Consider the following 112,441-nt stretch of genomic DNA (forward strand, 5'->3'; position numbering starts at 1 on the left):
CACCGCGGGCGCAGGTGCTGATCACGGTCCCGGTCATGGCGCTGCTCGGCCTCACCGATGAATCGGCCATGCTCGACGGATACGGGCCGATCCCGCCATCCATTGCCCGCCACCTGATCGCCGACGGTGCCGAATCCTTCCACCGCGTCCTGATCGATCCCCGCGACGGAGCACCGCTCGAGATCGGCCGGACCAGCTACCGGCTCACCAAAGCCCAACGCCAATGGCTACGACTACGCGACGGAAAATGCCCCTTCCCTGGCTGCAGCAACCACTCCCTCGACACCGAAGCGGACCACCTCCTCGCCTGGGCCCACGGCGGCACCACCGGCATCCCAAATCTCGGCCAACCCTGCCACAACACCACAGACTCAGACACACCACAGCCTGGAAACCCACCGCCGCCACAAAGAACGAACCACCCGGCTGGACATCACCCACCGGACGCCACTACCAAAGCGAACACCCCGACTGGGAACCACCGACCTGGCCACCTGAGATCCTTGAAGTGCTGGGCCACCAAGAACCTGACTCTCCACTATCTGACGACACCCCGCCCGAAGGTCTGCTCCCTGCAGATCGCTCGCCTGCGTGGGCCCAGCTGGGGTCAGCCCTCCAGGAACCGGAACCCTCTCCGGTATGGAGCCGGCCACGGCCCTGGCGGTAATCTTTGACCGGTGTCCGCAAACCCCCTCCGGCATGCCATGGCCCGCGTGGGCGGCCGGGATCCGCATGAGAAGCACCGGGCCGCCACCCCGCTGGAACTCTTTTTCGACCTGACCTTTGTCATCGCCTTCGGGGTGGCCGGCAGCCGGTTCGCCACCAGATTGCGGAGGCCCACTTCGGCGCCGGGCTGCTCGGATTCTCCTTCGCGATGTTCGCCGTGATCTGGGCATGGATCAATTTCACGTGGTTCGCCAGCGCCTACGACACCGACGACTGGGTATTCCGGCTGGTCACCATGGTCCAGCTTCTCGGGGTGCTGATCCTGGCCATGGGCATTGAGACGATGTTCCACTCGCTCGTGGAGGGCGATCATGTGGACAACGCCGTGATGGTGGGCGGCTACGTGATCATGCGCCTGGCCTTGGTCTTCCAGTGGCTGCGCGCGGCACGGCAAGATCCGGCACGCCGGCGGACCTGCCAGCGGTACGCCACGTATCTTGGCGTGGTGCAGCTCGGCTGGATCGCGGTGCTCATCATTGAGGCGGACATCCTGACCACGTTCCTCGTGGCTGCGCCCCTGTTCATCCTGGAAATGGCCACACCCTACGCCGCGGAGCGCAGCATGCGGACCCCGTGGCACGCGCACCACATAGCCGAGCGCTACGGGCTACTCGCCATCATCGCCCTTGGCGAATGACTGATCGGGGCGATCGAAACCCTACGCGCCATTGTGGCCCACCATGGCTGGAGCGTCGACCCGGCGATGGTGGGATTCGGCGGAACGGCCCTCGCGTTCAGCATGTGGTGGATCTACTTCATCCTGCCCGCCGGCCCGGCCCTACATCTCCAGCGCCACCGGTCATTCTTCTTCGGCTACGCGCACATGCCCATCTTCGCTGCCATCGCCGCAACTGGCGCCGGGTTGCACGTGGCGGCCTACTATGTCGACCATGAGGCCCACATCAGCGCCGCCGTGGCCGTGGCCAGCATCGCGGTCCCCGTGGCTCTGTTCAAAGTCTCCCTGACCTGGCTCTTCAGCGTCATGATCTGCGTGGACCGGACCGTCATTGCCGTGGCGGCCGGCGTCGTGGCCGCGCTGGCGGGCAGCGTGGGACTTGCCACCGCCGGGGTTTCGGTGCCGATCTGCCTGCTGGTGGTTGTGCTGGCGCTGGGCGTGTCGATTGTCATTGATGAGAAGCGTGGAACCGAACGAATGAACGCCGCCCTGGAGCAGATGAAAGCAGGAGCCTAAGAGGCTCCGTCCGGCCGGCTGTCCGCCGCTTCCGGGGCCTGGACAGGCTCAGCGACGGGAGCGTCTTCGTAGGAGAGGTTCTCGTAGTCCGTGTCGTCTTCGTCGTCGAGCCTGTCGTCCAACTCCTTCAGCAGCCAGGGATTACCCCGTGCAAGGATCTTGCGGACTTCCTCGACGTCGACGGCGGCATACAGCACCGGACGGGCATCCCGGTACTTGGTGACCGGCGCTTTCTCCGGCCACTTCGCGGCCAGAGCCCTGACGCGTTCGGGCAGGGAATTGTGGGCATTGTCCGCGATCTTTACGAGGGCCGCGTCGTGGTCCTCGGCAATGAAATGCATCCCGGCCTGATAGTCATCGGGATTGTCGTGCAGCCTGTTGGTGACGCGTTCAATGATGTCCGCTGCCCGCTCGGAAACGCCCATATCCAGCAGTGCCTGCCGCGTGATGGGAGTGTCCTCGGCAATGTCATGAAGGTAACCGGCAATCCGGATATCGTCGTCGAAATCTGCCAGGGCATCACCTACCGCAATCACATGGTCACGGTAGGGCCGCTTGAGCTTGTCCTTCTGCCGATTGTGGGCCACCTCGGCCAGGACCTTCGCGGTCTCGACAGTGAATCGCGGTTGAGGGATTTGTGCTTCAGTGAATTCGGGTGCCGACATAGCTCCAGCCTACGCGTAGGGCAGCAAGTGGCCTCACGTCGGCGGGGCCGCAAGCCTCCGTTCGCGCGCTGCCTAGGGGCCGGTCCAGACCCACGGTTCCCGCGGGAGGTCCGCCGGGCGGAACTCCGCGAGTGCGTTTTCCAGCGTCCCGGCCGGCAGCCCCAGGGACTGCAGGATGAGGTTCCGCACGTCAGCGGCGGAACCGCCGGTACGGGCGAGATCGGCCAGCGTCACGGCGCCGTCGCGCTTGGCCAGCCGGGCGCCGTCGGAATTCACCGCCAGCGGCACATGCGCATATTCCGGGACAGGAATATCCAGCAGTGACGCAAGATATGCCTGCCTCGGCGTGGACGGCAGCAGGTCATCGCCCCGCACAACCTGGTCGATGCCCTGCGCGGCGTCGTCCACCACGACGGCCAGGTTGTAGGCGGTCACGCCGTCGTTGCGGCGGAGGACAAAATCGTCCACCACGCCGATGAAATCACCGTGCAGCACATCCCGCACTGTGTACTCCGCTACCTCGGCGCGGAGCCGAATGGCAGCTGGCCGGGTGGAGCGTTTGAACTCCAGCTCGGCAGGATCGAGGTCCCGGCACGTGCCCGGATAGGCGCCCTGCGGCGCGTGCGGCGCGGACGGCGCCTCCTGGATTTCGCGGCGCGTGCAGAAGCATTCGTAGGTAAGGCCTGCGGCAGCCAGCCGCCCGATAGCTTCGGCGTAGACGGCGCCGCGGTCCGTCTGGCGCACGACGGCGCCGTCCCACGTCAGGCCCACGGCCTCCAGATCGCGGAGCTGCTCCGCCTCCGCGCCGGCCCGCGCCCGGTCAAGGTCCTCGACGCGCAGCAGGAAGTCGCGGCCGGAGGACCGGGCGAACAGCCAGGCAAGCATCGCGGTGCGGAGGTTTCCTACATGCAGTTCACCGGAAGGGCTGGGGGCAAAGCGGCCGGCAGGGGTCATGGACCAACCCTAGTCCGGGGCAGCACAAGAGCCCCTCAGCTACCGATGACTTCGGGGATCCGACGTCGGTGGCTCAGGGGCTCTTGCCGTGTGTGCAGAATGACCGTGGTGTGAACAAGTGTCAATCAGCGGCGTCCTCCTTGCGGGAGGCGGTGTCCAGTTGCCGGGTGGTGTGCCGGGTTCCTGTAGCCTGCGGGATTCGGCGGTAGCCTCAGCCCTTGTTGCCACAATTTGAGCAGACGCCATACAGTTGGCACAACTAGCAAGCATTTCGTTGGTCAGTCTGACCAATAGGGACCACAAGCTCCGACAGGAACTGATCAGATTGCAGCAATTGGACGCCACGGACAAGCGCATCATCAATGCCCTGGACGAGGACCCGCGCGCCCCCATCATGGTGCTGGCCCAGCGGCTGGGCCTGGCGCGCGGGACCGTCCAGTCGCGCCTGGAGCGGATGACGGCGTCGGGCGCTCTCCGTCCCAACAGCAGCCGGGTGCTCCCCTCCGCCCTGGGCAGGGGTGTGGCCGCGGCCGTCAGCGCCGAACTGGACCAGAGCCACCTCAACGAAGCCATCGCGGCCCTGCGAGAAATCCCCGAGGTCCTCGAATGCCATGCCCCTGCCGGCGACACCGACCTGCTGATCCGCGTGGTGGCCACCAGCCCGGACGACCTCTACCGCGTGTCCGAGGAGATCCGGCTCTGCCCCGGCATTGTCCGGACGTCCACCAGCATGTTCCTGCGGGAAGTCATCCCGTACCGGACCACCGGACTGTTGCAGGACTGAGCTCCGTCTCTCCGGGCCCGCACTCGACCCCGCACGGGGAGCTCTCCCCATCGCACTCGAAGCTGCTGAAGTCCGCAACGGCCGGGCTGGAGTCGGCCTCCAAGTCGGTGCTCGCCAACGCCGACGAGCAGGAGAAGGCCAGCAACGGGGCCGGCTCAGGCGGTGGCTCCGGGAGTGGTGGCAGCGGTTCCGGGAACGGCGTTGCACAGGACCTGACGGACCGGCCGAACGGCATGACCCCCGAAGAACGCCAGGAGTACCTCGGCAGCGAGGAATTCAGGCACTGGGCGCTTGAAAATTCCGAGGCTGCAAAGGCCGCCATGGATGCTGCCGCCGATCTGGGCTGATCGACAAAAGCTCCGAGGAAGACGCGGATTTCCTCAGCGACTACTGGAACAACCAGGCAATGCTGGACATAGGCATCGACCCCGCCAGCTGGGACACCTCCAAAGGCACCGAACACAACTGGGAGACCATCAAGAAGGTCTACGACTTCTACGGCCAGGCGTACCTCTCCAACCCGGACCTGCAGTGGGCCGGCACGGCCAACATCAACACCAGGGACTCGGGAAAGATCAAGCTCACCATCGTTGCTCCGAGCGGCGAGATCAGTGGGGAAACGGACCGCATCCGATTGAACACCACGAACAAGCGGCCGGACTTCAGCGAGGTCACCTACTTCCTCACCGCTGGCTCTCCTGACGAGTATTTTGAGCTCATCCGGGACGGTGTGGCGCGGTACGGGATCGACGCCGACTCCGCCGAACGCTGGATCGCCGGTGCCCAGCGGGACCCGGAACGAAAGACCGATTTCTCCATCACCTCCGGCACCTCCACAGGCCTGGACGTGAACTACGACCTCCGGTACGACGGCGGCAAGGACACCCAGGTGATCATCGTCCACGTCCGCCCCACGGACTGAGGCAACGCAGGACGGACGCATCTCAAGGGCGCAAGCGCTACAGCGGCGGGCCCGCATTGGACTTGATGTTCTTCATCACCAGCGTGGACGTCAGCCGCTCAACCCCGGGCAGTGACGTGAGTTCGGCGTCGTAGAAGCGCTGGTAGCCGGGCAGGTCCTCGGCGATGACCTTCAACAGGTAGTCCGGGGAGCCGAACAGCCGCTGTGCCTCCACGATGTTGGGATTGTCCGCCACCCGGTTCTCGAAGATCTCCATGGTGGAGCGGTCCACCTGGCGCAAAGTCACAAAGACAATGGCCTCGAAACCCAGCCCGACGGCGGCCGGATCGATGTCCGCCTTGTAGCCGCGGATCACGCCCGATGCCTCCAGATCCCGGAGCCTCCGGTGGCATGGCGCCACCGTGAGCCCGACCTTCGCGGCCAGCGCCGTGGCGGTCATCCGGCCATCTTCTTTGAGGTGGCGCAAAATGTTTCTGTCAATGTGGTCAATCACGCAAATATCTTACCAATTCGGACTCAACCTGGGCGAAAAGGGTAAGCACTTATGGCCCGAAACTTCATAAGGTTTGTCCTATACCCATCGGACAGGAGCCCGCCATGAATCCCCAGTTGTTTTTCGCCTTTGTGCTGGTGGCTGTCGCCCTCGCCTGCACCCCCGGCGTGGACTGGGCGTACTCCATCACGGCCGGTCTGCGGCAGCGCAGCTTCGTCCCGGCCGTGGCCGGACTCTGCGGCGGCTACCTGCTGCACACACTGCTGATGGTGGCAGGCCTCGCGGCCCTGCTGTCCGGCCTGCCCGGCGTCCTGGGCTGGCTGACCGTGGCCGGCGCGGGCTACCTGCTGTGGCTGGGCATCAGCACCCTCCGCTCCTGGCGCGGGGCCTCCTTCAGTGCGGCAGACGCCGTCGGGAAGCCCGCCAACCAGCTCCGCACATTCCTTCAGGGCATGGGAACCAGCGGCATCAACCCCAAGGGGCTGCTGTTCTATGTGGCGCTGGTGCCGCAGTTCGTCAGCCCGGAGGCGTCCCTCCCGGTCCCCGTCCAGTCCGGCCTGCTGGGCCTGACGTTTGTCCTGCTGGCCGGGGCCGTCTACACCTGCGTGGCGCTGCTGGCCCGCAAACTCCTGCAGTCACGGCCCGGCGCCGCACGGACAGTCACCCTGGCCAGCGGCATCATCATGGTTGCCCTCGGCGTGGCGCTCCTCTCCGAGCAGCTGGTTCCGCTGGTTGCAAGGCTCACGCAGCAAGCCTAGGCTTTGCGCTCCATAAACCATTCCGTGAACTCCGACGCCCGACCGTCCGGTTCGAGGCGGATGACCCACAGGTTGTCGTAGCTGGGATTATCGCCGAGGTAGTCCGTGAAACCCTGCACAAAGGCCAGCCCGCCGTCGGTCCCCAGCCCGCTGTCCGCCCCCAACAGCGTCCACTCAAAGGTCCAGTTCCCGGGGCCGTCCGCCGCCTCCAGCCAGCGGTCCACGATCTGCTCGCGGCCCCGCCAGGCGTCGGCATCATGCGGCCGGGTGGCGTAGACGGCTTCCTCGGTGAACAGCGCCCTGATGTCCTCCGGGTCGTTGGAGGTCCACGCCGCGATGTACTTTTCCATCCAGGACCGCACTGCGTCGCTCATTCCTCCGTTGTACTCCGGGACGGACTGGTCCACAAGGCAAGTCCACAAGGCAACGCCACCAGGCAAGTCCCTAAGGCCGCCATCACCCGGAGCCTATTTCCCGTCCAGGTTTTCCCACTCCTGCTCCCACAGCCGGCGCTCGTCGATGTCCTTGCGGATGACTTCGAACGTTTCCAGCTCCGCCGGCCGGCCGCGGAGCCAGTCCCGCGGGTTGAGGGATTTGCGGCCGTTGTCGAGCACCAGCAGGGCACGGTCGGTGAGGGCGTCGTTGCGGAGCACCACGTCCGTTTTCCGACGGCGGAGCACCTCCTTCAGGGCCTCGTGCGCCTTTGCGTGGGCGCCGAGCCGCCGGAGCGCGCGCCCGCGGAGCAGCAGCAGGGCCGCCGAGAGGTCGTCGGAGTTCAGCAGCCCCTCGGTCCAGATCACCACTTCCTTGTCGCGTCCCAGCGCGAACGCCAGTGCGCAGCGGGCCAAGGCTGAAGGCAACGACGGCGGCAGCCCGGCCACCGTCTGCAGCGCGGCTTCCAGCTGGCCCGTCTCCCGCAGGGAGTGCGACAGGGCCAGGAAGACCGATTCCTGGCTGAACAGCACGGGGACTTCGATGCGCTCGGCAACCTCCACCCGGGTGACCACGCGCGTGAGATAGGTGGCCGCATACTGGTTGGCGTCGTCGTCGTTCCTGATGGACAGGCCGCGCTGGAGGAGTTCGGACGCGCGCAGGTAGCCGCCGTGCTGGTAGGCCAGGAGCCCGGCCATGACGGAGCAGAGCCCCGCCCAGCCCGGATATGCGCGCCCCACGGCGATGAGCCGCTCCGGTTCCCTGCTGGTGAAGATGGCATCGTGGACTGCTTTGGGCGCCTTGCCCGGCATCCGCTTGAGCCTGGGGATCTCGCCGTCCACGGCAATCAGCGCGGCATCCCGGCCACCCAGCACACCATGGATCAGCCCGCCCACACTGCCGGCTAGTTCCCGGACGGGGGTCTGCAGGCGGGCGTTCCCGAACGGCGTCAGGTCACGGGTGTCCCGGTAGATCGGTCCTCTGGTATCCCCCGCGGTCATCTCTCCATGCTACGTGGCGGACCTGCTTGCACGCCCTACGTGGCCGCCGCGACCCAGAGCCCGATCACCCAGGTGCTGGCCGCCAGGCACGCGAGCCCGAACTCGGCCAGCATGCCCAGCCCGGTGGCCTTCAGGGCGGCCCAGCTGGTGGTGGTTGCGGTGCCGAAGTTCCGGGTGCGGAGGAACTCGCTGAGCAGCAGTCCCACGGCGAAACCCACAAAAAGCCCTACCACCGGGATGACGAACATGCCGGCCACACCCGCTGCCAGGCCGATCACCACACTGCGGTTGGGAATGCTGTGCTCCCTGAGCTTCCGTCCGGTCAGCACGGCGCTGGCAGCCATACCGGCCAGCACAAACACCATTCCCACCGCGAAGACCACCCAGCCCGTGGCCCCGGCACCGCCCCAGATGGCCCACGCCAGCAGGCTGAGCCCGATCAGGAAGCTGCCGGGCAGGATGGGGATGATGGTGCCCGCCACCCTCACCAGGATCGCCAGGCCGCACAGGATGCTCACCACGGTTTCGGAGTTCATGAGCCCCAGTTTAGGGCGGCGCAGCGGTGAGCCCGGCAGCTTAACGCCCGACGGCGGCGCGTCCCCTGCGCGGGGAGGCACCGCCGTCGGGCGTTGTGTCAGCGTGTGGCTGCGGAGGTTTACTCGGCTTCCACGGCGGCGGCGACTGCAGCCGTCACTGCCGGGGCAACGCGCGGGTCCAGCGGGCTGGGCACGATGTAGTCCACCGAAAGGTCAGCTTCCGCGAGTTCGGCAATGGCGCGGGCCGCGGCGAGTTTCATGGCGGGCGTGATCCGGCGGGCGCCGGCGTCCAGCGCGCCGCGGAAGATTCCGGGGAAGGCCAGGACGTTGTTGATCTGGTTGGGGAAGTCGCTGCGGCCGGTGGCCACCACGGCGGCGTACTTGGCGGCCACCTCGGGCAGGACTTCGGGGTCCGGGTTGGAAAGGGCAAACACGATGGAGTCGGCGTTCATCAGCTTCAGGTGTGCCTCGTCCAGCTTCGAGGAGGAAACCCCGATGAACACGTCAGCACCAAGCAGCGCTTCGCCTGGGCCGCCCGTGACGCTGCGGGGGTTGCTGTGCTGCGCCATCTGGGACTTTTTGCTCTGCGGGTCGGCGGCAATGTCGGCCCGCTCGCGGTTGATGACACCCTTGGAGTCGAGCAGGACAACATCCGTGATGCCGGCGGCGAGCAGGATTTCGGCGACGGCGATGCCTGCAGCTCCGGCGCCGGAAACCACCACGCGGAGTTCTGCGAGTTCGCGGCCGGTGACCTTGGCGGCGTTCGTCAGGGCGGCGAGGGCCACCACGGCGGTGCCGTGCTGGTCATCATGCATGACCGGGCAGTCCAGCGCCTCGATCAGCTTCTCTTCCAGCTCGAAGCAACGGGGGGCCGAGATGTCCTCAAGGTTGACGGCGCCGAAGCTGGGGCGGAGGCGGACCAGGGTTTCCACGATCTCGTCAACGTCCGTGGTGTTCAGGACCAGGGGAATGGAATCCAGCTCGCCGAAGGTCTTGAACAGGGCGGACTTGCCCTCCATCACGGGCAGTGAGGCGGCGGCGCCGATGTTGCCCAGACCCAGCACTGCGGTACCGTCGCTGACCACAACCACCAGGCGCTGCGCCCAGGTGAGGGTCTTGGCGAGTTCCGGGTTGTTGTGGATGGCGCGGCTGACCTCGGCCACACCGGGGGTGTAGGCGATGGACAGGTCGCGCTTGTTGGACAGCGGGACCGTGCTTGTCACCGAGAGCTTCCCGCCCTGGTGGGCGTCGAAGATCTCGGCTTCGGTCAGGGCAGTGGCTGCTGAATTGTCGGTCGGTGCGATTACGTCAATGGACACGTCGTTGTCTCCTGGGGCTAGCCGTGGGCGCACGGCGCAGAAAGGCTCAAGCACAGGGAGGCTCAAGGTGGAATTCGTTGCTTCTTGGGCCCAGAGGTGGCGGGCCCGGGGTGAAGCCCTTGCAGATGCGGGTTGCCAGCCACTCCGGTCCTGCCATAATAAACAGCGCCCACGCGCCAGAAAGTGCATTCGACGCTCCGAGACCGTGCCAAATCGTTTAATCAGGCCGATTTGTGAGCCACATCACGGCATAAAGACGTATTTATTGGCTTACTGGTCTAGACCAGTTACGCCGATCGGTGGGCCTCACGAGCCCCGGCAGCCACCGGAGCAAGCAAGGTGCAGGCCTTTTTGAGGTCCTCTTCGGCCTCAAAGAGCGAAAGCCGGCGGTTGCGGACGGACTGGACCAGACCAGTGACGGTCAGCAGGAGCACCCGGGCCGCTACGGCGTCGTCGGAGGCGGTGGCTACAGCCGATTCGCTCAGGGCATCGATTTCATGCAGGAGTGCCGTGGTGTCCATGCCCTTGAGGTACACGCAGCGGCTCAGGCACTGTTCGACTGCCGGCTGCATCACCCGCATGTGGAAGATCTCCATCACCACGCCGGTGAGGGCGCGGCCACCGAAGCTGGCCGCCGACGTGCGGGCCCTGCCCTGAAGCTCGTCCAGCTGCTGGCGGTAGAGGGACAGCATCAGGTGGTTGGCCGTGGGGAAATAGCGGTAGACGGTGCCCAACGGCACGCCGGACTTTTCCGAAATTTCCGCGAGGTCCACGGACTCCAGCCCTTTGCGGGCAAACCCTGCGGCAGACTCAAGGACGCGCGTGTAGCGGAGCCGCTGACGCGGCGTGGAGGGCCGGGCGGCCATGGACGGATGGGCTGAAAGGGTCTCGGGCATCAGGATTCCGGGGTTGTGTTCTTATGGTGCAGCGGCAGGGAGAGTCCCCATCCCGTGTGCCTGCAGTCCGCCTCAACTATACGCGGCACAGGCAAAAGCCGGAATCAGTCCACGCCCTTGATCTTGACCACGAACACAGCGCCCAGCAGGCCGATGACGGCGGCCGTGGTGAACAACGTGACGTACCCTCCCAGGAACTGCAGGGATAGGAAGGCGATCAGCGGGGCGAACACCTGCGGCAGCGAGTTGGCCACGTTGATGACCCCCATGTCCTTGCCCCGGTCGGCAGCCTTCGGGAGCACTTGCGTGAGCAGCGCGAAGTCCACCGCCAGGTAGGCGCCGAATCCGATGCCGAGCACCGCCGCCCCCGCCAAGGCCCCCGGCCACACCGGGAAGAACGCCATGATCAGTCCGGCGATGGCGATCGTGGCGGACGAGCCGATCACAAACGGCTTGCGTTTGCCCACCCGGTCACTCCACGGTCCGGCGAGCACCGCGGTGATCATGACCATCACCGCATAAATTCCCGTGAGGATCAGGACGCCCAGCGCCGGGTCCTCATGCTTGATGACGTCCCGCAGGAAAAAGAGCAGGTAAACGATGGTGAGCTGGTTGCCCACGTTGACCAGGAAGCGGGTGAGCCAGGCCCAGCCAAAGTCAGGGTGGCGGGCCGGGCTGATCCAGAAACCGCGCAGGAATCCGGTCCAGGTGAACGGCGGCCGGGCCTCCCGCGGGAGCGGGGGATCATTCCGGTGGAAGAGATACGGCAGCACGGAGAACAGCAGGGCGGCCGCACACATCGTGTACCCCACCATGAAGTTTCCCGAGACCACCGCGCCGAAAACTGCGCCGAGCAGGATTCCCAGGGTCTGGCCCATGGCTGCCAGCCCGCCTACTCCGCCGCGCTGCAGGACCGGCACGCGGTCCGGGACGGCCGCGGTGATGGCCGCGTAGGCAGCGTTGGCACCGAGCTGGACCAGGCACCAGAAGAGGACCATCAGGGCCACCGCCGTGGCTCCGGACATCGCCAGCAACGCAGCCGTAGCCAGGACGGCGCCGGCCAGGACCCACGGGGCACGCCGGCCGAAGCCTGAGACGGTCCGGTCGGACAGGGCCCCAAACAGCGGGTTGGCCACCAGCGAGACGGCGGCGCCACAGCCCGTCACCAGGGACAGGATGGCTTCCTTGTTGAGGGCGTCAATGCTGATGGCCTGCTGGCCGATGAACACATTGATGGGGCCGAAGAAGGCGGCGTTGATGCCGACGTTGACCAGCACCAGCCCGGTCACCCAGCGCGCGGTGACCTTCTGCGTCGGCTCGGCGAGCGCCGCCGTCGGGCTTTCCGATCCCGCCCCGGGAACCGACGCTGCGCTGGGATCCGGTGCTGCGGGTGTGTTGGACAGGCTCATGCTGCTTCCCCCTGGAACGGTTGGTGATTCTGAAAATCAGACTATCGTGGGCTGCATCGCCCCGCTTGCCTTACGGCGCTTGCCTGGTGTGGCGATGGACAGCGCGCAGCCCCCACGACACTGAACACCTGGAGATCCAATGACCGCATCTGCTGGCAACACCAACAGCCCCGTCAACACCGCCGATCTGTACGATGAGCGCGGCGAGGACCTGGCGTCCGTTTCACTCCAGTTCCAGTCCCTCGGCGGCCGTTCACACTTCAGCGGCCCGGTGCGGACCATCCGCTGCTTCCAGGACAACGCCCTGGTCAAGTCCACCCTGGCCACCCCCGGCAATGGCGCCGTGCTGGTGGTGGACGGCGGCGGTTCGCTGGGCACGGCCCTGATGGGGGACATGATCGCCGAGAGCGCCGTGGCGAACGGCTGGGCCGGCGTCGTAATTAACGGCGCCATCCGCGACCGCGAGGCGATCGCCCAACTGGATCTGGGCGTCAAGGCGCTGGGCAGCAACCCGCGCAAGAGCGCCAAGGCCGGCGCCGGTGAGGTTGACGTGGATGTAGTGCTCGACGGCGTGACCTTCCGTCCCGGCGTCACCGTCTGGTGCGATCCGGACGGCATCCTCGTGGAGCGCTGATTTGGGTCCTCCAGTTCGGGCGGGGGCCCGGGCGGGAGCGGCGGTTCCGGAAGAAATCTCCGGCAGCGGGAATGAAACGCGAACTAACATAGTTACTGAAAGCAACTATCGAGCGTCATCCCTTTTTCTTTCCTGGAGAAGCCATGTCCAAAACAACCGCTGTGCGTGCCGCCGGCGAAACCCTGACACAGCGTCAGATCGTCACCGTGATGGTGGGGCTCATGCTGGGGATGTTCCTGGCATCCCTGGACCAGACCATCGTGTCCACCTCCATCTACACCATCGCCAACGACCTGGACGGGCTGTCCCTCCAGGCGTGGGCCACCACCGCCTACCTCATCACGTCCACGGTCAGCACGCCGCTGTACGGCAAGCTGAGCGATATTTTCGGCCGCCGTCCGCTGTACCTGATAGCCATCGTCATCTTCCTGGTCGGCTCGCTCTACGCCGGCTCAGTGCACTCCATGACCGAGCTGGCCATCGCCCGCGGCGTCCAGGGCCTGGGCGCCGGCGGCCTGCTGGCCCTCGCGCTGACCATCATCGGTGACATCGTGTCCCTCAAGGACCGGGCCAAGTACCAGGGCTACTTTATGTCGGTGTTCGGCATCTCCTCCGTGCTCGGCCCCGTGGTGGGCGGCGCGTTCGCAGGGTCGGCCAACATCCTGGGCTTTGACGGCTGGCGCTGGGTGTTCTTCATCAACCTGCCCATCGGTCTGGCGGCCCTGGCCGTGGTGTTTATGTTCCTGCACCTGCCGGCCAAGCACGTGAAGCAGAAGATCGACTACTTCGGCGCAGCCGCCATCACTCTCGCCATCGTCCCGCTGCTCCTGGTGGCGGAACAGGGCCGCAGCTGGGGCTTTGCGTCGCTGAACTCCTTCCTTTGCTACGGCCTGGGCGCGGTTGGCATCCTCTGGTTCCTGCTGGCCGAAAAACGCGCCGGGGACTACGCCCTGATCCCGCTTCGGCTCTTCCGGAACGCCACTTTTGGCCTGTCCTCGCTGCTGAACTTCATCATCGGCATCGGCATGTTCGGCGCCATCGCCATGCTGCCCATGTACCTGCAGCTGGTCAAGGGGCTCACGCCCACCGAAGCCGGCCTGATGATGATCACCTTCACCCTCGGCATCCTGACCGGTTCCATCACCGCGGGCCGCACCATTTCGGCGTCGGGCACGTACCGGATCTTCCCCATTGTGGGTACTGGCATTCTCACCGTCGCCGCGCTGGTTATGGGACTGTCCCTGGGCGTGGAAACGGGCCTCTGGGTTCCCGGCGTGATCGCCGTGTTCTTCGGCATGGGCCTCGGTTTCTGCATGCAGCCGCTTACGCTGGCCATGCAGGTCTCCGTGCCCCCGAAGGACATGGGTGTAGGCACCTCCTCCGCGGCGTTCTTCCGGTCCATGGGCGGCGCGGTGGGCACGGCCGTGTTCATCTCCATGCTGTTCAGCCTGGCCGCGAGCCGGATCGCCGACACGATGAAGTCAGCCATGTCCAGTGCCGACTACCAGGCCGTGCTGCGCGACCCGGCCGTGGCCGCGGACCCCGCCAACGCCAAGCTGTACGAGTTCTTCCAGAACGGGGCATCGAACGAATCGCTCAATGACACCAGCTGGCTCCATACGGCCAACAGCGTGCTGACCCGCCCCATCACGGAGGGCTTCGCCTACGCGATCGACACCGTGATGCTCACCGCCGCCGTGCTCACCGGGATCGCGTTCCTGATCAGCTTCGCCCTGCCGAACAAGAAGCTGACGGATCCGAAGGTCGCCCCGCGGGGAGACACAGCTGCGGTGGCGGCCCACTAGCTCCCCCGGGTTCCGCGCGGTGAGCGGAGTCCTGTCACGGCAGGCAGTCTTTTGGGCTGCTGCCGATGTCGTTCCGCGGAATCCCGGGCTTTTCCGTGCCGACCGGCCCAAAAGCGTGCCCTGCGTGACGCGCGGGCGCACCGGACCCCTTACGGAGGTGGAAGACGACGACGGCGGCACACCCCGCCGTCGTCGGCTTTCTGTTTCGGAGGGTACAAGTCGCAAGTGGAACGGCGGGCGGTGACGTGCCACACTGTTTAGCGCGTGTGCGCCGGCCATAAGCCGGTCCCGCAGCCGACGACGTCCGCACCGCGTCCACCCCACCCCCAAATCTCAGGGAGCAGCATGCCCACCGCCAAGGAGCAGACCACCGCCAAGATCCCGCAGCGGGTGATCTGGCTGGCACTCGCAGGCGCGGTGGGTGGATTCCTGTTCGGCTTCGACTCCTCCGTGGTGAACGGTGCAGTGGACGCCATCAAGGACGAGTTCGCGCTCTCCGAGGCCGTCACCGGCTTTGCCGTGGCCATCGCCCTGCTGGGCTGCGCGGCAGGCGCCTTCCTCGCCGGCAAAGTCGCCGACCGGTACGGCCGCATCCCCGCTATGAAGCTCGGCGCGCTGCTGTTCCTGGTCAGCGCCATCGGAACCGGCTTCGCGTTCGGCGTCTGGGACCTGATCTTCTGGCGCCTGGTGGGCGGCCTGGGCATCGGCCTGGCCTCGGTGATCGCACCCGCGTATATTTCCGAGATTTCCCCGCGGCAGGTCCGTGGCCGGCTGGCGTCGCTGCAGCAGCTGGCCATCACCACCGGTATCTTCGCCGCACTCCTGTCCGACGCGCTCTTCGCCACCACCGCCGGCGGCGCGGACCAGGCCTTCTGGCTGGGCCTGGAAGCCTGGCGCTGGATGTTCCTCGCCGCGGCGGTTCCTGCCGTGGTCTACGGCTGGATCGCCTACACCCTCCCGGAATCCCCGCGGTTCCTGGTGTTCCAGGGCAAAGAAGACGAAGCCCGCAAGGTGTTCGACTCCATCGCCCCGTCCGAGGACACGGACCGGCACATCCGCGAGATCCAGGACGCCATCGAAGAGGACAAGCTGTCCGGCCAGAAAGGCTCGCTCCGCGGCAAGACCTTCGGCCTGCAGGCAGTGGTCTGGGTGGGCATCGTCCTTTCCGTCCTGCAGCAGTTCGTTGGCATCAACGTGATCTTCTACTACTCCACCACGCTGTGGAAGGCCGTCGGTTTCCAGGAGAAGGACTCGCTCACCATCTCGGTGGCAACCTCCATCACCAACATCCTGGTGACACTCGTGGCCATCGCCCTGGTGGACCGGATCGGCCGCCGCCCCATTCTCCTGGCCGGGTCCATCGGCATGGCGGTCTCACTGGGCACCATGGCCTTGGCGTTCTCGGCCGCGGTCGGTTCAGGCTCCGAGATCTCCCTGCCGGGTGCCTGGGGTCCGGTGGCCCTCATGGCAGCCAACATCTTTGTGGTCAGCTTCGGCGCCTCCTGGGGCCCGCTGGTCTGGGTCCTCCTTGGTGAGATCTTCCCGTCCCGGATCCGTGCCCGCGCCCTGGGCCTGGCCGCCGCCGCGCAATGGGTGGCCAACTTTGCCATCACGCTCAGCTTCCCGGTGATGGCCGCCGCTTCCCTGCCGCTGACCTACGCCATGTACGCGCTGTTCGCGGCGGCGTCGTTCTTCTTTGTGATGTTCAAGGTGCCGGAAACCAACGGCATGTCCCTGGAGCAGGCCGAAACGCTGTTTGTGCCCAAGGGTTCCAAGAAGGCCTAACGCCGGGTCAGAGAGTAAGCTTCATGCCCTCATGGCTGGCGTCAAAGCCGAGCCGCTGGTAGAACCGGTGGGCGGCCGTCCGCGACTTGTGCGTGGTCAGCTGCAGCAGCGTGCAGCCGCGGCGCCTGGATTCCTCGATCGCCCACCCCACCATCAGGTTTCCCAGGCCCTGGCCCCGAAGGCTGCCCGCCACGCGGACCGCCTCAAGCTGCGAGCGCCACGAGCCCTGCCGCGAGATGCCGGGCAGGAAGCTCAACTGGAAGGTGGCCACGACGCGGCCGTCAGCTGCCCCAGCCGGCACGTGCTCGCCCACCACCAGCAAATGGCACGCGTCGGCGTCGATCGCTTCGAAGGCCCGCTCGTAAGGCGCCATGTCGTGGCCCAGTTCTCGGCTGGCGCCGAGGGAATCGTCGGCCAGCAGTGCCACGATGGCGGGCAGGTCCGCGGACACGGCGTGCCGGAGGCGGAAGGTCCCGCCGTCGACGTCGGCGGTCAGCAAGGCGGTCAGGGCGCCGGGGTTCGTGGTCATCTCCCCAGCATTCCACAAGGCTTGCGAACCTCTCCCCCCGAGACCCTCTCTCACTTTCGGTGCCTTAAACGCCAACGCTCTCTCATCCAGGTGAGAGAGCGTTGGCCAAAAACCCGCAGGATCTGCGAGAGGGTTCCGGAAAAACCCGCAGGAAGTGAGAGAGGGTCAGGCCGGGGCCTTCACCCCTTCCGCCTGGCGTTCCTCCACGAGCGTGGACACCGCCGCGAACAGGGGGTGCTCCGGTGCCAGCCCCGTGATCCTGGCTGTGGCGTCGGCAGGCGATGAGGAAGCCAGGATTTGCGCGAGTTCGGTGGCCTCGGCGTCGGCGGGGTCGGTGAATCGCAGGGCCGCGGCGATGGCACCCAGAAGCGCCTCGGGCACGATCCCGCGTTCTGCGAGTTCAGCCGCGGGGCCGATGAACCGTTCGTGCCGGCTGAGCTTGCGCATGGGGGCACGCCCCACCCGGTTCACGGTGTCCGGCAGGTGCGGGTTGGAGAAACGGACCAGGATCTTCTGGACGTAGGCTTCCTGCTCGTCGTTGTTGAAGCCGTGCTTGGCCACAAGGAGTTGCTTGGTTTCCTCCAGGACGGCCCGCACATCTTCCGCAACGTCCTGGTCGGCCATGGCCTCGGAGATCTTTTCCAGCCCGGCCTCAAAGCCGAAGTACGCAGCGGAGGCGTGCCCCGTATTCACGGTGAAGAGCTTCCGCTCGATGTAGGGCGAGAGCTCGTCCACAAACGTTGCGCCCGGGATGACAGGCGCAGCATCGCCAAACGCTGTCCGGTCGATGACCCATTCGTAGAACGTCTCAACGGTCACGTCCAGGCCCTGCCCCGGCGCCTGGTTGGGCACGATCCGGTCCACCGCGGTGTTCGCGAATACCGCCGCGTCGTCCAGGGAGCCGGCGGCGTCGTCCCAGAGGGCGGCGACTTCGGCCCGCAGGATGTCCGTGGCGTTGATGGCGTTCTCACAGGCCATGACCTGCAGCGGCGCCAGCCCGGCAGCCCGCGCCGCGATGCCCTTCGTGATGGCGGGCGCCACAAACTTCAGGATGTGCGGCCCCACGGCGGTGGTGACAATGTCCGCCGTCGCGATTTCCCGCACCAGCGCCGCTTCCTGCGTGCCGGAGTTCAGCGCGCGGAAGTTGTCCACCGTCCGGACGGTGGGGTTCTCCCCCACCTCGTGGACGTTGTAGCTGACTGCTGCCGCGAGCTGGTCGATGAGTGCGTCCGCGACATCCGCGAACACCACCTCATAACCGGCCTGGTGCAGCAGCAGCCCCACAAAGCCGCGGCCGATATTCCCGGCTCCGAAATGTACGGCCTTCACTATGCGTTCACCTTTCCGAACAGCTCCAGGACTTCCTCAACGGACGTGGCCGCTTCCAGCTGGGCCACCTGGGCCTTGTTGGTGAAGACCTTCGCGATGGAGGACAGGATGTGGAGGTGTTCGTTGTTGATGCCGGCCACGCCCACCACGAACTTGACCTGCTTGCCGTTCCAGTCGATGCCGTCCGGGTAGCGGATCACGGACACCGCGGACTTCAGGATGTGGTCCTTGGCGGCGTTGGTGCCGTGCGGGATGGCCAGGAAGCTGCCCATGTAGGTGGACACGGATTCCTCGCGCTCGTGCATGGCCGCAAGGTAGCCCTCGTCCACGGCGCCCCGGGCCAGGAGCAGCTGGCCTGCTTCGTCGATGGCCGCGTCACGGGTGGTGGCTGTGCCGTTAAGGATGACGCTGTCGGCCACGAGGATGTCGGAAGGCACGACGGCGGCCGGTGCTGCACCGCTGTCGGGTGCCGCGTCCACCGGGGCACCGGCGACGTGGGCGCCGTGGCCGGCGGCAGCACCGGCGTCGGGCGTTGCGCCTTCGGTGTTGTGCTCCTTGACCAGCTCCACAATCTCGTCGTACCGCGGGCTGTTCATGAAGTTATCCACCGAGAAGTGCGCGGCGCTGGACGTGACGGGCTTGGCGCGTTCGGTCAGGTCCTGGTGCGTGATCACCACGTCGTAGGTGTCACTGAGGTTGGCGATCGCCGCATTGGTGACCTTGACGTCCGGGAACCCGGCAGCCTTGATCTTGTTCCGCAGCACCGAGGCGCCCATGGCACTGGAGCCCATACCGGCGTCGCACGCGAACACGATGTTCTTGATGGGGCCGGCCAGGACAGCCGTGCCCACCCCAGCACCGGCGCCGGTCAGCACCGAGGAGACGGAGCTCTTTTTGCCCTTCATCGCTTCCATCCTGGACGTGGCGTCGCTGAGGACCACCTCGTCGCTGTGCTTGGTGGTCTTCAGGATCACCGAGGCCACCAGGAAGGAGACCGTCATGGCGAGCACCACCGCGAGGATCACCCCGACGTAGCTGTCACGGGAGGTCTGGGCGAGCACGGCGATGATCGAACCAGGCGCCGCCGGCGCAACGAGGCCGGAGCCGGTGATGGCCAGGGTGGCGATACCGGTCATGCCGCCGGCGATCGCGGCCAGGATCAGCAGCGGGCGCATCAGGACGTACGGGAAGTAGATTTCGTGGATGCCGCCGAAGAAGTGGATGATCGCTGCGCCGGAGGCCGAACCCTTGGCCAAGCCCTTCCCGAAGAACATGTACGCCAGCAGGATGCCCATGCCGGGGCCGGGGTTGGCCTCGAGCAGGAACAGGATGGACTTGCCCTGCTCCAGCGACTGCTGGATGCCCAGCGGGGTCAGCACGCCATGGTTGATGGCGTTGTTCAGGAACAGCACCTTGGCGGGCTCGATGAAAATGCTGGTGAGCGGCAGCAGGCCGTTGTTGACCAGGAACTGCACGACGTTGCCGGCGGCCGTGCTGAAGGCCTGGACCAGCGGCGAGATGCCGTAGAAGCCCAGCATCGCCAGCAGCGCGCCCCAGATACCGGCAGAGAAGTTGTTGACCAGCATCTCGAAGCCGGGGCGGATCTTGCCCTCCCACAGGAGGTCGATCTTCTTCATGGTCCAGCCGCCGAGCGGGCCCATGATCATGGCGCCGATGAACATCGGGATGCCGGCGCCAACAATGACGCCCATGGTGCCGATGGCTCCCACCACGCCGCCTCGGACGTCGTAGACCATCCGGCCGCCGGTGTAGGCGATCAGCAGCGGCAGCAGGTAGGTGATCATGGGGCCAACGAGGCCCACATTGGGCACTCCCTCGGCGCTGGTGCCGAAGCCGCCGAGGGCAGGGACCGGGATCCAGCCCTTCTCAATGAAGAGGGCCGTGATGAGGCCCCACGCAATGAACGCGCCGATGTTGGGCATGATCATGCCGGACAGGAACGTCCCGAACTTCTGGACGTGAACCCGCAGGCTGGTGCGGGGTTTCGCAACTGTCTCTGTTGCCATGTGCTTTCCTAACCGTCATTCCTGCTGCAGCGCAGGATGGGTCCGATACTTACGACGACGTGCTGGTGGAGATTCGGTGAAGCCATTCGAGGAACAGTTTGAGTTCCGAGCTTGAAAGCTGGTCTGAGTGCGAAGCCTGAAGTGCGGCATTCAGGGCAATCGCTGCCACCACTACCGAGGACTTGCCGGAGTCTTCCGGCGCGGCCCCTTCGGCCTGTGCCGCAGACACCGCAAAAATCATGGCGTCCCGGGTCATGGTGGACAGTTCAAGGTTCCGTTCGGCGGCGGGTTCCGCAATCAGCATCAGGGTCACACCCACGTTGGCTGCCAGGATGGACCTGGCTGCTTCGCGCGGCTGGACGTTCAGCTGGCCCGCCGCCGCTGCCTTGTTCAGCATCTCCTCCATGAGCGCCTCGGCATCGGCAACGATGGCGGGGCGGCTTTCCGGGCGGATATTGCCGAACATCACCAGGTACAGTTCCGGCTGCTTGAGCCCGAACTGGACGTGGTTATCCCACATCCGCCGGATGTCTTCCAGCGGATTTCCGGACGGGGCGAAGTCCCTCTCGCCCGCAACATACTCTTCAAAACCTGCGGCGACGACGGCGTCGAAGAGACCTTCCTTGTCACCGAAGTGGTGGTACAGCGTGGGCGCCGTGACCCCTGCCAGCTGCGTGATCTGACGGGTGGAGACGGATGCTCCAGCGGACTTTGCCAGCAATTCGGCCGCTGCACGCAACAGACGCATTTTGGGGGGAAGCTGGCCATCCAAACTCATAGCCGCTACCCTATCACCTATAGCATTGCTATATGAACTGAATCACATACAATTTTTTCAGGCACGTTTCCGCCCTCGCACATAGTGGTCGCGGCGGCCCCGGCATGGCGCCGGGATAAACCTAGGCGGGCCTGGCTACCGGCAGAGAATGAGGACCTTCAGTGCAGACCTTCCCAGGAGTTGGCGTCAGCCCCGGCCGCATCATCGGAACCGTCCGGCAGATGCCCAAACCGATCAGCGAACCCCCTGCAGGCGAGCAGCTGGCCGGCGGTACGTCCGCCGAAGAAGCCACGGCGGGGCTCAAGGCAGCAGCGACCGCCGTCCATGACGAGCTGAAAGCCCGCGCGGAAACGGCCAGCGGCGACGGCAAGGCGGTGCTGGAGGCCACGGCGCTGATGGCCAAGGACACCATGCTCCTGAAGAACGCCGCCAAGCTGATCGCCCGCGGCACCTCGGCGCAGCGAGCCATCTGGGAAGCCGGCGCCTCGGTCTCCGAAATGCTGCACAACCTGGGCGGCTACATGGCCGAACGCGCCACTGACGTCCTTGACGTCCGCGCCCGGATCGTGGCCGAACTCCGGGGCGTACCCGCCCCGGGCATCCCCTCCGCCAGCACGCCGTTCATCCTCGTGGCAGAGGACCTGGCACCGGCCGACACGGCCACGCTGGACCCTGAAAAGGTGCTGGCCCTGGTCACAGCTGGCGGCGGACCGCAGTCCCACACCGCTATCATTGCCCGCTCCCTTGGCCTCCCCGCCGTCGTCGCGGCCGCAGGCGTGGACGAACTGGCCGACGGCACCGAAGTGTTCGTCGACGGCGCCGCAGGCTCCATCACCGTGGACCCGGATGACGCCCAGCGCGCCGCCGCCGAGGCCTGGGCAACCAACGCATCCCTCCTGGCCGTGTTTGAAGGGAACGGCGCGACGGCGGATGGCCACCTGGTGCCGCTCCTCGCCAACGTGGGCGGCGGCAAGGATGCCGTGGCCGCCGCCGGCCTCAACGCGCAGGGCGTCGGGCTGTTCCGCACGGAATTCTGCTTCCTGGAGCGCGACACCGAACCCTCCGTGGAAGAGCAGGCAGCCGCGTACAAGAGCGTGTTTGACGCCTTTCCGGGCAAAAAAGTGGTCCTGCGCACGCTCGATGCCGGTGCCGACAAGCCGCTGCCGTTCCTCACCGACGCCACCGAGCCCAACCCGGCCCTCGGCGTCCGCGGCTACCGTACCGACTTCACCACACCGGGCGTGCTGGAGCGCCAGCTGCAGGCGATCGCCCTCGCGGAGAAGGACTCGGAGGCTGACGTCTGGGTCATGGCCCCGATGATTTCCACCGCGGAGGAAGCCGCCCATTTTGCCTCGATGTGCACCGCCGCCGGGATCACCAACCCGGGCGTCATGGTGGAGGTGCCGTCCGCAGCACTGACCGCCGAATCCATCCTGCGCGAGGTGGGTTTCGCGAGCCTGGGCACCAACGACCTCACGCAGTACGCCATGGCGGCCGACCGCCAGCTGGGCCCGCTGGCCAACCTCAACACCCCGTGGCAGCCTGCCGTGCTGCGCCTCGTGGGATTGACCGTGGAAGGCTCCCGCGCGGAAGGCCACAACAAGCCCGTGGGCGTCTGCGGTGAGGCGGCCGCTGACCCGGCCCTCGCCGTCGTACTTACTGGGCTGGGCGTCACCACGCTGTCCATGACCGCGCGGTCCTTGGCCGCCGTGGCCGCGGTGCTGAAGACCGTTACGCTGGCCGAGGCGCAGCAGCTGGCCAAGCTGGCGCTGTCCGCGCCCAGCGCCACCGAAGCCAAGGCCTGGGTACGGGAAAAACTGCCAGTCCTCGAAGAACTCGGCCTCTGACCGGCCGGTTCGTACCAACCGCCCGCCGCTAGCTACAAAGAAGCACCCACCAGGAGGAACAATGCCCGAACGCATCGCCACCATCGCCAGCCGCTCCGGCCTGCACGCGCGCCCCGCCGCGCTGTTTGCGGAAGCCGCCGGAGACGTGGGAGTTGAGGTCACCATTGCCATGCAGGGCGACCCGGAGGACGACGCGCTGGACGCTTCGAGCATCCTGTCGCTGATGACCCTGGGCGCCGCCAAAGGCGATGTTGTGGTGCTCCGGGCTGAAGGTGACGGCGCCGACGCGGCACTGGATTCGCTGGTCAAGCTCCTGGAAACGGACCTCGACGCCGAATAGGGGCCCAGCTGGTGATCGCGGCGGCCGCTGGTCCCGGGGCGGTGTGCTGGAAAACGTGGCCATGGCCGGAGATTTCCGTCATGCTGCCCTGGGGGGCCTGGGAAGCCAGCCGACGGCACCAGTCGGGCCCGGCCACCGGGTCCCTGCTGCCCCGCAACACCAGCAGCGGCTGGCTGATTCCGCGGATCCTGGCCTCAAGGGGATACTGCATCATCACCGGCAGCTCGGTGAGGTACCAGCGTGGGCCGGCCCGGAAATAGTCCGCGAAGACGATGGCATTCGCCGACGGGCTCTCGCTGAACATGGCGTCGCGGGTCAACGCCAGCGCCTGCCGCGCAACCGACCTGCGGCGGGGGTCCACCACGGGACCCATCAGCACCACGGCGTCCACGAGCTCCGGCTCCTGCAGGGCGAGTTCAACGGCATGCTGGGTTCCCATGGAATGCCCGATCACCACGCAGGACGTCACGCCGGCGGCGGCAAGCGCTGCCCGCACGAAAGCCACATACTCACCCACCGGCACCTGGCGCCGGGGCTTGGGCGCGTCGCCAAACCCTGGGAGGTCAAAGGAGTAGACGTCGGCTGCGAGGGCCAGCTCCCGGTGCAGCCGAGCGAAGTAGCGGTGGGAAACGCCGATGCCGTGGAGCAGGACATACGTCGGTCGCTGCACATCGCCTGCTGGCGCCACGGAGCGGTACAGCCTGCCCGCTAGCCCGCCGGATTCAATGTCCTCGCCATCACTGAGCTTCATCCCGCGAGCTTACCGCCGCCGCCCGGAGGTACAGGGTTAGGCTTCTGGCATGGCACTGATAGCTCCACGCGTCACGGCTGGCCTGCCCGCCGACGACGCCCTGAACCTCGCACGTTCTCTCCGGGACAGCAACGACATCACGGTGTTCGTGGACGGCACGGTCCACCGGCTGACGCCCCAGGCGAGGGACGCCGTCGTGGACCTGCTCGCTCGGCTGGGCCGCGGCGAAGCGGTGACCGTCAGCAGCGTGGAGGAAGTGCTCACCACCTCCCAGGCGGCCGAACTCGCCGGGATTTCCCACACGTACCTGCGCAACATGACCGATCGCGGCGAGATCCCCGTGGAATACCGCGGCACGCACCGCCGGATCAGGCTGGCCGCCATCATGGTCTGGCTGGACCGGCAGAAGAAGCTTGACGGGCCAGAGCAGGCAGAGCAGCCAGAGCAGGCCTAGCCCCGTCGTAAGCTGGCGCAGGGTGGGCGGGTCCCGGGTGTTGAGTCCCGGGTGTTGGATCCCGGCACGCGAGCTAGATCCGCGGGCGGGCCGCCCAGCGCCGCATTTTCAGTGCCGCATGAAGTTCGAGCCGGGGCATCCCCTTCAGCGGGTCCACGCCCAGGAGCTGCCGGATGCGGCCCAGCCGGTTGTAGATGCTGCTGCGGTGCAGGTGGAGTTTGGTGGCCACGTCCTGGACCGATCCGTCGTTATCGTAGATGAGCTCCAGTACGGGGAGCAGCTCATCGTTGCGGTCGTGGTCCTCCAGCATCCGCACATATACGGACCCGGAGTCAGCCCAGGCGCCGGCTCCCCCGCCCGCCGACGCCAGCAGCTGGTAAACACCGGTGGCGCGGCAGTCCACCAGTTCGCCCAGCTGGGGGTCCACAGCCGCCGCCTGAGCCGCCTGCTTGGACTGCCGGTATGCCTCGGCAAGCTCGCGCGGCTTGGCAAAACCCTCACTGATGCCCAGGATGATGCGGTGCACGGGCCGGCCCGAACGTTTGGCCAGCTCCAGCTGGTAGTGGACCAGCACCTGGGCATGGTTTGCCCGGCCCACCGACTCACGGAACAGCACCACCGAATGGGTTTCCGTGCCGGCGCTGAACAGCGCCACGTCCACCCCCACCGTGGCCTGCAGGGCGGCTGAGCGGTGGATCAGCGTGGAAGCAATGGGATCCGGGCCGCCGGCCCAGCCATCGGCGTCGAGCACGGTGACCATCTGCCACGGCCCCTTGCCCTGGATTTCCTTCCGGCCCGCCACGGCGGCCACCGCGTTGGCCTCGCCGGAACAGGCGGCCAGGAACTCGCGTTCGCGGCCCCGCCGGAATTCGGACTCGGCGGTGTTGGAGTCCAGCAGCAGGCCGGAAAGCAGCTCGATCTCCGGGGTCACGTCCGGCAACTGGGAGAGGATCGCCGTCGGACTTTCCTCTGCCGAGTCCTGCTGCACCCAGAGGTAGCCGACGCGGAAACCGCGCACCATCAACGGAACACACACCCGGCCCAGCATCCCCAGGTCCTGGTTGGCGGGAATCGCTACCGGGCGGACCGCCGTGGCGATGCCATGGGAAAGCTGCCAGGCGCTGACATCGGCCGGGACCCGCTTGCTCAACAAAAAGTTCACCCGGACCCGGTCCGCGTGGGACTGGTTGGAGCTGTAAGCCAGCAGCAGGCCGTCCAGGTCCTCCAGCGACAGTCCCCGGCCAAGCTTCTGCGCCACCTGCTCCACGAGTTGTTCCACGTCCTGCTGCATGGGGTAACCCTACTGCTCCGGCGGGCATCCGGGCGAACGAACAGCAGGCGACACCTGACGCCCTCACGCTGAACATTTGTCGACCCACGAGAGCAAAAATTCCCGGAATGACGCTGAGTATGCGTGCCCCGGACCCCGCTTTCCTGTCAGCTGGGTCACAGCCGGATTTATTCTGGAATCACAACCTTCCCCGCAATTTCGGGCCTACGCGGCCTGAGAGTATGGAGCCACAAATGATCATCGGTGTCCCCAAAGAGATCAAGAACAACGAATTCCGCGTCGCCATCACCGCTGCTGGCGTTCACGAGTTCCGCACCCACGGCCACACGGTCCTGGTGGAACGCGGCGCAGGCTTGGGTTCAGGGATCACGGACGAGGAATACGCGATCGCCGGCGCCGAAATCGTTGCCGAGGCCGATGACGTCTGGGCCCGCGCCGACATGGTCATGAAGGTCAAGGAACCCATCAAGGCCGAGTACCACCGCTTCCGCAAGGGCCTGATCCTCTTCACCTACCTCCACCTCGCCGCCGAACCGGAACTCACGCAGGAACTCATCAACTCCGGCGTGACCGCCATCGCCTACGAGACCGTGCAGGAAGGCCGCACGCTGCCGCTGCTGGCCCCCATGTCCGAGGTTGCCGGCCGCCTGTCCGTGCAGGTCGGCGCCACCTCCCTGATGGCACCCGCCGGCGGCAAAGGCGTCCTCCTGGGCGGCGTACCGGGTGTCCGCCCGGCGAAGGTGGTTGTCCTGGGCGCCGGCGTCGCCGGCACCAACGCCGCTGCCATGGCCCTGGGCCTGGGCGCCGACGTCACCATCCTGGACATCAACATCAACCGCCTCCGCGAGCTCGACGCCCAGTACCAGGGCCGACTCAAGACAGTTGCCTCCAACTCCTACGAGATCGAGAAGTCCGTCGTCGACGCCGACCTCGTCATCGGCTCCGTCCTGATCCCCGGCGCCAAGGCCCCCAAGCTGGTCAGCAACGAACTCGTGTCCCGCATGAAGCCCGGCTCCGTGCTCGTGGACATCGCGGTGGACCAGGGTGGCTGCTTCGAGGACACGCACCCCACCACACACCAGGAACCGACGTACAAGGTCCACAACACGATCTTCTACTGCGTTGCCAACATGCCGGGCGCCGTCCCGAACACCTCCACCTACGCGCTGACCAACGTCACCCTGCGCTACGCCGTGGCCCTGGCCAACCTGGGCGTCAAGGCCGCCTTCGACCGCGACCCGGCCCTCGCCGCCGGCCTCAACATCGCCGCCGGCCACGTGGCACACCACTCCGTCTCCGAGGCGCACAACCTGCCCCTCGTGGCGGACTGGCACGAGCTGGTTTCCGCGTAACTCTCCCCATGGTGCGAGAACGACCGCGGGAATCGCTGCGCACTTATCGTCGGAATGGCAGCCATCCAGTAAGCGTGCGTCAAAGCGACGAAGGAGCAGCACGCGTTGGATGACTGCCATTCCGGCGGACTTCGACAGGGTCAGCCGCCGACCGCGCGGAGAGCGTTCACCTGGCCGTGGCCGTTGAAGCCGTTGTAGCCGGCACCCCCCTGGCACACCTGGGGTGCGCCGTTGTCCGTTGCAGGGAACGGGGCGTACACACTCATGTCAGCGGGGCAGTCCATCTTGTCGGCGGTGGTGTTGATCCGCGATGCCACGGTGCCCGGTTTGCTGACTCCGGTGCTGACCACCAGCGCCGCGACACCGGCAACGTGAGGTCCGGCCATCGATGTGCCTTGCAGGTAGCAGTAGCGGGCGGCTCCGTCCGTCACAGTCAACACTTTGGGGCAGGATGCGGCGGCAGCGGACGGCCACGCGGACAGCACGCGGCCGTTAGTGGCGGCCGCCGTCTGCTGCAGGATCGAGTCTCCACCAGGCGCGATCACGCTGACGGCGCCCACACCGTAGCTGGAGTAGAACGACTTGATCAGCTTGTTGCCGTTGGCGCTCACGCCGATCACGCCCGGAACTTCCACCGGAACCACGGCGCAGGCGTTGGTGATGTCGCGCGTGACCGCGGTGGTGTTATCCGGGCTGGTGACATCCTGGGTGGGATGAGCCAGGTCGTCTGACTGATTGCCTGCCGAGGCCACAACTGTGGTGCCGTTTTGCTGGGCAAACTTGATGGCCCGGCGCTCAGCTTCCCAGATGGCCCGCTGGGTGGGGTCATTCTTGCAGTTGAAGAGCCAGGGATCGGCAAAGTAGCTGTTGTTGGTGACCTGGATACCGTTCGATCCTGCCCACATGAAGGCGCAGACCACGGCTTCAGGGTAGAAGAATCCGTCGTCGTCGCCGGCCTTGATCCCGGCAATCTTCACGTTCGGCGCAACGCCCACCATGCCGATGCCGTTGTTCGCGACTGCGATGGTTCCCGCCGTGTGGGTGCCGTGGCCGTTGTTGTCCATCCACGCCGCCGGGTCCGTGTTGGGGACGCCGCCAACGCAGGAAACGCTCCTGGAGAAATCAACGTTCGGGGCAAGGTCGGGGTGCGTGTGGTCCAGTCCGGTGTCGATGTCGCCCACCACCACCGAGGCGCTGCCGCCATTGATCGCCCGGGCGGCCGGGGCCTGGATCTGGTCCATATCCCACTGGAGTGCGGCCAGGTTGTCATCGCCGGGTGCCGGGGCGCCGGGTGCTATGGCCGCCACAGCCGCACCGGAGTTGTCGTCTTCGACAGCCACGGCGAAGCCTGCTGTGGAAGCGGCCCCCTGAATGGAAGAATCTGCTGCGCGCAGGGCCGCATCAAAGCCGCCGCGGTCCGACTTTACAATGGCCACACCGATCTGCGGATAAGCCTGCACCACCGTGCCGCCGGCGCCCTGCACTGCCGCAAGCGAAGCGCGGGAAACGCCGTTGGCTTTGTACAGGACGATGTAGGTTTGGCTTCCGGCTTGGGCATTTGCCTGCATTACGGTTTGGACAGACTGCCCATTGGCCGACAACGCCGCAGGAGCCGCGGCGGTCGAAAGGCCAATGGCGAGGGCTAGTGCCCCGATTGGCGCCACAAGCTTGGTGAACCTTTGCATGGTGTTGCTCCAATTCTGCCGGCGGGCACCACACGATCGCAGGTGCCGCTGGCAAGAGTCAATCGATCACGACCCTGACGGCTGTTTGCCTCGGATCCTTCCGGGCTACACCTGCCCAACAATTCGGTATCACCCGCAACAGAGACCTTAGTGACTCACCTCACGCAATTTCAACAGCCGGCGGTTCCGTAAGCCCGGGCTGATTCGATAATCTTCAGCACCTCGACGGCGTCTGCCGGGTCTACCGGGAGGGGCAGGTTGGAGGAGGTGCCGCCGTCGTCGATCTTGGCTGCCAGGAGCCGGTAGAACTCGGGGTAGGCACCTCGTTCCGTGGGCAGCGGATCGAGGTGGCCGTCGCGGCCCAGGGCTCCTGCCCATTCCGGTGCCTCAACGCCGTATTCAGTGTCCAGCGGGCTGCCGCCGGCAACGATGTACGGTTCCTGCGGGTCGATCCCGTGCTTGGTGAACGCGCCAGTGGATCCGAGAATGCGGAAGCGCGGGCCCTGCTGGGCGCAAAGCATGTTCATGCTCAGGTGGCTGGTCACCCCCGACTCGTGGTTGAGCACCAGGAAAACGTCATCGTCCACCTTCTCGTGCGGACGCCGCGCCTGCAGTTCCGCGTGGGCCACGGCGGCTGGACCGAACAGCAAAAGCGCCTGGTCGATAAGGTGGGCGCCCAGGTCGAACAGCACGCCGCCGCCGTCCGCCGCCGTGGCGCTGGCTTTCCACGCCTTGGAGATGTCCGGGGACCAGCGCTCGAAGCTGGACTCAAAGCGGGTCACGGCACCCAAGGCTTCGCCGGCCAGCAATTTCCGGACCGTGAGGAAATCGCCGTCCCAGCGCCGGTTCTGGAAGACCGTGAGCACCCGGCCCAGCCGCTGCGCGAGGGCGATCAGCTCCTGCCCCTCGGCACTGCTGACGGCGAACGGCTTGTCGACGACGACGTCGAGCCCGGCCTCCAGGGCGGCCTTCGCCAGCGGGAAGTGAGTGGCCGGCGGGGTCCCCAGCACCACAAGGTCAAGGTCACCGGCGAGCGCAAGGACCGCATCGCCGTCGGGCACTGTTTTGGCGCCGGGACACCGCTGCGTCGCGGCAGCCTGCCGGCCGGCGTCGGACGTGGCGACGACGTCCAGCGAGTAGCGGGGATCCGCCGCGATGAGCGGCGCGTGGAAAACGCTCCCTGAGAGTCCATAGCCGACGACGGCGGTGCGGATAGTGCGTTCAGCTTCAGTCCCGGTCATAAGGGCTAGGCTACCCCGCCAGCACTTGTGAGAGAGCGATCCGGAAAAACCTGCGAAAGGTGAGAGAGCGTCCGGGGGGCGGGAACGACGAAGGCCGGCACTTCCCGGTTCGCGGGCTGTGCCGGCCTTCGCCGTATAGCGCTGATTCAGTCAGAAAATGTTACTTCTTGATCCAGCCCAGGGTGGACCAGTCCGGAACCTGGGAGAGGCTCTGGAACAGGGACGGGCCGTAGTTGGCCAGGCCGGTGCGGACGAAGGAGATCTGCGGGCCGTTCATCACAACACCCATGGAGAAGTACTTGGCCATGTGCTCCTTTTCAACTTCCATGGCTGCCTTGTTGCGCTCGGCGTTGTCCTCGATGGACGCGAGATCGGCGATCTTCTTGTCCAGCTCGGCGTCGCCCAGGCCGTTTTCGTTGACCTTGGAGTCGTAGTACTGCTTGACGGCGTCGGTGGCATCCGGGCCAACGGTGTAGCCGGAGACGCTCATGTCGAAGTCGCGGCCGCCGATGACCTTGCCGAAGTCGGCGGAGGCACGCTGGTCAATACCAACATCCATGCCGCCGGCCTGGAGCTGCTTCTGCAGGGTCTGGGTGAAGGCGAGGGTGGTGGGGTCGTCACCGAAGTTGCTGATCTTGAAGGCGGCGGGCTTGCCGTCCTTCTCCATGATTCCGGCGGCGTTGGGCGCGTAGCCGGCGTCGGTCAGGACCTTCTTGGCAACGTCCGCGCCGGTTTCCTTCACAGGGTAGTTGTCCTGGTAGTAGTCCGAGAACGGCAGAACCATCATGGAACCGGAGCTGGGCTCTTCCCAGTTCAGGCCATTGAAGCGGACCTTGCGGAGGGCTTCGCGGTCAACAGCGGCGAAGATGGCCTCGCGGACGGCGACGTCGGTGATCTTCTGGGCGTTGATGTTCATGCCACCGGCGAAGAGGCGCTGGCCACGGCGGACCTCGGAGTCCTTGGTGCCCTCAAGCTGCTTGTACAGGGCGATGGTGTTGGCGGACATGGCATCGATCTCGCCATTCTTGAAAGCCGCGATCTGTGCGCTGGTTTCCAGCTGGCGGAAGACCACGCTTTCCAGAACCGGCTTAGTGCCCCACCACTTGTCGTTGGGAACCATGGTGACGGTCTTGGCTGCGGCGTCGTACTGGTCCACCTTGAAGGGGCCAGCCATCCATTCCGGATGCATTTCGCCCACGAAGCCTTCGTTGAAGATCGCAGGCGTGTTCACGGCCGGGTGGATCAGGCCGAAGAAGAGCGAATCTACGGGGTAAACCGGCTGGGTGGTCTTGACGATGATTTCTTTGTCGCTGCTGCCAGCCTCGACGGACTCAACGAATTCATAGGCCCCCGAGCTCACAATGTCGTAGCCGGCATCTGGGCTCTTCAGGATGTTCCAGGTGTTCTGGAAGGCCTTGATGTCGATCGGCGTGCCGTCGTTGTACGTGGCCTTGTCGTTGACCTTGATGGTGACGGTCTGCTTGCCGTCCACAACCTTGCTCTCCACCGACTCGCAGAAGTCCTTGTTCGGCGTTGCCTTGCCGACGAAGTCGACCTTCCAGCAACCGCCGATGCCGCCACTGTTCACGGCCACCGGGTTGATCGGGGCCATCATCGCGGAGTTGTCGGAGCTGTTGCCGTTGTTGGAGAACCCGTTGAAATCCGGCCCGATGCTGCCCAGCGGCAGGGTGACCTTGCCGCCGGGCTCAAGATCAGCGGCCGGCTTCTCGTTGATGCTGATGAGCTTGGCCAGGTCACTGCCCGTTCCCTGCCCCTTGGCGGTTTCCGGTCCGGTGGGTGTTCCGCCACCGCCGCAGGCCGTCAGCGTCAGGGCTGCGGCAATGGCCGCTGCGCCGCCGATCTTGGTCAGATTCCTCATGGTTTTCCCTTCATAGGTGCGGGTGGTGCTTGTGATGGGTCGAAAAAATCAGGGTGCATGGGGTTCCGCCGTTTCGTGGACCACCAGCATGTGCTCGTCCAGTTCACCATCCGGGAAGAAGCAGGCGAACTGCTGATCCGGTGTGGGCACCGGGCCGGCCTCCAGAATCTCCACGGCAGCGGAAGGCTGCACGGCCTCGAGCGGGGGCTCCAGGGTCAGGCAATGCTCCTGTTTCGCAGCGGGAAGCGCCGCGAAGACGGGGCAGCGGGTGGCGAAGTTGCAGCCTTTCGGGGCGTCCAACGGAGACGGCAGGTCCCCTTGTAGGATGATCCGCTCCCGAGTGCGTTCGAACTGCGGGTCCGGGACAGGGATCGCGGACAGCAGGGCGCGCGTGTACGGGTGGCGGGGGTTGTCGAAAACCCGGTCCACCTCCCCGATCTCCACGATCTTCCCCAGGTACATCACGGCCACCCGGTTGGAGATGTGGCGGACCACGGACAGATCGTGGGCCACCATGAGGTAGCTGAGCCCCAGCTCCGCGCGGAGCTTGTCCAGGAGGTTGATGACGCCGGCCTGGACCGAGACATCCAGCGCGGACACGGGCTCGTCCAGGACCACCAGCTTGGGATTCACGGCCAGTGCCCGGGCGATGCCCACGCGCTGCCGCTGGCCGCCGGAGAACTGGTTGGGGAACCGGTTGACGTGGTCCGGCTGCAGGCCCACCAGATTCATCAGTTCCATGATGCGTTTCTTGATGGCCCGCTTATCCATGCCGGCGTTCTGGAGCGGCTCGGCCAGGACCTCGTAGACGGTGAAGCGGGGGTCCAGGGCGCCGGTGGGATCCTGGAAAACCATCTGCATTTCCCGGCGCATGGCGCTTTTGGTCTTGGCGTCGGCGGCCTGCTTGTTGCTGATGCCGCCGATGATCACCTCGCCGTCCTGGTCCTTGTGGAACTCCATGATTTCCAGCAGGGTGGTGGTTTTGCCCGAACCGGACTCGCCCACGATGGAGAAGCACTCGCCTTCGCGGATGTCGAAGCTCAGGCCGTCCACGGCCTTCACGGTGCCGATGCGCCGCTTGAGCAGAGCACCCTTGGTCAGCGGAAAGTGTTTGCGGACATCCTTGAGTTCCAGCACGGTTGAGCGGTCCCCGCGGGGGATGAGGTCAAAGCGCGAGACCGGGACCGGCGGGGCGGAAAAGATCTCGTGGACATCCACGTCCCCGCCGAGGGAAGCGGATTTGATGCAGGCCGCCTGGTGGTAACCAGTTCCCGGAACCGGGCTCAAAGCGGGCTCGCCGTCCAGGCAGGCGTCGGTCACCAGCGGGCACCGCGGTGCGAAGGAGCAGCCGGTGGGGGTGTGCAGGAGGTTCGGCGGGATGCCGTCGATGGGGACCAGCGAGGATTTCTCCGCGACGTCCACGCGTGGCACCGCCCCGAGCAGGCCCATCGTGTAGGGCATCCGGGGATCGTAGTAGATGTCATCCACGCTGCCGGTTTCCACCGGCTTACCGGCGTACATCACCATGATGTCGTCGGCGATGCCCGCCACCACGCCCAGATCGTGCGTGATCATCACGACGGCGGCGCCCGTTTCCTCCTGCGCCGTATGCAGCACCTCAAGCACCTGGGCCTGGATGGTGACGTCCAGGGCCGTCGTCGGCTCATCCGCGATCAGCACGCGCGGGTTGTTGGCGATGGCGATGGCGATCATCACGCGCTGGCGCATGCCGCCGGAGAACTCGTGCGGAAAAGCCCTGAGCCTGTTCCTGGGGCTGGGAATGCCCACCATTGCCAGGAGTTCGACGGCGCGGGTTTCCTTCGCCGCCTTGCTCATGCCGGGGTTGTGGATGGTGAGGGCCTCGGTGATCTGGGTCCCCACGGTGTACACCGGCGTGAGGGAGGACAGCGGGTCCTGGAACACCATGGCTATGTCGTTGCCGCGGTACGCGCACATGGCCTTGTCGCTGAGGCCCAGCAGTTCCCTGCCCTTGAGCCTGACCGAGCCGGAGATCTCGGCCGTGGCGGGCAGCAGGCCCATGATGGCCAGCGATGTTACCGATTTGCCGGACCCGGACTCCCCCACGATTCCCAGCGTTTTGCCGGGCATGAGGTCGAAGTTGACGCCCCGGACGGCATGCACAGCCCCGTTTTCGGAGTTGAAGCTGACGTTCAGGTCCCGGACGGACAGGACAGCGTCCGACGGCGAGTGGAGACCGGCGATGTGGAGCCGCTCGGCCGCTGTGGGGGCCGGGTCCGCCGGCTCAAGGAAGGTGCTCATTTGCTCATCTTCTCTGTGCTGTTCTTTTTGGCCCGGCCAACCGAACTGGAGCTCGGGTCGAAGGCGTCACGCAGGCCATCGTTCATCATGGCCAGGGATCCCGTGAGCAGGAACATCACGGTGAGCGGGACCCAGAACATCCACGGGAAGGTCTGGACCTGGGACGTGGCGCCGCCAATCAGCACGCCGAGGCTCACATCCGGCACCTTGATGCCGATGCCGATGAAGGAGAACGCCACTTCGGCGAGAATGGCCCCGGTGACGCCGCGGGTGATGTCCAGGACCAGCAGCGACCCGATGTTGGGGACCAGGTGCCGCCACACGATGCGCCGGGGCGGCACGCCCATGTACTGGGCCGCCTTGACGAAGTCCCGCTGCATCAGCGACATGGACATCGAGCGGATAAGCCGCGCGGTCCCCATCCAGCTGAATACCAGGAGCACGATGATCAGCAGGAGCCAGCTGGGGAGGTTCTTCTTCAGGCCGTCCCCTCCGCCGCTGGTGGCCACTGCCACCACCAGCAGGGCGGGCATCATGATGAGGGCCTCCAGAACGAAGAGCATCACCTTGTCCACTTTGCCGCCGAAATAGGCCATGGTGCAGCCATAGACCGCGGCAACCAGGACGGATACGAGGCCCACAATCAGGCCGATCATGATGGAGATCCTGGTGCCTTCGACAGTCATGGCGTAGAGGTCGATGCCGGCCTGCGACGTGCCCAGGAAGTGGTCGCCGGAAGGCGGCATGCCGATATTGAAGGGGTCGATGGTCTCCTTGTCCCAAGGACTGAAGAACCCGCCGAGAAAGGAGAAGATGGTCAGGCCCAGGAAAACCGCCAGCCCGGCGACGGCAGTTTTGTTCCGCATAAAGCGGCGGAAAATGATGGTGGATTTGGCGATCACCACATCGGCATTTTCGAGATGCGCATCCTGCGCCACTGCTGCCGGATCAACGGCATTGAGGTTGGTCATGGCTACTGCACCCTCACTCTCGGGTCAACAAGCGTGGTGGCGAAGTCGGCGAGGATGGCGCCCAGGGCGAAGATGACCGAGCCGTAGGCGAGGGTGGCCGTGGCCGCATTCACATCCTGCAGCGAGATGGCGTCAATGCTCCAGGACCCCACTCCTGGCCAGGCGAAGATCTTCTCGGCGAAGAAGCCACCGGCGAAGATGGCCGGGATAGTGAAGGCGATGCTTTGGGCCACCGGGATGAAGGAAACCCGGAGGGCGTGCCGGGTGATGGCCTGGTTCCGCGTCAGCCCCTTGGCGCGTGCCGTCCGGACGAAGTCCGCATTGACGTTGTCCAGCAGGTACTGGCGCTGCGCGATCTGGTACGAACCCCAGCCGACCAGCGTGATGGCGATCGTCGGAACCGCATAGTGGGCCACCATGTCCACAAACTGCGCCCACCCAGGCTGCATGCCCGGCGTGGAGATGCCCGTCACGAAGAAGATGCGCTCCCCGACGGTTTCGTTGATGTTGATGGCACCGAGCTGCACCAGGAAGTAGGCAATGGGCGCAGGCACGATGTACGCGAGGTAGCTGTAGGAGGTGATCACCCGGTCCTGGAACTTGTACTGCCGGGCCGCCGAGTAGACCCCGAGGGCGACGCCGATGACCAGCGTCAGGACGATGGATGCGAGGAAGAGCCGGGTGGAGATCCAGACGCGGTCCCCGAATTCAGCGTTGATAAAGGCGCCGTTGGGGCTGCGGCCCCAGTCCCAGCGGGTCATGATCCCGGTGAGCCACTCAACGTAGCGCTCCCACGGGCTGAGGTCCGGGTCCAGGCCTTTCAGGCGCATGGAGTTGGCGACCTGCTCGGGTGTGGGCCGGGGAATCCGCTCCTGCTCGAGGAGGGCTGGCTTGAGGGAGCTGACCGCCAGGAAATAGCCGGCTGACGTGGTCAGGAAAATCATAAAGACGTAGGTGATGCCGCGCTTGGCGAGGTACCTGATCATGTGGCAGCTACTTCAGGATCTTTGCCACCAGGACCGCGGACGAACACTCCAAGGGATGCCCCTGGGCCGGCAACGGAGTTCCTGCCTTCACTACATCCACGTTCCAGATCCTTCCGATTTCCCGGCCAGCAACGGGTCTCGCCGCCACCGGGTCCCCACCAGCGTGTGGCCGGCCTCCCGCGACCAGCGCAGAGCAAGTCCGGGTGGACTATGTTGCGGGTCACATTCCAGAGGAAACTACCACAGAGTAGCGTCCGAAATGCGGGCACCTGAGCGGAATCCGCGCGCTCCGTATCAGATTGTTATGAATAATTCAGTGGAATTGATGTGACTGGACGAGCCACTGGATTCAGGCGTACTCTACCGCCCGCGGACCACCCGCGTAACAAGTTCCCGCCAGGAGTCCGTCAGCCGCTCGGGCGCCAGGCCGTGGACGCGGACGGCGTGCAGGAGCCGGTCCGGATCCAGTGTTGCGGCCAGGGACATGGCCATCAGCAGCGGATCCGCATCCATGCCAGCCTCCCGGAGGAGGAGCTCGATGTGGCGCTGCCACAGCTTAACTGCCGGGACCTCGTACCGGCTGCGGGCCGAAGCCTCGGCCGCCCTCGCCAGGTCCCCATGCTCCATCACATACGCGATCCGCTCAGCACCGAAGGCGATCAGCCGCTCCAGGCCCGGCGCGCCCGGCCCCAAGGGCGGCGGGCCGAACATAAAGCGGGCCTGGAAGGCGGCCTCGGAATCGCTCAGCAGCGTCATCATCAGCCCGGCGCGGCTGCCGAATCGGCGGAAGACGGTGCCCTTGCCCACGCCGGCCCGCTCGGCCAGCCTGTCCATGGTCAGGGCGTCCGGGCCACATTCGGCAATCAGCTCCCGCGCCGCGCCCAACAGCCGCTCACGGTTCCGGGCAGCATCACTGCGCTCAGCGGGCGGGCCGGAGAGCGAACCGGGCAGCAGCGGGATAAAGCTCACAGTCCATATCCTAGACCCGGGAATAATAATCGGACTACGGTCCGTTTAGACCATGAAGGCACCAAGCCTCCACCTTCCACCGGCCAGCGGCCCAGCCGCGGCCCCACTACAGGAGTCCGTATGTCGAAGAGCACCGTCCTCACCCTTGTTGGCAGCCTCCGCGCCGAATCCACCAACCAGAAGCTCGCCGAAGCCATCCAGCTGAACGCCCCCGACCAGGTTGACGTGGTCATCCACGAAAGCCTGGGCAACATCCCGTTCTACAACGAGGACATCGACGTCGAGGGCCAGGTTCCCGCTGCTGCCGCCGCCCTCCGCGCAGCAGCCAACGACGCCGACACTATTCTCCTGGTGACCCCGGAGCACAACGGCACCGTGCCAGCATCGCTGAAGAACGCCATCGACTGGCTGTCCCGCCCCTTCGGTGCCGGCGCCCTCTCCGGCAAGCCCACCGCCGTCGTCGGTACCGCATTTGGCCAGTTCGGTGGCGTGTGGGCACAGGACGAAGCCCGCAAGGCGGTGGGCATTGCCGGCGCCCAGGTGCTCGAGGACGTCAAGCTCGCCGTCCCGGGCTCCATGGTCCGCTTTGCCGAGCTGCACCCGAAGGACGATGCCGAGGTAGTGGAGCAGATCAAGGGCGTCTTCGACGCACTCGCCGCCGCCCAGCCGGCAGCGTAAGGCAGCCGCACGCAGCAGCGCCAAGCACCCAAATGCCCCGGGCACCGCAAGGTGGCCGGGGCATTTGTTATCGCACCGTGAGCGGAGTGGCGCTCACGCCCGAACGTGTGACCAAGTCTTGTTCCAACCGGTACCTCGCGGGCATTTTCAGGGCTGAGGGACCGCCGTAACGTTTAATGCACGGAATGCATTCGGGGATGGAACGCGGTGCGGACATGGCAGGCAGGCGGAGCGCCGGAAAGCTGATGGCGACGGCGGCAGCACTTACGCTTCCGCTGTGGCTGGGATGCTGCGCCCCCACCTCCAACCCGTCTGCCGGGAGCACCGTCGCGCCCGGCGCAACCACCATTGAACACTCGGACCGCGTCCAGCCGCCCTTGGTTCCGATTCCCCAGCCGCAGGCACCCCCGCCGGTCACCGCCGTACCCGCCGAAACCACCGGCTCGTCCGCCGCTTCGCCCTCCGAGCCCTCGGGCCACGCGTCCGGCGGGGCGCCCCGCACACTGGAACAGGGCCCGGGCAGCGCTCCGGCGTCCGGAACTACTTCACCCGGAACTGCCGCGCCCGGAGCCGCCGCGGCACCCGGTACATCTACTGCCTTGGGAGCAAGCCCCTCGCCGGCCCCCGAGTCCTCGGCCCCGCCCCCGGCCCAGCCGGCCCCTGGCCAGTCCGGCGGATCCCAGACGGTGACCGCCTACTACGTGCTGCTCGACGACGGCGGGGCGGGAGGTGTGCGCTTTGGCTGCAACGACAGCCTGGCCGGCGTCCGCCGCACCGTGGCTGGCTCCACGGAACCGTTGGCCAATGCCATGCGCGCCCTGCTGGACAACACCGCAGAACCCGCCCCCGGCCTGTACAACTCCCTGTCCGGCTCAACCCTCACGTTCCTGTCCGGCACCTTCGACGGCACGGCCGTAACGGTCTACCTGTCCGGCTCGATCCGTCCGGCGGGGGTGTGCGACATCCCGCGCATCGAGGCCCAACTCACGCAGACCGCCGTCGCCTCGGTGGGCGCCATCCGCGCCGAGGTCTACGTCAACGGCGTGAGGCTCGCCGAGGCACTACGCCTCCAGTAGCGCAGCTGATCAACAGATGTTGCCTTATCGGCAACTGCCGGCTGTATCCTGAAGATGTGAGCCACGAAACACTTGATGCCGGCGCAGTGCAGTTACCGGCCGAAGCCATTGATGCCATCGAGCGCGCGGCCACGTCCGCCCACCGCACCACCCATCCCCATGAGGCGCTGTTTTCGGAGCGCGCAGCCAACATTAAGCAGTCAGCAGTGCGGGACGTTTTCGACATTTCGATGCGCCCCGGACTGGTGTCCCTTGCCGGGGGCAGTCCGTACCTGCAATCCCTTCCGCTTGAGCGGCTGGCCGCCACGGCGGCAAGCATCATCGCCAACGAAGGGCTCACGGCCCTGCAGTACGGCGGCGGGCAGGGCACGGAAGAACTGCGCACCCAGATCTGCGAGGTGATGGCGGCAGAAGGAATCCTGGACGCGGTCCCGGAGAATGTGGTGATCACCGCAGGCTCCCAGTCGGCCCAGGATGTGGCCACCAAGGTCTTCTGCAACCCGGGCGACGTGGTGCTGGTCGAGAACCCCACCTACGTGGGTGCCCTCAATACGTTTGAGGCGTACCAGGTGGAGGTGGCCACCGTGGAAATGGACGACGACGGCCTGGTGCCTGAGCTGTTGGAGGCCCGGATCGCCGCCCTCCAGACAGCCGGAAAGAACATTAAGTTCCTCTACACCATCCCCAACTTCAACAACCCCTCAGGAATCACCCTGGCCGGGGAACGCCGCCAGCGGGTTGTTGATATATGCCGGAACGCGAATATTCTCGTGCTGGAAGACAACCCGTATGGGCTCCTCCGGTACAACGGGACACATCTGGCACCGCTCCGCGCGGCCAACCCCGCCGATGTCATCTACATGGGATCGTTCTCCAAGATCTTCGCCCCTGGTCTCCGCATCGGCTGGGCATTGGTCCCGGAGCACCTCCAGCGGCGCTACTACCTGGCATCCGAATCTGTCACGCTGTGCCCTCCGACGCTGAACCAGATGCTGGTGTCCGCCTACCTCAGCGACTATGACTGGAAGGGCCAGATCGAGACCTACCGCGGACTCTACGCCGAACGATGCACGGCGATGCTGGCCGCCCTGGACGAACACATGCCAGCCGGCACCAGCTGGACCAGCCCGGAAGGCGGCTTCTTCGTCTGGGTCACGCTGCCGGCAGGCGTGGATACCTATCCCCTGCTGCAGAAGGCGATCGACGCCGGCGTGGTCTTTATCCCCGGGGCTGCCTTCACACCGTCCGATTCGCCGTCCAATAAGCTGCGGCTGGCGTTCAGCGCGGTGCCGCCCGACGCCATCAAGGAAGGTGTCCGCCGCTTGGCCCCGGTACTGCGCGAAGCCCTGGGAGCGCTGTAACGTTGGCCGGACTGAGTGTGGCCAAGAGTGAAACTGAAAGAGGAGTCCAAAGCATGAGCGGAATTATTGTTGTTGGCGTTGACGGCAGCGGCACCGCCAAGAAGGCCGCCGAATCGGCCCGGGATCTCGCCGCCGCCGTGGGCGCCTCGCTGCACGTCGTCTCAGCCTTCGACAGCGACCGCACTGAGGTCTTCGGCTCTGGCAGCGACCAGTGGATCGTTTCCGACGCCGACGGTGCCGAGCATGTTGCCAAGACAGTGGCCGAGGCCCTGGCCGGTTCCATCAAGGTGACCTACTCGGCAGCCCGCGGCAAGCCTGCCGAAGCGCTCATCAAGGAAGCCGAGCGCCTGGGCGCCAAGATGATCGTGGTGGGCAACCGGCGGATGCGCGGCATTGGCCGGGTCCTGGGAAGCGTGGCCAACAGCGTGGCTCACAACGCCACCTGCGACGTCTATATCGCCAACACCTACGACGCCGACTAACTGCCAACGGGGCCCTTGCTTACTCATCAGCGCCGCCAACTTGTAGGCCACGACATTCTCCTGGGCCGCCACGGCAACCACATCTGCTCCATGCGGGTGGACCGCGGCAACGGCCGCGTCATTGCGCTGCTGGATGACGGCTCCGTGGACAGCGCCCCCAACCTCATCGCGCCGGGGCTGCTCCTGCCGGAGACCCTGGAGAGCGTGCTGCGCGGCGACTGGAAATTCTTCGCTGCCCTCTCAGGCATTGCCCTGGTTCTGGGCGGCCTGATGTTCGCCACATTGCCTGCCTTGGCTGACGCCATGGCGGGTAATCTCGAGATGGTCGAGATGATGACGGCCTACTCCGCCTACGGCTACTGACGCCAGGCTTCCGCTAGAGGAGCCACCCGCGCAAAAGCCACCACAGGCCGGCCATCACCAGACCGCCGAACAGCGACCCGGCCACCACCTGTGCCAGGGTGTGCGCGCGGAGCACCACCCGGGACCAGCCGACGGCGGGAACAAGCAGGAGTAACGGCAGCCAGGCCGGACCAAGCATCAGAACGGAAATAACTGCCGCCGACGACACCGCCGCCGCGTGGCCGCTGATCTTCCAGAAGGGGCTCACGGCGGCCAGCACAACGATGCCGCCGACGATGGCCACCACCATGACCATCACGCTTCGCGGCGCACCGGCGGCCTGCAGCACCACCAGGCCGGCGGCCACGGACGCCAGTGCCATGAGCAGTACGGGTGCCCGCTGTTTACGGTTGCTGACGTGGTGGTCCGTGACCTTGCCCAGCCTTACGAGCCCCAGGAGCACAACGAGCGGCAGTGCGCACACAAACAGCGCGGCCAAGGCTCCATAGCCGATGGTGCCTGGGAATCCGGCCTCGACTACAGGGCTGACCAGCAGCTGAAGCGTCACTACCACCGGTGGTTGGAATACCTCTGTCAGCCATCTGGCGGCCCGGTTCCTGGACTGAATGGCGGTTTGGTTCACGGTGTTGATGTTCTTAGTCCCGGCGACCTAGTCCAGCAGGAGCGCTGGCTCCTCAAGGATCGCGGCGACGTCGGCCATAAAGCGGGCGGACAGGTCCCCGTCCACCACCCGGTGGTCAAAGGAGCCGCCGAGGGTGGTGATCCAGCGCGGGATGACCTCTCCGTCCAGGACCCAGGGCTTCTGCTTGATGGTTCCGAAGGCAACAATGGCCACTTCACCCGGGTTGATGATCGGCGTTCCGGTATCAATGCCAAGCGCACCGATGTTGGTGATGGTGAGCGTTCCGCCCTGCATTTCGGCTGGCTGTGTCTTGCCCGCCCGGGCCGTGGTGGCCAAGTTGTTCAGCGCCAGCGCCAGCTCCTTGAGCGACAGGTCCTGCGCATCCTTGATGTTCGGCACCATCAGCCCGCGCGGGGTGGCTGCAGCGATGCCGAGGTTCATGTAGTGCTTGACCTGGATCTCGGCGGCGTCGGTCCCGTCCACGTTGTCCACCCAGGTGGCGTTGACGCTGGGGTTCCGGGCGGCGGCCCAAATGACGGCCTTGGCCAGGATCAGCAGCGGGGAGACCTTGATTCCCTCAAAGTCGCGTGAAGCCTTCAGCCGCTTGACGAATTCCATGGTGCGGCTGGCATCAACATCAACAAAGATGCTCACGTGCGGCGCGGAGAAAGCCGACTCCACCATCGCCTTGGCCGTCGCCTTGCGGACGCCCTTGACCGGAATCCGTTCAATCCGCTGGTCCTGGGGCTTGCCTGCCTTGCCCCAGAAGCCCTCGGCCTGGTCCAGCTCTGCATCGCGCTGGGACTGGTAGCTGACCAGGTCCTCGCGCGTGACTTCGCCGCGGGAGCCGGTGGCCACCACATCGGCGAGATCGATCCCCAGATCCCGGGCGATCTTGCGGACGGGCGGCTTGGCCAGGACGCGGTTCACGAGCCCTGTGATCGTTCCGCCGAGAGTGGGCCGGTTATCGACGGCTTCGGTGATTGCCTGGGTCTCGACAGGTCTGACCGCCGGGTTTTCGGTGACTGAGCTTGTCGAAATCGCCGGGACCGGGGCTGACCCGGCCGGGGCGGCGGGTGCCGCCTTCCGGGGACGGCGCTTGACGGCGTCGGCCTTGGGGCCCGATCCCACCAGCGGACCGCCGGCCAGGGCACTGCCTGAAGTGCCGCCGTCGTCCGCGGGAAGCTTGCCATAGAGGGGCTGGACGGGAGTTTCAGGGGCCGGGACATCGGCCGGCGTCGGGTCACCGGAGACGGCGTCAGAGACGCTGATGATGGCGGTTCCGACGTCGATGGTCACGCCCTCGGGGACCAGCAGTTCGGTGACGGTGCCGGCGAAAGGGGACGGCAGCTCAACGAGCGACTTGGCGGTCTCGATCTCGCAAAGGACGTCGTTGATGGCAACTGTGTCCCCTGGCTTGACCTTCCAGGCGACGATTTCCGCCTCGGTAAGGCCTTCGCCAACGTCGGGCAGGTTGAACTTGTTCAGAGTCATGATGTCCTCTTTCGCGGCAAGCGTGAGCGGGAAGCGTGAGCGGGAAAGGTGCCTGCGCCTAGTAGGCCAGGGCGCGGTCCAGCGCCTCGAGGATCCGGTCGATGTCGGGGAGGTAGTCTTCCTCGACCTTGGCCACCGGGTACGGCATGTGGAAGCCGCCCACACGGATCACGGGAGCCTCCAGTGAGAGGAATGCACGTTCGCTGATCCGGGCAGCAATCTCGCCGCCGATGCCGCCGAAGGTCGGTGCCTCATGCGCCACCACGAGCCGGCCTGTCTTCTTGGCGGACGCCGTGACGGTGTCGAAGTCGATCGGCGAAATGGAGCGCAGGTCGATGACCTCGATGCTGTGGCCATCCTCGGCAGCGGCGTCGGCAGCGGCGAGGGCGACCGGCACGAGCGGTCCGTAGGCCACCACGGTGGCGTCCGTGCCCTCGCGGAGCACGTGTGCCTTGAAGGGGTCGGCCGACGCGCCGGGGTTCTGGGTGTCGACCTCGCCCTTGAGCCAGTAGCGACGCTTCGGTTCGAAGACGATCACGGGGTCCTGGCACTCCACGGCCTGCCGGGTCATCCAGTACGCGTCGTGGGCGTTGGACGGTGTGATGATGCGCAGGCCTGCGGTGTGGGCGAACAGCGCCTCCGGTGATTCCGAATGGTGCTCAATGGAGCCGATACCGCCGCCGTAAGGGATCCGCACAACGACGGGAACGGTGAGGTTGCCGTTGCTGCGGGCGTGCATCTTGGCCAGCTGGGTGGTGATCTGGTTGAAACCGGGGAACACAAACCCGTCGAACTGGATCTCGCAGACGGGCAGGTAGCCGCGCAGGGCCAGGCCGATGGCCGTGCCGATGATGCCGGACTCCGCGAGTGGCGTGTCCACCACGCGGTCCGCGCCGAACTCCGCGAGGAGGCCGTCAGTGACGCGGTAGACGCCGCCCAGGGCCCCGATGTCCTCGCCCATAAGCAGGGTCCGCGGGTTGTTGTCCAGAGTTGCGCGCAGGCCCTCGTTAATGGCCTTGGCTATGGTCATGGTGGTCATCAGCGGGCCACTCCTGTCGCTGCATCATCCGGGTCCGGGCTGCCAGGTTCAGCGCTGTTGTGCTCCGGCGTTTCGGCGAAACCTGCACTGTATTCCTCAAACCAGGCCAATTCCTCGGCCACCAGGGGGTGGGCCTCGACATAGGTGTTGGCGAAGGCGGTCCGGATGTCCGGGGTCTCGAGGTCGTAGGTGGTCTTGCGGACGTAGGCGGCGAGTTCGTCGCCGTCAGCCTTGACGTGGTCAAAGAACGCGTCATCGGCCAGCCCCTGGGCACGGAGGTACTTTTCCAGACGGTCAAGCGGATCCTTGGCCCGCCACAGGGCTTCCTCGGCGGATTCCCGGTACTTCGTGGGGTCATCAGCCGTGGTGTGCGCACCGACGCGGTAAGTGAACGCCTCGATCAGCACCGGCCCCTTGCCCTCGCGGGCATGTTCGAGCGCCCACTCGGTCACGGCGTGGACGGCGATCGCATCGTTGCCGTCCACCCGGATTCCCGGGAAACCGTAACCCTTGGCACGGTTGGACAGCGGAATGCGGGTCTGCACCGAGCTGGGAACGGAGATGGCCCAGTGGTTGTTCTGGCAGAAGAACACCACCGGCGCGTTGTAGGAGGCGGCGAAAACCATGGATTCGTGAACATCGCCCTCGGAACTGGCCCCGTCACCGAAGTAGACCATCACCGCGGCCTTGGGCTCGGCCGGCCGGTCCTGCGCCCCATCCGCGGCGACTGCGGCGGCCGCCTTCTGGTCCCGCTGGATCCCCATTGCGTAGCCGACGGCATGCGGCGTCTGCGCGGCGAGGACCAGGGTGTAAAGATGGAAGTTGGTGTCCTTCGGGTTCCAGCCGCCGTTCGAAACCCCGCGGAACTGGCGCAGAAGCTCCGCGAGGTCGACATTGCGTGTCAGCGCCACGCCATGCTCGCGGTAGGTGGGGAAGATGTAGTCCTGCGGCTGGCTGGCCCGCCCGGAGCCGATCTGCGCGGCCTCCTGGCCGGTCAGCGGGACCCACAGCGCCAGCTGGCCCTGGCGCTGGAGTGCGGTTGCCTCCACATCGAAGCGGCGGATCTTGGCCATGTCAGCGTAGAAGCCACGCAGCTTTTCACCGTCCAGCCGATCCGCATACGCGGAGAAGACCGGATCCGTCCCCAAGGTCCCGTCAGGCGCCAGCAGCTGCACCATAGGCTCGGCCGGACTGCCCAGTTGGGCCTCGGCCTCAGCCTCGAGTTGGTCGTCTGCCGCTGTCTCATCGAACTCGGTGGAGGGCAGATGTGTGGCGCCCATACCGTCTCCTTGCTTGCCGCATGCGGATGCATTGCAATGTCGCTGGGATATATGCCGCTAGAGGAATGCATTCCCGTGTTGGCATATATATTGGCTTACTGGTCCTTACTTTATCTTCAGTAGGTGCCGCTCCTGATGCATGTTAAGCGCTAGGAACGTCGTGGCGCCTTTGTATAGTTTGCACAGAGATCGAGGAACCGGCTGTTGGCCTCTGCCTCCCCGATGCTGACCCGCACGCCTTCGCCGCCGAAGGCTCGCACCGAAAGCGCCTGGGTGCCCGCCAGTTCGGCAAATTCCGAGCTGTTTTCGCCCAGGTTCAACCAGACGAAGTTGCCCTCCGCCTCGGGTACGAACCAGCCGAGTTCACGCAGTCCGGAGGCTACGCGGGCTCGTTCGTCCACGATGCTTTGTACCCTTTCTACAACCAGGGGGTAGTTCTGCAGCGACACAATGGCTGCATTTTCAGCGATCTGTGACACGGCGAAGGGCGTGGCCGCCACGCGCAAGTACTGGGTCAGCGCGGGGTTCGAGACGCTGTAGCCCACGCGCAGGCCCGCCAGTCCGTGTGCCTTGGAGAACGTCCGGAGCACCACAACGTTCGGGTATTTGCGGTACATCGCGATGCCGTCCACGGCATCGCTGGCGCGGACGAACTCCTGGTACGCCTCATCAATCACCACCACGACGTCGGACGGGACCGCCTGGATGAACCGCTCCGTTTCGGCAGTGGTCAGGATGGGGCCGGTGGGGTTGTTCGGGGTGCAGAGCAGGATGACTTTGGTGCGGACCGTTACGGCTGCAGCCATGACATCCAGGTCGTGGCGTCCCTCGGCCGTCAGCGGAATGCGGACGCTCTCCGCACCCACAAGGCCCACGCTGATGGGATACGACTCGAAGGACCGCCACGCATAGATCACCTCGTCCGCTTTGCCGTCGTCGTTCTGGCCGGCGAACGTGGACAGCAGCTGGTTGAGGGCGCCGAGGCTTCCGGCGCCGGTGACCACGTCCTCGGCCGGCACTGCCAGGAATTCGGCGAGCGCCGCACGAAGCTTGCTGCTGAGGGGATCGGGGTAGCGGTTGAAGTCCGTCTGGTTGGAAATTGCCTCCAGCACTGCCGGAAGAGGGGGCAGGGGGTTCTCGTTCGAGGATAGCTTGTAGCTGGCCAGCCCATCCACGGCGACGGGAGGCTTTCCTGCAGCGTACCGGGGTAGCCGGCTAACCACGGGGCGCGGCCGGATTTCGCCAGGCAGGATCTCTGATGAAGTCATGCAAACTAGCCTACTTCGCCTGACCGGCACGGGCCGGGTGGGCGCCCAGTCGGGGCTCAGGGCAGTGTGACAGCATGGGCCTATGCGCTCTTTTATTGTTCGAGTCCTTATCAACGGGCTGGCCCTCTGGATTGCCAGCTGGATACTGCCGGGCCTGGATATCTCAACTTCCGCCGCTACCGAGGCGGTGGCCACCACGGGCGTCACACAGGGCACGGAGACCATCGGCGTCGTTCTCGCGTACCTGTTTATCGGGCTGATCTTCGGCGTGGTGAACGCGTTTGTCCGCCCCCTGGTCAGCTTCCTGTCCTTGCCCATCACCATCCTCACGCTTGGACTGTTCACTATCGTCATCAACGCCGCCATGCTGTACCTGACGTCCTGGCTCAGCAGTTACACGCCGGTGAACTTCACCATCGATTCGTTCTTCTGGACGGCCGTCCTCGCGGCCATCATCATCACCCTCATTTCGCTGGTTGCCGGGCGGCTGACAGGCGCCGGTAGGCGCTGACCGGCGAGCCTGATCTGCTCGGCCGGATTGCCTGGCAGCATCATTTAGCGCTGTGTCGGCTGCGGCGCCGGCACCGGACTATCACGTCGCACCGGCTGGGGTGAAGACGGTTGCGCTGAGGGTTGCGGCGGCTGAGGTGGCGCCTGCGCCATGGGCGTTGGCACCGCCCCAGGGGCCAGCGCGGTCTCGGGAGGCTTCGAACGGGACAGCGCGAAGCGGGTGGCCGTTGCCGTGCCGCCTGCCCCCAGGACGCCGCCAAGAACCGCGGTTGACGCCATCAGAGAGGGATCGTCGCTTGCTGCGACGAGCCGCGCGGCTCCCTGGTAGTTGTTGAGATTGTGGCCCGGCCCGATACCGAATTCGCCGCCTTCGGGCGTGGTTACTGGGCTGTTGAGGGTCACCGTAACCCGGTTTCGGGCGTCCGGGTTCGGTGTGCCGTCACTGCCGGGCACCCAATCCTGCCGGTGCTCCAGGTGAAGGGCAGTGACGTCGGCGTCCGGAACAATGCCACCCACGGGAGACCCTGCGGTGAGGACAAATTTCATGTCGTACTCGTTAAGGAATAGATCGTTGGCCGCCAGGTTCATTGCATGGATTCCACCTTGGCTGTAACCCACGGCCACTACGGGTGCCCCCTTTTCCGCGCCGGCTGCCTGCAGGGCCCGTAGCACCGCCGCGTTGATTTCTGCGGAGTTGTGGCCCAGCCCTTCAACGATGCCGGCTTCGTCGAAGGGATTAACGCCGCCCATTTCACCTCCGGCCTGCGTTCCGGGAATGACCACCACGTAGGCCTTCTGTTCCCCGTTATCCACTTCGACGACTTCGATGTAGCCTTCACCGCGTTCATCGATGATCCGTGCCCGTTCCAACAACGCAGCCGGAGAACCGTCGAATTCAATGGGCAGCGTCTCCTTCTTTTCCAACGTGACCGAACGCGGCTGAAGGATTCGGTTTGAACGCCCGGACACACCGGCGAGCAAAGGTACCGCCGCCGCAATATGCCTGCCCGCCGCCATGTCTGCCGCAAGCGCTACCCAAAAGCGCTCCGGGGAGACTGCCAGCAAGGCAGCAATCGCAAGAGGTCCCACGGCGAGTTCCGTGACTTCCCTGTTGGGAACCGGACCCATGCCGAGGTCTACCGCCTGCCGGCCAAGGGTTTCGGAGCTCGTCAGGCCGCCCCCAATTCCGCGCGAGAATCCCGCCCACGCTTCCGCCGTTTCGTAGTCTCTTTTGCAGTCCCGCACCTGGCTGCTGATTCCCTGCAGCTCCGTCCGAACCGCCTGGACGCTCCATTGGGCCTCCCCGACGTCCATCAGGGCCGCCGTTCCGGTGGGACGCGCTTCATCCTGGTACGGGCACAGGTCTTCCCAGATGCGGCGAACCTCCACTTCCACGGCAGCCAGCTCCCCCGCAGCAGCCTCGAGCTTGTCCGCGCCGCCTACGAGCTCCTCCAACTGAAAACTGATGCCACTAACGCCGCCCCTGATTTCCATGCCTCCGTCCACGGCAGGCCCTGTCAGCTGGATAGGACCGCCGCTGCCGGATGGCGTCACCTCGGCCATCAGTACCGCCCCGCCGGGTTGCCGGCGGACATTCCCACCGCCTGCGCATGGCGTCTCACCGAAGCCAACGCGTCCTCAAGCCGTACCCTGGCCGTTCCAAGAGCCACCTCCTGCAACGCCACCGAGTTCCTGTACGCCCTCCCGGCAGGTGACTGCCAGTCCAAAAGCTGGATCTCGCGAAAGCCGCCGAGGACCTTTTCCACCCTCCCCAAGCAAAGGTCAACCCGGGCCGCCAACTGCTGAACCTCATAACCTCGGGACATGCATGCCGCCATGTCGGCTGCCGTCGCGTCACTGCCCATGCCCGTTCCCCCTCCCGGATACCCGCCCGAACTTCTCGTCAGTCAAGGCCAACTCCTGAACCCCGACGCTACGGAACGCCGCCCCCACGACGGAAGCACCGCCGTCGGCTATGTGGACAAGTCACGCCGCTGTTCACATGCGACGGACCGCTTAAGCGGCAGTGAGGAGTTCATGAAAGAATCAGCACATGCCTGAAACTGCCGCCACAGCTGATACCCGCACGCCCTCCGGACGCCTGGCCCTCGCCGCGTCACCGGACCAGATCGCCCTGGGTCCGCTGGACGGCCGTTACCAGTCCGCCGTTGCGCCCCTCGTTGACTACCTGTCCGAGGCAGCCCTGAACCGTGACCGCGTGGCCGTGGAAGTCGAGTGGCTCATCCACCTGACCAGCAACAATGTCCTTCCCGGCGCAGGCCGGCTCACCGCGGAACAGCAGGAAAAGCTCCGCGCGATCGTCACCGAATTCAACTCCGCCTCGGTGTCCGAGCTCGCCGAAATCGAAGCCGTTACCGTCCATGACGTGAAGGCTGTGGAGTACTACATCGGCCGCCGGCTGCCCGCCATCGGCATCGAGAACCTGACCGCCATGGTCCACTTCGGCTGCACGTCCGAGGACATCAACAACCTCTCCTACGCCCTGGGCGTCAAGGGTGCTGTGGAGGACGTGTGGCTGCCCGCCGCACGCGCCCTCGTTGCCCAGATCAGCAAGATGGCCGAGGACAACCGCGCAGTCCCCATGCTGTCCCGCACGCACGGCCAGCCGGCCACGCCCACCACCCTGGGCAAGGAACTGGCCGTCATCGCGCACCGCCTGACCCGCCAGCTGGACCGGATCGCGGGGACCGAATACCTGGGCAAAATCAACGGCGCCACCGGCACCTATGCAGCCCACGTGGCCTCTGTCCCCGGCGCTGACTGGCAGCAGGTGGCCAAGTCCTTCGTCGAGGGCCTGGGCCTGACCTGGAACCCGCTGACCACCCAGATCGAAAGCCACGACTGGCAGGCCGAGCTCTACGCCGACGTCGCGCGGTTCAACCGGATCCTGCACAACGTCTGCACGGACATGTGGAGCTACATCTCCATCGGCTACTTCGCCCAGGTCCCCGTGGCCGGCGCCACCGGATCCTCCACCATGCCGCACAAGGTCAACCCCATCCGGTTCGAGAACGCCGAAGCGAACCTGGAAATTTCCTCCGGCCTCCTGGACGTGCTGGGCTCCACGCTGGTGACCTCCCGCTGGCAGCGCGACCTCACCGACTCCTCCAGCCAGCGCAACATCGGTGTGGCGTTCGGCCACTCCCTCCTGGCGATCTCCAACGTGGCCAAGGGCCTTGACCGCCTCGATGTTGCCGAAGACGTGCTCGCCGGGGACCTGGACACCAACTGGGAAGTTCTGGGCGAGGCCATCCAGATGGTCATGCGTGCCGAAGCGATCGCCGGCGTCGAAGGCATGGAAAACCCGTACGAGCGCCTCAAGGATCTCACCCGCGGACAGCGTGTGGACGCCGCCCGGATGCAGGAATTTGTCCAGAGCCTGGGCCTCTCCCCCGACGCCGAGTCCCGGCTGCTCGCCCTCACGCCCGGCAAGTACACGGGCATCGCTGACCAGCTGGTGGACCACCTCAAGTAAGCACGCCCGCGGGCACAAGAAGTACGACGGCGGCGCCGGGTCCTTGGAGGGCCCGGCGCCTTTCGGTGGTTGAGCTTGCCGAAACCGGTTGCGGTGGGCGCGCCCGACGTCGGCCCGGCAGGCAGACGCCGGATCTCGCCGCCGGATGCGAAACTGGAGTCATGAAGCTGCTCCTCATCCGCCACGGACAGACCCCCGGCAACGTACTCGGCCAGCTGGACACCGCCCACCCGGGGCCGGGGCTGACCGAGCTGGGAGAACGCCAGGCCGAGGCCATGGCACGGTCCCTGGCCAACGAGCAGATAGGCGCAGTGTACGCATCAACACTTCTGCGGACCCAGATCACGGCCGCCCCGCTGTCCCGGCTCCACGGGCTTGAGCTTGAAGTCCTGGATGGGCTGCACGAGATCGAAGCCGGGGCGCTGGAGAAACTGACCGATCACGAGTCGCACATGCGCTACATGGGGACCGTGTTCGCATGGGCAGCCGGTGACCTGGAGCGCCGGATGCCGGCGGGCCCGGACGGCCACGAATTCTTTGAGCGGTTCGATACCGCGATCAACCGGATTGCCGAGCGCGCGGCCAGCAATGGTGGCTCCGCCGTCGCGGCCGTGGTGAGTCACGGCGCGGCCATCCGCACCTGGACCGGGCTCCGCGCCGCCGGCGCCGACCATGAGTTCGCGGCCCGCCACGTCCTGTCCAACACGGGCATCGTGGCCCTGGAAGGGGACCCCGGCGCCGGTTGGAAGCTGATCCACTGGGACGGGAGCCCGGTGGGCGGCCTCGCTCTCGCGGATCCGACCGCCGAGGACCCTACGGGCGGCGCCGCGTAGCCGCTGGGAAACACTGGACGCCATGTGGCGGGGCGTCCATGATGAAGTCAGGCATGAGGCTTCCCCAGGGGACCACGGCCAGTGGTGCCAGCCCTTGCCGTGGAGGCGCAGTGGAATGTCACGCGAAACCGCACCGGCTGCCCAGGGAGGGGCTGCCGGTCCGTTCGAGGCCAACGATTCCTTCTTCGCGGACTACTACGAGCACGTCGCGGCGGAGGACCTCCTGGACTACAGTCCGGAGACCCTGGGCCGGCGGGCTCGGTACCACGCGGAATTAGCGGGCATCCGCGCTCCCGGACAGTCCGTCGTCGGGGTCCTGAATGAAACCGATGCGAGCATCAAGATGGTGGTCGCCAATGACATGCCCCATCTGGTTCACTCGGTGACAGCCGAGCTGACCAGGGAGAGTCCGTCGATCCGGCTGCTGGTGCATCCCACGTTCCGGGTGTGGCGGGACCCTGAAACGCATGCGTTGCTGGACGTCGCGCCTGGGCCATCGCGGGCCGGACTGACAGCGGCGAACGCCGGCCACGCGGAAATCCCGGACGTCCGCCCGGACGAGTTGGACGGCATCCAGGACGGGACCACAGAGACTTGGGTGGCCGTGGAAATCGGCAGGCTGCCTGGGGACTCGGGCGCCGAGGAAGTCATCGCGAACCTCCACGGGGTGCTGGCCGATGTTCAGGCAGTCGCCGAAGACCTCCCAACCATCCATGCCCAGGTGACAGCCGCCGTCGGCTCCGTTGACGGATTCCCCAGCGCCACGGTCCCGGCCCCGGATCAGCTCCGGGAACTGCTGCTCTGGCTGGACAACGGCAACTTCGTGTTCCTCGGGTACAGCGAATATGAGCGCACGACGGCGGGCGGCCGGGATGCCCTGCGCGTGCGGGCGGGCGCGGGGCTGGGGCTGCTCCGGGAGGACCGTCCGGAAGGCGGGACTGGTCCCGCCTCCGGCGCACCTCACACAGAGGAGTCCGGGGAGGCAAGCCCCCACAGCCCGCGGGCACTCACGCTCGCCACCTCGGATCTGCGTTCCTCGGTCCCCCGGCCCGCCTACCTGGACGAGATCCGTCTTCGGATCTTCGACGATGGCGGAGCCGCGGCCGGAGAGCGGCGCTTTGTGGGCCTGCTCGCCCCGGGCGCCACAGGCCAGTCCGTACGCCGCATTCCGGTGGTCCGGGACAAGGTCCTGGCCGTGCAGGAACACCTTGGTTTCAAGACTGCCTCGCACCAGGGCAAGGAACTGCTGGCGGTGCTGGAGTCGTTTCCACTCGACGAGCTGTTCCATATGGAACAGCACGATCTGGCCCAGCTGGCCACGGAGATCCTGCGCCTGCAGCAGCGCCGCCAAACGCGGCTTTTCCTGCGGCCGGACAGCATCGGCCGCTTCATGTCCGCCCTGGTTTTCCTTCCCCGGCGCCGCTACAACACGGCGGTCCGGCTCAGGATCGAGCAGGAACTCAGGCACGCCTTCAAATCCCCGTCCATCGAGTTCGAGGTCCGGCTGGGCGACTCCCCCATGGCCCGGGTGTTCTTCCGGATCCTGCTGGGCCCCGGGACGCCAGCGCCCGACGTCGACCCCCTGGAGCTGGAGCGGCGTGTAGTGGCGGCAAGCCGCTCGTGGACGGAGGGCCTGGACGAGTCCCTCCGTGACCAATTCACCGCAGAGGAGGCGGCGCGGCTCTCGACACTGTGGCAAGGCTCGTTTCCGCCCGGCTACCGTGCGGACCACGACGCCGAGGACGCGGTCCGCGACATCGCCGCCTTCGAGGAATTCGACCTTGACGGGACGGGCGGGCGCTGGACGACCCTCTGTTGGCTGTCTATGTCCGGCCGGAAGCCACGCGGCCGCCGGCAGAGGACGCGCGGATGCGCCTCTACCTCAGCGCCCAGGACCTCTTCCTCTACGACCTCGGGCTGAAGTACCCGCCCGGCATCGATCCCCTGGAAACCAGCATGCTGCTGGCGGATTCGTTCTGCGCGGCCATGCGAGGAGACATCGAGTCGGACGGCTTCGACGCCCTGGTGATCAGGGAGGGGGTCAGCTGGCGCCAGGCCGTGGTCCTCCGCAGCTACGCCAAATACCTGCAGCAGCTGGGCACCCTGAATTCCTATGGCTTCATGGCGGACACCCTGCTGTCCAACACCCGGGCCACGCACGCACTGCTCGCGCTGTTCCACGCCAAATTCGTTCCCGGCATTGACTGGACCCGGCGCCTCCGCGAAACGGCCGCCGCCAGGAAGGAACTGATGGCCGCGATCGAGGAAATCCCCAGCCTCGACGCCGACCGGCTGCTCCGCACGTTCATGAACCTGATCGAGGCCACACTCAGAACCAACTACTTCCTGGACCGGCCCCATGTGAGCTTCAAGCTCAGCCCGGGCGCCATCCCCAACGCACCGTTTCCGAGGCCCAAGTTCGAGATCTGGGTGTACTCGCCGCGCGTGGAAGGGGTTCACCTGCGGTTCGGCATGCTGGCCCGCGGGGGCCTGCGCTGGTCGAACCGCAGCGAAGTCCTGGGGCTGGTCAAGGCCCAGAACGTCAAGAACTCGGTCATTGTGCCCACCGGGGCCAAGGGCGGCTTCTACGCCAAACGGCTTCCGGATCCTGCGATGGACCGGGCCGCATGGATGGCCGAGGGGCAGGAGAGCTACCGGATCTTCATCAGGGGAATGCTCGATCTCACGGACAACCTGCTTGGTTCCGGAAACGGCGGCTCGGTGGTAGCCCCCAAGAATGTGGTCCGGCACGACGGCGACGATTACTACCTGGTGGTGGCCGCAGACAAGGGGACGGCTGCTTTTTCGGACACCGCCAACGAGGTGGCCCACGCGTACGGCTTCTGGCTCGACGACGTCTTCGCCTCCGGCGGGTCCGTAGGCTACGACCACAAGGAAATGGGCATCACGGCCCGCGGCGTGTGGGCGTCGGTGAAGCAGCACTTCAGCGAGCTGGGCCTGGACACGCAGCAGGAGAATTTCACGGTCGCGGGCATTGGCGACATGAGCGGCGACGTCTTCGGCTACGGGATGCTGCTCTCCCGCCATATCGTGCTAGTGGCGGCCTTCGACCACCGGCACATCTTCCTGGACCCAAACCCCGATCCGGACACCTCCTATGCAGAACGCCGGCGACTTTTCGGGCTGCCTCGGTCCTCCTGGGCCGACTATGACGCCCGGGCCATCAGCGCGGGCGGCGGCGTCTACGCCCGGTCCGCAAAGACCGTCCTAATCAGCGATCCGGTCCGGATCGCGCTGGGCCTCGAAAGTGGCCGGAGCAGCATGGCGCCGCAGGAACTCCTCCAGGCCATCCTTCGCGCCCCGGTGGATCTGATGTACAACGGCGGCATCGGCACGTACATCAAGGCCTCCAGCGAAACCCAGGCCGAGGCGGGAGACAAGGCCAACGACGCCATCCGCATCAATGGACACGAACTGCGGGCCCGGGTCATCGCCGAAGGCGGAACCCTTGGCGTCACCCAGCGGGGCCGGATCGAAGCCGCGCTGCACGGAATCCTCCTGAACACCGACGCGATCGACAACTCGGCCGGCGTCGACTGTTCCGACCACGAGGTCAACATCAAGATCTTCGTCGATGCGATGATCGCGGCAGGACTGATGCGGCGGGAGGAGCGGACCGGGTTCCTGCATTCGCTCACCGATGAGGTGGCCAGGCTCGTCCTGAAGGACAACACCGAGCAAAACGCGCTCCTCGTGGCCGAGCGGCAGCTCGTGCTGAACTGGAGCCCCGGGTTCGAGCGGACCATGGACTGGCTGGAAACCACGGCCGACCTGGACCGGAACCTTGAAGGGTTGCCGAGCACGGCGGCCCTGCATGCCCGCCTGGAGCACGGGGAAGGACTGACCTCCCCCGAACTGTCCGTGCTGGCCGCCTACGCCAAGATCGAACTGGCCCGGGAACTGAATGCCAGCGACCTCGCCGACGACCCCTGGTTCCACCAGGCCCTGCGCAGCTATTTCCCCCGCCAGATCGTGGAACGCTTCGGCGCCGAACTGGACAGGCATCCGCTGCGCCGTGAGATCGTGGGAACCGTCATGGCCAACGACATCGTCAATATCGGCGGAATTACTTTCGCGTTCCGCGCCATCGAGGAAACCACGGCCAGCGCCGCCGCCGTTGCCAGGGCCTTCGTGGTCCTGCGGGAGGCTTACGATCTGGATTCGATAGTCGCGGCCCTGGCCGCACTCCCCCCGGAATTCCCCAGCAAGGAAAGCGGCGGGGTGGCCCTGCACATGCGCAGGCTTTTGGACCGCGCCACCCGCTGGTATGTGACCCATGACCACAGGGACCAGCCGATCTCCGAAGCCCTGGCCCGGATCAAGCCGACGCTCGACATCCTGCGAACCAAGACCTCGCACTACTTGCGCGGGGCCGATCTTGACCTTATGGAGGACCGCCTGGCGCACTGGGACAGCGTCGGTCTGCCCGCCGAGCTCGGCAAGCGGGCGTCTGATTTGCTGGAAAGCTTCGGTCTCCTGGACATCTCGCTCATCTCGGAACAAGTCCGGGAGCCCGTCACCGCGATCATCGACGTCCACTACGCAATCTTCGAGCGCATTGGCGTGGTCAGGTTGTTGCTTCGCATAACGGACCTCCCCAGGGCGAACCGCTGGGAAGCCCTTGCCCGGGCGGCGCTGCGCGACGATGCCTATTCGGCCGCCGCCGACATGACCACGTCCGTCATGAAGTCCACTCCGCCACAAGCTCCAGGAGTCGATGCCATGGAACGGATCGTGGCCTGGGAGCGCGGGTACCAGGAGCAGCTGGCCCGGATCAAGGACACGTTTGCTGAAGTGACCAAACCAGGGGACGTGGACATCGCCTCGATCTCCGTCGCCCTGAAGCTGCTGCGAACCCTGGTCCGCCGGTAGCCCGTGTTCTCCGGACGCTTACGCCAAGGAAACACCACGGTAACCGCGGCTTCGTAGGCTTGTTGTGCATAACCCCTCCGGCGAAAGAGGCTCGCGATGCAGACCAACCCACGGCTCAACATCAGGCAGGTCACCTGGGCCAACCCTGTGGGTGCCGATCTGCGCAGGGCCCAGCAGGCGGAACTGGACGCCCGCTTCGGTACCCCTGACCACGAACCGGGGACCCCGCCGTCGGGCGCTGACTGTGCCGTGTTCCTGGTGGCGTACGACAAAGGCTCGGGACAGCCCGTGGGCTGCGGCGGACTCAGGCTGCTGGACAGCGCCACGGCCGAAATCAAGCGGCTCTACGTGCTTCCCTATACGCGCGGCTCTGGCGTGGCCAGCTCCATCCTGGCTGCCCTCGAAGCGGAGGCGCACAAGCAGGGCATCACGCGCATCAAGGCCGAAGCAGGCTCAGCGCAGCCGGACGGCCGGAACTTCTACGAGAACTCCGGCTTCGATTCCGTCCCCAACTTTGGCGCTTACGTGGGCGTGGAGCACTCGTACTGCTACGCCAAGTCGATTGACTCGCACAGCGCCGCCCACACCGCCATGGCCTGAGCCAAATCCGGGCGGCGGTCCGTTACACAACAACTGCCAGCACGTAACCTGCGCCGCGGCACGCTAACCTCGCCATATGGAATCCACTGACATCACCTTCCGCACCCGCAAATGGATCCGGCCGGAGGACCTGAACGCCAACGGAACCCTCTTCGGCGGAAGCCTGCTGAAATGGATCGATGAGGAAGCCGCGATCTACGCCATCCTCCAGCTTGGCAACGGCCGTGCGGTCACGAAGTACATCTCGGAGATCAACTTCGTGAGCTCCGCGGTGCAGGGAGACCTGGTGGAAATGGGCCTGACGGCGACGCGCTTCGGACGGACGTCATTGACTATGCGCGCCGAAGTCCGCAACATGATCACGCGCCAAAGCATCCTCACCATCGAAGAGATCGTCTTTGTGAACCTCAGCCCGGCCGGCAAGCCCGAGCCTCACGGCTACACCGAAATCACCTATGAGCGGGACCGGATTCCCACGCATCACCTGACGGAAACCCTCATTCAGGACTGACGACGGCGGGACGGGCCCCGCGCGGGCGGGGCGGGGCGGGTGAGACCCGAGCGGGCGTGCCGGCAGCCGGGATGCCGGCCGTTTGCGATGGATCCCTGGGACGTACGGCATAGGATCGATAGCCGGACCCATTGAAAGGACCCTCTTGGCCAAGCTCTACTTCCGCTACGGCGCCATGAACTCAGGAAAGTCCACCGGGCTCCTGCAGGCCGCTTTCAACTACGAAGAGCGGGGCCAGCGTGTCCTTCTCGCCAAGCCCGACGTGGACACCAAAGGCGATACCGACATTGTGTCCCGGCTGGGCATGACCCGGTCCGTGGACTTCCTGATCTCCGCCACCACGCCCGTCCGTGAGCTCTTCGCCGCCCATGCGGCCGGCGACGACCCCGATGCCCTGCTGGAGCACGTGGATCAGAAGCCGGTGGCCTGCCTGCTGGTGGACGAGGCCCAGTTCCTCACCCCGGACCAGGTGGATGACCTGTTCCGCATCGCCGTCCTGGACAACGTGCCGGTGCTGGCCTACGGCATCAGGACTGACTTCCTGACCCGCGCCTTCCCGGGATCGCGCCGGCTTATGGAGGTCGCCCACACGCTGGAAGAGCTCAAGACCATTTGCCGGTGTGGGCGCAAGGCCATCTTCAACACCCGGCGCGTCGGCAACGAAGTGGTGTTCGACGGCGACCAGGTGGCCATCGACGGCCAGGACGTCTGGTACGAGTCCCTCTGCGGCTCCTGCTATCTCGAGGAGTCCGGCGGCCGCTTGGGCTCGTGAGTTTGCCCCCGCAGCCTGTTCCCACAATCGGAACGGCGGGGCAACGCCGCCGAAACACCCCGCTGTGATCCTTGAGGCATGAAGCCCACTGCAAGGAACCCTGCCGCGGCTGATTTGAGCTGTGAAGTCTGCGGCCTGATGCCGGAACCCACCAAGACCCGCCTGACCTTGGCCAACGTGGCCGTTATGCTCCCGATCGAACTGCTGGTCCACGCCCTCGTGGTGGGAACGCACCTGCCGTATCTTGCCAAGGTGCTGGTCCTCACGCTCACGGCCACCGTGCTGGTGATCTGGGTGGCGGAGCCCTCCGCCGCCCGGATGCTCCGCGGCTGGCTGCACGCGCCGGCGCTCCGGCACCACAGGAAGCTGGGCAGCGCACCGGCGCTGTGGCGGGCACGCACGGTGCTCCAGGACCACCCGGGTTCGCTGCAGAAAATCACCCGGGCGCTGGCCCGCCTGGACACCAACATCCTCAGCATCCACGTCCACCCCGTTGCAGGCGGTGTGCTGGACGAGTTTGTGCTCTCGGCGCCGGGGAACCTCAGTGAACGGCACCTGCTGGAGGCACTGCACGACGGCGGCGGCTCAAGTTCGCGGGTCTGGCCCACCACCGCGCTGGCCATGGCGGACGGCCAGACGAAGGCGCTGAGCCTGGCGGCACGAATCGCCGACGCCCCGGACGAGCTTCCGCTGGCAGTCGCCGAGCTGCTTCGTGCCCGCATCCTCACCCCCGCAGAGGCCACCCTGGAAGCGGACGCCGACGGCACCCGCCTGAAGATCCCCACCGCCTGGCACGGCCCCATCACCTTCGCCCGTCCCGGGGAACCCTTCACACCCGCCGAGTCAGCCCGCGCGCACCGGCTCGCCGAGCTCGCCGAAATCCTGGCCCACCGTCCGGCGCCCTCACCCTGCATGTAGGTTCCCCGCCAATGTAGGTAGCGCTATCTGTCGTTATGGGGCCTCAAAACGACAGTTAGCGCTACCTAGTTGGGCCGGTTACATCCGGATGGTGAGCGCGCCGGGCTCAATGGTCATCAGGACGTGCTTGCCGTCGCCTTCGTGGTCGCCGTCGAGCTGATAGTCATCGTTGTGCTCGAGGGTGACCTCTACGGATTTACCCTGGTAGTACTCCACGGACGTGTCCTTGCCGCGGCCCTTGCCGATCATGCCGGCCACCACGGAGAACCACCCGAATTTCCCCCTCGGTGCCAGCACGGCCACGTCCAGCAGGCCGTCATCCATCTTGGCATCCGGGAAGATCTCCAGTCCGCCCTGGACCTTGCCGCAGTTGCCCACCATCACGCTGCGGACCCCGCGGTGCACCACCGTCTTGCCGTCGAGGACGATGGTGGCCTTCACTGGTTTGCCCGGGAGGTTCCGGATCCCGGCGTCCACGTAGGCCAGCCAGCCCACCTTGTCCTTGAGGTCCTCGTTGGTGTCGGCCATGATGGTGGCGTCGTAGCCCACTCCGGCCATGACCAGGAAGACCTGCTCCTTGTCCGGATCATTGCGGGCGGCCCGGACCACGTCGATCTTCCGCTCCGTGCCCGCCAGGGCCCCGGCCATGGCGCCGTCAAAGTCGGTGACGTCCATGCCCAGGTTCCGGGCCAGGAGGTTTCCGGTGCCGAACGGAAGCAACCCCATGGGCACGTCCCCGCCGGAAAGGACCTCGGCCACACACCGCACGGTGCCGTCGCCGCCGGCGGCAATAACGACGTCGGCCCCTTGCTTGAGTGCCTCCTTCGCCTGGCCGACGCCGGGGTCCTCCTTGGTGGTCTCCAGCCAGATGGGATCTCCCCAGCCGTTCTTCGAGCAATGCTTGGCTGCCAGGGCACGGACGTCGATGTCCACCGGCTTGGCAGGATTGATGATGATGGCCGGGCGCTTGAGGGAAGTGGAGCTGTTGGCTGTCATGGTGTCCTTCGCTGACATGGGAATTGGGCCTTGCGGACAAGCGTACTTCGCTACAGCGCCTTCACCGCGCCCAGCACCTTGGCCAGGGAATCCTTGGCGTCGCCGAAGAGCAGCGAGGTCTGCGGTTCGTACAGGAGCTCGTTCTCAATTCCCGCGAATCCGGGCCGCATGGAGCGTTTCAGGAAGATCACCTGCCGGGCGTCGGCCACTTCCAGGATGGGCATGCCGTAGATCGGCGAGCCGGAGGACGTCTTCGCCGCCGGGTTCACCACGTCGTTGGCGCCCACGACCAAAGCGACGTCGGCCATGCGGAACTCGGAGTTGATCTCGCCCATCTCCTTGAGCGATTCGTACGGCACGTTCGCCTCGGCCAGGAGCACGTTCATGTGCCCCGGCATGCGGCCCGCCACGGGATGGATGGCGAAGTCCACCTCGATGCCGCGGGCTTCGAGGGCCAGGGCCAGCTCGGCCGCGGTGTGCTGGCCCTGCGCCACCGCCAGGCCGTAGCCGGGGACAATGATCACGCGCTGCGCGTAGCCCAGGAGCACCGCCACGTCCTCCGCGCTGGAGGACCTGACGGGACGTTCGCTCACGGCGGTGGACCCCGCCGTCGAACCTCCCTTGAAGGCGCCAAACAGGATGCCTGCCACGCTGCGGCCCATCGCGGCCGCCATGGCCCGAGTGAGGATGGTACCGGAGGCGCCCACCAGCGTGCCGGCCACCACCAGCAGCACATTGCCGAGCACCACTCCGGACGCCGCCACGGCCAGGCCGGTGAACGCGTTCAGGAGCGAGATGACGATGGGCACGTCCGCGCCGCCCACCGGCAGCACCAGCAGCGCACCGGCGGCCAAGCCCAGCACCATCAGCAGCACCGCGAGCGCCAGGGAACCGGTCAGGACGACGGCCACGGCGGTGCCCACGGCGGCGAGCAGCACCGCTGCCATCACCACGGGAAGGCCCGGAAAAACGATGGGACGGGTGGTCATGAGCTCCTGGAGTTTGGCGAAGGTGACCCCGGAGCCCGCGAAGGACACGGCCCCCACCAGCAGGGTGAACGCGATGGCGACGCGGACCCAGGGGTCGGCCGTGTGGCTGAGTTCCAGCAGCGCCACCAGGGCTGCGGCGCCGCCGCCCACGCCGTTGAACAGTGCCACAAGCTGCGGCATCTGTGTCATCTGCACGCGCCGGGCGACCGGAGCGGCCACGGCGGACCCCACCGCGATGGCACCGATGATCCAGGGGATGTTGTCCAGCCGGGCGGAAAGGAAGACCGTGACGACGGCGAGCAGCGCACCGAAGGCACCGATCAGGTTGCCGCGCCGGGCAGTCCGGGGCGAGCTGAGGCCGCGAAGGGCAAGAATGAAGAACACCGCGGCGGCGAGGTAAAGGAGCGAGGTCCAGACCGGATCGAGGAGGGTCACTTTGCTTCCTCCCTGCCGGTTGCTTCCTTGAGCGGGGCTTCCTGGCGGACCACGTCTTTCCGGGCACGGAACATGTGCAGCATCCGGTCCGTCACCACAAAGCCGCCCACCAGGTTGGCGGTGGCCAGCACCACGGCGAGCAGCGCCACCGCCAGGATCCACGGGTCCGCCGCCTGGCCGGCCACGATAATGGCGCCAACAAGGATGATGCCGTGGATGGCGTTGGCGCCGGACATCAGAGGCGTGTGCAGGGTGCTGGAGACCTTGGAAACCACTTCGAAGCCCACAAACACCGCCAGCACGGTGACCGTCAGCAGGCTCATGCCGTCCATCAGATTCCCCCCTCGTTCTGGACCCTGTCGATCTGGAGCCCCTCGATCCGGATCCCGTCGTTCCGGACCCGATCGTCCTGGACCCGGGGCGCATGGTCGGGCAGGGCGGGGACAAGAGCCGCCAGTGCCTCTGCCGTGGGCAGGTGCCGCACCGCGCCGTCGTGCGTGAGGCACGCGCCGGCGATCACGTCGTCCTCGAAATCGGGGGCAACGGTGCCGTCCCGGACCATCAGGGCGAGCAGGTTGGCCACGTTCTTGGCATACAGGCGGGACGCGTCCTGCGCCATCGCGGACGGTGCGTCCTTCAGCCCCACCAGCGTGACGTGGCCCTGCCCGTCGGCGGTCGGAACCAGGATGTCCTCGCCGGGAACAGCGCCCTCGACGTTACCGCCGGACTCCGCAGCGAGGTCGACGACGACGGAGCCGGGGCGCATGCCCTGCACCATTTGGCGGCTCACGAGGAGCGGTGCGCGCCTGCCCGGGACGGCCGCCGTCGTAATCAGGACATCCGCCACGGCGACGTGCGGGGCGAGGAGTTCTCGCTGGAGGGCGCCGCGGTCGGCACTGAGTTCGCGGGCGTAGCCACCCGATGCCTCCGCCGTTTCCAGGTCCAGCTTGATGAACGTGCCGCCCATCGACGCGACCTCGTCAGCGGAGGCGGGCCGGATGTCGTTGGCGGAGACCCGGGCCCCCAGCCGTTTCGCGGTGCCGATGGCCTGCAGCCCGGCAACCCCGGCTCCGAGCACCAGCACGCGGGCCGGCGGGACGGTGCCGGCGGCGGTCATGTACAGCGGAAAGAAGCGCGGGAGCCGGATCGCGGCTTCGAGCACGCAGCGGTAGCCAGCCACCAGGGCCTGGGAGCTGAGTGCGTCCATGGACTGGGCGCGCGAGATGCGGGGCACCAGTTCCAGGGCGAAGGCGGTGACGCCGGCCTCCACGAGCGCCTGCACGGTGGCGAGTTCGGACGACGGCGAGGCCAGGCCAACGGTGACGGCGCCCCTCTTCAGGGCTGCCGCCGTCGGGGGTTCCAGCGGGCGGACGTGGACCAGGACGTTCAGTTCGCCGGGATCCAGGTCCTGGACGATGCGGGCGCCGGCGTCGGCGTAATCGTGGTCTGAGTAGCCGGCGGCGGCCCCTGCTCCTGCCTCGATCAGGACGTCCAGGCCAAGCCCCGCCAGCTGCTTGACCGTTTCCGGCGTGGCGGCCACACGCCGCTCACCCTCATGACGTTCCCGCGGTATGCCCAGTTTCAAACCGCCAACTCCCTTACGGACGAGTGCTGCAGTACCTCTGGCGTTGGCTCCCAGCCGTGGTCCGGCTGTTTCAGGGCGGGGCTTCGAGTAGCGGCACTGCTGCACGTGGTTGGCTAGAGTCTATGGCGCTTTGATGGGATGCGGTGGCTATGTTGCTGCGGGTCAACCGGTTGGCTGTCTTTTGGGGCGTGTCTGCGGCTGCCCCGGGCATCGGTCCGAAGCTTGAAACGCCAGCGAGTGTTTGAATATCCACACATCCGACGATGTTGGTATATTCAAACAATGCGCAATGTTGTAATATTCATACACTTGACAGTGTTGCCATAATCAATTATGAGGAGTGGCATGCCCGCCTTCGAAGCCCGCAGCCCCAAGGAATTCGGCGCCGCAGTAAAGCACGTGCGCACTGGACGCGGATTGACGCAGGAACAGCTGGCGGAGGAACTCGGTATCCCCCGCCTGTATCTTGCGAGCCTTGAGTCCGGTACCCCGACCCTATGGGCCACACGCATGTTCCGGACTCTTCGTCGCCTTGGAATCAGGGTGACCATCAGCTACGACGTTCCCGCAGGATCCACTGGTGCCTGACCACTTGGACGTCTATCTCTACGATGATCACATTGGCACGGTAACGCCCACGCGGCGGGACCGGCGGCAGGTGACATTCACGGTGAACCCTTCATTCGCCGGGGCGCCGGGGCTTCTCAGCGAGGGTTTCTCACTCGTCCCGGGGACAACTGTCGACACCCGGCAGGTCTCCAATTTTCTCGGCGGTTACGCCCCCGAAGGAAACCACCGCATCCAGCTTGCACGTAAAGCCCGCATTGATGAGAGTGACCTGTTCGCATTCCTCAAGAAATACGGGCTAACCATGGCCGGGGCCCTCTCCTTCCGAACCGATTCGCCCGGCGACCATGCCCCCGGCGCTTACCGGCCTCTCAACACGCGAGAAGTGATCCGTAAGCTCGAAACAGCCCAGCGGGACTTTGACCTGGGAAATGAGCCAGACAGCGGCCGCTCGATGCTCCCGGGGTTCCAACCAAAAGTTCTCCTGGCGAAATTCGCTGATGAGTGGGCCTACCCGGAGAATCGGGCGCATTCGACTCACATTCTTAAGCCGCCGCCACCACACCGCCCTGCAACAATCTTCGATGAGTACTACTCCCACGAACTGTCACGACACATGGGTCTGACCAGCTTCCAGAGTGAGCTGGTCACCTACAACCGAGTCACGTTCCTTGCCATCCAGCGATACGACCGCATCGTGGAGGGAGAAGCCGTCCGTCCCATCCATCAGGAGGACGCTGCACAGGCTCTCGGCCTCGACTGGACTGACTCCGCCGTCAAGTTTCAGAATCCCGAGCAGCCCCACTCGCCGCTAAGGCCCACGGCCCGGAAGATCGCGGAACTCTTTGGATCCTTCGGCGACGGGACAGATCTGGAGATTTGGTTGCAACACCTGGTCTACAACGTGATCATCGGCAATCATGACGCGCACGCGAAAAACGCCTCCATAGTTCATGATCCGAAGGGGGATTCACGGATCGCCGACCTCTACGACGCCGTCCCCATTCTGCACATTAACGACGATCCGTCGCGGATCGGTTCACGGAAGATTGGCGACGAGCTGTCGTTGGCGATCGGCGATGAGTTCAACCACCACCGGATCACCCTTGATCATTTCTACGCCGAAGCCGCCAGCTGGGGTGGAATAGGAAAACGACGCACCGAGTCGGTCATTCGCGACACGCTTGCCCGCCTGGCTGTTGCCCTGAACGAAACGCCGGTCATTTCCGGCGGCAGCCCCGCTCTCCGGGACAGGATCGGCTATAACCTCGACCGGATTGAATCCGGAAAGTCGATCGGAAAGCCAAAAAGGCCGATCGCCGCCTGGTCGAAACGCGCCTGACCTTACGGAGGCTACCGCCGGGCGGTCAGGTCCGCCGAGACGAGCTTCGCGGTAGCCACGATTCCCCGGGTCACTGCGGCCAGATACGCTTCCGGGTCCGGCTGGGCTGCTACCGACTGGGCCTGGAGGGACACGTTAACCGCGGCCACCACTTTGGTTGGCCCGTCGTACACGGGAGCGGCAACGGACATCAGCCCGATTTCAAGCTCCTGGTCCAGCAGGCACCAGCCCTGGGCGCGGACGGTTTCCAGCACCACCAGCAGCTCGGGGACAGTGCCCAGCCCGCGCGGCGTCAGCGGTTTAATCTCCGCCGCTTCCAGGTAGTCCTTCAGTCCGGCGGGCGGCAGGGCCGCGAGCAGCACCCTGCCCATGGACGTGGCATAGGCCGGGAACCGCGTGCCGACGGTGATGCCCACGTTCATGATGCGGCGTGTGGTCACCCGGGCGACGTAGGCGATGTCCGTGCCGTCCAGCACCGCCGCAGATGTGGATTCGCCCAGCTTGAGGGACAGTTCCTCCAAGTGGGGCTGGGCCAGCTGCGGCAGGGACAGCCCGCTGAGGTAGGCGTAGCCGAGCTGCAGCACCTTGGCCGTGAGCGCAAACGTTTTGCCGTCGGTCCGTACGTAGTCCAGCTCAACGAGGGTGTGCAGGAAGCGCCGGGCCGTGGCTCTGGTCAGGTCCGTCCGGGCAGCCACCTCGGTGAGGGTCATGACCGGGTGGTCGGTATCAAAGGCGCGGATCACGGCCAGCCCGCGCGCCAGCGACTGCACGTACTGGTCACTCGCCTGCGGGGCGGCCCGTGAGTCTGCGGGTGCATTGGTCATGGTTACCAATCCTATTCGGCGCTTGAGTGCCAGTTCGCGCCCCGTGGGTTAGAGCGCGACGGCGGCGGCTGACTTGAGCGGCACGGGCACCAGTTCCTGGAGTTCCTCGAAGGTGCAGCCGAACGTCTCGCGGACTGTGACGCCGTCGGGCCCGGTGAGGAAGACGGCCTTGTCCGTGTACACGCGGGTCACGCAGCCCACGCCGGTGAGCGGGTACGTGCACGCGTCCACGATCTTCGACGCGCCGTCGCGGGTCAGGAGCGTCATCATCACAAAGACGTCCTTGGCACCCGTGGCGAGGTCCATCGCGCCGCCCACAGCCGGGATGGCGTCCGGGGCGCCGGTGTGCCAGTTGGCGAGGTCGCCCGTGGCCGAGACCTGGAATGCGCCAAGCACGCAGATATCCAGGTGGCCGCCGCGCATGATCGCGAATGAATCCGCGTGGTGGAAGTAGGATGCCCCGGGCAGCTCGGTGACAGGGATCTTGCCGGCGTTGATGAGGTCGCCGTCGATGTCGTCACCCACGGCTTCCGGGCCCATGCCCAGCATGCCGTTCTCCGTGTGGAGCGTGATGTTCTGCTCCGGCTTGAGGTAGTTGGAGACCAGGGTGGGCTGGCCGATGCCCAGGTTCACGAAGGAACCCGGCGCGATGTCGCGGGCCACCAGTTCCGCGAGCTGATCGCGGCCAAGCGGCTTGTCGGACGTCTGAATGCTGGCCTGGCTGTTGGTCTGTGCGCTCATGTTCAGGCCACCTTCACGATGCTGTTGACGTAGATTCCGGGGGTCACAACGTTTTCGGGATCGAGCCCCCCGGTGGGGACGATCTCGGACACCTGGACCACCGTGTGCTTCGCGGCGGCGGCCATGATGGGACCGAAGTTCCGCGCGGTCTTGCGGTACACGAGGTTCCCCACGCCGTCGGCCTTCAGTGCCTTGATCAGCGCGACGTCGGCGAGGATGGGCGTTTCGAAAACCTGGCCGCGGCCGTCAATAATGCGGGTTTCCTTGCCCTCGGCCAGCATGGTGCCGTAGCCGGTGGGCGTGAAGAACCCGCCGATACCGGCACCGGCGGCGCGGATCCGCTCGGCCAGATTGCCTTGCGGCACCAGTTCCAGCTCGATCTCGCCAGCGTGGAACTTGGCGTCGAAGTGCCACGAATCGGACTGCCGCGGGAAGGAGCAGATCATCTTCTTCACCCTGCCTTCCTTGATCAGCAGTGCGAGGCCCTGATCGCCCTGGCCGGCGTTGTTGTTCACCACGGTCAGGTCCTTGGCGCCGCAGTCCATCAGCGCGTCGATCAGTTCGAACGGCTGGCCGGCGTTGCCGAACCCGCCGATCATCACAGTGGAGCCGTCCTTGATGCCGGCAACGGCGTCGGCCACGGTATCTACAAAAGTCAGCATCTCTTAGCCCTTCACTGGTTTTGCCGGCGGGGCGGCGGTGACGTTTTCGAGGACGACGGCGAGGCCCTGGCCCACGCCGATGCAGATGGCGGCGACGCCCCACCGCTCACCGGAGGCCTGCAGGGACCGGGCGAGGGTGCCCAGGATCCGGGTGCCGGACGCTCCCAGCGGGTGGCCCATGGCGAGTGCGCCGCCGTGGCGGTTCACGATGGTGGGGTCGATGTCCCAGGCGTTGATGCAGGCCAGTGACTGTGCGGCGAACGCTTCGTTAAGTTCGACGGCGCCCACCTGGTCCCAGCCGATGCCCGCCTTCGCGAGGGCCTTGTTCGCGGCCTCCACCGGGGCGTAACCGAAGAACTGGGGGTCGTTGCCGTGCGCGCCGCGGCCGGCGATGCGGGCCAGCGGTTCGAGCCCGAGCAGCCCGGCGGCGTTCTCGGAGCCGATCCAGGCCGCGGAGGCGCCGTCGGACAGCGGGGAAGCGTTCCCGGCGGTGACGGTGCCGTTCTCGGTGCGGAACACGGTCTTCAGCCCGGCCAGCTTCTCTGCCGAGGACCCGGCGCGGATGCCCTCGTCCCGGACCAGGTCGGTGCCGGGGACCGGTGCGACGAGGTTGTCGTAGAAGCCCTCGTCCCAGGCGGCGGCGGAGAGGTTGTGCGAGTTCGCCGCGAACTCGTCCTGGGCCTCGCGGGTGACGCCGTATTTCTCGCGGAGCCTCTCGGTGGCCTCGCCGAGGGAGATTGTCCACTCCTTGGGCATGGCCTTGTTCACCAGCCGCCAGCCCAGCGTGGTGGACGCCAGGGTCATGTCCCCGGCCGGGTAGGGCTTCTCCGTCTTAGGCAGGACCCAAGGGGCGCGGGACATCGACTCGGCGCCGCCCACGAGCATCAACTCGGCGTCGCCGGCGTTGATCTGGCGCGAGGCGATGATCGCCGCGTCCAGGGAGGAACCGCAGAGCCGGTTCACGGACGTGCCCGGGATCGAGACCGGCAAGCCGGCCAGCAGCGTGCCCATCCGGGCGATATTCCGGTTCTCCTCGCCCGCGCCGTTGGCGTTGCCAAACACGACCTCGTCAATCCGCTCGGGATCCAGCCCGGGGGCCCGCTTCACGGATTCGGTGATGACGTGGGCGGCAAGGTCATCCGGGCGGACGGCGGCAAGGCCGGAGCCGAACTTGCCGAACGGGGTGCGCACGGCGTCGTACACAAAAGCCTGATTCATAACTGGTCCTCAAAATTCTGCGCGGTTCCCAACTAGGTAGCACGAACTGTCGTTTTGAGGGCTCATAACGACAGTTAGTGCTACCTAGTTGGGTGGGTGGGCTAGTGGGGTGGGGTGGGCGCGTTATCCGGGGTGGTGGGTGGGGTGGCGGCGTCCAGTTCTTGGAATACCTGCTGGGCGGTCTTGAAGGCTGTGTTGGCGGAGGGAACTCCGCAGTAGATGGCGGTCTGCAGCAGGATTTCCTTGATCTCGTCCCGGCTCAGGCCGTTGGTGATGGCCGCGCGGATGTGCATGGCCAGCTCTTCCCAGTGCCCGTGCGCCACCATCGCGGTGATGGTCACGGCCGAGCGCATCTGCCGCGAGATGCCCGGCCGGGTCCAGATGCCACCCCACGCGATCCGCGTGATCATGTCCTGGAAGTCGTCGGTGAATTCGTCCTTGTTGGCGTTGGCCCGGTCCACGTGCGCGGCGCCCAACACTTCGCGGCGGACCACCATGCCGCCGTCGTAAATCTGCTGGCTGGTGGCGTCCGGCTGGACGACGCCGTGCCGTTCATCGCCCGGAAGTTCTGCGCCGCTCATTTGGCTGCTCCACGGGATTCGCTCCAGGTGATGAGGCTCCGCAGCAGGTCAGCAACGTGGGCGGGCGCCTCGGCCGGGGCCAGGTGGGCCACTCCCCCGAGCGTCACGGCGTTCGCAGTGCCGCCCCCGGCGGTAATGCCGGCAACAATTTCTTCCGCGAACGACGGCGGCACAACAGTGTCTGCCGCACCCGCCACTGCCTGGGTGGGGACGGTGATGCTGCCGAGTTCGGCACGGACGTCAAAGCCGGCAAGGGCTTCGCAGCAGAAAGCGTAGCTGAAGCGGTCGGTGTCGCGGAGGGCATGCAGGAGCCGGCTGCTCCGCTCGGGCTCACGGTCCATAAAGCCCGGCGCGAACCAGCGCTGCGCGGAGCCCTGGATCATCACGGGAGTGCCCTGGCTGCGCACGGTTTCGGCACGTTCCAGCCACGCCTCGGGGGTGCTGATCTTGGCCCCGGCGCACTGGATGGACAGGCTCTTGAGGCGTTCGCCGTGCTTGATGCCCAGCTGCAGGCCGGTGGCACCGCCGAGCGAAACCCCGGCGTAGTGGAAGACTTCGCCCGGGGCGATCGAGTCCACCAGGTCCACCACTGAATCCGCCAGGCCCGCGACGTCGAAGGTCTCGGTTGCGGCGGGTGAGACGCCGTGCCCGGGCAGGTCCCAGGCCACCACGTCGTAGTCGTTGCTGAGCAGGGTGGCCGCGTCGGACCACAGGACGGAGGACGTACCCAGTGATGGTCCAACCACCAGCAGGGGACGATCGCCAAAAGCCCGTTCGGGCGACAGCAGAACTGCCTTCAGGGTCGGTTTAGCCACGGTTGGCTCCGTTCTGGGTAGGTTTGGAAAAGTCGGGGTACGCGGCCAGGATGCGTCGCGATATTTCGGCTGCCTGGCCCAGGTAGCTGGCCGGGTCCAGGAGTTCGTCGAGCCGCAGATCGGTGAGCACGCCCGCCGGGATAGCCTCGCGGAGCAGCCGGCGGTAGGTGGCGCCCTGCTCGGCGGCGGGCGCCTGGAGCGCCCGGTCCACCACGGCCTGCAGCTGCTCCTTCCCGCTGCGGCCATCCTGTTCGGCCAGCAGCGGGGCAACTGCGGCGCCCACGCCTTCGGCCAGCAGCAACGGGCCGGCGAGCTCGAGGTTGCGGCGCATGGCGTCGGGGAAAACCTGCAGGCCCTCGGCAAGTTCCCGCAGGTGCCCGGCCGCGCCAAGTGCCAGGCGGAGAAGCTGGCGCAGGGCCGGCCATTCCGTATGCCAGGCGGCGTCGGGGCGTTCGTCGTTGAAGTTGGCGGCGGCCAGGTGCAGCTGGGCCACCAGCTGCGGCGCCTGGAGTGCGGCGCTGCGGATGAGAACCGACAACACGGGGTTCTGCTTCTGCGGCATGGCCGAGGAGACGCCGCGTCCGGCGGCGCGCGGTTCGCCGAGCTCGGCCACCTCGGGCCGGCTCAGGAACAGAACGTCGGTGGCGATCTTGCCGGCGGCATCCAGCGCCGAGGCCAGGGCATGTCCGAGGGACGTGACGGCCAGACGGTTGGTGTGCCAGGGCGCGGGCGCCGCGGCCAGGCCCAGTTGCCGGGCCAGTGAGTCGGCCAGATCAAAGGGGCTGGTGGCCGAGCCGGAAGTGAGCACGGTTCCGGCGGCCAATGTTCCGGCCGCCCCGCCGAACTGCACCGGGAACTGCACGGTGCCCAGCTGCCGGCCCGCGGCGGCCAGCCCATGGAACCACTGCGCCGCCCGCAGCCCGAACGTATACGGAAGCGAGTGCTGGGTCAGGCTCCTGCCCACGCCCAGCGTGTCCGCATGCTGCTCCGCCAAGGAGGCGAGCGCCGCCGTCGTGCATTTCAGGTCCGCAAGCACCGCCTCAACGGTGTTGCGCGCGAGCAGCATCAGAGCCGTGTCCAGAACGTCCTGGCTGGTCAGCGACGCGTGGACCGCCTTTACTGCGCCGATGCGGGCACCGTCCAACGCCGAGACATGCGTCCGCAGATCTGCCAGCAGCGGGATGACGGGGTTGCCGCCGCCCTGGGCCCGGAGCGCGATGTCTGCTGCGTCGTACCGCCCCGCCTCGGCGGCGGAGGCCACGACGGCGGCGGAACCGGCAGGCGCCAGGCCCGCCTTCTCCAGCACGGCGGCCCAGCCGGACTCGACGGCGAGGATCGCCGCCAGCACCGTGCGGTCACCGGTCAGCGCCGTCACCAGGGGCGACGCCGAGACAGGACTGAGCAGGCCGACGTCGCCGTCCGCAGCGGTTCCGAAGTGGCCGGTACCTTCCATGCCGGCGGCGTCCGTCACTGGAAGTCCAGGAAGACTGTTTCGCCCTCGCCCTGCAGGCGGATGTCCCAGGTGAGTCCGCCGTCGGGATCGCGGCGGGCCATGAGGGTCTTGCGGCGGTCCGGGTCCAGGGAGCTGAGCAGCGGGTCCTTGGCGAGGGCTTCCTCGTTTTCCGGCAGGTACATGCGGGTGAAAAGCCGGTTCATCAGGCCGCGGGCAAATACGGCCACGGAGATGAAGGGTGCGGCACCGGGTCCGGTGGGGCCGGGGTTCACGGTGGTGAAGGTGTACACGCCGGAGTGGCCCACGGACGCGCGGCCCCAGCCGGTGAAGGTGTAGCCGTCGCGGACCAGGGAGCCGGTCTGCTGCACGATCCTGCCGTCGGCGTCGGGCTGCCAGATCTCCAGGATGGCGTCCGGGATGGTCTCCCCGGCGCCGTCGTAAACGGTGCCCTGGAGGCGGAGGGAACCGGGCGAGCCGGGAGCCAGGAGTTCGTTGTCCTTCTCGAACGGCAGGGCGTAACCGTAGAACGGGCCGACGGTCTGGCCGGGGGTGGGAACAAGATTGGTGGTTGTGCTCATGTTATTCCTCGTCTCCTGCTGCGCCGAGCGCCTCGTTTTCGGTCCAGGTCCGCTTGGAACCGGTGAGGACGATGTCCCAGTTGTAGCCCAGCGCCCACTCCGGCTCGGTCAGGTTGTGGTCGTAGCTGGCCACCAGCCGGTCGCGGGCGTCCTGGTCCACGATGGACTGGTAGATGGGGTCCAGCGGGAAGAGCTGGTCCCCGGGGAAGTACATCTGCGTGACGATCCGCTGCGTGAACTCCGTGCCGAACATGGAGAAGTGGATGTGGGCCGGCCGCCAGGCGTTGACGTGGTTCTTCCATGGGTAGGCGCCGGGCTTGATGGTGGTGAACCGGTACGAGCCGTCCGGGCCGGTGATGCAGCGGCCCACTCCGGTGAAGTTGGGGTCCAGCGGCGCCGGGTGCTGGTCGCGTTTGTGGATGTAGCGGCCGGACGCGTTGGCCTGCCAGATTTCCACGAGCTGCCCGGCCACGGGGCGGCCGTCGCCGTCCAGGACCTTGCCGGCCACGATGATCCGCTCGCCCTGGGGTTCGCCGTTGTGCTGGATGGTCAGGTCCGATTCCAGGGCGTGCACGTCCTGGTGGCCGAACGCCGGCGAGTACAGCTCAATGGTTTCCGGGTCCGCGTGGTGCAGGCTTTTGGTGGGGTGCCGCAGGATGCTGCTGCGGTATGGCGCGTAGTCCAGCCGGGGCTGGGTCTCGGCCGAGGCGCCGTCCTTGAGCGCCCGCGCGTAGGCATCGCCCATGGCGTTTATCTCTGCACTGAGATCCTGCTGTGTCTCCACTGCGGCCTCCTCTTCTCTGGTTGTTGCTTCTGAGTGGTGGTGCTGTCTTTACCGGTGCTGCAGGTGGTCGTACTGGACTGCGTGGCGCACGGGGGCGTTGGGGGCGCCGTAGCCGTCGTAGGCCGCGCGGCGTTCCACCATTTCGAAGAACACACTGCCCACGGTGGCCGTGTAGAAGTGGAGGAATTCGCCATCCGCGTCCCGGTCGTACAGCAGGTTCAGTTCCTGCAGCGTGGCCAGGAAGTCCGGTACCAGCCCGAAGCGTGCGTCCAGGTCCTCGTAATAGTTGGCCGGGATCTGCAGGAACTCCAGCCCGCGGGCCTTGCAGTCCCTGGCGGTGGCCACCAGGTCATCCACGGCGAAGGCGATGTGTTCCTGGTAGGTCCTGCGCTGCTGGTTCAGCGGCGCCAGGTTCAGCACCAGCCGCACGGCGCGGTCCCCGGTGGCCATGACCTGCGAGCGGACCAGGCCGGTGGGGCTGGGCACCTCCGCGAACGGCTGCGGCTCCAGGGCCAGGGCGCTTGTGTAGAAGAGGACGGCCTCGTCGAAATGCTGCCACGGCTGCGCCAGGTTGACGTGGTCGATCACGGCGGAGGGTCCGGCGGCTGGCTTTTCGAGCCCCTCCCCGAATTCGCTGGTCCAGGCCGCGGTGCCGTCGGACGTGCCCTGGCACAGGAAGATCTCCGTGGAATCCGGGGCGGCGAAGCCCTGGAACACTTCCTCGTTGGCCTGGCTCTTGCGCGGGACCGCGGGGGCCTTCAGCTGCTGGGCGCGGGCAGCGGCAATCACAGGGGAGGCGACGTCAAAGCCAAGGGCACCAATGGCAGGAGCGGTGGCGGGCGACGCATCCCCCGCTGACGTGCCCACCGTTGAGTCGTCCCCGTCTGCTGGTGCGGCCTCGTTGATGATCACCCGGGCGTGGCCCAGGCTCCAGAGCTGCACGTCCTTGGTGCGGTGCCGGCCGTTGAACTCGAAGCCCAGCTGGCCCAGGACGGTTTCCAGTCCTTTGGTGTCCGCGGCCCTGACTTCGGCGAAGTTGTAGCCTGCCGGTTCGGCTACCTGCGGGAGCGTGGCGAGTTCCATTGGATAACGACGGCGGCCGGGGGCACGGGTGCCAGCGGCACCCGTGCCCGTCTCGCCGTCAGAAGCAGCATCCAGCCACTTGGCGCTCTGCTCCTCCAGCCAGATGAGCGAGCGCATGGCGTCGACGGCGGTGCGCTCCACATCCGACTGGCGGAAGACGTCGTTGAAGATTTCCAGCGACACCGGGCCGCTGTACCCTGCCCGGACCACGTGGCCCATGAACTTGGCGAGCTCGAACTGGCCCTCGCCCGGGAAAACCCGGTAGTGCCGGCTCCAGGAGAGGACGTCCATGGAGAGCTTGGGGGCGTCCGCCACCTGGACGAAGAAGATCTTTTCCGGGTTGAAGGCCTCGATGGGGGCGGTATCCCAGTTGCGAGAGAGGATGTGGAAGGAGTCCAGGCACGTGCCCAGGTTGGGGTGGTCCACGGCTTCCACCAGCTTGTGGGCGTGCTCGTAGTCGCTGACGTACTTGCCCCAGGCCAGGGCCTCGTAGGCCGCCTTGACGCCGTGGTCCCCGGCCAGCGCAGCCAGTTGGCCGAGCTGTTCCACCCGGAGGTCGTCGCTGTCGATGCCGGCGGTGGCCACATTCGAGCAGACCAGGACGGTGTCCATGCCCAGCCGCGCCATGAGCTTGAATTTGGCTTCGGCACGCCGGAGGTTGGCGGCCAGGAGGTCTTCGGACACGCTGTCGAAGTCGCGGAACGGCTGGTAAAGATCCAGCGTGAGGCCGAGGTCCGCCGCCATCTTGCGGACGTCCTCGGGCGTGAGCGGCGACGTGACCAGGTCCTGCTCGAAGATTTCGATCCCGTCAAAGCCGGCGATGGCGCAGGCCTGCATCTTTTCCTTCAGGGTGCCGGAGAGGCAGACCGTAGCGATTCCGGTGCGCATCAGGCAGCCACCTCTTCCTTGGCCACAAGCTCCAGGAAGTGGCCGCGCATACGGTCAGCGTCGGCTTCCTGCCCGGTGAAAATCCGGAAAGAGTCCGCCGCCTGGCCCACGGCCATGCGGCCGCCGTCCAGGACCTCGCAGCCTTTGGCGCGGGCGCCGCGGACCAGTTCGGTGTCGATCGGGCGGTAGACGATGTCCGCCACCCAGTGCCGTGTTTCCAGCAGGTCCAGGTCCAGCGGGACGCCCGGGTGGGCGGCCATGCCCACGGGCGTGCAGTGCACCAGACCGTCGGCCAAGTGCATCAACTGCGGCAGCTCCGCCGTCGTACGCGCTGTGACGGTGCGGCCCGGGAAGAAGCCGGCCAGCTCGGCGGCGCGTGCCGCGCAGCGGGCGGGGTCCACATCCACCAGGTCCAGCGCCTTCACGCCGGCCGTGAGCAGGGCATAGGCGACGGCGGACCCAGCACCTCCCGCGCCAAGCTGGACCACGCGGTCCAGCCGCGCGCCCGGAAGGCCGGAGGCAAGCGCGGCGGCGAAGCCGGAGAAGTCGGTGTTGTGGCCGATGAAACGGCCGTCCTCGATGACGACTGTGTTGACGGCCCCGAGCCTGAGTGCATCCGGCGAAACCTCGTCCAGGTGCGCCAGCACAAGCTGCTTGCACGGATGGGTGATGTTCAGGCCGTTGAAGCCCAGGCTGCGGGCACTCTTGAGCAGATCCCCCACGGCATCGCCGGAAAGCCCGAGCTCCAGCAGGTCAATGGGGCGGTAGAGGTAGCGCAGGCCCTGCACATCGCCTTCGCGTTCGTGCATGGGGGGAGTGAGTGACGGCATCACGCCATCGCCGACCAGTCCCACGAGGTAGGACTCAGTTTGATTGCTCATCCGGGCAGCTCCTTTTGATACGGCACCCGGCGGGCAGCGGCGCTCGAGGCGTCTGCGGCGGGTCGGGTGATAGGGATTACAGTACAACACTTGTTCACTTCTCGCACGATTGTTCTAGATGCGAACATTTTGGAGTTATTTACCGTTGCGGCAAGCGCGCTGCCAGCTCCGCCGCGGCATCGTGCAGCAGGGGCACATGGGCCAGCAGGGCTTCCATGCTGAGGCGGAACACGGGAACGGCGGTGGCAAGGGAGGCGAAGGCGTGGCCCTGAGAATTGAGCAGCGGCACGGCCACGGCGCGCATGCCGTTCTCGTTCTCCTCATCCATCACGGCATACCCCTGGCGGCGAACCAGTTCCATTTCGGCGCGGAAGGCACCCCGGTCCGTGATGGTGTGTTCGGTGAGCGCTTCCAACTGGAGCTCCTCGATCAGGGCTTCCCGCTCCGCGTCCTCGGCAAACGCCACGAGGGCCTTGCCCACGGCGGTTGCATGCAGGGCGCCAAGGTGGCCGGGGTCGCTGGTGACGCGAAACGCCTGGGGGCCGTCAACCTTGTTAACGGTGAGGTGATGATGGCCGTCGCGGACGCTGAGGATGGTGGCCTCCCCCGTCTGCTCGGTGACGCGACGCAGCACCGGCAGGGCCGTGCCGGCAAATCCGTGATGATTGGAGACCCGCTGCCCCAGCTGGAAGATGCGGAGGCCCAGGTGGTAGCGGCGGCCGTCCGGCTCATAGTCCACAAAGCCGTCGCGCGTCAGGGAACCCAGGAGGCGGTAGGTAGTGCTGAACGGAAGTTCGGCCCGGCGCGAGATCTCCGCGGCGCTGGCACCGCGGGGTTCGTCGCCCAGGAGGACCAGCAGGCCCAGGGCCTTGCCCACCATGTCGGTACGGTCACCCTTGGGCGGCTGTGACTCGGCGGCAACGTCATCGACTGCTGTGGTTTGATTCACACTCATACGTCGATGTTGCCACATCGTGGGAACTATTTCTAGATGGTGATTATTTTCTTGACAGGTGACTGCGCTCACAGCCATCATTGCTGTATCGCACAAGTAGCTCCCACCATGTGGCTACTGGTCCGGGTCTTTCAACGGACACCAGCCGCACCGCGCTCCGCCATCACTCAGGCAGGTGCGGCTGCGCCCTCCAGATCCATCCGCGACAACGTCGTCACATCAAAGGAACTCCATGAGCCAGACACTTCCGTCCGCCGGGCCGGGCACCGTTGCCCCGGCCGGGACGCCAAAGAAAGCAGCCCTCGCCAGCTTCCTGGGCAGCGCCGTCGAATACTACGACTTCTTCATCTTCGGTTCCGCCGCCGCCCTGATCTTCCCCACGGTGTTTTTCCCGGACGCCGGGGCCAACGCGGCCATCATGTCCTTCGCCACCTTCGGTTTCGCCTACGTGGCACGGCCGGTGGGCGCCGTCATCCTGGGCCACTTCGGTGACCGGGTGGGCCGGCGGAAGGTGCTGATGTTCACGCTGCTGCTAATGGGCGCGTCCACGTTCCTGATCGGCTGCCTGCCTGACTTCAACACCGTGGGCTGGTGGGCTCCGGCACTGCTGGTGCTGGCAAGGCTTTGCCAGGGTCTCTCCGCCGCGGGCGAGCAGGCCGGGGCGTCATCCATGACGCTGGAGCACGCGCCGGACAACCGCCGCTCCTTCTTCACCTCGTGGACCCTCACGGGCACCCAGGGCGGCCAGATCCTCGCCGCCCTCGTCTTCATCCCCGTCCTGGCCCTCCCGGACGAGATCAAGTACGGCATCGGCTGGCGCATTCCGTTCTGGCTCAGCGCTGTGGTGGTGCTGGTGGCGTTCTTCATCCGGCGCACACTGCACGAACCGCCGGCCTTCGAGGAAGCCCAGAAGACCGCCCAGATCTCCAAGCTGCCCGTTGCCGACCTCCTCAAGGACCACTGGCGCGATGTGCTCCGAGTGGTCTGCTGTGCCTTCATCGCCGCTGTCTCCACCGTGTTCGGCACCCTCGCCATCAGCTACGCCAAGACCGTCGCCGGTGTTGACGGGACCACGACGCTCTGGCTGGTCGTCGGCGCCAACCTGGTGGCCCTGGGCACCCAGCCGCTCTTTGGCATGCTCGCCGACAGGATCGGCCGCAAGCCGGTCTTCATCTACGGCGCACTCTCCAGCGCCATCCTCACGCCGGTCTTCCTGCTCAGCCTGGAATCCGGAAGCGTCCCGCTGATGTTCCTCGCAGCGATCGGGTTCTTCTCCTGCGGTTACGCTGCCTCCAACGCCGTCTGGCCGTCCTTCTACGCCGAGATGTTCAGCACCAAGGTCCGCTTCTCCGGCCTGGCCATCGGAACCCAGCTCGGCTTCCTGATGGCAGGCTTCGCTCCCGCCATCGTGGCAGCGATGGGCGGCATCAGGCCCGGCGGCTGGGTCCAGATCAGCATCTTCACCGCCGTCATCTGCGGGATCTCGGCCATCTCCGCCCTGACAGCCAAGGAGACCTTCAACGTCCCCACCAAGCAGCTTGGCCTGAAGTAGGCCCGGCAGCCCAGACGTTACAGCCCGGACGCTGCTGCCCAGTTGCTTACCGGAAGGCCCGGCGTGTCCCCAGGACGCGCCGGGCTTTTCCGTACCCGCGCGGGGCAGATGGGCTGGAACGTTCGACGGCGGGAAGCGGGCAGGGTGCCTACGGCCGTCCGGTGTCCAGGACCGAGGCAAGGTCGAAGCTGACCGGTTCCTCCAGTTGGGCGTAGGTGCAGGATTCGGGATCCCGGTCCGGCCGCCAGCGGTTGAACTGGGCAGTGTGGCGGAAGCGGTCGCCCTCCATGTGGTCATACCTGACCTCCACCACCAGTTGTGGCCGGAGCGGCACAAAAGACAGATCCTTGCCCGCGCTCCACCTGCTGCCCTCCGCGTTGCGCGGGGTCCGTTCGCCTTCCTCCTGCTTGGCCCAGGCCCAAGGATGACCGTCGAAGTCCGTGACCAGCGTCTGGAGTCCCTCGAACAACTCCTGCCGGCGCTTCATGGGGAAGGCGCCGATCACGCCCACGCTCGCCAGGCCGCCGTCGTCCTTGTACAGGCCCAGCAGCAAAGAGCCGATCGCGTCCGGTCCGCTCTTGTGCACGCGGTAGCCGGCCACCACACAATCGGCCGTACGTTCGTGCTTGACCTTGAACATCACGCGTTTGTCCGGCTGGTAGCTCCCCTCCAGCGGCTTGGCCACAATCCCGTCCAGGCCTGCACCTTCGAACTGCTGGAACCATTGCTCGGCGGTGGCCTTGTCCTTGGTCGCGGCGGTGAGGTGGACGGGAGCCTTGCTGGCGGCGAGCGCCTTTTCCAGCGCTGCCCGACGCTCGGCGAAGGGCCGGCCGGTGTAGTCGTCGTCGCCCAGGGCCAGCAGGTCAAAGGCCACAAACTTGGCGGGCGTCTGTTCGGCGAGGAGCTTGACCCGGCTGGCGGCAGGATGGATGCGCTGCTGCAGGGCATCGAAATCGAGCCGGTCACCGGAGGCCCCCACCAGGACAATCTCGCCGTCCAGCACACAGCGGGGCGGCAGGTTTTCCTTCAGGGCTTCCACGAGCTCAGGAAAATACCTGGTCATTGGCTTTTCGTTGCGGCTGCCGATCTCCAGCTCATCGCCGTCGCGGAAAATGATGGACCGGAACCCGTCCCACTTGGGCTCATAGCTGAGGGCCCCGTCGGGCATCCCGCTGACGGTCTTGGCGAGCATGGGCGGGACGGGAGGCATCACGGGAAGTTGCATAGTGCTCATTCTTGCCCGGGAGGCCCGCCGGCGGTAGGCCTGAACCGGCACGATGCCCAACTGAAGGCCGCAGCGGGGTTTGACGTGTGGGATTCGCCGAATCTGTAGTGCCGGCGGAAACGAATCGATCGCGGAGAACTAACCGGCTCCTAACGTTGAGGAAACCAGGGCGCAACATTGCCCAGCCACACTGGAAGTGCCGGCAAGCGCAGGCACCAGCTCCAGCCAGGAGGCCCCCATGTTGAAGGAAGCCAAAGCCCATGTAACAAGAGTCCGCGCCCTGGACCAGCTCCACCGCGGCGATGAAATCGAGGCCCGCCTCTCCGTAGGCCCCAGCTACGACGACGTGGTCATCCGCCGTGGCCGTGTCCAGGAGACAGCACCGGGAATCGGCGTTGTCTGGATCATGGACCATCACACCGGCTCGCGGAAAGCGATCAATACGGACGAATGCAGCGTCTGGCGCATTGCCTGACCGCGTGTTGGGCCGCTGGCGCAGCACTACTTGCGGAATCTTGCACCCTTGAATCTTGTACTCCGGAGTCTTGCACGACGAGGGCGGGCGCAGTCAGTCAGGACTGCCCGCCGGACCGCCCGAGAGATACTTCGGCCCTAACCTCCGGCCACCGACTGGATGACCAGTACCTCCTGGCCGGGCGACACCTCAGTTTCCAGGCCCTGGAGCCGACGCACTTCGTCACCGGCAACGTAAATATTCACGTACCGGCGAAGCGCCCCGGTTTCGTCCCGCAGCCGCCTGGCCAGCACCGGGTAATCCCCGGTCACCGAATCCAGCAGGCTTCCCACCGTCACCGTCCCGTCGGCGGGCGCAGTCAGGATGGACTGGCCGCCGGCCAGCGGCTGGAGGATGCTGGGTAGTACGACGCTGATGTCAGGCACCGCGGGCCGCTGCCGTTTCCGGAACCGGCAGTCCAGCCGTAGAGACTACGCAGGCGCGGACACACAGGACGTCGGGGAGATGGCTGACAACCTCAGCAAACGTCTCCCCCTCATCCGCGCTGGCGTACACGGTGCCGCCGCGCGTTCCGAAGTAGACGCCGGCCGGCTCGGATGAATCCACGCCCGCGGCGTCGCGGAGGACGCTGTTGTACTCCCCCTTGGGCAGGCCCGTATCCAGGCGCTTCCAGGTGGCCCCGGCATCGTCCGTTCGGTGCACGGCAAGCTTCCCTTCGGGCGGGATCCGCTCGCCGTCGGCCTTGAGCGGCACAACCCAGGCGGTTCCTTCCCGGCGCGGGTGCGTCAGCATCACAAAACCGAAGTCGGCCGGAAGTCCCTCGGCGATGGAGTTCCAGTTTTCGCCGTTATCATCCGTGCGGTAGACGCCGTGATGGTTCTGCGCGTACAGCCGTCCTTCCACCGCAGCATCCGCCGCGATCTTGTGGACGCACTGGCCGAACTCAGGATTGGGGTCCGGCATGAAGTAGGCCGAAATACCCTTGTTGCGGGGTTCCCAGGACTCACCGCCGTCGAGCGAGCGGTACACACCGCCGGTGCTCATGGCGACGTGGACGTTGTCCCCGGCCGGATTCACCACGATGGAGTGGGCGGCGGCGCCGCCGTAGCCCGCACCCCAGTCGCTGCGGTGAGGGTGGTCCCATAGCCCGCGGTTGAGTTCGAAATGCTCGCCGCCATCGGTGGATTTCCAGACCGAAATCGGTTCGGCACCTGCCCATACCACCCCTGGCCGCGACTCTGCGTCCGGGTAGATCTGCCAGATGCGCTCCACGGCCGCGCCGGTGTCTTCGGGGAACGTGATGGCGCCCTGTCCAGGTTCGGTCCAGGTGGCGCCGAGGTCATCGGAATGGGCCACAGTCGGGCCCCAGTGCTCGGACCTGACGCCCACCATGATCCGGGTACGGCCGTCCCGTGTGTCGATCCCGATGCTCGGGATTTCGCTCATCAGGAAATGCGGGCCGGAGAAGGACCATTGCTTCCGGTCCTGGCTGGTGGCCAGCCAGAGGCCTTTTTTGGTCCCGATCGCTAAGACAAAGTTCTCTGCGGTTGCCATGCACCCATGCAACCACCCCGGCCGGAGGGCCGCAACGCTTTTCTTCGCTATGTGGACTGGTCCGAGGGGACTGCTCCGGGTGTACCGGTCCGGCGTGGCCGTGCCGGCGGCGCCAGGGGCGTCCGGTCAGTCGACGAATTCGGACTGCGTCTCGATGAAATCCCAGTCGGCTTCGGTGAGGACAGCCACCGGGGTATCCGGATGCGGCCCGCCGGCTTCGGCGATGCCCTGCAGCACCGGCAGCGGCAGTTCCGCCGCACGGAGGTTTTCTCTCAGCCATTCCTTGGTTTGCAGGTCCAGATCCAGCCACCACATGTAGATTTCCATGCCGGTCACGCACCTTTCGTATGCTCCAACGTTAGGCGCCGCTCTGTCCACGTTCAAGGGTGGAAAACTCCAGTAGCGGGCTCCCATTTCCGCGTACCCACAGGTAACGGCGCAGGTCAAAGGCGGAAAAAGACGAGTACCCGCTACTCGCGACCGCGCCCGTCCGGCGCCCCTAGCCTGAATCCACAAGCAAAACTGATCATGCTGCTGGGGGCATTCAGAGAACCGCCGCTTCTCCCTCGCCGCCATGGTCCTTTCGGAAAAATCTGGGGAGACGAAAAACCATGAAACGAACATTCGCAACCTTGGGAGTGGTGGGGCTGACAATGCTCAGCGTCACGGCCCCGGCCAGCGCGGCAGACAACTTCACTCTTTGCCACAACGGACACACCATCAGCATTGACCTTAGCGGGGTGAACGGCCTGGGTGCCCATAGCGGTCACTCAAGGGACATCATCCCTCCCAATGAGCTGCTGCCTGGCGGATTGAACTGGGACGTTCAAGGGATGGCGGACTTTGACAATGACTGCGAGGCCGTGACGCTGCCGCCGGTTGTTGTTCCGCCCGTCGTCGTGGACCCACCGGTTGTTGTGGATCCACTGGTTGTTGTTCCGCCCATCGTCGTGGACCCACCGGCAGTGGTGGCTGGGGCCGCCGGCGCGGTCACACCGGCGGCGCAGACGCCAGCACCCCAGGTTGCCGCCCCCAAGGGCGCAGCTGCCAAGGCGCCCGCCGCGGCAGCAGCCGCTGTCAGCAAGGGCACCAACCAGGGCTTCAACGCACAAACCGCTGCGGGCGGAACAGATGAAGGTACTACGTGGCTGGCCGGCCTGGGTGTCCTGCTGGGTGCAGGCGCCGTGGTTGCGGTGCGCCGCAAGTCCCGCACGGAATCGCCGACGGCGGGCTGACGCCGCCAGCGCTGCCACAGACTGTCACCGAGGGCGTCCCGCCAAAACCTGGCGGGACGCCCTCGGCGCAATTTCAAGCAGGCGCACCTTCAACCCTCTGAACGCAAAGGAACATCATGGCGAAGCACTCCAGCACCCACGGCGTCCGGGGTGGCGTTCTGCGTGTCCTGGAAGTCCTGCGCGTCCGGGCATGGAACCGTGGAGATCTGGCAATCCTGCTGTGCGGAGTCCTGGGTTTCCTGTCCCTCACCTTCGGTGCTCCGCTGCTCAAGCACGGGGAAGCCGCCGTCCCCGCAGCGGAACTGTCGGCACGGTCCCGGGCCACGCCGTCGTCCGTTCCTTGGCCGCTGTCCGCCACAGGCGGGGCGCAAGGGGCACCTGCCGAGTCAGCATCGGCCGCAGAAACCGCCGCCCCCGGCCCGGTCTTGCCGGAAGCCTCCGCGCCCCTGCGCATCCTCTATCCTGCTGCGGCAATCGACACGGCCGTCCATCCCCTCGAACCGGACGCCTCGGCCGTGGCCACCCGGACAGTGGAGCCGCCCACCACCATGGACGGGTATTGGCTGACACCGTTCGGGACTCCCGGCAACGGGTCGGGCAACACCACGTACATCATCGGGCACAGCTGGGAGGGCCGGGACGCCCCGTTCAATCACCTCAGCTCCGCTGCCGTCATTGGCGACACGTTCGAGGTCGTCACCGTAACCGGCACCATCCCTTACCGCGTGGACAGCGTCACCACATACCTCAAGGACAGCCTCAAGGACAGCCCCATCTGGGACATGGTGCCCAGCCGTGTGGTCCTGATCAGCTGCTACACGGAAGACCCGTGGGGAAAAAACGTGGTGGTCTCGGCGTCGCCCGCTGCCGGCTGACACGTCCATGCTGACGTCCACGCGCCTGACGCCCTGTTCAAGTGGCGCCCAGCGGCACAGAATGGCCTTATGAATCCAGAACGTTTCAGTGGCCCGCCTCCACTCTTGGTCGGCTTGCTGCCCGATCAGCATCCGGAGGTGCTGAAGACCGCAACATCCCTCGCAGCCAAACTGTCAGCGCCGTTGCTGTGCGCCTATGTTGACGAGGCCAGCTACCTGGTGGAATGGGATCCGACCAGATCCGCGCACCGACTGTCGCTTCACCCGGACAAGGACGACGACGATATCCGATCGGTCACCTCCGGCCTCAGGGCGGTGATCGAGCGAGCCGTGGCCGACGCCGCGACGTCGGGCGCCCCCGTTGATTGGACCCTGCGGACCCTGGCGGGGGATCCGGGCCGTGCACTGGCCCGTCTCGCCGCGGAAAGCAACTCCCCCATGATCGTCGTGGGAACGTCGGAGCGGGGCCTGACCCACCGGATCTCCGAACTGCTCAACGGATCAGTTGGACTCTGGCTGACTCATCATCAAAGCCGGCCAGTGCTGGTGGTTCCCTACCGGAGACCGGCGCATCAGGACGAGGCCTGAGCCGGGAGCCTGAGCCGTTGGCCTCGGCTCTTCGGGGCCGTTTCCGGGGGTCCGAAATAATAAAGCGAAAGTAGTTATTCGAGGTGGTAGCGGACGGCTGTACCGGCACGTAAGCTAATTCAAGCAGAAGGATCCGGTCGCAGAGGCTGGATTAATCTGCCCCAAAAGCTGCTCCGGAGTGCGTATCCCCCAATAACGCACTCCGGAGCTTTTTTCTGCCCTCCGGCAACCGTACCTACCCCTGGCTCGTGGCGAGCATCCCCGAATTGGATACCCCCAGGGGGTACTTGCTATATACCCCTACGGGGTATATATTGGCAGCATGGAACCTTCGCAGGAAACCTTGACCACACACGCTGGCACCGACCCGGCGCCTACGCATGGCTACACCGCCAACAAAGAGGCATACCTGCGCAGGCTCAAGCGCATCGAAGGCCAGGTCCGCGGCATCGCCCGGATGGTGGATGAGGACAAATACTGCATCGACATACTGACTCAGGTCTCCGCGGTCACCAAAGCGCTTCACGCCGTGAGCCTGGGACTCGTGGAGGAGCACATCGGCCACTGCGTAGTGGGTGCCGCCGCGGAACCTGACCCTGACCTTCGCGCTGAAGCCATCGACGTCAAAGTCAAGGAAGCTACAGAGGCCATCGGCCGCCTCCTGCGCTGACCACCTGCCACTGACCACCCATTCACGGCCGGCCACCGCCGGCCCCCTTTCAAGGAGCCAGCCATGAGCAGCACCTCCACCACCGTCAACGTGTCCGGCATGACCTGCGGCCACTGCATTTCGTCTGTCAGCGAGGAACTTGAATCGCTCGCCGGGGTTGAAACGGTCGACGTCGAACTCAACGCCGGGGGCATTTCCACCGTCACCATCACCTCAAGCCAGGAGCTGTCGCCGTCCGAGATCGGCGAGGCGGTAGCCGAAGCAGGGTACCTGGTTGTTGCCAACGACGCGTAACGCTGTCTGATCGGGGGATCCATCATGAGCACAGACCATCTCCATCACCAGCCTCAAAGCCGGGTGGTTGAACTGGACATTGAGGGCATGACCTGCGCCTCCTGCGTGAACCGCGTGGAAAAGAAGCTGGGCAAACTCGACGGCGTCGAAGCCTCCGTCAACCTCCCGCTGGAATCCGCCCACGTCACGGTCCCGGCCGGCATCACGGACCAGCAAATAGTGGACACAGTCAACGCCACCGGCTACAAAGCAACCGTCCGCCTCCCGCGCTACCCGAGCCAAAGCACCGCCCACGAGCACCACGCCACCGATCACGACCAGCCTCAGCACGGCGGTACGGAAGACGGGCACAGCGCCGACTCCGGTGGCATGCGGAAGCGTGCGTCTAAGGGAGGAACGACCGAGCACGCGGAGCATGGCGCCGGAGTCGGCGCGCAAGGTGACCACATGTCCCACGGCCCCGCCTCCTCGCAACTGCGCCCGCGCCTGATCGTGGCCGCGATACTGACGCTCCCGGTCCTCGCGATTTCGATGGTTCCGGCCGTGCAGTTTCCCAACTGGGGCTGGGTAGCCGGGGCCTTGGCGTTTCCGGTGGTCAGCTGGGCGGCCTGGCCCTTCCATCGCGCTGCGGCCGTCAATGCCCGCCACCTGGCGTCCACCATGGACACTCTCGTCTCCATCGGCGTCGCTGCCGCTTACCTTTTCAGCGTGTGGCAACTGGCCCTGGATCCCCGTATGACCGAACACCCGGCCATGGAGGGCATGGAAAGCGGCGGGCTGTACTTCGAAGTGGCCGCCGTGGTCACCACCTTCCTGCTCCTTGGCCGGTTCCTCGAAGCCAACGCCAAACAGAAGGCCGGCGACGCCCTCAAGGCGTTGCTGAACCTTGGCGCCAGGGACGCCACCATCCTTCGCCACGGCTCCGAACATAAAGTCCCCGCCGATCAGCTCCGCGTGGGAGATGTCGTTGTGGTCCGCCCCGGCGAAAAAATCGCCACGGACGGAGAGGTGATCGACGGAATTTCAGCAGTGGACGCATCCCTGCTGACCGGCGAATCCGTCCCGGTGGAGGTGGAGCCCGGGAGCAAGGTCACGGGCGCCACCATCAACACTTCCGGCCGGCTACTGGTCCGGGCCACACGCGTGGGCTCCGAAACCACGCTGGCACAGATGGCCCGGCTGGTCTCGCAGGCGCAGACCGGCAAAGCCCCCATCGCCCGCCTCGCCGACCGGATCAGCGCCGTCTTTGTCCCCATAGTTCTTGCCCTCGCCGTGCTCACGTTTGCGCTGTGGCTCGCATTCAGCAGCCCGGTGATTGAGCCTGCCGAGCTCAGGGCAGCTTTCACCGCCGCAGTCACCGTCCTGGTCATCGCTTGCCCGTGCGCCCTGGGCCTCGCCACTCCGGTGGGACTGCTCACCGGAACCGGCCGGGGCGCCCAGCTGGGCATCCTGATCAAAGGCCCGCAGGTCCTCGAAGACACCCGCACCGTGGACACCATCCTGCTCGACAAGACCGGCACCGTCACCACCGGAAAACTCGCCGTGGCCAACACTCTCGCGTTTGACGGATACCAGGGCAAGGACGTGCTGCGGCTCGCCGGCGCCGTCGAAGCGGCATCGGAGCACCCGATCGCACACGCCATCGCGGCCGCGGCCCTTGAGGCACAAACCGGGCACGACGACGGCGGGCGGCTCCCCGCCGTCGAACACTTCCGTTCGGCACCCGGCGGCGGAGTGGTGGGAACCGCTGATGGGCGAGTGATCCTCGCGGGCCGCACCGGCTGGCTCACGGAGAACGACGTCCGCCCTTCCGGCGCGCAGATGGAGGCGCTGGCCGATGCGGAAGCTACCGGTGCCACGGCCATCTGGGTGGCGGTGGACGGCACCCCTGCCGGCATCATCAGTCTCCGCGACACCGTGAAGCCGGGATCCGCGGAAGCTGTGGCAAAGCTGAAGAGGCTCGGGCTGCGCCCCATTCTGCTGACCGGGGACAACGCCGCGGTGGCCGCGCAGGTCGCTGCCGCCGTCGGCATTTCCCCTGACAACGTTTATGCAGGTGTTCTGCCTGCCGGGAAGGTCGACGCCGTCCGTCGGCTCCAGGCGGGCGGGGCCATTGTGGCGATGGCCGGCGACGGCGTGAATGACGCCGCCGCGCTGGCGCAGGCTGACCTGGGCATCGCCATGGGTTCCGGTACCGATGTGGCCATAGAGGCGGCGGACCTCACCGTCATGGGCAATGACCTGGGACAGGTGGCGCAGGCCATCGAATTGTCCCGGCGGACGCTGGCCACCATCAAGGCCAACCTGTTCTGGGCGTTCTTCTATAACGCCGTCGGCATTCCCGTGGCCGCCCTGGGCCTTTTAAACCCGATGATTGCCGGTGCCGCGATGGCGGCGAGTTCCGTCCTGGTGGTGGCAAACTCGCTCCGGCTGCGCAGCTTCGGCAAGTAGGCAGAGCCCACCCAACTAGGTAGCGCTAACTGTCGTTATGAACGCTCAAAACGACTGTTGGCGCTACTTACTTTCAGGGGAAGCGCCGCTCAGGCGGTGCCGAAGCGCACGGCCGCCCGGGCCCTTGCCTTGGCGGCCTCTTCGTCCCGGTGCTTGGCGGGAGCGTGGGTGACCAACGAATCCAGCAGGTGTTGGGTGATGTGGGCGATCTCGTGCACCGCCGCTTCGAAGGCGTCCTCGTTGGCCTTGGACGGCTTGGTGCTGCCGCTGACCTTGCGCACATACTGCAGCGCGGCGGCATGCACTTCCTCAGAGGTGGCATGCGGTTCGAAATTGTGGAGGGTTCGGATGTTCCGGCACATATGCCCATGCTAGGCTCTGGAACGCTTCGGATCGACCCCCCGCCCACCGGTGATCGAGCTTGTCGACATTCAACCACCGGGAGCTGTGGCCCATGGGGAGTGGTGCATGGGCAGCGGTGCCCATCGACAGTGATTTGGGGCCGGGATAGGTTCCAGGTAATGGATCTTCCGGGTGAGCCGGGGGCCGCTGGGATGCCGATCTGGATCGGATCCAAGGCAACGAGGAGAAAACTGATGGCTATTTGGGGCGCAGATGTAGAACAGCTCAGGACTCTTGGCAGCAAGCTGCAGGCCGGTGCTGGCGAGATCGAGCAGCAGAGGTCCAACCTGACGCGCGTGCTGGACAGCACCAACTGGAAGGGCCCGGACGCCGACCATTTCCGCGGCGAATGGTCAGGCACGCACACCGCGGCGCTGAACCAGGTCATCCAGGCGCTGAAGGATGCCAGCAAGAAGGCCACCAAGAACGCCAGCGAGCAGGACCAGGCTTCACGCTAACCGCAGAAGCCCTACTGCGAGGGCCCGGACACTGCACAGTGTCCGGGCCCTCGCGGCATTTATCGGCGGGTGCTCAACGAAAGGGAGGCACAACGGCGGGGCGACGGCGGTGCCCCGGCCTGTGGCACCTGCCTTTTAGGGCAAGTCCTACAGGGCAAGGCAGCCGGCACTCAGGGCACAGGTTCGACGTCGTTCGCGTGGTCCAGCGGCGCGGGCGCACCGACAGTTGCAGCGGCCGTGCCGGAGCGCAGCTCGTCCAGCCGGACCAGAACCACCCCGCCGACAATGAGGACGCCGCCCAGGAGCTGGATGGCGCCGGGCAGCTCACCCAGAAGCAGCCAGGCCCAGGTCACGGCGAACAGCACCTCGGTCAGCGAAACGAAGGACGCAACCTTGGAGCCAAGGGCGCGGGCAGCGACAACGCCGGAAACGTACGCCAGGACTGTTGCCAGGATGACCAGGCCACCCAGGGAGACCCACCAGGGCGTGATCCAGGGGCCGAGCCTGGTATCCGCGGTGCTGAAGGCCATGGGAAGCAGTCCCGTGGCGGCCGCCAGCCACATAACGGCTGCCCCCACCAGCAGCCCGGCGGACGCCAGGACGATGGGCGGCAGGGAATCATTCTCCTTGGCCGTGATGAAAAAGTAGATGGCAAGGCATACGGCAGCGGCCACCCCCCACAGGACCCCGATGATGTCGATCTTGACCGTTCCGGTGAGGTCCAGGACGAGAACCAGGCCGCCGAGCGACAGCACTGTTCCGCCGAAGGTCAGCGCCCGTGGCCGCTTCTTGCTGGCTCCCCATAGCCAAAGGACGATGAGGACGGGAGCCAGGTATTCAAGCAACAGCGCTACACCCACGGACAGGCGGGCTACCGCGTTGAAGTAGAACAGCTGGCATGCGGCCACTCCGATCAGGCCGAAAAGACCGATGGTGACCCAGTTGTCGCGCAGCTGGTACCACCGTCCGCGCAAGGCCAGAACGGCAGGAACGGCGAGGATCAGCGCGGCACCGGTCAGGCGGGCCGTCACGGCAGCGCCCGGGGACCAGCCGGTTTCCAGGAGCGCTTTGGCGAAGGAGCCGGAGAGCCCGAAGACGGCAGAGGAGAACAACGCGATTCCAAGGCCCGAGCCAAGGAATCCGCCCGCGGCTGCGGGGTTAGGGGCGGCAGTCACCGACGCCTCCTGTCAGGAGTAAAGTGTGATAGTGGTCCTGACATTACGCCCGACCCCAGTAAGGAGTCAAGATGGTCTTTGCCCCTGACACCGAAATAGCCCTGCGCGCCGTCGTCAACCTGATCAACACCGCCGCCAACGGACGCGAATCGCTCGCCACGGTGGCGGACCTGGATCATTTCCTTCAGTCCGAGGGGTTCAGTGGAGCCCGCGCCCGCGATGCGGCGGAGCTGTCGAGTGTCCACGAACTGCGCGGGCGGCTTGCCGCCCTCTGGACTGCAGACGAAGACTCTGCTGTGGCAGGCGTCAACCGCCTGTTGCGCGAGGCCAACGCACTCCCCCAGCTAATGAAGCACGATGAGTGGGACTGGCATCTGCACGCCACTGCCAGGGACGCGCCGCTGGCAGAGCGCATGGGCACCGAAGCCGCCATGGCCTTGGCGGACGTCATCCGGAGCAAGGAGATGGACCGCATGCTCGTGTGCGAGGCCGAGGACTGCGATGCCGTGGTCCTGGACCTCAGCCGCAACCGGTCGAAACGGTATTGCGATACCGGGAACTGCGCCAACCGCGCGCACGTGGCAGCGTACCGCGCGCGGCAGGCTATTGTTCGCTAGGAGTGGCTGGAGCCGGTACCGTCAGCGTCCGGAGTCTCAGGGGCGCCGCCGGCCTGGCTGGGGCCGTGTCCCCCGAATCCGTGCGACGGTTTCCGGGCGGAACTCAGGTTGACGCCGGATCCCTTGCCCAGGTGTTCGGAGTTCTCCTTGTGGCTCATGGCCAGCATGGCCGCGATCACCAGCGTGACGATGAACGCGATGCCGGCGCCCGTGAAGGCGAGGTCGAACCGCGGGGTCTTCGAGCTGCCGCCGGAGGCGAAGATCAGCACCGTAACGAAGGCGAGGACGGCCCAGAACGCAGAGAACATCAGCGGCCCCTTCACCGAGGTCCGCAGCTTGCGCGGTTTTCCTGGTTTCTGGTCTGCCAAGGTAGTTCCTCTCCTACAGCCATGCCGAAGGGCGTGCTGGTTCGAATGTGTGGGGTTGTTCCGGGCGCGTTTTCTACGCCGGGTAGAACCTTTCGCTTCTAGTTTACGGCTTCGTGGAGGCGGGCCGGGAATCGTGCCTTAGCGTCAGCCCCGACAGGACCCAGAGCACACCGGAGATGATGGCTCCGCCGCCGGCGACGCCCAGCAGGGCATGGGCTCCGAGGCTGATGAAGAAGGGCAGGATCGTCGCGGTACCAAGGCCGATGATGCCCGAGGCCAGCCAGTCGCGGGCCAGCACGTGCCGGCGACGATACTTGAGGCCGCAGTACAGCTCCACGGCTCCGGCCAGGCCAAGTCCCACTGCCGCGACGACGCCGAAGACGCGGTCCCCGTGAAGCAGCGCCAGGGCAACACCGGCGCCTGCCAGGGCGGCCCCTGCGGCGGAGAGGATCTTGCCGGGCATGCCGTCACGCGCGTAGCCGGTCTTCGGGATGGCCCAGAGGACCAGCAGGCCCGTGGCCAGCAGGTACAGCCCGCCCGCCCAGCCCATGACCTGGACCGACGGTCCGGCCCAGAAAATGGTCGCGGCGCCGAACAACAGTGCGGCCACGGCCCGGAGCAGAACCGGCTTCCACAGGTCTGCCTGCTGGGCGGTGCCGGCGGGAGCATCTGTGGGCGTCAGTGGTTGGTTCACCGGTCCAGTTTAGTGGCCGCCGGCCCTATGGCGAACCCAGCACCATCCAGCGGTCCGCCCGGGCGCGCAGGCCCAGCGTCAGCGCCCGGGCGGCCATGTACCCCAGCGCAAAGGCGGCCCACAGCCACACCAGGCCTGCGGCGGCGGACATGCCGGAGACGGCAACGGCCACGAGCATGGGGACGTAGACAGCGAGGTTGACCACGCCCGCCAGCGCCAGGTACCTGGCGTCCCCGGCGCCGATCAGCACGCCGTCCAGGACAAAAACAAACCCGGCAAGAGGCTGACCGGCTGCCAGGATCCACAGGGCGTAGGTCAGCACGGACTGGACGCCGGCGTCGGAAGTGAACAGCACCCCTGCCCAGGGCGCCGCGACGGCCAGCAGGGCTCCCGTGACCACGCCGAATCCAATGCCCCAGCGGATCATGGTCCGGGTCAGGTGCCGCGCCCTGACGGCGTTGGAGGCGCCCAGTTCCTTGCCGATCAAGGCCTGGGCGGCGATGGCAAGGGCATCGAGGGCAAAGGCGAGGAACGAGAAGATGGTCATGGCCAGCTGGTGTGCCGCCAGGTTGACGGCACCTTGCCCCGTGACCACAAATACCGTGGCCAGGATGGCGATGCGCAGGCTCAGCGTGCGGAGCATAAGCCACGAACCGACCCGGGTCATTGCGCGGATGCCGCTCCAGTCGGGCCACAGGCTGATGCCGTGCCGGGCGGCATTGCGCTGGACCATCACCAGATAGACGGCCGCCATGGCCCATTGGGCCACGCTGGTGCCTGCCGCCGAGCCCGCAACGGACCAGTCCAGCCCGTAGACCAGCCACAGGTTGAGGACAATATTCAAGGCAAAGCCTGCGGTGGCCACGAGCAGCGGCGTCCTGGTGTCCTGCAATCCGCGCAGGACGCCGGTGCCTGCGAAGATGAGCAGCATGGCCACCAGGCCGGGCATGGACCAGCGGAGATAGTCAACGGCGAACGCGCGAACCTCACCCTCCGCCCCCATCAGGGCCACCAGCGGTTCAGCAGCCCAGAAGCCAGCCACAGCCAGGACCAAGCCGAGCAGAAGTGCCAGCCAGACGCCGTCGCGCCCGGCCGCGAGTGCCTTTCCCAGCTGGCCGTGTCCCATCGCGCGGGCCACCGCCGGGGTGGTGGAGTAGGCGAGGAAAACCATCAGGCCGACGGCGGTGTGCAGCACGGCGGAGGCGAGCCCCACCCCGGCCAGCTGGGCCACGCCGAGATGGCCCACAATGGCCGAATCCGCGAGCAGGAACAGCGGTTCGGCGATCAGTGCGCCGAACGCCGGCACGGCGAGCCGCAGGATTTCCCGGGCATGGCTGGCGGGACGCTGGACGGCAGCGGGGGCGGATTGGTTGGGCACGGTTTCAGCCTAACGGCCGGCACCGCCCACCTGGCTGCTCCGCTTCCGTGACGCCGGAAGTCATGACAAAGGACACAATGGCGGACCATTAGTTGACACTTCAACTAATGGTCAGAGAGACTCGATTTATGAATCAGTCACGCCTCACCACCACTGCCATCACCGTCCTGCGCGTCGCCCTCGGCTTCCTCTTCGCCGCCCACGGCTGGCAGAAGTTCAACGAATGGACCATCGCCGGCACCCAGGCCGCGTTCACCCAGATGGGCGTTCCGGCAGCCAACGTGTCAGCGCCCCTCGTCGCAGGCCTCGAATTGGCTGGCGGCATTGCCCTCATCTTGGGCGTACTCACCCGCGTGGTGGCCGCCCTGCTGGCCGTAAACATGATCGGCGCCTTCTTCCTGGTGCACGCCTCGGCAGGAGTCTTCGCCGACAAGGGCGGGTACGAACTGGTGCTGCTCCTGGGCGCTGCCGCCCTGGCACTCGCACTCACCGGAGCCGGCCGCGTGTCCGTGGACCGCGTCCTGTTCGGCCGCAAGGGCTCCAAACTGGCAGTCCTCGCCTAAGCGGACTCCTCCTCAACGAGCAGCGCCCGACGGCGGACAGGCACCCAGGTGCCGGTCCGCCGTCGGGCTTTTAACGTCTTTGCCGTGGCAGGAGCGTCAGCCGGTCACCCCGGTCAGTTCGTTGGGCACGTGGTCCAGGTCCGTGCTGTTGATGATTTTCCCGGATTTGAGATCCACGGCATGGATCCTGGAAGCAGCCGGTTCTGTGACGTAGGCGGTTGAACCCTGGACAAACAGGGTCGGGCGGGGATCTTGCCAGGCATCCGGCTCCGTCCAGGCGCCAACCACGGAAATGGCAGTGCTCTCTTCGCCCGTCGTCGGATCAATCACATGAAGCGCCCCGTCGGTGCCCAGCACCAGAGCCTCCCCGCCCGGACCGCGGCCCAGGGAACGGAAGGAATAGCTGGCGCCCAGGTCCACCAGCTGCAGCGTCCCGGTGTCGGTGTTGACCAGCGAGATCCGGGTGGGCCGCTCCAGGTCAGCGTCCCTGTCCACCTTGTAATCGCCGAGGATCACGGGAGATTCATGGCTTCCGGCCTGGTTGCCCATGCGGCCGTACGGGTCAGGGCCTGCAACCTTGGTGAAGGCGCCGTTGCGGTAGACCAGCATGCCGTCCTCACAGCCCACCACCACGGTTTCATGGCCCGCCACTGCCTCACCATGCACGCCGGGGCACTCCTGGTTGCGGAGCAGTTCACCGCGTCCCTGCCCGCCGCCATTTTCCGGCGCACTCAGCAGCGCCAGGCCAGTGCGGCCCTCCTCGTTCCCGAGGGTGACCAGCAGCTTCCCATCCTCCAACGCGATGGCGACGCCGTGGTGGGCTTCGGGTGCGGTGTAGGTGCTGGTCTCGGGCAGGCCGGCCTTGAGTGCGTCAGTCAGCGCGGCCGGATCAAAGACCTCCACCTTCCCTGAACCGTCATTGAACAGCACTGTCTTCCCGGCGTGGTTGACCACGTGGCCGGCCTTGCTGGCGCTGAAGGCCCGGTCCGTCAGCCGAGGTGCGGCGGCATAGGAGTGCCCATGGTCGCCGTGCGCCTCGGTCCACACACCTGCATCGAAGACGCGGAAGGAATCTCCGGTGGCCACCAGAACGTGCCGGCCGTCGCCCGCCGGGCTGAGGCGGTTGAAGCCTTCCAGCGGCACTTCCTCCACGGGCTTCAGCGTCTTCGCATCGAGAACGCTAATGCCGGCGTCGTGGGTCAGGACCAGCCGAGGGGTGGGGGCCTGGCCTTCCTTCGCCCGCCCTGCTGTGGCAGAAGCGGAAGTGCCGGCCGAGTCAGGGCCTGCGCCCTGCGACGGTCCGGAGCCCGCGCCCGGAGCAGCCCCGCATGCCGTGAGGAGCAGTGCCGAAACCGCGAGAACTGCCGGGAGAGCCTGCGGATAAGTGCGCATATGGCCGGGATGTGAGTGAGTTTTTATCATATCACTAACGATAGTCATTATCAATAGTGATGCAAATTGGATGACCTCGGCTGCGTCATGGCTGACGGCGGCCGGAACGAAGTCGAACAACAGCACCAAGGGCACTCCGGCCATCCAGGCCGATCTGCTCGGTGACTGGCGTGAGGAAATTGCGTGGCCGTCGTCGGACAGCACGGAACTGCGGATCTACACCACCAGCGCCGGCACTGACGTCCGACTCCGCACCCTGATGCATGATCCTGTGTATCGGCAGTCGGTTGCGCGCGAGAACATCGCCTACAACCAGCCGCCGCACCCCAGCTTCTTCATCGGAGTGGGCATGAAACTGCCCGCACAGCCGGATATCACCTATACCGGCGCAAAGTAGCCTCCAGTAGTCCACCGACAGAACTGCCCTGTCCGCCCCAAAAGGGCGGGTGGGGCAGTACCTGTTGCGGGTATGTGTCGGCCCCGACCCTCCGGTAACACCGCGCCTCAGTAAGATCGCAGCATGACTGAGACCGCGGCCAATTCCGTAACCCTCCGCTTCCTGGCTGCCCCCACGGATGTGGGCCACAGCGGCTCGGTGGATGCGGGGACCGTCCTCGAATGGGTGGACAAGGCTGCGTACGCTGCCGCCGTGGGCTGGGCCAAGTCCTACTGCGTCACCGCCTACGTGGGCAACATCCACTTCGCGGACCCCGTGAACAGCGGCGACATGGTGGAGGTGGAGGCCACCATCGTCTACACGGGACGCTCCTCCATGCACATCCGGACCGTCGTCTCGTCAAGCGACCCCAAGGGCGGGCCTGCCACGATGCGCAGCCAGTGCATGGTGATCTTTGTGGCGGTCGGCGACAACGGCAAGCCCATACCCGTCAAACAGTTCGAACCGATCACGGCCGCGGAGATCGAACAGCGGGACCACGCCCTGGCGCGGATCAAGGTCCGTGAACGGATCGTCGAAGCCATGAACGCCCAGGAATATACCGACGCCGGGACCGCCGAACGCGTGACGCTGCGGTTCATGGCGGCCCCCACGGACGTGAACTGGGGCGGGAAAGTGCACGGCGGAATCGTGATGAAGTGGATCGACGAAGCCGCCTACGTCTGCGCGTCCCGCTACTGCGGCATGGACACCGTGGCGGTCTTCTCCGGCGGCGTGCGCTTCTACCGGCCCCTGCTGATCGGCCACGTAGTGGAGGTCGAGGCCAGGCTGGTCTACACCGGGACGAAAGGCATGCACATCGCCGTACATGTGCGCTCCGGAGATCCGAAGGGCAAAGAACTGAACCTCACCACGTATTGCCTCACGGTGATGGTGGCCCGCGACGCCGACGGCAACTCCGTGCCCGTCCCCGGCTGGGTGCCGGTCTCGGCGGAGGACAAACGCCTGCATGCCCACGCCCGCGAACTGCTCGAGATCCGTGGGACCGCCCCGGGGAACCGGCTGCCCAACCACCTGCTGGGGCAGGGCTAAGACGGAGGGATCCATCTGCTGGGGCAGGGCTAAACCAGCCAGCCAGCCCCGGCGGGAACGACCTTAGAAGCCGCTGCCGCCAGCGTCGGCCGCCATGTTGGCGAAGCGCGAGTAGTGACCCTGGAATGCCACCACAATGTCCTTGGTGGGGCCGTTACGGTGCTTGGCGATCAGGATGTCCGCCTCGCCCGCACGCGGGGATTCCTTGTCGTAGACGTCCTCACGGTGCAGCAGGATGACCATGTCCGCATCCTGCTCGATGGAGCCGGATTCGCGGAGGTCAGAGACCATGGGCCGCTTGTCCTGGCGCTGCTCGGAGCCACGGTTGAGCTGCGACAGGGCGATGACCGGAACCTGGAGTTCCTTGGCCAGCAGCTTCAGCGCACGGGAGAACTCGGAGACTTCCTGCTGGCGTGACTCCACCTTCTTGCCGGAGCTCATGAGCTGCAGGTAATCCAGGATCACGAGCTTCAGGTCATGCTGCTGCTTGAGGCGGCGGCACTTGGCCCTGATTTCCATCAGCGACATGTTCGGGCTGTCATCGATGAAGAGCGGGGCATCATTCATCCGGCCCATGGTGGTGGCGATCTTGGACCATTGCTCGTCCTTGATGGTGCCCTTGCGAAGGTCCTGCAGGCCGATGGTTGCCTCTGCGGACAACAGGCGCATGGCGATTTCGTTCCGGCCCATTTCGAGCGAGAACATCACAGTGGCCAGGTTGTTCTTGATGGCGGCCGAGCGGGCGAAGTCCAGGGCAAACGTGGACTTGCCAACTGCCGGACGGGCGGCAATAACGATCATCTGCCCCGGGTGCAATCCATGGGTGAGTTCATCGAGTTCGTAGAACCCCGTTGGCACACCGGTCATGCCTTCCCCGCGGTGTCCGGACGCTTCGATCTCGTCCACCGTGGCTTCCATGACGTCCTTGAGGACCACATAGTCCTCTGCTGTGCGCCGCTCCGCGACGGCGTAAACCTCGGCCTGTGCCTGGTTGACCAGGTCCTCCACCTCACCGTCGGAACCGTATCCCAGCTGGACGATTTTGGTGCCTGCGTTGACGAGCCGGCGCAGAATGGCGCGCTCTGCCACGATTTCGGCGTAGTAGCCGGCATTGGCGGCCGTAGGGACAGTCTGGATGAGCTCGTGCAGGTAGGCGGGTCCGCCGATCCGGTTGATCTCTGCGCGCTTGGTCAGTTCGTCCGAGACCGTAACCGCATCCGCCGGCTCGCCGCGGCCGTAGAGGTCGATGATCGCCTCGTAGATGGTCTCGTGCGCAGGCCGGTAGAAGTCCTGTCCGCGGAGGATTTCCACAACGTCAGCGATGGCGTCCTTGGACAGCATCATGCCGCCGAGGACGGACTGCTCAGCGGGAATGTCCTGTGGTGGCTTACGGCTGCCTTCTGATCCGCGGGTACCCTCGATCGAGTCCAGGTGCGTTACTGACAAAGCTGCCGTCCTCCATAGTGTGCCGCGACTTGATGCGGCGAGTAAGTCATTCACCTGCCGGGATGCCCTCCTGCGGGACCTCCACGGGACGGCATACGTTCAGGTCTATCAGCGGCCTCCGACAATGAAGCGCGGCGGGCCCGATTGAAGCCTCCGCAACGTTGAGTCTGCGCAACGCGCGTGGGAGTTATCCCCATGTTCCGCTAGTTATCCACAGAAAGCGCCGCAGCAGCCGGACCGAAGTCCTCCACTGCTGCGACAGCACATGTGCGCAACGGCGTCACAGCACCCCAAAAGCAGGTATCCCGCAACGGTAGCCGCCACCGCCCCAGCGTCCAAGCCCGCCAACCCGGAGGGCTGTGGATAACCTGTGCACTAAGGGGCATAGCTTGTGCACAGCCTGTGGGTGGACCTGTGGAAACAAAAAAACTTTTGCCGTATATAGGCGTCTGACCTGCGAAAACGTTCGTCGAAGATGTGGACTAAATTCTTTTTTTCGCAACCTTCATCCACAGCTTGCGGCGTGGCGCTGTTGAAAGATCCGGATATCCGAGCGCCTCCACCGGCGATTCATACCGGTTTAGTGATGCATCGCACACCTGCCGGCATCTTTTGACGCCACAGCGAATCGGCTGTATGCAACGGCCGGAATGTGCTGTGGATAACGGGCATCTGGCATAAGCTCTGATTATGGGCGATGTACTGATGGTGTTTCTGCCGGCTGGCGTGTTGGCGGCAATAATCTGGGCATTTACGACGGCCCTCAGACCCCGTAATTCCGGGACGTCCGACGCCGAGAAGTACCAGCAGGACCTGGCGAGGCGCTCTGCGGAGCACTATGCCGAGCAGGTACGCGTGGCAACAGCCGTGCGTGCCCGCCTGGAAGCCAACACCCGGCCCAGCCAGAACGAACAGCAGCAATCGCAGCAGGAAGACCATGCCCGGGCAGCACGGCGCGGGCAGTCCGGAGCGGGTGCCGGCCAGTATGGCTATGCGGCGCTCCCCGGCGGGATTCTGGACCCTCAGCTGGCCATGCAGTTGCAGACAATGGCGCACGACGGGCACAAGATCCAGGCCATCAAACTCCTCCGCCAGGCAACCCAAACGGACCTGGCGACAGCCAAAAAGTATGTAGATCGGCTTTAGAAATGGAATCGCTCGTGATCCCCGTTATCATCCTCGCGGTCGTGGCCGCCGGTGTCGCATTGGCTGCCCGGGCGGTCAGCAGGCGGCAGGCGGCCGCCAAGCAGGCCGGCACGGCCCCTGCGCCGGATCCGATTGAGGTGGCCCGCCGGGCCGCCACCAAGCTCTCCGAGGACCAGCACCGCAGGTTGTACGCGCTGATTGCCCAGGGACAGGCGATGGCGGCCATCAAGCTGTACTACGAGGCCACAGGAGAAGGACTGCGGGCATCCCGGGACGCGGTGGGGGCGTTGGCCGCCCACCCGCAGGCCTACCGCAGCCCTGCCGCTGAAGCGGCGGAGGCGGAGCCCGACGATGACGACACGCCCCAGCGGTTCCCCTACCGCTACCGCGCCATTGCCAGCAAGGGCGATGTAACGCGTGAGGTCAGCAGCAATATGCTCAACGACGAGATCTACGGCCGCATCCGCACGTTGGCGCGCAGTGGCGACACCGAAGGCGCCGCCACTGCGCTGACCAAGCACTCGGACATCTCCATGAAACAGGCACGCGAGTTCATCGCCCTCCTGGACGACTAAGGATCCTGGGCGGCTACGCTCCCGGACCCCAAGGCTCCCAGCCGCGGCACAGTGCGCCGTCCGGCCGTCAGAAGTCGAAGATGTCTCCCAGCCAGCCTTCCTTCTTTTTGGGCCGCCGGCGGTCGTGGTCGCGGTCATACCCCGGCTTGTCGTACTTCCGGTCGTCGTAGCGCGGCTGGTCGTAACGGGGCTGCTCGTACCGCGGCTGCTCGCGGCGGGGTTCAAAGTTCGTATACAGCGGGGGCGGAACCGGAGCAGCGACAGGCGCCGCGGCCACCGGGCGCGCCGGCGTAGGAGCGCCGCCGTCCATAGCGTCGTTGGCGCGGTCGATGATTTTGTCCAGCTCACCGCGGTCCAGCCAGACGCCGCGGCACTGCGGGCAGTAGTCGATCTCGACGCCGCTGCGTTCGCTCATGATCAGGTCAATTGAATCCACAGGACATTTCATGTTCCGGTCAACGACCGGGGACACCGAATAGTTCAGACGCCGGGATCCCGGGCGCTGACGGGGGAGCTTTGCGGACGGGCGCGGACTTTGCGGACCGGCGCCTTAGCGTCCGCCGGAAATGCCTGCCAGGAGCTGTTCGAACGGCAGGGACTCCAGTGCCGCCGGCTTGCGGCCGGGCTGATCCTCCGCGAGGAGGGCGGCGAACTCAGCCGCCGCACGGTCGATCCGCGACGATAAGGGCGAGCCGCCGTCGTCCGTTTTACCCCAGTCCTGGGGGCCGGCGAAAACGGCCGTAGCGGCCATCCTGGTGCGCAGGTAGCTGAACAGCGGGCGCATGGCGTACTCGAGGACCATCTGGTGGCGGTCGGTACCGCCGGTGGCGCCCAGCAGGACGGCCTTCTCGTCCAGGGACTTGGGGTCCAGGACGTCGATGAAGGACTTGAACAGGCCGCTGTAGGAAGCGCTGAACACCGGGCTAACGGCAATGATGCCGTCGGTTGCCTCCACGCCGGCAATGACATCCGCCAGGCGAGGGGCCGCATAGCCGGTGACAAAGTTGTTGGCGATGTCCACCGCGAGGTCCCGGAGCTCAACGACCTCAACCTTCACCTCGAAACCCGCATCGGCGAGGCGGTGCTCTGCTGCAGCGGCGAGCTGGTCGGCGAGCAGCCTGCTCGAGGACGGCACGCCCAGGCCGGCGGACAGTACGGTGATGCGGCGGGTTTCCACTTGGACTCCTGAGGTTCGATACAGCCTATGATACATGTGTTTGCATGTATCGAGATAACCGATGCCTGTCCGCGTTTATTCCAGCGGTGCCAGGTCACCGGCGGTTGCACTCCAGGCGGCATGAAATGAGCATCTGCGTTTTCCTGGATGCGCGGGAGGGGCACCCCTTCTACCTAAAGCGTTACGGGATAAGTCCCCACTCCACCTAACAGGTCACTCGGCGCTGCCCCTCCACACCTAGCTCTGGCGGGAGCACGAAATTCCCTATGTAGGACGCGATACAAAAAGCGAGTACTCAGTACTGGTGTTTACCTGGCCGGGCTGGTCATATGCTCAATTTACGGGCAGGGTCACTCGGCCGGGGGTTTCGAATTCCTCTAGAGGCACTGGCTGGATTAGTCGCCGGGGCCGAGACACCATCCGACCGAGACCACCCCAGACAGGAGACGACCATGCGCACCTGGCAGAGCAAGGCACTGCACTTCGACATCCACGGCCGCATCACGATCCGCGTCGACGCAAAGGCGCCGTCAGCGACCCAGCTCCAGAGCATGTTGGCGTGTTTCGCCACCGACACCGAACGGCCGGCCGACATCGTCGTCGACGCCGGGCCGGAGCCGATGCCGGATGCGGGTCTGCTCGAGCACGAGCTCGCGTACACGGGGAACAGCGTGCGCTTCCAAGCCGATCGCGTCCAGATCGTGAGAGACGCAGAGCAGTGGCGCATTCACGGACCGGGTGAGCTGTTGACCTCCGTGGTCCCTGTTCTCGATGTCGCCATGGTCGGTCGAGGAGCCGGCATGATCCACGCGGCAACGATGGCGTACCGGGGTCACGCGATTGCGCTTCCCGCCGCCGGAGGGACCGGTAAGACGAGCACCGCTGCCAAGCTGATGCGGCGCGAGGGGTGGTCGTTCATGGGTGACGACTGGGCCTTCCTCGCCGAGGACGCCACGCTGCTCGGCTACGCGAAGCCGATGTTCATCAAGCCGCACCACCGGGCCATCTACCCGCACCTGTTCGAAGGTGTCCGGAAACCCCTCGTCCCGTCACAGCTCTCGAAGAGCGTCGGCCGTCTCACGACGGTGGTGCATCCTTACGTCATCCGTTATCCGCGCCTCGCGGACTTCTCCCGGCGATGGTCGCCGGAGCACCGCATGGTCGAGGCGGGGACCGCGTTCCCGGGGCGAGAAGTGACGACCTCGGCCCCGCTCGCGGCCGCCATCTACATCGAGCGCTTCGAGGGCGCCCGGTCTCGGATCGTCGAGCGGACGAGCGACTGGATGGTCGACCGCATGATCGGCAACTTCCACATCGAGATGGCGGGCTTCTCGCAGCGGGTCGTGACTGGCTTGGCGGCCACGTCCGTCCTCCCGTGGCGCGAGCACTTCGCGGCGAAGGGGGTCGTGCTGAGCAAGGCACTCGACGGACGTCCCTGCCACCTGCTGCAGGTGCCCTCCGCGTACACGGCGGACGAAGCGTCGGACGACATTGTCCGGTATCTCGAGGAGCTGCTGCCGTCGGTCCTCGACCAGGAGGCCTGAAGTGCGGGACACAGAGAGTCACAGCCCTGCCGAGATCACCGCGGTCGTTCCGGCCCGCAACGCGGAGCACCTGCTCCCGCGCTGTCTGGGGGCCCTGCGTCAGTCAGGTGTAGCCGAGATCATCGTGGTGGACGGATGCTCCACCGACCGCACCGTCGACCTCGCCCTAGCGGCCGGTGCCCGGGTCCTGAGTGACGAGGGGCGCGGCCTGCCATGGGCTCGAACGCTCGGTGTGCAGAGCAGCAGCACCCGTTGGGTCCTGCTCGTCGACGCCGACGTCGTGTTCGGGCCCACGGGGGTTGCCGACCTGCTCACGGAGCTGGTCGAGGGCGGCTACGACGCCCTCCAGGCCGGTCTGGAGAGTGTCGCTGGACCGGGCTACTGGGGGCAGGCGCTGGCACATCACCATCGCACCGGCCGCAGCCGCAACTGGTTCGGGCTTGTGGCGACGGTCGTCGACCGGGACCTCATGCTGGGCGTGGGTTTCGACGACTCGTTCAAGTCGGGAGAGGACATCGAGCTGCGTTGGCGGATGCGGGAGTCAGGGCTGCGAACGGCGGTGTCACGCCGGGTCGTCGTCGAACATCGTTTTGCCGCAGACGACTTCGACTTCGCGCTCGACCAGTTCCTCATGGACGGAACGGGACTGGGACGGATGGTCCGCAAGCACGGCTGGCGCGGTGCGAGGTTGGCGCTGCTGCCCTTCGCCGCGGCAGTCCGGGGCAGCGCCTTGAGCCTCGCCGCGGGCCAGCCACGGTGGCTGCGCTACTACTTCGCCTTCTGCTGGTATAACTACGCCGGCCTGGCGAAGGGGTTGCGTCGTGAGCGCTGAGCGGGGGACCACTGTCCGGGACGGCTCGACCGTCCGGCACTCCGCTTTGCGCAGCTCCCTCGGCCTCATCGTGGGCAAGGCTGCCCAGATTGGCTGGGGTTTTGCCTTCTGGGTCGTGGCCGCGCGCGCGACGTCAGACCGTGAGGTCGGGCTCACCATGGCCGCGGTCGCGGCAGTGATGATCTGCACGCAGCTCGCGGTGCTGGGTGCCGGGTCGGCCGTAATCGTCGCGGTGGGGCGAGGAGAGCCCCCCGCACGGGTGCTGGACTCGGCGTTCGCCATCGTGGGGGTAGCCGGCACCGTGCTGGCCCTCGGCTACCTCGTGCTGCAGTCGGCTGTGGCGCCGGACACGGCGTCGACATCGGTTCTCTTCTGGCTTACGTTCCTCGCGGCTGCCGTCACCGGCACCTTGGTGATTGTGCTGGACCAGGCGCTCGTGGCGTTGGGACGCGGTGCCAGCGCGACCTTGAGGTACGCGTTGGGCGGCGGGGTTTCACTCGGGGCTGCAGCGCTCGTGTCCTGGCAGGCGCACGGCGCCTCCGCCGACGTCGTAATGGCCTGCTGGACCCTCGGGAATACGGTGGCGTGCGTCGTCGGTGTGATCCAGCTGCGAAAACTGATTGGCTACCGGCCGCGACCATCCTTGCGCTCGGCGCGCGGCCGTCCACTGCTGGCGGTGGGTATTCCGTACCAGCTCCTCACCCTCACCGAGCGCGCCCCCGGGCTGGTGCTGCCGCTCCTGCTGGCCCACACGGTGGCGCCGGAGATCGCTGCCTACTGGTATCCCGCATGGATGATGGCCTGGGCCGCCTACTCCGCTCCGATGTTGATGGGCATCGTCCAGTTCTCCGAAGGCGTCCGCGACCCGCACCGCCTGGTGTCTACAACCTGGGCGAGTCTCCGTTGGTCGCTTGCCGTAGGAGGTCTGGCGGCAGTCGTCCTCGTCCTCCTCGCTCACCCGCTGCTCAGTCTGCTGGGCGAGCGGTACGCCGACGCATCCGCGGACGCTCTGCGGTGGTTGGCGGCCGGACTGGTGCCGTACGCGGTGCTGCAGGCGTACAACGCCGTGTGCCGGGCTCTCGGCCGCTACACAGAGCCGATCGTAGTAGGCGTGACGCTCGGAGTCGCCCTCTGCACCTCAGCGCTGTTCGTCGCCGGAACGGGCCCCGGCGCCATGGCCCTTGCGTGGCTGGTGGTGCTCTCCATTGGGGCCGTTGCGGCCGGCCTCCGGTTAGTCGCCGTTCTCCGGCGCATCACGAAGGAGTCACGATGACCACCACAATTGAAGCACCCAACCGCATCCAGGGACGCTGGAAGCCCCGTGACGTGTGGTGCGCACTGGCGGGAGTAGTGTCACTGGCTCTTGCCGTGTGGGCCGCGTCCACGGTGGCAGTGCCCGTTAGCAGCGATCTGGGGCTCGCCGCCGTGCTCCCCTACCCGTTCTGGGTGGGGGTTCTGATCCTGAACGTCGCCTTCATCGTGGCGCTGCGCGGAGATGCCGCGGGCCCGGCGCGCCGCCCGGTCATGTTGTGGCTGGTCGTGGTGCTGGTGCTCGTGCTCTTCGGGACCGCAGCCTTCGTGACGGACGTACCGCGGGGTGAGGTCGCGTTCCGTCATCTCGGCATTGCGGACGCCCTCTCGCGCACCGAGGGGATCGACCCCGACATCGATGCTTACTTCAACTGGCCGGGTTTCTTCGCCCTTCTGGCGACGGTGCTGAAGGCGACCGGTCTCGACCCGGTGACCGTTGCCCTGTGGGCACCGGTGCTCAACATGGGACTGTGGCTCGCTGCCCTGAGTGTGCTGACGGGCTACCTGACGCGCGATCCGCGGCGGCGCTGGCTCGTGCTCTGGATCTTCTGCCTCGGCAACTGGCAGGACCAGGACTACTTGTCTCCCCAGGCCTTCGGCTTCTTCCTGTACCTCGTCGTGATCGCGCTGGTCCTTGGCCCGTTGGCCGCGCGGACCCCTAAGTTTCTCGGCTTCGGACGCGCCGACCTGACGGCGTGGTGGCTAGGGCGGTCGCCCGCAGAGCACCGGCCGGGGCACCGGGTGAGCGCCCTCGCGGTGACCCTCTTGCTCATCACGGTCATCTGTGCGAGCCATCAGCTGACGCCGTTCCTGGTGCTCATCACCGTTACCGCTCTCACCTTGAGCGGACGTGTCTGGCCCAGCCGGCTGCCCCTGATCACCGCGGTCGTGCTGGCGCTTTGGCTCGTCTTTCCCGCCAGTGCATACCTCGCCGGGAACCCACCCCTGGCGGAAGGAGGACTGCTGGCCGCGATCGACGCCAACGTCGTCGACCGCGTGAGCGGGACTGCCGGCCACGTGCTCGTGGTGCAGGTCAGGGTCCTTCTCACCCTCGTGCTGTGGGCGCTCGCCACGGCGGGGGCCGTGCGCGACTGGCGCAGGGGGCGTCTCGACATCCGGGTGGTCCTCCTCGCCGTCACCCCACTGCTGCTCTTCCCCGTGCAGTTGTACGGCGGGGAGATGCTCATCCGCGTCTCGCTTTTCGCGTTGCCCTTCATCGCCCTGCAGGCGTGCTCGGTCCTGCTTCCCGCGGACGGCAGCACACGCCCCTCCTCCCGCGCCGCGGGTGGCCTTGTGCTCACGTGCCTCCTGCTGGCCGGGATGACCGTGACAGGCCGGTTCGGGAACGCCCAGTATGACGTCTTCACCGACAATGAGATCACCGCCGTCGCCGCTGTGAAGCGTCTCGCGCCCCCCGGCTCGATGATCATCTCGGCGTCCACCCCGACGCCGTGGCGCAGCGAGGCATACCTCGAACACCGGTACCGGACGATCGACTTCATGTGCAAGTCCGACTTGTCGACGGCGACGTGCGGCCCACTCGTCTACGAAGACGCCAGGGACAACCCTGCCGGTGCCGTCGTGCTGCTCACGCGCTCGTCGGAGGCGAGTCTCGTGCTCCGGGGCGTCAGCAGCGAGGGCAGCTTCGACGAGCTGGAGGCGTGGTTGAGCGCGCAGGACGGCGTGGAGCTCGTGTTCAGCAACGTTGACGCACGCGTTTACCGGGTGACACCATGAACGCCGGCATCAGCCGGCCCACCGCGGTGCTCGGTCTCGCGGCCGTCGCACTGTCGCTGGTGACGCTCCTCGGGCTGCCGACACCGCTGCAGGCGGTCGCCGCGATAGCCGTCCTCATCCTGCTTCCAGGGCAGGCACTGGCCCGCCTCACGCCGGTTACCGACTTCGCGCTCCGCGCGCTGCTGGTCCTGGCGCTTGGCCTCGCCGCCCTCACGGCGGTGTCCACGGCGATGTTCTACCTCGCTGTGTGGTCGTGGCAGGCATGCGTTGTCACGATGGGCGTCATCACCATCCTCGCGTGCATAGCACGCGCACGACAGGAGGCCGTTTCATGATCGATCTGTCGGGACTGCTCGCGACAGCCGCGCTGGTCGTCACCCTCGCCCTGCTCGTTACCCTCGTCGGGCTTGAGGTCCGACGCGTTGGGCCGGAAGCCGGTCAGCCCACGACACGTCCGAGGCTACTCGGCCGGACAGTGAGCCGCAGGGTCGTGGCCGTCATGTGGATGGTGTCCCTGCTCTTCTTCCTTCCACGTGTGTTGGAACTGCTAGCGTGAGCCGCCCGGCACGGTGGTGGCTCCTCAGCGACCTGCACCTGGGTGTGTCCGACGACGACCCCCGGTGCCCCGGCAAAGTGCTGCCCGATTTCCTGCGCCGCGAGGTGCTCGCTGCCTCCGGTCTGCAGCAGCACGTCGTCTTTGTCGGTGACACGTTCGAGCTGGCTGGGGTCAATGAGGACGAGAGCCTGGCCCGGCTCGAGTCCATCCTCGTCCGACATCTCGAGACGTTCCGGGCGCTGGAGGAGTGTGCGGCGCGCGGCGTGCACCTGCACTTCGTGTGCGGAAACCACGATGTGGAGCTGGCCCGGCCCTCGGTTGCGGCCCGCCTGTCGGCGCTGCTGTCCCCCGCAGAGCCCACGCGGGTCCGGGTGCACCCGTGGTTCCTGCACGTGCCCCATGTGCTCGTGGCCGAGCACGGGCACCAGCACCACGCGCTGCACCGGATTCCCGAGGTGCTCCGCGCGGCGGTCAACGGCACCGACGAGCTGGACCTTCCGCCGCTCGCCGCCTGGCACGCCCATCCGTCGAGGTCGCGCCTGGGCCGTGCCCGGGCCGTTGCCCGGTCGTGCCTGGCGTCGGAGCTGGCGGAACGTCGCATTCGGGAGCCCGCGTACGACGAGCTGTTGCAGGGCGAGTCACTGCGGCTCGCGCTCGACGGGGTGGCCGTTCGGGACCTGGCGCGCCTGTCCCGGTTCCGGACGGTGTCGGCGCTCCCGGTCGCCGCGACTCGCATAGTGCTCTCGGCCGCCGGGCGCAGAGTCACCGGCGAGAAGGCTCCTGCTGCAGCGGGCCGGTTCGCACGTACCCTCGAGGCGCACGGTTCCGGAGTGGCCTGGTACGTCTCGGGCCACACCCACCGGGCCCTCGAGTCGGCGCTCGAGGCGTGCCCCACCCGATACGTCAACACCGGCACGTGGTGTTCGGACGTCCGCGGTCGCGGACCTGACCAGTCGGACCGTCGGGCGTTCCCGTACGCCGTGGTCGACGTCGCCCGCGACGGCACCACCAGCGGCGGGCTGCGGTACTGGCGTCCGGACGGTGGCTGAGCCGGGCATCGCGCCGGCGGCGCGCGGGGGGGAGTATTGCGGCTCACCGCCGCTGGCTACCATCCGGACCGGCGCGGCTGACAAGTGACCTGGGCTCTGCGAGACTTCCGTCATGGCTGAAAACAAGACCCAGGCAACCGGCGCCTCAGTGGACGAATTCCTGGCCGCAGTCGGGGACCCTGTCAGGCACCGTGATGGCCAGCGGCTGCTGGCGCTCATGAGGGAGATCACCGGCAAAGAGCCCGAGATGTGGGGGCCGACCATCGTGGGCTTTGGGCGGTACCACTACTGACTGACGCGCGACATGGCACTTAACCGCAGTCCCGGGCACCGACACTGCCGCCAAGTGCCATGTCGGCGCAGCGCAGGGCACAAAAAACCCCGCCGCCGGTGACGGCAACGGGGGTTTTTGTGCAGTTTGAGGCTGCGTAACCGGAAAGGCTACTTGCCTGCGACTACGTTGAGTTCGATCACAGCAGCAACGTCAGCGTGGAGGCGGACGTTGGCCTGGTAGGAACCAACCGACTTGATGTGTGCCGGCAGTTCAACCTTGCGCTTGTCGATTTTGCCAAGGCCAGCGGCCTCAACAGCGTCGGCTACGTCGGCCTGCTTGACGGTGCCGAACAGGCGTCCGGTCTCGCCAGCCTTGACGACGAGCTTGACCGGCTTCGCGGAGAGTGCAGCGGCCTGCTTCTGAGCGTCTTCCAGGGAAGCGTGCTCGCGGGCGGCGCGGGCAGTCTTGATGGACTCAACCTGCTTCTCGCCACCCTTCGACCAGGTCAGGGCGAAGTTGCGGGGCAGCAGGTAGTTACGTGCGTAACCGTCCTTGACCTCGACAACGTCGCCAGCGGCACCGAGACCGGTTACTTCGTGGGTCAGAATGAGCTTTGCCATGTTAGTCAGTCCCTTCCTTAGCCGCGGCCAGCGCCGGAGTAGGGCAGCAGTGCAACTTCGCGGGCGTTCTTGATTGCCTGGGCGATCTTGCGCTGTTCCTGCACCGTGACGCCAGTGACGCGACGGGCGCGGATCTTTCCGCGGTCGGAGATGAACTTGCGCAGCAATGCTACGTCCTTGTAGTCGATGACAGTGATGTCAGCGGCCTTCAAGGGGTTGGACTTTGGTTTGGGCTTACGGAGTTCAGCCTTAGCCATCGTGGAGCTCCTATTCTATGGAGCCCGTGGATGTTGATCCACGGGATGGTGGTGGTCCGACGGCGACAGCCACGTCAGATGCCTTGCGGCACTTTCGGCGGTCCCGGCGTCGGGCCTAAATGATTGGTTTAGAAGGGAGGTTCGGAATCGGGGCCGTTGCCCCAGCCGCCACCTGCATTGGAGACACCGGGCGTCGCCCAGGGATCCTCCTGTGCAGCCGGCTGGTTGCCGCCACCGAAGCTTCCACCGGAGTTGCCGCCCTGGTTTCCACCAGTGTTGCCGCCTCCGAAGCCGCCGCCGCTGTTGCCGCCGCCGAAGCCACCCTGACCACCCTGACCACCGGAGCGTTGGGTGCGGTTGACCTTGGCATTGGCGTAACGCAGGCTCGGGCCGATTTCATCGACTTCGAGCTCGATAACGGTGCGCTTTTCGCCTTCTTTTGTTTCGTAGGAACGGCTCTTCAAACGGCCGGAAACGATCACGCGCATGCCCTTGGTGAGGGACTCTGCGACGTTCTCGGCTGCTTCACGCCAAACCGCTGCGCGGAGGAACAGGGTTTCCCCGTCCTTCCACTCATTGGACTGGCGGTCAAAGGTGCGCGGGGTGGAAGCGATGGTGAAGTTCGCGACTGCCGAACCTGACGGTGTGAACCGCAATTCCGGGTCACTGGTGAGATTACCGATGACCGTAATAGTGGTTTCGCCTGCCATCTACTGCCTCCTTGTTCGATCCTGGGTGAAGAATTCGATCCTGCGGGGTAAAGAATGAAAATCGGAGCTGAAATTACTCAGCAACAACCTTCTGCTCTTCGGGGCGGGTGATCTTGGTGCGCATGATGGTCTCGTTAAGAGACAGCTGGCGGTCAAGTTCCTTGGCGGTGTCCGGCTTGGCGGTGAAGTTCACCACGGCGTAGATACCTTCGGACTTCTTCTTGATTTCGTAAGCCAGTCGACGACGGCCCCAGATGTCAACCTTTTCGATGGTTCCACCATCGTTGGTGATGACGTTCAGGAACTTCTGAAGCGACGGCTCAACGGTACGCTCTTCGACCTCGGGGTCGATGATTACCATCAATTCGTAAGGACGCATATGTGAACCCACCTCCTTTGGGCTAAGCGGTTACGGCATTTCCGTAACAGGAGGTTCATTTGCGATGCCGTGCAATGCCCGGCCAACAGAACGGAGGCAGGGCGCAGCACAGACTTCAATATCTTAGTGCATTTGGACCGGATAGGCGATTCGCGCTTGACTCAAGGCTACGCGTAGCGCGCGCGTCGCCGGAAGCGTCCGGCGGGCTATGTGGATAACCCGGGAAACAGGCTCCGCGCATGAGGCAAAAGTCTCTGGTGCCCGCCGCGGAACAGGGCTATATTTGCAAGAACGGCTGGGTACCGTGCTGGACGCAATGACGCGGCCAGGAAAGCCGGTCCGCGTGTCGCGCAAGCGGCTGGATGGACCCAGGATTTTGGATAGAGCAAGCAGTTCGGTCTCCTTCTTCGATGGATGGGGACCACATGTCGTTAATAGGCAGAAGCAGGGAATTGGACCGGATACTCTCCGTAATCCGGGGTCCTAAGGATTCAGCCCTCAAGGTGGTGGGCCGGCGTGGGATGGGCAAATCCGCCCTCCTGTCCGAGATTCCCCGCCTTTCCGACTTCCGAACCGTTTTTCTCACCGCGAGCGTGTCCGAGTCCGACTGGCCGCTCTCCGGCCTTACCGCGCTCCTCACCGGCATCGACGACCCCGTCCTTAACCGTTTCGCCGATGAACTACTGCGCGATTCCAGCGGCGCCATGAACGTCCCCACTGTCTCCACCATGTTGCTCAACGGACTGCACCAGCGCTCGTCATCCCGGACGGTCATCGTCATCGATGATGCCGACCAGCTGGACCCCAGCAGCCAGGCCGTGATCGGATACCTGGCACGCCGGCTGACCGGGACGGACATGGCACTGTTTATGAGCGTGCGGGAAGAGACTGCCGAAAGTCCCTTCGCCTCCCTGCCGGCCCTCCAGTTGGCGCCGCTGAGCTACAACGACACGGTCCGCATGTTGGAGTCCATTCCGGCTCGGCAGACCGCGACAGCGGCGGTCCACGCAGTTGCCGCGGCCACCCAGGGGAACCCGCTCGCCGCCGTCGAGCTTTTTGGGCTGCTGCTGGAACGCCAGGCCGAGGGAAAATACGCACTCCCCGTCCCGCTCCCCGGCAAAGGCAGCTTCGAGGCCGAGTTCGCCGCCACCGTGGGCGGGCTCTCGCCAGGTGCGAGGCAGGTCCTGGACCTCCTCTCGCTGTCCTGCCGCAGCGATATCGCCACCCTGGAACGGGCATGCGACCAACTGTGGGGCGGGATCGACGAACTGCTGGCAAATGGCATGGTCAACCGGTCCGGACCACACCTGAGGATCCAGGACCAGCTGCTCCGGGGCTACGTTTATGCTGCCATGACACCGGCAACGCGGACCGCCAGCCACCGTGCCATGGCGGCCGCAGCGGAGCCCGCGGATCCCTATGCCCACCGCTGGCATCTGAGTTTTACCGCTTTGGAGCGGCAGACTCCGTTTGGCCTGCTCCGGTTTGCCGTTGACCTGATCCGAAGCGGCGAGGTGCCCTTCGCCGTCGAGTACATTGAACGGGCCCTGACCATCAACCCTTGGGAAGCGGAGACCACCGCCAGGCTCACCACGGTGGCCGAACTGCTGTTGAACAGGGGTGAGTTCGTCTACGCCAAGCGCTACCTGGACTGGGCCCAGCGGGTGACGCGGAACCCTGCCTTGGTCCTTCGACTGACAGGCCTCGCCTTCGAGATCCAGTTCATCCAGGGCGGCGCCGTGCGCTCCAGCATGGTGCTCCGGCTGGTGAAGGAATTCGGACAGCATGATCCGGCATTTGCAGCCCGCCTGCTCGTGGCCGCTGCGCTGTACTACGCGGACCGTTGGGAGCTTGAGGATGCCACCGGCCTGGTGCAGTACGCCGAGAAGTACCTGGACCATGCCTCCCCCGACTGCCTGGCACTGGCGGACAGCGCCCAGCGGCTCATCGAGGTGATCGGCGGGAAGTCCGGACAGTTCGGCCGCAAGCCCGACGGCGGGAACGAAACCGTGGCGTCCCTTCTGGTACAGGGCCGCGCGCTGGCCTACGCCGAACACCATGCTGCCGCCCAGGAGGCCTTTGCCCGGGTGCGGAACGTGCTGGAGGCCAATACCGTCAATTGGCGGGAAACCGCCGATTTCTTTGCTGTGGACAACGAAATCCGTGCCGGCAACGTCCGGAAAGCCGTGAAACTGATCGAGGACCTTGAACTGGCCGAACCGGAAACCAAATACCACCGTGGAATGCGGCACGTCTTCCGGGTCTGGCGGGCCAATGCGCTCGGAAACGAGCAACTCGCCCACGCCTACGCAACAGACGCACAGCACTTCTCCGGGGCGGAAAGCCACCCGGCCATCACGGCGCAACTGGCCGCGTGCCAGGGGCATTTTGCCCTCATGCGCGGAAATCTCGCCGAGTCCTTCGCGCAGCTGTCCCGGGCAGCGGAGATCGGCCAGGCCTTCAGCAACCCGACTCTGCTGCGCTGTGAGGCCGATCTGGTGGAAGTCCTGGTCAGGCTGGGCAGGCACAGGGAAGCCGCCCAGGCACTGTGGCACTTGGAAAGCCGGGCGGTGGGCCTGCGTTCGCCATGGCTCATGATGGCGGTTGCCCGGAGCCGGGCGATGCTGGCTGACGGCGAGCAGTCCCTCCAGATGTTCAATGATGCACTTGCAGGCAGGAACGCCCAGGAGTCCCTGCTGGAACGCGCCAGGACACTGCTCTGCTACTCCGAACGCCTCAACGCCTTCGGCCGCCTTCGGAGCGCCCGGGACGGTCTGCTT

111 protein-coding genes and 3 pseudogenes (1 of these 114 cut by a window edge) are annotated in these 112,441 nt (G+C 66.1%); 53 read left to right on the top strand and 61 right to left on the bottom strand.

Going from position 1 to position 112,441, the window contains the following annotated elements; all coding sequences use genetic code 11:
- A pseudogene (locus ACX80X_RS11700) lies at positions 1-667 on the top strand (HNH endonuclease signature motif containing protein); the annotation flags it as partial.
- A 10-nt stretch (positions 668-677) separates the two neighbouring features.
- Positions 678-1,918 (top strand): annotated as a pseudogene (locus tag ACX80X_RS11705) (low temperature requirement protein A).
- Here ACX80X_RS11705 and ACX80X_RS11710 read toward each other — a convergent pair.
- Positions 1,915-2,583: an HD domain-containing protein gene (locus ACX80X_RS11710; protein ID WP_459312162.1), complete on the bottom strand. Its 669-nt coding sequence runs from the start codon at positions 2,581-2,583 to the stop codon at positions 1,915-1,917. The pseudogene ACX80X_RS11705 and the gene ACX80X_RS11710 sit on opposite strands and share 4 nt — an antisense overlap.
- Before the next feature lie 72 nt (positions 2,584-2,655).
- Positions 2,656-3,537 carry a tRNA glutamyl-Q(34) synthetase GluQRS gene (gene gluQRS / locus ACX80X_RS11715; RefSeq protein ID WP_459312164.1) on the bottom strand — a complete coding sequence of 294 codons (882 nt, stop codon included), beginning with the start codon at positions 3,535-3,537 and terminating at the stop codon, positions 2,656-2,658.
- Positions 3,538-3,862: 325 nt separating this feature from the next.
- Here gluQRS and ACX80X_RS11720 point away from each other — a divergent pair, with 325 nt between their 5' ends.
- From ACX80X_RS11720 to ACX80X_RS11730, 3 genes are all read left to right on the top strand, one after another.
- The gene (locus tag ACX80X_RS11720; RefSeq protein WP_252611111.1) at positions 3,863-4,321 is read left to right on the top strand and encodes an Lrp/AsnC family transcriptional regulator; all 459 of its coding nucleotides are present in this window, start codon (positions 3,863-3,865) and stop codon (positions 4,319-4,321) included.
- A gap of 107 nt (positions 4,322-4,428) precedes the next feature.
- The gene (locus ACX80X_RS11725; RefSeq protein WP_252614537.1) at positions 4,429-4,668 is read left to right on the top strand and encodes a hypothetical protein; all 240 of its coding nucleotides are present in this window, start codon (positions 4,429-4,431) and stop codon (positions 4,666-4,668) included.
- Positions 4,669-4,727: 59 nt separating this feature from the next.
- Positions 4,728-5,243, top strand: a complete 516-nt coding sequence (locus tag ACX80X_RS11730) for a hypothetical protein (RefSeq protein ID WP_252614536.1) — start codon at positions 4,728-4,730, stop codon at positions 5,241-5,243.
- A 37-nt stretch (positions 5,244-5,280) separates the two neighbouring features.
- Here ACX80X_RS11730 and ACX80X_RS11735 read toward each other — a convergent pair whose 3' ends face one another.
- Positions 5,281-5,736 carry an Lrp/AsnC family transcriptional regulator gene (locus ACX80X_RS11735; RefSeq protein WP_141138772.1) on the bottom strand — a complete coding sequence of 152 codons (456 nt, stop codon included), beginning with the start codon at positions 5,734-5,736 and terminating at the stop codon, positions 5,281-5,283.
- A 104-nt stretch (positions 5,737-5,840) separates the two neighbouring features.
- Here ACX80X_RS11735 and ACX80X_RS11740 point away from each other — a divergent pair, with 104 nt between their 5' ends.
- Positions 5,841-6,494 carry a LysE family translocator gene (locus ACX80X_RS11740; protein WP_252611108.1) on the top strand — a complete coding sequence of 218 codons (654 nt, stop codon included), beginning with the start codon at positions 5,841-5,843 and terminating at the stop codon, positions 6,492-6,494.
- On the opposite strand, the gene ACX80X_RS11745 is transcribed toward ACX80X_RS11740, so the two are convergent.
- The 6 genes from ACX80X_RS11745 to ACX80X_RS11770 all read right to left on the bottom strand — a co-directional run bounded on the left by ACX80X_RS11745 (position 6,491) and on the right by ACX80X_RS11770 (position 12,087).
- Complete coding sequence (locus tag ACX80X_RS11745) at positions 6,491-6,868, bottom strand: YybH family protein (RefSeq protein WP_252611106.1); 378 nt, start codon at positions 6,866-6,868, stop codon at positions 6,491-6,493. The two genes, ACX80X_RS11740 and ACX80X_RS11745, sit on opposite strands and share 4 nt — an antisense overlap.
- A gap of 93 nt (positions 6,869-6,961) precedes the next feature.
- On the bottom strand, positions 6,962-7,927 hold the full coding sequence (locus ACX80X_RS11750) for a hypothetical protein (protein ID WP_252599614.1): 966 nt from the start codon (positions 7,925-7,927) through the stop codon (positions 6,962-6,964).
- A 35-nt stretch (positions 7,928-7,962) separates the two neighbouring features.
- Positions 7,963-8,463: a DUF456 domain-containing protein gene (locus tag ACX80X_RS11755; protein WP_459312167.1), complete on the bottom strand. Its 501-nt coding sequence runs from the start codon at positions 8,461-8,463 to the stop codon at positions 7,963-7,965.
- Positions 8,464-8,582: 119 nt separating this feature from the next.
- Entirely contained in the window at positions 8,583-9,782 is a 1,200-nt protein-coding gene (locus tag ACX80X_RS11760) for an NAD(P)-dependent malic enzyme (protein WP_252614535.1), read from the bottom strand.
- Between the two features lie 287 nt (positions 9,783-10,069).
- Complete coding sequence (locus ACX80X_RS11765; RefSeq protein ID WP_252614534.1) at positions 10,070-10,678, bottom strand: TetR/AcrR family transcriptional regulator; 609 nt, start codon at positions 10,676-10,678, stop codon at positions 10,070-10,072.
- Between the two features lie 104 nt (positions 10,679-10,782).
- Complete coding sequence (locus ACX80X_RS11770) at positions 10,783-12,087, bottom strand: MFS transporter (RefSeq protein WP_252599618.1); 1,305 nt, start codon at positions 12,085-12,087, stop codon at positions 10,783-10,785.
- A 139-nt stretch (positions 12,088-12,226) separates the two neighbouring features.
- Here ACX80X_RS11770 and rraA point away from each other — a divergent pair, with 139 nt between their 5' ends.
- The 3 genes from rraA to ACX80X_RS11785 all read left to right on the top strand — a co-directional run bounded on the left by rraA (position 12,227) and on the right by ACX80X_RS11785 (position 16,311).
- Positions 12,227-12,721: a ribonuclease E activity regulator RraA gene (gene rraA / locus ACX80X_RS11775; protein WP_252599619.1), complete on the top strand. Its 495-nt coding sequence runs from the start codon at positions 12,227-12,229 to the stop codon at positions 12,719-12,721.
- 143 nt (positions 12,722-12,864) lie between these two features.
- A complete protein-coding gene (locus ACX80X_RS11780; protein ID WP_252611100.1) occupies positions 12,865-14,526 on the top strand; it encodes an MDR family MFS transporter in 1,662 nt (553 codons plus the stop codon).
- Positions 14,527-14,871: 345 nt separating this feature from the next.
- Positions 14,872-16,311, top strand: coding sequence for a sugar porter family MFS transporter (locus tag ACX80X_RS11785; protein ID WP_252614533.1), 1,440 nt, complete (start codon positions 14,872-14,874; stop codon positions 16,309-16,311).
- A 7-nt stretch (positions 16,312-16,318) separates the two neighbouring features.
- Here the strand turns inward: ACX80X_RS11785 and ACX80X_RS11790 are convergent, their stop codons facing one another.
- From ACX80X_RS11790 to ACX80X_RS11805, 4 genes are all read right to left on the bottom strand, one after another.
- Positions 16,319-16,840 carry a GNAT family N-acetyltransferase gene (locus tag ACX80X_RS11790; RefSeq protein WP_252599622.1) on the bottom strand — a complete coding sequence of 174 codons (522 nt, stop codon included), beginning with the start codon at positions 16,838-16,840 and terminating at the stop codon, positions 16,319-16,321.
- A gap of 165 nt (positions 16,841-17,005) precedes the next feature.
- Positions 17,006-18,169, bottom strand: a complete 1,164-nt coding sequence (locus tag ACX80X_RS11795; RefSeq protein ID WP_252614532.1) for a mannitol-1-phosphate 5-dehydrogenase — start codon at positions 18,167-18,169, stop codon at positions 17,006-17,008.
- On the bottom strand, positions 18,169-20,196 hold the full coding sequence (locus ACX80X_RS11800) for a PTS mannitol transporter subunit IICBA (RefSeq protein ID WP_252614531.1): 2,028 nt from the start codon (positions 20,194-20,196) through the stop codon (positions 18,169-18,171). Before ACX80X_RS11800 ends, ACX80X_RS11795 begins: the two co-directional genes overlap by 1 nt.
- 49 nt (positions 20,197-20,245) lie before the next feature.
- Positions 20,246-20,974 (bottom strand): TetR/AcrR family transcriptional regulator, encoded by a 729-nt coding sequence (locus tag ACX80X_RS11805; protein WP_252599625.1) that lies wholly within the window; start codon positions 20,972-20,974, stop codon positions 20,246-20,248.
- A 161-nt stretch (positions 20,975-21,135) separates the two neighbouring features.
- Between ACX80X_RS11805 and ptsP the strand changes: the two genes are divergently transcribed.
- The gene (gene ptsP / locus ACX80X_RS11810) at positions 21,136-22,821 is read left to right on the top strand and encodes a phosphoenolpyruvate--protein phosphotransferase (protein WP_252599626.1); all 1,686 of its coding nucleotides are present in this window, start codon (positions 21,136-21,138) and stop codon (positions 22,819-22,821) included.
- A 61-nt stretch (positions 22,822-22,882) separates the two neighbouring features.
- The gene (locus ACX80X_RS11815; RefSeq protein ID WP_056341927.1) at positions 22,883-23,161 is read left to right on the top strand and encodes an HPr family phosphocarrier protein; all 279 of its coding nucleotides are present in this window, start codon (positions 22,883-22,885) and stop codon (positions 23,159-23,161) included.
- Here ACX80X_RS11815 and ACX80X_RS11820 read toward each other — a convergent pair.
- On the bottom strand, positions 23,127-23,912 hold the full coding sequence (locus ACX80X_RS11820) for an alpha/beta fold hydrolase (protein WP_252599627.1): 786 nt from the start codon (positions 23,910-23,912) through the stop codon (positions 23,127-23,129). The genes ACX80X_RS11815 and ACX80X_RS11820 overlap by 35 nt on opposite strands.
- 49 nt (positions 23,913-23,961) lie before the next feature.
- Here ACX80X_RS11820 and ACX80X_RS11825 point away from each other — a divergent pair, with 49 nt between their 5' ends.
- Complete coding sequence (locus tag ACX80X_RS11825) at positions 23,962-24,366, top strand: helix-turn-helix domain-containing protein (RefSeq protein WP_252614530.1); 405 nt, start codon at positions 23,962-23,964, stop codon at positions 24,364-24,366.
- A 73-nt stretch (positions 24,367-24,439) separates the two neighbouring features.
- On the opposite strand, the gene ACX80X_RS11830 is transcribed toward ACX80X_RS11825, so the two are convergent.
- The gene (locus tag ACX80X_RS11830) at positions 24,440-25,657 is read right to left on the bottom strand and encodes a PucR family transcriptional regulator (RefSeq protein ID WP_252599629.1); all 1,218 of its coding nucleotides are present in this window, start codon (positions 25,655-25,657) and stop codon (positions 24,440-24,442) included.
- Positions 25,658-25,890: 233 nt separating this feature from the next.
- Between ACX80X_RS11830 and ald the strand changes: the two genes are divergently transcribed.
- Positions 25,891-27,009: an alanine dehydrogenase gene (gene ald, locus ACX80X_RS11835; protein WP_252599630.1), complete on the top strand. Its 1,119-nt coding sequence runs from the start codon at positions 25,891-25,893 to the stop codon at positions 27,007-27,009.
- 140 nt (positions 27,010-27,149) lie between these two features.
- Here the strand turns inward: ald and ACX80X_RS11840 are convergent, their stop codons facing one another.
- The 7 genes from ACX80X_RS11840 to ACX80X_RS11870 form a co-directional block, all read right to left on the bottom strand.
- Positions 27,150-28,694 (bottom strand): S8 family peptidase, encoded by a 1,545-nt coding sequence (locus ACX80X_RS11840; protein ID WP_252614529.1) that lies wholly within the window; start codon positions 28,692-28,694, stop codon positions 27,150-27,152.
- Positions 28,695-28,864: 170 nt separating this feature from the next.
- Complete coding sequence (locus ACX80X_RS11845) at positions 28,865-29,935, bottom strand: Gfo/Idh/MocA family protein (RefSeq protein WP_252611087.1); 1,071 nt, start codon at positions 29,933-29,935, stop codon at positions 28,865-28,867.
- Between the two features lie 160 nt (positions 29,936-30,095).
- Entirely contained in the window at positions 30,096-31,814 is a 1,719-nt protein-coding gene (locus tag ACX80X_RS11850; RefSeq protein ID WP_252599633.1) for an ABC transporter family substrate-binding protein, read from the bottom strand.
- A 48-nt stretch (positions 31,815-31,862) separates the two neighbouring features.
- On the bottom strand, positions 31,863-34,094 hold the full coding sequence (locus ACX80X_RS11855) for an ABC transporter ATP-binding protein (RefSeq protein ID WP_252611085.1): 2,232 nt from the start codon (positions 34,092-34,094) through the stop codon (positions 31,863-31,865).
- The gene (locus ACX80X_RS11860) at positions 34,091-35,065 is read right to left on the bottom strand and encodes an ABC transporter permease (protein ID WP_252614528.1); all 975 of its coding nucleotides are present in this window, start codon (positions 35,063-35,065) and stop codon (positions 34,091-34,093) included. Before ACX80X_RS11860 ends, ACX80X_RS11855 begins: the two co-directional genes overlap by 4 nt.
- Before the next feature lie 2 nt (positions 35,066-35,067).
- Complete coding sequence (locus ACX80X_RS11865) at positions 35,068-36,051, bottom strand: ABC transporter permease (protein ID WP_252599636.1); 984 nt, start codon at positions 36,049-36,051, stop codon at positions 35,068-35,070.
- A gap of 360 nt (positions 36,052-36,411) precedes the next feature.
- Positions 36,412-37,020, bottom strand: a complete 609-nt coding sequence (locus ACX80X_RS11870; RefSeq protein ID WP_252599637.1) for a TetR/AcrR family transcriptional regulator — start codon at positions 37,018-37,020, stop codon at positions 36,412-36,414.
- Between the two features lie 120 nt (positions 37,021-37,140).
- On the opposite strand from ACX80X_RS11870, the gene ACX80X_RS11875 reads away from it, so the two are divergent.
- The 5 genes from ACX80X_RS11875 (at position 37,141) to ACX80X_RS11895 (ending at position 40,980) form a co-directional block, all read left to right on the top strand.
- Entirely contained in the window at positions 37,141-37,698 is a 558-nt protein-coding gene (locus ACX80X_RS11875) for an NAD(P)H-dependent oxidoreductase (protein WP_252564526.1), read from the top strand.
- Between the two features lie 185 nt (positions 37,699-37,883).
- Positions 37,884-38,774 carry a GerMN domain-containing protein gene (locus ACX80X_RS11880; RefSeq protein WP_459312173.1) on the top strand — a complete coding sequence of 297 codons (891 nt, stop codon included), beginning with the start codon at positions 37,884-37,886 and terminating at the stop codon, positions 38,772-38,774.
- Between the two features lie 56 nt (positions 38,775-38,830).
- On the top strand, positions 38,831-40,135 hold the full coding sequence (locus tag ACX80X_RS11885) for an aminotransferase-like domain-containing protein (RefSeq protein ID WP_252614526.1): 1,305 nt from the start codon (positions 38,831-38,833) through the stop codon (positions 40,133-40,135).
- Positions 40,136-40,188: 53 nt separating this feature from the next.
- Positions 40,189-40,617, top strand: coding sequence for a universal stress protein (locus tag ACX80X_RS11890; protein WP_248763517.1), 429 nt, complete (start codon positions 40,189-40,191; stop codon positions 40,615-40,617).
- Positions 40,618-40,632: 15 nt separating this feature from the next.
- Entirely contained in the window at positions 40,633-40,980 is a 348-nt protein-coding gene (locus tag ACX80X_RS11895; RefSeq protein ID WP_252614525.1) for a hypothetical protein, read from the top strand.
- Between the two features lie 13 nt (positions 40,981-40,993).
- On the opposite strand, the gene ACX80X_RS11900 is transcribed toward ACX80X_RS11895, so the two are convergent.
- The 5 genes from ACX80X_RS11900 to ACX80X_RS11920 form a co-directional block, all read right to left on the bottom strand.
- Positions 40,994-41,602, bottom strand: a complete 609-nt coding sequence (locus ACX80X_RS11900) for a phosphatase PAP2 family protein (protein WP_374209932.1) — start codon at positions 41,600-41,602, stop codon at positions 40,994-40,996.
- A 27-nt stretch (positions 41,603-41,629) separates the two neighbouring features.
- Positions 41,630-43,096, bottom strand: coding sequence for a dihydrolipoamide acetyltransferase family protein (locus tag ACX80X_RS11905; protein ID WP_252614524.1), 1,467 nt, complete (start codon positions 43,094-43,096; stop codon positions 41,630-41,632).
- Between the two features lie 58 nt (positions 43,097-43,154).
- Positions 43,155-44,135, bottom strand: a complete 981-nt coding sequence (locus ACX80X_RS11910; RefSeq protein ID WP_252599642.1) for an alpha-ketoacid dehydrogenase subunit beta — start codon at positions 44,133-44,135, stop codon at positions 43,155-43,157.
- Complete coding sequence (locus tag ACX80X_RS11915) at positions 44,135-45,415, bottom strand: thiamine pyrophosphate-dependent dehydrogenase E1 component subunit alpha (protein ID WP_252614523.1); 1,281 nt, start codon at positions 45,413-45,415, stop codon at positions 44,135-44,137. Before ACX80X_RS11915 ends, ACX80X_RS11910 begins: the two co-directional genes overlap by 1 nt.
- Before the next feature lie 149 nt (positions 45,416-45,564).
- Positions 45,565-46,683, bottom strand: coding sequence for a histidinol-phosphate transaminase (locus ACX80X_RS11920; protein ID WP_252614522.1), 1,119 nt, complete (start codon positions 46,681-46,683; stop codon positions 45,565-45,567).
- An 82-nt stretch (positions 46,684-46,765) separates the two neighbouring features.
- Between ACX80X_RS11920 and ACX80X_RS11925 the strand changes: the two genes are divergently transcribed.
- On the top strand, positions 46,766-47,194 hold the full coding sequence (locus tag ACX80X_RS11925; RefSeq protein ID WP_252599645.1) for a phage holin family protein: 429 nt from the start codon (positions 46,766-46,768) through the stop codon (positions 47,192-47,194).
- Positions 47,195-47,238: 44 nt separating this feature from the next.
- Here ACX80X_RS11925 and ACX80X_RS11930 read toward each other — a convergent pair whose 3' ends face one another.
- The gene (locus ACX80X_RS11930; RefSeq protein ID WP_252614521.1) at positions 47,239-48,687 is read right to left on the bottom strand and encodes a hypothetical protein; all 1,449 of its coding nucleotides are present in this window, start codon (positions 48,685-48,687) and stop codon (positions 47,239-47,241) included.
- Between the two features lie 559 nt (positions 48,688-49,246).
- Here ACX80X_RS11930 and purB point away from each other — a divergent pair.
- The 8 genes from purB to ACX80X_RS11970 all read left to right on the top strand — a co-directional run bounded on the left by purB (position 49,247) and on the right by ACX80X_RS11970 (position 59,216).
- Positions 49,247-50,689 (top strand): adenylosuccinate lyase, encoded by a 1,443-nt coding sequence (gene purB, locus ACX80X_RS11935; RefSeq protein WP_058930721.1) that lies wholly within the window; start codon positions 49,247-49,249, stop codon positions 50,687-50,689.
- Between the two features lie 161 nt (positions 50,690-50,850).
- Positions 50,851-51,522 carry a histidine phosphatase family protein gene (locus tag ACX80X_RS11940; protein WP_252611509.1) on the top strand — a complete coding sequence of 224 codons (672 nt, stop codon included), beginning with the start codon at positions 50,851-50,853 and terminating at the stop codon, positions 51,520-51,522.
- A gap of 115 nt (positions 51,523-51,637) precedes the next feature.
- Complete coding sequence (locus tag ACX80X_RS11945; protein WP_374209931.1) at positions 51,638-53,443, top strand: hypothetical protein; 1,806 nt, start codon at positions 51,638-51,640, stop codon at positions 53,441-53,443.
- Positions 53,392-56,415 (top strand): NAD-glutamate dehydrogenase domain-containing protein, encoded by a 3,024-nt coding sequence (locus tag ACX80X_RS11950; protein ID WP_374209930.1) that lies wholly within the window; start codon positions 53,392-53,394, stop codon positions 56,413-56,415. Before ACX80X_RS11945 ends, ACX80X_RS11950 begins: the two co-directional genes overlap by 52 nt.
- 96 nt (positions 56,416-56,511) lie before the next feature.
- On the top strand, positions 56,512-57,015 hold the full coding sequence (locus ACX80X_RS11955; RefSeq protein WP_056341852.1) for a GNAT family N-acetyltransferase: 504 nt from the start codon (positions 56,512-56,514) through the stop codon (positions 57,013-57,015).
- 76 nt (positions 57,016-57,091) lie between these two features.
- Entirely contained in the window at positions 57,092-57,526 is a 435-nt protein-coding gene (locus tag ACX80X_RS11960) for an acyl-CoA thioesterase (RefSeq protein WP_082575848.1), read from the top strand.
- Positions 57,527-57,671: 145 nt separating this feature from the next.
- Positions 57,672-58,298: a thymidine kinase gene (locus ACX80X_RS11965; protein ID WP_141138805.1), complete on the top strand. Its 627-nt coding sequence runs from the start codon at positions 57,672-57,674 to the stop codon at positions 58,296-58,298.
- Between the two features lie 78 nt (positions 58,299-58,376).
- Positions 58,377-59,216: an ACT domain-containing protein gene (locus ACX80X_RS11970; protein ID WP_252599650.1), complete on the top strand. Its 840-nt coding sequence runs from the start codon at positions 58,377-58,379 to the stop codon at positions 59,214-59,216.
- A 78-nt stretch (positions 59,217-59,294) separates the two neighbouring features.
- Here ACX80X_RS11970 and ACX80X_RS11975 read toward each other — a convergent pair whose 3' ends face one another.
- Genes ACX80X_RS11975 through ACX80X_RS11990 form a run of 4 tightly spaced genes read right to left on the bottom strand, consistent with a single transcriptional unit; the run spans position 59,295 to position 63,221 of the window.
- Positions 59,295-60,212, bottom strand: a complete 918-nt coding sequence (locus tag ACX80X_RS11975; RefSeq protein WP_252599651.1) for a diacylglycerol/lipid kinase family protein — start codon at positions 60,210-60,212, stop codon at positions 59,295-59,297.
- Positions 60,213-60,262: 50 nt separating this feature from the next.
- A complete protein-coding gene (locus ACX80X_RS11980; RefSeq protein WP_252599652.1) occupies positions 60,263-61,636 on the bottom strand; it encodes an NAD(P)(+) transhydrogenase (Re/Si-specific) subunit beta in 1,374 nt (457 codons plus the stop codon).
- The gene (locus ACX80X_RS11985) at positions 61,633-61,968 is read right to left on the bottom strand and encodes an NAD(P) transhydrogenase subunit alpha part 2 (protein WP_252599653.1); all 336 of its coding nucleotides are present in this window, start codon (positions 61,966-61,968) and stop codon (positions 61,633-61,635) included. Before ACX80X_RS11985 ends, ACX80X_RS11980 begins: the two co-directional genes overlap by 4 nt.
- Complete coding sequence (locus ACX80X_RS11990; protein WP_252599654.1) at positions 61,968-63,221, bottom strand: Re/Si-specific NAD(P)(+) transhydrogenase subunit alpha; 1,254 nt, start codon at positions 63,219-63,221, stop codon at positions 61,968-61,970. The genes ACX80X_RS11985 and ACX80X_RS11990 overlap by 1 nt, the downstream gene beginning before the upstream one ends.
- 345 nt (positions 63,222-63,566) lie before the next feature.
- Here ACX80X_RS11990 and ACX80X_RS11995 point away from each other — a divergent pair, with 345 nt between their 5' ends.
- Both ACX80X_RS11995 and ACX80X_RS12000 read left to right on the top strand, forming a co-directional pair.
- On the top strand, positions 63,567-63,809 hold the full coding sequence (locus tag ACX80X_RS11995) for a helix-turn-helix transcriptional regulator (protein WP_252614520.1): 243 nt from the start codon (positions 63,567-63,569) through the stop codon (positions 63,807-63,809).
- A gap of 4 nt (positions 63,810-63,813) precedes the next feature.
- Positions 63,814-65,130 carry a HipA domain-containing protein gene (locus ACX80X_RS12000; RefSeq protein WP_256476833.1) on the top strand — a complete coding sequence of 439 codons (1,317 nt, stop codon included), beginning with the start codon at positions 63,814-63,816 and terminating at the stop codon, positions 65,128-65,130.
- An 11-nt stretch (positions 65,131-65,141) separates the two neighbouring features.
- Here the strand turns inward: ACX80X_RS12000 and ACX80X_RS12005 are convergent, their stop codons facing one another.
- From ACX80X_RS12005 to ACX80X_RS12060, 12 genes are all read right to left on the bottom strand, one after another.
- Positions 65,142-65,954 (bottom strand): IclR family transcriptional regulator domain-containing protein, encoded by an 813-nt coding sequence (locus ACX80X_RS12005; RefSeq protein WP_252611496.1) that lies wholly within the window; start codon positions 65,952-65,954, stop codon positions 65,142-65,144.
- A gap of 48 nt (positions 65,955-66,002) precedes the next feature.
- Entirely contained in the window at positions 66,003-66,695 is a 693-nt protein-coding gene (locus tag ACX80X_RS12010; protein ID WP_252599658.1) for a 3-oxoacid CoA-transferase subunit B, read from the bottom strand.
- A 2-nt stretch (positions 66,696-66,697) separates the two neighbouring features.
- Positions 66,698-67,357, bottom strand: coding sequence for a 3-oxoacid CoA-transferase subunit A (locus ACX80X_RS12015; protein WP_252611494.1), 660 nt, complete (start codon positions 67,355-67,357; stop codon positions 66,698-66,700).
- A gap of 3 nt (positions 67,358-67,360) precedes the next feature.
- Positions 67,361-68,575 (bottom strand): thiolase family protein, encoded by a 1,215-nt coding sequence (locus ACX80X_RS12020; RefSeq protein ID WP_252599660.1) that lies wholly within the window; start codon positions 68,573-68,575, stop codon positions 67,361-67,363.
- A gap of 101 nt (positions 68,576-68,676) precedes the next feature.
- On the bottom strand, positions 68,677-69,156 hold the full coding sequence (pcaC, locus tag ACX80X_RS12025) for a 4-carboxymuconolactone decarboxylase (RefSeq protein ID WP_252599661.1): 480 nt from the start codon (positions 69,154-69,156) through the stop codon (positions 68,677-68,679).
- Positions 69,153-69,971, bottom strand: a complete 819-nt coding sequence (locus ACX80X_RS12030; protein WP_252611492.1) for an alpha/beta fold hydrolase — start codon at positions 69,969-69,971, stop codon at positions 69,153-69,155. The genes pcaC and ACX80X_RS12030 overlap by 4 nt, the downstream gene beginning before the upstream one ends.
- On the bottom strand, positions 69,964-71,424 hold the full coding sequence (locus tag ACX80X_RS12035; protein WP_459309731.1) for a lyase family protein: 1,461 nt from the start codon (positions 71,422-71,424) through the stop codon (positions 69,964-69,966). The genes ACX80X_RS12030 and ACX80X_RS12035 overlap by 8 nt, the downstream gene beginning before the upstream one ends.
- Positions 71,425-71,438: 14 nt before the next feature.
- Positions 71,439-72,002, bottom strand: coding sequence for a protocatechuate 3,4-dioxygenase subunit alpha (gene pcaG / locus ACX80X_RS12040; RefSeq protein WP_252599663.1), 564 nt, complete (start codon positions 72,000-72,002; stop codon positions 71,439-71,441).
- A gap of 1 nt (position 72,003) precedes the next feature.
- The gene (pcaH, locus tag ACX80X_RS12045; RefSeq protein ID WP_252599664.1) at positions 72,004-72,786 is read right to left on the bottom strand and encodes a protocatechuate 3,4-dioxygenase subunit beta; all 783 of its coding nucleotides are present in this window, start codon (positions 72,784-72,786) and stop codon (positions 72,004-72,006) included.
- 48 nt (positions 72,787-72,834) lie between these two features.
- A complete protein-coding gene (locus ACX80X_RS12050; RefSeq protein WP_459312179.1) occupies positions 72,835-74,757 on the bottom strand; it encodes a bifunctional sugar phosphate isomerase/epimerase/4-hydroxyphenylpyruvate dioxygenase family protein in 1,923 nt (640 codons plus the stop codon).
- A complete protein-coding gene (locus ACX80X_RS12055; protein WP_459312181.1) occupies positions 74,757-75,638 on the bottom strand; it encodes a shikimate dehydrogenase in 882 nt (293 codons plus the stop codon). Before ACX80X_RS12055 ends, ACX80X_RS12050 begins: the two co-directional genes overlap by 1 nt.
- 139 nt (positions 75,639-75,777) lie before the next feature.
- Entirely contained in the window at positions 75,778-76,593 is an 816-nt protein-coding gene (locus ACX80X_RS12060; RefSeq protein WP_252611484.1) for an IclR family transcriptional regulator, read from the bottom strand.
- 232 nt (positions 76,594-76,825) lie between these two features.
- Between ACX80X_RS12060 and ACX80X_RS12065 the strand changes: the two genes are divergently transcribed.
- Complete coding sequence (locus ACX80X_RS12065; RefSeq protein WP_252611482.1) at positions 76,826-78,145, top strand: MFS transporter; 1,320 nt, start codon at positions 76,826-76,828, stop codon at positions 78,143-78,145.
- A gap of 148 nt (positions 78,146-78,293) precedes the next feature.
- Here the strand turns inward: ACX80X_RS12065 and ACX80X_RS12070 are convergent, their stop codons facing one another.
- Entirely contained in the window at positions 78,294-79,370 is a 1,077-nt protein-coding gene (locus tag ACX80X_RS12070; protein WP_459312183.1) for an ATP-dependent DNA ligase, read from the bottom strand.
- A gap of 238 nt (positions 79,371-79,608) precedes the next feature.
- On the opposite strand from ACX80X_RS12070, the gene ACX80X_RS12075 reads away from it, so the two are divergent.
- Entirely contained in the window at positions 79,609-79,845 is a 237-nt protein-coding gene (locus ACX80X_RS12075; RefSeq protein ID WP_056341782.1) for a hypothetical protein, read from the top strand.
- Positions 79,846-79,982: 137 nt separating this feature from the next.
- On the opposite strand, the gene ACX80X_RS12080 is transcribed toward ACX80X_RS12075, so the two are convergent.
- The 3 genes from ACX80X_RS12080 to ACX80X_RS12090 all read right to left on the bottom strand — a co-directional run bounded on the left by ACX80X_RS12080 (position 79,983) and on the right by ACX80X_RS12090 (position 81,726).
- Positions 79,983-80,270 carry a MoaD/ThiS family protein gene (locus ACX80X_RS12080; protein WP_058930693.1) on the bottom strand — a complete coding sequence of 96 codons (288 nt, stop codon included), beginning with the start codon at positions 80,268-80,270 and terminating at the stop codon, positions 79,983-79,985.
- Positions 80,263-81,399, bottom strand: coding sequence for a WD40/YVTN/BNR-like repeat-containing protein (locus tag ACX80X_RS12085; protein WP_252614515.1), 1,137 nt, complete (start codon positions 81,397-81,399; stop codon positions 80,263-80,265). The genes ACX80X_RS12080 and ACX80X_RS12085 overlap by 8 nt, the downstream gene beginning before the upstream one ends.
- Positions 81,400-81,525: 126 nt before the next feature.
- A complete protein-coding gene (locus tag ACX80X_RS12090; protein WP_056342139.1) occupies positions 81,526-81,726 on the bottom strand; it encodes a hypothetical protein in 201 nt (66 codons plus the stop codon).
- Between the two features lie 284 nt (positions 81,727-82,010).
- Here ACX80X_RS12090 and ACX80X_RS12095 point away from each other — a divergent pair, with 284 nt between their 5' ends.
- The 6 genes from ACX80X_RS12095 (at position 82,011) to ACX80X_RS12120 (ending at position 87,512) form a co-directional block, all read left to right on the top strand.
- Complete coding sequence (locus tag ACX80X_RS12095) at positions 82,011-82,634, top strand: LPXTG cell wall anchor domain-containing protein (protein WP_252614514.1); 624 nt, start codon at positions 82,011-82,013, stop codon at positions 82,632-82,634.
- Between the two features lie 116 nt (positions 82,635-82,750).
- Positions 82,751-83,509 carry a class F sortase gene (locus ACX80X_RS12100; RefSeq protein ID WP_252599673.1) on the top strand — a complete coding sequence of 253 codons (759 nt, stop codon included), beginning with the start codon at positions 82,751-82,753 and terminating at the stop codon, positions 83,507-83,509.
- Between the two features lie 69 nt (positions 83,510-83,578).
- Positions 83,579-84,097: a universal stress protein gene (locus ACX80X_RS12105; protein ID WP_252599674.1), complete on the top strand. Its 519-nt coding sequence runs from the start codon at positions 83,579-83,581 to the stop codon at positions 84,095-84,097.
- Between the two features lie 322 nt (positions 84,098-84,419).
- Positions 84,420-84,767 (top strand): metal-sensitive transcriptional regulator, encoded by a 348-nt coding sequence (locus ACX80X_RS12110; RefSeq protein ID WP_252611477.1) that lies wholly within the window; start codon positions 84,420-84,422, stop codon positions 84,765-84,767.
- Between the two features lie 63 nt (positions 84,768-84,830).
- On the top strand, positions 84,831-85,061 hold the full coding sequence (locus tag ACX80X_RS12115) for a heavy-metal-associated domain-containing protein (RefSeq protein WP_252599676.1): 231 nt from the start codon (positions 84,831-84,833) through the stop codon (positions 85,059-85,061).
- Positions 85,062-85,085: 24 nt separating this feature from the next.
- A complete protein-coding gene (locus tag ACX80X_RS12120; RefSeq protein WP_252611475.1) occupies positions 85,086-87,512 on the top strand; it encodes a heavy metal translocating P-type ATPase in 2,427 nt (808 codons plus the stop codon).
- An 89-nt stretch (positions 87,513-87,601) separates the two neighbouring features.
- Here the strand turns inward: ACX80X_RS12120 and ACX80X_RS12125 are convergent, their stop codons facing one another.
- Positions 87,602-87,874, bottom strand: a complete 273-nt coding sequence (locus tag ACX80X_RS12125) for a DUF2277 domain-containing protein (RefSeq protein WP_104062916.1) — start codon at positions 87,872-87,874, stop codon at positions 87,602-87,604.
- 234 nt (positions 87,875-88,108) lie between these two features.
- On the opposite strand from ACX80X_RS12125, the gene ACX80X_RS12130 reads away from it, so the two are divergent.
- On the top strand, positions 88,109-88,372 hold the full coding sequence (locus tag ACX80X_RS12130) for a WXG100 family type VII secretion target (RefSeq protein WP_252611473.1): 264 nt from the start codon (positions 88,109-88,111) through the stop codon (positions 88,370-88,372).
- A gap of 170 nt (positions 88,373-88,542) precedes the next feature.
- Here ACX80X_RS12130 and ACX80X_RS12135 read toward each other — a convergent pair whose 3' ends face one another.
- A complete protein-coding gene (locus tag ACX80X_RS12135) occupies positions 88,543-89,547 on the bottom strand; it encodes an EamA family transporter (protein ID WP_252599678.1) in 1,005 nt (334 codons plus the stop codon).
- Between the two features lie 71 nt (positions 89,548-89,618).
- On the opposite strand from ACX80X_RS12135, the gene ACX80X_RS12140 reads away from it, so the two are divergent.
- Positions 89,619-90,164, top strand: a complete 546-nt coding sequence (locus ACX80X_RS12140) for a CGNR zinc finger domain-containing protein (RefSeq protein ID WP_252599679.1) — start codon at positions 89,619-89,621, stop codon at positions 90,162-90,164.
- Here the strand turns inward: ACX80X_RS12140 and ACX80X_RS12145 are convergent.
- The 3 genes from ACX80X_RS12145 to ACX80X_RS12155 all read right to left on the bottom strand — a co-directional run bounded on the left by ACX80X_RS12145 (position 90,161) and on the right by ACX80X_RS12155 (position 92,604).
- Positions 90,161-90,532, bottom strand: a complete 372-nt coding sequence (locus ACX80X_RS12145) for a hypothetical protein (RefSeq protein ID WP_058930682.1) — start codon at positions 90,530-90,532, stop codon at positions 90,161-90,163. The two genes, ACX80X_RS12140 and ACX80X_RS12145, sit on opposite strands and share 4 nt — an antisense overlap.
- A gap of 103 nt (positions 90,533-90,635) precedes the next feature.
- The gene (locus ACX80X_RS12150; protein WP_252611472.1) at positions 90,636-91,226 is read right to left on the bottom strand and encodes a hypothetical protein; all 591 of its coding nucleotides are present in this window, start codon (positions 91,224-91,226) and stop codon (positions 90,636-90,638) included.
- A 25-nt stretch (positions 91,227-91,251) separates the two neighbouring features.
- On the bottom strand, positions 91,252-92,604 hold the full coding sequence (locus ACX80X_RS12155) for an MATE family efflux transporter (RefSeq protein WP_252611469.1): 1,353 nt from the start codon (positions 92,602-92,604) through the stop codon (positions 91,252-91,254).
- A 128-nt stretch (positions 92,605-92,732) separates the two neighbouring features.
- On the opposite strand from ACX80X_RS12155, the gene ACX80X_RS12160 reads away from it, so the two are divergent.
- Complete coding sequence (locus tag ACX80X_RS12160; RefSeq protein ID WP_252599682.1) at positions 92,733-93,167, top strand: DoxX family protein; 435 nt, start codon at positions 92,733-92,735, stop codon at positions 93,165-93,167.
- A gap of 96 nt (positions 93,168-93,263) precedes the next feature.
- Here ACX80X_RS12160 and aztD read toward each other — a convergent pair whose 3' ends face one another.
- Positions 93,264-94,559, bottom strand: coding sequence for a zinc metallochaperone AztD (gene aztD, locus ACX80X_RS12165; RefSeq protein ID WP_252614510.1), 1,296 nt, complete (start codon positions 94,557-94,559; stop codon positions 93,264-93,266).
- Between the two features lie 64 nt (positions 94,560-94,623).
- Here aztD and ACX80X_RS12170 point away from each other — a divergent pair.
- Positions 94,624-94,956: pseudogene (locus ACX80X_RS12170) on the top strand (rhamnogalacturonan lyase family protein); the annotation flags it as partial.
- 123 nt (positions 94,957-95,079) lie between these two features.
- Entirely contained in the window at positions 95,080-96,048 is a 969-nt protein-coding gene (locus ACX80X_RS12175) for an acyl-CoA thioesterase (RefSeq protein ID WP_252599684.1), read from the top strand.
- Between the two features lie 63 nt (positions 96,049-96,111).
- On the opposite strand, the gene dnaB is transcribed toward ACX80X_RS12175, so the two are convergent.
- Positions 96,112-97,494, bottom strand: a complete 1,383-nt coding sequence (gene dnaB / locus ACX80X_RS12180) for a replicative DNA helicase (protein WP_058930676.1) — start codon at positions 97,492-97,494, stop codon at positions 96,112-96,114.
- A 690-nt stretch (positions 97,495-98,184) separates the two neighbouring features.
- On the opposite strand from dnaB, the gene ACX80X_RS12185 reads away from it, so the two are divergent.
- Both ACX80X_RS12185 and ACX80X_RS12190 read left to right on the top strand, forming a co-directional pair.
- Entirely contained in the window at positions 98,185-98,640 is a 456-nt protein-coding gene (locus tag ACX80X_RS12185; protein ID WP_056341733.1) for a hypothetical protein, read from the top strand.
- 2 nt (positions 98,641-98,642) lie between these two features.
- Positions 98,643-99,215, top strand: a complete 573-nt coding sequence (locus ACX80X_RS12190; RefSeq protein ID WP_252611463.1) for a hypothetical protein — start codon at positions 98,643-98,645, stop codon at positions 99,213-99,215.
- A gap of 67 nt (positions 99,216-99,282) precedes the next feature.
- Here ACX80X_RS12190 and ACX80X_RS12195 read toward each other — a convergent pair whose 3' ends face one another.
- Positions 99,283-99,651, bottom strand: a complete 369-nt coding sequence (locus ACX80X_RS12195; RefSeq protein ID WP_252614509.1) for a TFIIB-type zinc ribbon-containing protein — start codon at positions 99,649-99,651, stop codon at positions 99,283-99,285.
- Between the two features lie 114 nt (positions 99,652-99,765).
- Entirely contained in the window at positions 99,766-100,392 is a 627-nt protein-coding gene (locus ACX80X_RS12200; RefSeq protein WP_252611459.1) for a CE1759 family FMN reductase, read from the bottom strand.
- A 452-nt stretch (positions 100,393-100,844) separates the two neighbouring features.
- Between ACX80X_RS12200 and ACX80X_RS12205 the strand changes: the two genes are divergently transcribed.
- The 8 genes from ACX80X_RS12205 to ACX80X_RS12240 all read left to right on the top strand — a co-directional run bounded on the left by ACX80X_RS12205 (position 100,845) and on the right by ACX80X_RS12240 (position 107,713).
- On the top strand, positions 100,845-101,936 hold the full coding sequence (locus ACX80X_RS12205; RefSeq protein ID WP_141138841.1) for a hypothetical protein: 1,092 nt from the start codon (positions 100,845-100,847) through the stop codon (positions 101,934-101,936).
- Position 101,937: 1 nt separating this feature from the next.
- The gene (locus ACX80X_RS12210) at positions 101,938-102,768 is read left to right on the top strand and encodes a glycosyltransferase (protein ID WP_459309686.1); all 831 of its coding nucleotides are present in this window, start codon (positions 101,938-101,940) and stop codon (positions 102,766-102,768) included.
- A complete protein-coding gene (locus tag ACX80X_RS12215; RefSeq protein ID WP_252611456.1) occupies positions 102,758-104,041 on the top strand; it encodes a lipopolysaccharide biosynthesis protein in 1,284 nt (427 codons plus the stop codon). Before ACX80X_RS12210 ends, ACX80X_RS12215 begins: the two co-directional genes overlap by 11 nt.
- Positions 104,038-105,816, top strand: a complete 1,779-nt coding sequence (locus ACX80X_RS12220) for a glycosyltransferase (protein WP_252611454.1) — start codon at positions 104,038-104,040, stop codon at positions 105,814-105,816. The genes ACX80X_RS12215 and ACX80X_RS12220 overlap by 4 nt, the downstream gene beginning before the upstream one ends.
- Positions 105,813-106,151: a hypothetical protein gene (locus tag ACX80X_RS12225; protein WP_104062931.1), complete on the top strand. Its 339-nt coding sequence runs from the start codon at positions 105,813-105,815 to the stop codon at positions 106,149-106,151. The genes ACX80X_RS12220 and ACX80X_RS12225 overlap by 4 nt, the downstream gene beginning before the upstream one ends.
- A complete protein-coding gene (locus tag ACX80X_RS12230) occupies positions 106,148-106,372 on the top strand; it encodes a hypothetical protein (protein WP_252614508.1) in 225 nt (74 codons plus the stop codon). The genes ACX80X_RS12225 and ACX80X_RS12230 overlap by 4 nt, the downstream gene beginning before the upstream one ends.
- Positions 106,369-107,421, top strand: a complete 1,053-nt coding sequence (locus ACX80X_RS12235; RefSeq protein ID WP_252614507.1) for a metallophosphoesterase family protein — start codon at positions 106,369-106,371, stop codon at positions 107,419-107,421. Before ACX80X_RS12230 ends, ACX80X_RS12235 begins: the two co-directional genes overlap by 4 nt.
- Before the next feature lie 112 nt (positions 107,422-107,533).
- Positions 107,534-107,713 carry a hypothetical protein gene (locus ACX80X_RS12240; protein ID WP_308293052.1) on the top strand — a complete coding sequence of 60 codons (180 nt, stop codon included), beginning with the start codon at positions 107,534-107,536 and terminating at the stop codon, positions 107,711-107,713.
- Positions 107,714-107,862: 149 nt separating this feature from the next.
- On the opposite strand, the gene rplI is transcribed toward ACX80X_RS12240, so the two are convergent.
- The 4 genes from rplI to rpsF form a co-directional block, all read right to left on the bottom strand.
- The gene (gene rplI / locus ACX80X_RS12245) at positions 107,863-108,315 is read right to left on the bottom strand and encodes a 50S ribosomal protein L9 (RefSeq protein ID WP_056341694.1); all 453 of its coding nucleotides are present in this window, start codon (positions 108,313-108,315) and stop codon (positions 107,863-107,865) included.
- A 17-nt stretch (positions 108,316-108,332) separates the two neighbouring features.
- On the bottom strand, positions 108,333-108,572 hold the full coding sequence (gene rpsR, locus ACX80X_RS12250; RefSeq protein ID WP_003800144.1) for a 30S ribosomal protein S18: 240 nt from the start codon (positions 108,570-108,572) through the stop codon (positions 108,333-108,335).
- Positions 108,573-108,700: 128 nt separating this feature from the next.
- Positions 108,701-109,282, bottom strand: a complete 582-nt coding sequence (locus ACX80X_RS12255) for a single-stranded DNA-binding protein (RefSeq protein WP_056341689.1) — start codon at positions 109,280-109,282, stop codon at positions 108,701-108,703.
- Between the two features lie 73 nt (positions 109,283-109,355).
- Positions 109,356-109,661 (bottom strand): 30S ribosomal protein S6, encoded by a 306-nt coding sequence (gene rpsF, locus ACX80X_RS12260; RefSeq protein ID WP_011693941.1) that lies wholly within the window; start codon positions 109,659-109,661, stop codon positions 109,356-109,358.
- Positions 109,662-110,086: 425 nt separating this feature from the next.
- Between rpsF and ACX80X_RS12265 the strand changes: the two genes are divergently transcribed.
- Positions 110,087-112,441, top strand: the 5' portion of a protein-coding gene (locus tag ACX80X_RS12265) for an AAA family ATPase (RefSeq protein ID WP_459312188.1). Its footprint extends 339 nt past the window's final position; the window shows 2,355 of its 2,694 coding nt (coding positions 1-2,355); it begins with the start codon at positions 110,087-110,089; its stop codon lies beyond the right edge, outside the window.

Source organism: Pseudarthrobacter sp. MDT3-1, from assembly GCF_054510755.1.

Coding starts and splice junctions, on each gene's coding strand:
- ACX80X_RS11865 (WP_252599636.1), bottom strand. CDS start 36,051: ATGATCAGGTACCTCGCCAAGCGCGGCATCACCTACGTCTTTATGATT.
- ACX80X_RS11830 (WP_252599629.1), bottom strand. CDS start 25,657: ATGCAGCAGGACGTGGAACAACTCGTGGAGCAGGTGGCGCAGAAGCTT.
- ACX80X_RS12160 (WP_252599682.1), top strand. CDS start 92,733: ATGAATCAGTCACGCCTCACCACCACTGCCATCACCGTCCTGCGCGTC.
- ACX80X_RS12065 (WP_252611482.1), top strand. CDS start 76,826: ATGAGCCAGACACTTCCGTCCGCCGGGCCGGGCACCGTTGCCCCGGCC.
- ACX80X_RS12105 (WP_252599674.1), top strand. CDS start 83,579: ATGAATCCAGAACGTTTCAGTGGCCCGCCTCCACTCTTGGTCGGCTTG.
- ACX80X_RS12050 (WP_459312179.1), bottom strand. CDS start 74,757: ATGCGCACCGGAATCGCTACGGTCTGCCTCTCCGGCACCCTGAAGGAA.
- ACX80X_RS12240 (WP_308293052.1), top strand. CDS start 107,534: ATGGCTGAAAACAAGACCCAGGCAACCGGCGCCTCAGTGGACGAATTC.
- ACX80X_RS12125 (WP_104062916.1), bottom strand. CDS start 87,874: ATGTGCCGGAACATCCGAACCCTCCACAATTTCGAACCGCATGCCACC.
- pcaG (WP_252599663.1), bottom strand. CDS start 72,002: ATGAGCACAACCACCAATCTTGTTCCCACCCCCGGCCAGACCGTCGGC.
- ACX80X_RS11890 (WP_248763517.1), top strand. CDS start 40,189: ATGAGCGGAATTATTGTTGTTGGCGTTGACGGCAGCGGCACCGCCAAG.
- ACX80X_RS11740 (WP_252611108.1), top strand. CDS start 5,841: ATGAATCCCCAGTTGTTTTTCGCCTTTGTGCTGGTGGCTGTCGCCCTC.
- ACX80X_RS11975 (WP_252599651.1), bottom strand. CDS start 60,212: ATGACAGCCAACAGCTCCACTTCCCTCAAGCGCCCGGCCATCATCATC.
- ACX80X_RS12005 (WP_252611496.1), bottom strand. CDS start 65,954: ATGACCAATGCACCCGCAGACTCACGGGCCGCCCCGCAGGCGAGTGAC.
- ACX80X_RS11815 (WP_056341927.1), top strand. CDS start 22,883: ATGCCCGAACGCATCGCCACCATCGCCAGCCGCTCCGGCCTGCACGCG.
- ACX80X_RS11790 (WP_252599622.1), bottom strand. CDS start 16,840: ATGACCACGAACCCCGGCGCCCTGACCGCCTTGCTGACCGCCGACGTC.
- ACX80X_RS11780 (WP_252611100.1), top strand. CDS start 12,865: ATGTCCAAAACAACCGCTGTGCGTGCCGCCGGCGAAACCCTGACACAG.
- ACX80X_RS11875 (WP_252564526.1), top strand. CDS start 37,141: ATGTCGAAGAGCACCGTCCTCACCCTTGTTGGCAGCCTCCGCGCCGAA.
- ACX80X_RS11930 (WP_252614521.1), bottom strand. CDS start 48,687: ATGGAAATCAGGGGCGGCGTTAGTGGCATCAGTTTTCAGTTGGAGGAG.
- ACX80X_RS11920 (WP_252614522.1), bottom strand. CDS start 46,683: ATGACTTCATCAGAGATCCTGCCTGGCGAAATCCGGCCGCGCCCCGTG.
- ACX80X_RS12140 (WP_252599679.1), top strand. CDS start 89,619: ATGGTCTTTGCCCCTGACACCGAAATAGCCCTGCGCGCCGTCGTCAAC.
- ACX80X_RS11910 (WP_252599642.1), bottom strand. CDS start 44,135: ATGACCACCATGACCATAGCCAAGGCCATTAACGAGGGCCTGCGCGCA.
- ACX80X_RS11850 (WP_252599633.1), bottom strand. CDS start 31,814: ATGAGGAATCTGACCAAGATCGGCGGCGCAGCGGCCATTGCCGCAGCC.
- ACX80X_RS11880 (WP_459312173.1), top strand. CDS start 37,884: ATGCATTCGGGGATGGAACGCGGTGCGGACATGGCAGGCAGGCGGAGC.
- ACX80X_RS12085 (WP_252614515.1), bottom strand. CDS start 81,399: ATGGCAACCGCAGAGAACTTTGTCTTAGCGATCGGGACCAAAAAAGGC.
- ACX80X_RS11770 (WP_252599618.1), bottom strand. CDS start 12,087: ATGAGCCTGTCCAACACACCCGCAGCACCGGATCCCAGCGCAGCGTCG.
- ACX80X_RS11820 (WP_252599627.1), bottom strand. CDS start 23,912: ATGAAGCTCAGTGATGGCGAGGACATTGAATCCGGCGGGCTAGCGGGC.
- ACX80X_RS11860 (WP_252614528.1), bottom strand. CDS start 35,065: ATGACCAACCTCAATGCCGTTGATCCGGCAGCAGTGGCGCAGGATGCG.
- ACX80X_RS12185 (WP_056341733.1), top strand. CDS start 98,185: ATGGGCGATGTACTGATGGTGTTTCTGCCGGCTGGCGTGTTGGCGGCA.
- ACX80X_RS11805 (WP_252599625.1), bottom strand. CDS start 20,974: ATGAGTTTGGATGGCCAGCTTCCCCCCAAAATGCGTCTGTTGCGTGCA.
- rpsR (WP_003800144.1), bottom strand. CDS start 108,572: ATGGCTAAGGCTGAACTCCGTAAGCCCAAACCAAAGTCCAACCCCTTG.
- ACX80X_RS12190 (WP_252611463.1), top strand. CDS start 98,643: ATGGAATCGCTCGTGATCCCCGTTATCATCCTCGCGGTCGTGGCCGCC.
- purB (WP_058930721.1), top strand. CDS start 49,247: ATGCCTGAAACTGCCGCCACAGCTGATACCCGCACGCCCTCCGGACGC.
- ACX80X_RS12220 (WP_252611454.1), top strand. CDS start 104,038: ATGACCACCACAATTGAAGCACCCAACCGCATCCAGGGACGCTGGAAG.
- gluQRS (WP_459312164.1), bottom strand. CDS start 3,537: ATGACCCCTGCCGGCCGCTTTGCCCCCAGCCCTTCCGGTGAACTGCAT.
- ACX80X_RS12015 (WP_252611494.1), bottom strand. CDS start 67,357: ATGCTGACTTTTGTAGATACCGTGGCCGACGCCGTTGCCGGCATCAAG.
- ACX80X_RS11955 (WP_056341852.1), top strand. CDS start 56,512: ATGCAGACCAACCCACGGCTCAACATCAGGCAGGTCACCTGGGCCAAC.
- ACX80X_RS12115 (WP_252599676.1), top strand. CDS start 84,831: ATGAGCAGCACCTCCACCACCGTCAACGTGTCCGGCATGACCTGCGGC.
- ACX80X_RS12010 (WP_252599658.1), bottom strand. CDS start 66,695: ATGAGCGCACAGACCAACAGCCAGGCCAGCATTCAGACGTCCGACAAG.
- ACX80X_RS12095 (WP_252614514.1), top strand. CDS start 82,011: ATGAAACGAACATTCGCAACCTTGGGAGTGGTGGGGCTGACAATGCTC.
- ACX80X_RS12020 (WP_252599660.1), bottom strand. CDS start 68,575: ATGAATCAGGCTTTTGTGTACGACGCCGTGCGCACCCCGTTCGGCAAG.
- ACX80X_RS11855 (WP_252611085.1), bottom strand. CDS start 34,094: ATGAGCACCTTCCTTGAGCCGGCGGACCCGGCCCCCACAGCGGCCGAG.
- ACX80X_RS11960 (WP_082575848.1), top strand. CDS start 57,092: ATGGAATCCACTGACATCACCTTCCGCACCCGCAAATGGATCCGGCCG.
- ACX80X_RS11985 (WP_252599653.1), bottom strand. CDS start 61,968: ATGGACGGCATGAGCCTGCTGACGGTCACCGTGCTGGCGGTGTTTGTG.
- rpsF (WP_011693941.1), bottom strand. CDS start 109,661: ATGCGTCCTTACGAATTGATGGTAATCATCGACCCCGAGGTCGAAGAG.
- ACX80X_RS11925 (WP_252599645.1), top strand. CDS start 46,766: ATGCGCTCTTTTATTGTTCGAGTCCTTATCAACGGGCTGGCCCTCTGG.
- ACX80X_RS11905 (WP_252614524.1), bottom strand. CDS start 43,096: ATGACTCTGAACAAGTTCAACCTGCCCGACGTTGGCGAAGGCCTTACC.
- ACX80X_RS12035 (WP_459309731.1), bottom strand. CDS start 71,424: ATGGAAGGTACCGGCCACTTCGGAACCGCTGCGGACGGCGACGTCGGC.
- ACX80X_RS11765 (WP_252614534.1), bottom strand. CDS start 10,678: ATGCCCGAGACCCTTTCAGCCCATCCGTCCATGGCCGCCCGGCCCTCC.
- ACX80X_RS11745 (WP_252611106.1), bottom strand. CDS start 6,868: ATGAGCGACGCAGTGCGGTCCTGGATGGAAAAGTACATCGCGGCGTGG.
- ACX80X_RS12230 (WP_252614508.1), top strand. CDS start 106,148: ATGATCGATCTGTCGGGACTGCTCGCGACAGCCGCGCTGGTCGTCACC.
- ACX80X_RS11840 (WP_252614529.1), bottom strand. CDS start 28,694: ATGCAAAGGTTCACCAAGCTTGTGGCGCCAATCGGGGCACTAGCCCTC.
- ACX80X_RS11825 (WP_252614530.1), top strand. CDS start 23,962: ATGGCACTGATAGCTCCACGCGTCACGGCTGGCCTGCCCGCCGACGAC.
- ACX80X_RS12110 (WP_252611477.1), top strand. CDS start 84,420: ATGGAACCTTCGCAGGAAACCTTGACCACACACGCTGGCACCGACCCG.
- ACX80X_RS11845 (WP_252611087.1), bottom strand. CDS start 29,935: ATGACCGGGACTGAAGCTGAACGCACTATCCGCACCGCCGTCGTCGGC.
- ACX80X_RS11995 (WP_252614520.1), top strand. CDS start 63,567: ATGCCCGCCTTCGAAGCCCGCAGCCCCAAGGAATTCGGCGCCGCAGTA.
- ACX80X_RS11970 (WP_252599650.1), top strand. CDS start 58,377: ATGAAGCCCACTGCAAGGAACCCTGCCGCGGCTGATTTGAGCTGTGAA.
- aztD (WP_252614510.1), bottom strand. CDS start 94,559: ATGCGCACTTATCCGCAGGCTCTCCCGGCAGTTCTCGCGGTTTCGGCA.
- ACX80X_RS12100 (WP_252599673.1), top strand. CDS start 82,751: ATGGCGAAGCACTCCAGCACCCACGGCGTCCGGGGTGGCGTTCTGCGT.
- ACX80X_RS11945 (WP_374209931.1), top strand. CDS start 51,638: ATGTCACGCGAAACCGCACCGGCTGCCCAGGGAGGGGCTGCCGGTCCG.
- ACX80X_RS12225 (WP_104062931.1), top strand. CDS start 105,813: ATGAACGCCGGCATCAGCCGGCCCACCGCGGTGCTCGGTCTCGCGGCC.
- ACX80X_RS12075 (WP_056341782.1), top strand. CDS start 79,609: ATGTTGAAGGAAGCCAAAGCCCATGTAACAAGAGTCCGCGCCCTGGAC.
- ACX80X_RS12205 (WP_141138841.1), top strand. CDS start 100,845: ATGCGCACCTGGCAGAGCAAGGCACTGCACTTCGACATCCACGGCCGC.
- ACX80X_RS11750 (WP_252599614.1), bottom strand. CDS start 7,927: ATGACCGCGGGGGATACCAGAGGACCGATCTACCGGGACACCCGTGAC.
- ACX80X_RS11755 (WP_459312167.1), bottom strand. CDS start 8,463: ATGAACTCCGAAACCGTGGTGAGCATCCTGTGCGGCCTGGCGATCCTG.
- ACX80X_RS11710 (WP_459312162.1), bottom strand. CDS start 2,583: ATGTCGGCACCCGAATTCACTGAAGCACAAATCCCTCAACCGCGATTC.
- ACX80X_RS12070 (WP_459312183.1), bottom strand. CDS start 79,370: ATGCAACTTCCCGTGATGCCTCCCGTCCCGCCCATGCTCGCCAAGACC.
- rraA (WP_252599619.1), top strand. CDS start 12,227: ATGACCGCATCTGCTGGCAACACCAACAGCCCCGTCAACACCGCCGAT.
- ACX80X_RS11940 (WP_252611509.1), top strand. CDS start 50,851: ATGAAGCTGCTCCTCATCCGCCACGGACAGACCCCCGGCAACGTACTC.
- ACX80X_RS12120 (WP_252611475.1), top strand. CDS start 85,086: ATGAGCACAGACCATCTCCATCACCAGCCTCAAAGCCGGGTGGTTGAA.
- ACX80X_RS11915 (WP_252614523.1), bottom strand. CDS start 45,415: ATGGGCGCCACACATCTGCCCTCCACCGAGTTCGATGAGACAGCGGCA.
- ACX80X_RS11730 (WP_252614536.1), top strand. CDS start 4,728: ATGCTGGACATAGGCATCGACCCCGCCAGCTGGGACACCTCCAAAGGC.
- ACX80X_RS11785 (WP_252614533.1), top strand. CDS start 14,872: ATGCCCACCGCCAAGGAGCAGACCACCGCCAAGATCCCGCAGCGGGTG.
- ACX80X_RS12060 (WP_252611484.1), bottom strand. CDS start 76,593: ATGAGTGTGAATCAAACCACAGCAGTCGATGACGTTGCCGCCGAGTCA.
- ACX80X_RS12090 (WP_056342139.1), bottom strand. CDS start 81,726: ATGGAAATCTACATGTGGTGGCTGGATCTGGACCTGCAAACCAAGGAA.
- ACX80X_RS12055 (WP_459312181.1), bottom strand. CDS start 75,638: ATGAGCAATCAAACTGAGTCCTACCTCGTGGGACTGGTCGGCGATGGC.
- ald (WP_252599630.1), top strand. CDS start 25,891: ATGATCATCGGTGTCCCCAAAGAGATCAAGAACAACGAATTCCGCGTC.
- ACX80X_RS11950 (WP_374209930.1), top strand. CDS start 53,392: ATGCGCCTCTACCTCAGCGCCCAGGACCTCTTCCTCTACGACCTCGGG.
- ACX80X_RS11800 (WP_252614531.1), bottom strand. CDS start 20,196: ATGGCAACAGAGACAGTTGCGAAACCCCGCACCAGCCTGCGGGTTCAC.
- ACX80X_RS12255 (WP_056341689.1), bottom strand. CDS start 109,282: ATGGCAGGCGAAACCACTATTACGGTCATCGGTAATCTCACCAGTGAC.
- rplI (WP_056341694.1), bottom strand. CDS start 108,315: ATGGCAAAGCTCATTCTGACCCACGAAGTAACCGGTCTCGGTGCCGCT.
- ACX80X_RS12175 (WP_252599684.1), top strand. CDS start 95,080: ATGACTGAGACCGCGGCCAATTCCGTAACCCTCCGCTTCCTGGCTGCC.
- pcaC (WP_252599661.1), bottom strand. CDS start 69,156: ATGAGCGGCGCAGAACTTCCGGGCGATGAACGGCACGGCGTCGTCCAG.
- ACX80X_RS12130 (WP_252611473.1), top strand. CDS start 88,109: ATGGCTATTTGGGGCGCAGATGTAGAACAGCTCAGGACTCTTGGCAGC.